Below are 115343 nucleotides of genomic sequence, written 5' to 3' on the forward strand. Positions count from 1 at the left end.
TGACCTCGGCTGCGTCCAGACCCGTCACAGCACCGATCGTCGCGCTGCGAACCAAGGTCGCGCCCGAGGAACCGGTCAGCTTGTAGGTGCGGATGATATTGCCGACCGCGAAGGTGTAGAAGTACTGGTCGTAACCCACGCGCGTCACCTTCGGGAAATTGAGCGGCGAACCGGTCACACCCGCCACCAAAGTCGGGGTGTTCGTCACGAGGTTGCCCGTGGCGGGGTTGCGGTTGAACTCGTAATAGCCCGTGGTGCCACCGGTCGAGTAGTAGACCATGCGCAAGTTCGAAAGATAGACAACCGAACTCACTTCGCTGGCCGCCGCGACAGGGGCGTTCACAAACTTGCCATCGCCGTTCATCCAGAGGAACTCAACGCCACCGGTCGTGACATTGCGCAGCAGGATCGCGCCGTCGCTGCCCCAACCGAGCTGGGTGATGACCGGGCCGATCTGGGTGCGGGCGAAGGTGGCCGAGTCCGCCGTGATCTGGCGGGTCACCTGGCTCAGACGCTGGGCGGCGCCGGAGAACGAAACACGATAGGAACGGATGATGATGTCATCCACCGTGTTGCTGTTCGGGTTGGTGATAATGTTTTCCTGGATGCCGTTGTCGCTGCGCTCGGTGGTCACCAGCATCAGGGACGAGGTCGTGGTGGTCAGGGAAGCCGTTTCCATCACTTCCTTGCCGCCCATGTCGATGGGGGTTTCCGTCAGCGCCCCGGATGCATCCGCGCGGAAGAGACTCACCTCGATCGCGGGCTTGTTCGGGTAGAAATCGTAGTCGACGAAGCGGTTCTTCCAAACGATCAGCTCGCCGTTGCTGACGCACAACGGGGTGGCGAGTTCGGAATTCGGGATCTCGCGGTAGTTACCGCTGGAATCCACCCAGATCAGCACGCCGGATGCGTCGAGAACCGCGCTCGAACCATCGTCACCGAACTTGTTGAAGGTGACATTGCTACCAAACGGAGTGAAGGGTGCCGAAATGGAAACGCTGTTGGTGCGCAATAGCTGCGCGTTATTGTGCTGAGCCGTCGCCATCCCTGTCAGGAGCAGGAATGCGGCAGCTGAGGCACCGAATCGAAGGGCTTTTCGGGAAACCATGAGGAGAGAACTAGCCATCGGGCAGGGAGCCACAAGCAAAAAAGCGTCTTAGATTCGAAGCTGCGTAAATCCCGCGCTAACAAGCTTTGCGCGGCCTTGGGCAGGGATGCAGGCTGCATGATTCCGCCCTTTTCCGTTATCGCCCGCAAACCACTCGCCACCCACGCTGTCACCTTGGTTTTCAAGCAAACGTGGCAGCGCATCCGGAGAATTTTCCACCCATTCTCACCCCGGCATCATGCAAATCGCCAGCTGCTTCGTAAATCCGAAGCATATTGCACTCTAACTTGACTCCGACACGGCCGCAAATCCACCCAACATGCCCTGAAAAACGAAATATCAATCAACCTCAAAGATTCGTGATCGAATCATAACACAAACAAAAAACCCCGGCCAGAACTCCGGCCGGGGTTGAGTTGTCAATGAATAACGAGAACTCTTGTCCCAATTTAGAGCGAAGGGCCGAGAAGCACGTAACGCATGCGATACATCGTGGATGTCGCCGCGCCGGGCTCCACCAATCGGATCGTCGTGAGGGGAGACGCGATGCTAACGGTGGAAACCGTGACCGTGTCGCTGACCCACGCTCCCGTGCCGGTTTTCGAGGCAATCGGCGTCCACAGGACGCCGTCATAAGATCTCTCGAAGACGTACTTGATGTCGTTGGGGGGATTGATCGGCAAGGTAAGCTTCACGGCACCCGCCCCATCCGCGACCAATCCGACCGGGCCAGGAGTGACCACGAAGGGATCCAAGCCAAGGGCATGTTCGACGAGATTGCTGAAGGTGTCGCTGTCCGCGTCCGCGGTGGGCCCGAGCAGCGCCAGTGCAACCGGGTGAGCCGGATTATCCACGATCTGGCGATAATACGGCGTGTCCGCAAGCTGGAGTTCGAACTGGGGAGCCAGCAGGAAGTCGGCATCGTTCTTCCGGGAGTTGATCCCCTGGATGGCGATGACGTTGGTTCCATCCACCAGCAGGCTCTGGTAAGGCAGCAGGTCGACGTCCAGCACGGTGGCGATCTCCGAAGCGGTGCGCTTCTTGGTCGCCACCGAATTCCACACCGGAATGCCGGCTGGCGCGTTGCGGCGAACCACCTCAGTGCCGTTGAGGTAGAGCACGAACGCATCGTCATACTTCATGCGCAGGCGCATTCCAGTCACGTAATCGGTCGCGCGGACGTTGAACGGCACGCGCACGAAAACATTGGTTCCCTTGTTGTAGAGGAGGCTCTTGATGTCCGTGCCACCCAGCAGGTCGGTCTTGTAGAGCGAACGGGTGTTGTATCCGAGTGCAAGCGGGCCGGCATTCCAGCCCGAATCATCGAATCCGGGAGCGACCCAGGTGTTGCCGAGCGCGCCGCTGGTGGGCACCACGAACTTCGCCGCGGTTCCGGCAACCGCGGAGCTGACCTTGCGGACCGCCACATTGATCGGCACCTCGCGGAAGGTCTTCACCTGGCCGTCGGTCGCGGAGATCACCAGCTTGGTGATGCCCGGAGCGAGGAATTCCACCGGGGTGGTCGTGCTGCCAGGATTGAGAATCTTGGCGGCTCCCGATCCAAGCTCCCAGCGGAGGGAGGGCGTGATGGAGGTCGGAACCCCGTCGTCGGTGACACCACCGGAAACATTCGCGCTCAGGCTGTAAACTTCCGACGGGGAAGTCAGGGTCAGAACCGGGCCGAGGTTGGTGAAATTCCGGGGACCGCCCTCGGCTTCCACCGCCACCCGCACGGTATCCATGCTGGCGACACCATTGGTGGTGATCTTGAACTGCAGGGTGTAGATCCCCGTCACGTTGAACGAAGCACGGGTCGTCACCGCGGTCGGTGCCGAGAAGGTGGTCACCCCGCCCGTGGGACCGGCGATCTGGCTCCAGCCGATGGTGGAGGTAGCCGTCTGCCCGGGAGCGGTCGCGGCGAGATAGACACCGTGGCCTTCGCGGATGCTCACCGCGTCCACCGTCGGGCTGGTGATGGAGGCCGCGCCGGCACCGAGGCCCGGCACCACGCCCACGATCGAGTAGGGCCCCAAGGAGCCATATTTGCTGTAGCCGCCGGTATCGTAGGTACCTTCGGCACCGCCTTCCACCGCCAGGCGATAGGTGCCCGCGGCAAGCGATTGACCGATCACCCCGGTGAGGAGGCCGGCCGGGTTGTTGGTGGTCAGCGCGACGCCATTGGCATCATACAGGGTCAGCTGGACGTTCAGGTTCGGGCTGCTGGCCGGATCCTTCACGGTGAACTGGCAGTTGCCGCCAGTTGTGCTGAAAACGTAGTAGTCGATGTCGGTGTTGGTGGTGATCAACCCCGTCACCGAGATCCCGCCGGTCGAGTTCTTGGTGAACGAGCTCGCCGTCGCGGGGGTGTCACCCACGTCGTCGGTGACATAGCCGACGCCGTTCTGGTCACTGGCGATGATGGTGAGGTCGTCTTCGAAATTGGTCGCACCGGGGTAATCGCCGTCGGAGAACTGGACGATCGGATTGCCATAGGGCGCACCCATGATCGGTCCCCACACGCCGTTTCCGGTACCGTAGTACTCCGCGTCGTCGAGACCGTCGTGGTCGAGGCCGAGGGTGTGGCCGCACTCATGGCTGGCTGCCAGGGCAGCGGCATATTCCGTGGTGTTGAAAACCCAGCAGGGATCGTCGGAACCGTCACCGAAGGAGTTGAGGAAGGCCACGCCGCCCGCGAGCACGCCGAGCCACGACTGGTCGGGAGTGAAGATCACTCGCTTGCGGCGGTTCTTCGCGTAGGTGTTGTAGACCGACTCATCGGTGGTGACGTTGATGCTGAACGGGGCGAAATCCTCGGAAACGATCTTCCAGATCGAGGTGATCACATCCGCGGAGAACGGGGTGGCCGGGGACACGATGGTGGTGCGGCCGCTGGTGGTGTTCCAGCGGGTGCCGGTCGTGGTCTGGCCGTCCAGGTCGAGGTAGATGCACCCCTTCGCGCCGCTGCGGCTGTTGAGCTTCGGGATCACCACATCGGCGGCGGCCACCGCATTGGAGGCCCCTGCGGGCGCGGCGGCGGGAGCCAGCGGCATGCCCTGCACGAGCGAACCGTCTTTCTGGTCCTTGTCCTCAACGGACGAGCAGAGCACGGAGGTCTTCGGAAGGCGGGCGAACACCGGAGCCGACACGGTGCCGGACCAGCGGTAGGCGGAAAGGGAATCCTCCGGCATGAGGTCCGCGAACAAAGCCCCGTTCGACTCCACTCGCACATGGAGGGTGGCGGCCGGTTTGCTGAAGGTGACGCCGACCACGCGGGAACCATCGCCCGCGTCGTTCTTGACGATCACCTTGCCCTTGAGCGCCGTGCCATTGCCCATATCGAGGGTCACCTCGTCCCCCAATTTCTTGGAGAGAAGGGCGGCCGGGTTTTGACCAGTCCACGCAACACCATCCCACAGCGCGGGACGGTCCTCAGCCCGGATGTGGGCGAGCACCGCGTCCGGCTGGCTGGCATCATCGCGTGAAGCGCGCGCTTCGTGCCGTGAAAGGACATGGGGTTTTTTCGCGGTGGCTGCTCCATCCCCCTGCCCGGACGCGCTCTGGCGCCCTTGGTGAAGGATCAGTGCCGAAACCGCGAGCCCGGCCAACGCCGCCGGGACTAGGATTTTTAAGAAACGGGGTTTCATTGTTCGAAGTGAGATTAGAAACCGAGTCGTGGGTGGCAAGCCACAAACCACACGGATGAAAAATGCACGGCCCGGCACAGCGGATTCGCCGTGCCGGGCCGTGGGTGATTGGCATGACTCGCCTCAGCGCAAGCCCCGGAGCAGCAATTCCGCGTTGCTCTTGGTGGCCCGAAGGTTCGCCATCAGGGTCTCGATCGCATCGCCCACCGGAAGTTGTGCCAACTGGCGGCGGATATCGAGCACACGGGCAAACTCCTCCGGATGATAAAGGCGGTCATCATTCCGGGTTCCGGACTGGGGAATATGGATCGCGGGGAACACGCGGCGCTCGGCGAGCTCGCGGTCCAGCTTCACCTCCATGTTGCCGGTGCCCTTGAATTCTTCGAAAATCACATCGTCCATGCGGCTCTCCGTCTCCACCAGGGCGGTGGCAAGAATCGTCAGACTCCCCCCTTCCTCCACATTGCGGGCGGTGCCGAAAAACTTGCGGGATTTCTGCAGCGCCACCGGATTGATCCCTCCCGAACCGATCGGACCGCCCTGCATCGAGGAATTGTGGCCGCGGGCCAGACGGGTGAGGCTGTCCAGCAGCAGGATCACGTCCTTGCCACACTCGACCAACCGCTTCGCGCGTTCGATGACCAGATCGGCGACCTGGGCATGGCGCTTGGCCGGCTCGTCGAAGGTGGAGGCAAACACTTCCGCTCCCACCGTCTCCTCGAAATCCGTGACTTCCTCCGGGCGCTCGTCCAGCAGGAGGATCACCAGCACCGCCTCGGGATGGTTCTTGCGAATCGCCTTCGCGATCTGCTTCAGCAAGATCGTCTTGCCCCCACGCGGAGGAGCAACGATCAATCCGCGCTGCCCCTTGCCCAGCGGGGCAATGAGATCAAGCACCCGGACGCTCAAAAACTCCGGCCCCTCCCCTTCCAACAAAATCCGGCGATCCGGGAACAGCGGGGTGAGTTTCTCGAAATCCTTCGGCGCACGGTATTCCGCCGCCGGAATCCCTTCCACCGCGATCGCCTCGTAGCCGGAGAGATACTTGTCCCGCTCGCGCGGCGCGCGGACCTTCACACGGACCTTCTGCCCGACCCGCAGTCCGAGTTCCCGCACCATGTTGCCGTGGAGATGAAGATCGTCCTGGGCGGGACGGAAGCTCCGCACCGGATCACGCAGCATCGCGTAATTGTCCTTGGTCTGCTCCAGCACGCCCTCACCCACCAGTTCCACGCCCTCGCGGCCGTAGAAACAAAGAAGCTCGAACACGAGCTGGCTCTTCGAGAGCCCGGGCTGAATCCGCGCTGGAATCACATCCGCCATCGCCTGCAGGTCCGCCAGCGACTTCTGGCGGAACACATTGATGTCGATCGAAGCCGGCAAGGCCGGCGCGCTGGCCGCCACCGCGGATTCGGCTTCAGAGGCACCCGCGGCTTCCGCGGCGGGCTCGGGATCATTCGGAATCATCATGGATGGAGAGGGAGAAACGGTGCACCTGGGACCGGAGCACCTCCGGCGGACCTTCGTTCCAAAAGACGACGTCCGCGCGGCGCAATTTTTCTTCGAGCGGCAATTGCGCCGCGAGGATGGCTTCCACAAGCGAATCGTCGAAACCGTCGCGTGCTTTCAGCCGGCGGATCTGGGTTGCACGGGTCGTGGCAACCAGCAGCGAACGTTCCTGACCGAAATCAAAGCCCTTCTCGAAGAGCAGCGGAACATCCGCGACAAAAAGCACCCGCCCCTCTTTAACCGCCATCTCCCGCGACGCAAGACATTCCTCGCGCACCCGGGGGTGGAGCACCCCCTCCAATGCGAGGCGGGCACCCTCATCTCCAAACACCCGGGACCGCAGGAACCCACGGTCGACGCCGCCCCCGGGCTGGAGCGCCGCCGCCCCGAACAAGCGGGCGACATCCACCGCCACCCGGGGCGATTCGGCCAGGAGGCGCCTGACGCAAGCGTCGCAATCGAACAAGACCGCGCCGGGGATCAACTCTCCGATCAAGCGGCCGAAGGTGGATTTCCCCGTGGCGATCCCTCCGGTGAGGGCAAAGGTGCGCATGCCCCAGTCTCACCCGCCCGTCTCCGCTGCCAAGCCCGGATCACGGAAGCGCCGGCACAAAAAAAGCGGGCGGGAGATCACTCTCCCGCCCGCATCCGTAAACGATAACCGGCAGTCAGGTCAGTTGGCGCTGGCCGGCAGCGGCAGCACGCCACCAGTTGGCACATCACCACCCGGAGCGGTCGGCAGACCGGCCGAGACCGGCGTCGTGTTCGCCTTGTCAGACTCCGGACCGCGGACCGGGCGGCCCGTGGCGTCGATGATCTGGGCCGTCACGAAGATGATCAGGTTGCTCTTGATCCGGTTCTCCGCCTTCGACTGGAACAGGCGGCCGATGTACGGGATGTCCCCGAGGATCGGCACCTTGTCCTCGACGTTCTGCACGTCCTCACGCATCAGACCGCCGACGGCAACGGTGTAGCCGTCATAGATCGTGAGCGCGGTGTTGACGCGGCGGCTCGAGAAGACCGGCATTTCAATGCGGTTTTCCGTGATGGTCACCGTGCGCGGGTTGCCAAGGGCATCCGAAGACGGGGACTGGATCGGGCTACCGTAGTTGATGAAGCCTTCGAACTCGACGATTTCCGGCACGAAGCGCAGGTCGATGGTGAAATCGTTGTCGCCGATGGTCGGCTCGATTTCGAGGGTCACACCGGTGTTACGCGTTTCGAACGCGGTCGGCGTGGCCGGGGTCACCGGGAAGATCGCGGAGCTGGAAGTGCCGAGGCCTGGTCCAAGCGGGTTGCTGACACTCGAGGTGCCCACGCTGTTCGGAAGTTCCGGGGGCTCATACTCGGTCGGATAGATGAATTCGCGGATGATTTCGATCGTCGCCTTCTGGCCGGAACGGGCCGTCACGCTCGGAGCGGTCATCAGGTCGGTGCCCTTCTTCTGGGAAAGGCCGCGCATGATCATCTGCACCTGGTTGTTGTCGAACAAACCGGTCAGGGCGAGGATGCCCGGGGCCGCGTTCGCCGACTGGGCGGTGCGGTTCGGGTTGTTCAGCACCGAGTCGATGTTGTTGCGGGTGATGGCGCCATCACCCGAGCGCAGGCCGCCGGTGACCAGGTTGGTCACGTTGGTGCCGGACGCCGTCGGGACGCCGCCGATGGCAGTGCCATCCACGGGGCTGATGAAGTCGGTGTTGGTGCGGGACATGCCGTTGCCCACCGTGCCGCCACCGAGGAAGGTCTCGGCGCCGATGCCGAACGGGGAAACGACCCAGTCGAAGCCCAGCTCGTCGTTGTTCTCCTGGGAGATTTCGACGAACTTGGTGGTGATCTTCACCTGCTTCGGGACCTTGCCCTTGAAGGTATCCACGAGCTGCTCGATCTTGTCGAGTTCGGTCGGGGTATTGGTCACCAGCAGGGTGCTGCCGCTGACGGTGGCGGAGCTGCCTTCCGGGAAGGCCACACCGGCACGCTTGAGGAGTTCGGAGATCGGCGGACGGGCCGTGAGCTTGGCTTCCGAGCTGCCGCCACCGGTCGAGGACGCGGCGAAGGGGTCGGCGGAAGCGGCCGCACCGCCACCGGAGTCACCACCGCTATCGAGCTGGGCGGAGAAGTCCGGCGGCACGCTGAAGGTGCGGGTGAAGAGATCCTCGCCGGTCTCGGTCTGCGGCACGAGAGTGACGGCGTATTCGTCAACCTTGTAGCGCAGGCGGGTGGCGTCGCAGATATACTTGAGCGCCACGGCGAGCGGCACATTGCGCAAGCGGAGCTGCTTGATCCGCAGGGCACCCGGCTCAGGGGCACCGAGGACGGCTTCACCACCGGCTGCCGGAGCAGCGGTCGCGGCCGGCGCGTTGTTCGGGCGGCGGACAACGAAGTTCACGCCCTTCTTGGTGGGATCCAGTTCGGACGGATCCAGCTCGACGGAGCGCTGGCGGAGATACTCGATCGCCTCTTCCACGGTGGTGTCCTCGAAATTGATCGAGGGCACGACGATGGTGCGGAGCTTAGTGATGATGTAGCTGGTGCCCGATGCCTGCGTGGTCTGCTCCCCCCCGTTCACATTGGTCGGAGTCTCCGCCGGAACGGCGAGCTCCCAAGCGCGGTCCACCTGCATCAGCAGTTCGGCGCGGGCGTGGTCGTAGGCGGCGCGGTAGTAATCGGACTTGGCGCTGGCGATGCGCTCCATCCAGCGGCGGGCGGCGCTGTTGTACGGGTCGATGCGGAGAACGTTTTCGAACTCGCGCTTCGCTTCGTCGTACTTGCCGAGGTTGAAGTTGCCTTCACCCATGTAGAGGCCCTTGCGGACCTTCTCGACGTTCTGGGTGTGCTCGAACGTGTGGGCCGGGTTGGTGCGGATCGGGTCGTTGAGATAGCCGAGCTCGCGCTTCGCGTCGAGGTTCTCGGGATCGGCCTTCTGGACGTCAGCGAGGAGCTGCTTGGCTTCCTCACGCTTGCCGACCTTCACGTAGTACTGGGAGAGGGCCACGCTGCCATCGATGTAGTGCTTCGTGTAGGAATCCTTGCGGTCAGCCAGCACGGGCGCATCGGGAAGACGGTCGAGGGCTTTCTTGTACTTGTCGACTGCCTGCTGGTAGTCGCCCTTCGCGTAGGCTTCGCGGCCTTCAGCGAGCAGGCGGTCGCCTTCGGCGACGGCTTCCTGGCGACGGATCATCTCGCGCTGGGCGAGGCCGCCGGAGCCGTATCCATCGCCCGCGTGGGCCACCGAAACCACGGCGGGCGTGGCGGCGGCGACAGCCATCAGGGCGACGGCGGTACGGCTGTTTCGATACAATGGCGTTTTTTGCATGGTTGGCTGACGTTTCTTGCCGGTGTTCACGGGGTTTGGAAAGCGATTTTTTCCGAAAGAATCAGGGTGTTCCACGGAACTCATCCTTTCGGAATCGGGACGGTTTTGGTTTCACCGGACGGAGTCGTGTACTCGACCTCGATTCCTTCCGGGGTGACTTTCTTGAGGGTGTATTCCTTTTTCGCGCCACCCGCCGGGAGGGCAAACTTGGTCTTCTCCTCGATCTTGAACTCCTCGCCGTTCTTGCCGATGGCCTCGAGCGTGAGCACGGCCGTGCGATCGTAGTGGTAGAAGTCCTTCTTCCGGCCTTCCGGGATGTTGTTCGGAATGCGGTAGGTGTCGCCCTTCTTGTTGGACTTCTGGTCCTCGAAGGTGAGGTAGGTCTTGTCCTCCATCGAGTGGGTGCTGGGGTTCTCCTCCTTCACCTTCTCGGACTTGAGAAGCTTGAAGCGGTTGGCCATCACGCCATTGCTGAAGAACATGTCGCCATCCTTCACCGGGGTGGTCGCCCCGGCGCGGTTCTGGCCGCCCTTGTTGTCGAAGTAGCGGATGCTGAAGGCTCCGGCATCCATCTCCATGCCCGGATCGAGCAGCCACTGGACTGACTCGTCGCGGACGTATTTCAGCTTCGCGACGAGATCCGGGTGGGACTCGGACTTGTTCGGATCGGTCTTGGCCTCGTATTCCTCGGCGTTGCTGAAGCCGTCCTTGTCGGGATCCCGCTGCGGGGAGTCGGCGAAGCCCGGATCAAGACGGTTCTCGATCCACCACTTGTTCGGGATCGGGGCGTGCACCGGGGCATCCTTGAGCAAGTCGATCAGCTTGTCGGGCGCGTCCTTCTTGATGAACAGCGGCAGACCCACGAAGAGGTCGACCGGGCGCTCATCGACGATGGCCGCCGTCCAGGCGCGCTTCTGGCCGAGCGAGCTGATCGCGGCGGGGATCTTCTCCGCACCCTCCACGGCGGTGCCGGTCTTGCCGGCGCCCTTGGTGGAGGCGTTGAAGTCATCCTTCACGGCGCCCACCTTGGACCATCCGAGGAAGGCGAGACCGGCCGCGACCACGACGCCGGCGCCGATGGAGGCTTTTTCGTAATTTTGGGAAATCCAGGACATGGATCAGGGAAATGGGTTTTTCAGAGTTTCGAGGTGTCCTTGGCAGGGAGGAACCGCAGCACGTCCAGACGGACGAACACGGTCACGTCCTCATCCCCGAGCACCTGCTGGAGGATCTTGCTGGAATCGGCGGCGGCCGGCTTGGCCTTGTCGCCACCGGCGGGGGCGGCGGTTTCGCCGCCGAGCGAGAAGCCCGCGAAGGGATCGGCCGAAGCCCCACCCGCGCCCGCGGCCTTCGCCGTTTCGAACTTCGCGTCACCCGGCACCGGCCCGATGAGCTTGTCGTTCTCCACGCGCACGGTACGAATCACATAGTAGTAATCCGTGGACGAGGCGAGGGCGGCACCGAACTCGCGGAACGCCTTCTCGCCACCGCGGAAGGTCACTTCCAGCGACATCGGGCGGTAGATGGCCTCCTTGTCCGTGAAGACGCCGCCGCTTTCCTCGGCGAGGAGCGGGCGATGCACGTTCTTGAGCTCCTTCGGGCCCGCCTTGGCGAGGGCCAGAAAGACGTTGGTGAACGCGCCGAGCTCGTAGTCCAGGATTCCGGTCGCGCCTTCCTGCGCGAGCGAGCTCTTGTAGTTCTCGAAGCCGACGAAGAAGGATTCCGGCAGGGTCGCGTTGGCGGACGTGAAGGCCGCGCGGATCTTGTCGGAGGAGGCCTTCAGGTTGTTCGTGAACTCCTGCGGGGCGATGTTCTTCACCTCGGCCGGGCGGAACGCGCGGTAGGCGTCCTGCAGCTTGCCGATCTCGGACTTGTAATCTTCGATCGCCTTGCTCTTGGCCTGGGCGTTCGTCTTGGTCGGGTAGACATTCAGCTTCTCGGCCTTGGCGACGACATCGGAGTCGTCCTTGTAGGCGGTGAGGGCTTTTTCATAGTCGCCGGCGAAATGGGTGCCCAGAAACAACAGGGCGCCCGCTCCAACGACGGTGACGCCGCCGAGCACGGCGACGAAAGGGTTTTCCTTGATCCAACTCATGGGAAACGTGTGAAGGGGTTTATTTGATGGACACCTCGCGGGACAGCGGGAGGTAGAGTTCGAAGGGCAGCGCCAGCTCGTCCTTCTCGGGGATCGCGGTCACCTTGAGAATCTGGTCGTCGCGGAGATCCACTTCCTTGCCAGCCGCGTCGACGGCCTTGAACTTGAAGTGGGCGGAGTTGTCGCGCAGGTGTTTGACTAGGGCGGACACGATGTTCTGCTCCTGGTCGTTCTTGCGCCAGAGGCCGCGGATGCGGATGGCATTGGCCTTCGGACCGGCGGGCGCGGCCACCGGAGTGGCGGCGCGGCCGCGAGTGGAACCGGCAGCCGGAGCCTCGACCTTGATGTCCACCAGCGAGGAGGTGCCGTAGGCGGCGCTGGCGAAATCAGCCTTCACCACTTCGGTGCCGAGACCGAGGTTCTTCGGCGCACCTTCCTTGTTCGGAGGCGGAAGCGGGTTGTAGCCTGCAAGCGGCACCAACTGGGTAACCCACACGGCATCGCTCGCGAGGGCACCGCGGAGTTCACCGATCGCGTCGTTCCAGAACGCTCGGTCGGCCTCGGCGTCGGTGTAGCCATCGGCGATCTTGCGCAGGCCGGCTTCCTTCTTGAGAAGGCCTTCGATCTGGCGCTGGACCGGTTCGATCTCGCTCTTGGTGTCGCTCATCGTGCGGGCCTCGTCCTTGGCCTTCGTGGCGGCCATGTACTGGAACCCGGCGTAAGCCCCGGCACCGGCGATCACGATGGCCGCGGCGGCGATCAGGAACGGCTTGCGGCGCTCCGCCGCGCGCGATTGCTCAACGGCGGACGGCACGAGGTCGATGTTGATCTTGGCCTTGCCAACGCCACGGAGACCGAGACCGACCAGCTCGCCCATCAGGTGGGCTTCGCGCTGCAGGCGATCGGTATCGAGGCCCTTGGAAACGGCGACGGTCGCCAGCGGATTGAAGATCTCGACCGGCAGGTGAAGCTTCTCTTCGAAGAACTCGCGGGTGTAAGGCAGGCTGGCACCACCACCGGCGAGATAGACGCGGCGCGGGGCATTGCCGCCGTGCTGGCTGCGGTAGTAGTTGGTGGTGCGGGCGATCTCGGCCGGCAGGCGGGTCAGCGCGTTGCGGATGGCCATGGCCAGCGCGGCCACGGATTCATCGAGTTGCTCGGTGTGACCGCCACCGAGGGCGACGAGACCATTGGAAACCTTCTGATTCTCCGCCTCGGCGAAGGAGACCCCGTATTCCTTGGCGATCGCCGAAGTGATCGCGACGCCGCCGATGGCGATGCTGCGAGTGAAGAAGCGGCCGCCCTCGATGTAGAGGAGGTTGCTGGTCTTGGCGCCGATGTCGATGACCAGCACCGGCTCGCCCAGATCGCCGTAGGAGGCGCGGAACGAGTTGTAGAGCGCCATCGGGGCGACATCGACCTCGGCGGTCGAAAGGCCGCTGTCGGTGACGGTGCGATTGATCTCGTCGAGCGCGTCGCCCTTGATGGCGACGATGACCACTTCCTTCTCACCGGCGCTCTCGAGGAGTTCGTAGTCCCACACGACCTCGTTGATCGGGAAGGGAACGTGCTGCTGGGCCTCGAAGGTGACAAGCTGCTCGATGTTGTCCTCCTGGAGCGGGGGCAGCTTGACGAAGCGGGTGAAGACGGACTGGCCGGAGATGGCGTAGCGCACCTTGCTCTTGCCGAGCTTCAGGCGCTGGACGAGCGAGGCGATCGCGGTGCGGGTCTGGGAGGCACGGATGGCCTCGTTGCCTGGATCCGCGAGGACGGATTCGGAATCGAAATTCTTGAGGATGAGTCCGCCGTTCTTCGAAGGTTCGAAGATCGCGGCGCTGATCCTCTGGGAGCCGATGTTGAGGGCGACGGTGGTCTGGTTGTCAGCCATGATAAAAAACGATGAGTAGGTGGGGCCGGGAGATCCGGCCGGTTGAAGAAGGGTCAGGAAAAAGCGATCAGCGCTTCTCCTCGATCTCCGCGTAACGGTCCCACCAGAGCATCTTGAACGGGGTCTCGTTCTTGTTGAGCAGCGGGAACTTGCTGCTCTGGTCGGAGAGGCTCGGCGCGGTCCACCAGCCCGGATTCATCTTGGAAGTGGCTTCACCCACCTTCACACCGTTGACCAGCACTTCCATGCCCACCACTTCGACGTCCTGCTTGCCGGCACGGTCGTGGCCGGTGAGACGCTTCAGCATCGTCGGGGACAGATACACGGAGGTGTAGATCGCCTCGTCGAGCGGCACGTTGATGTGGGTGATATCCTTGCTCAGCTTGACCATGCCTTTGCCGTCCGGATTCTTCACCGCCACGTACCACTTCACGGTCACCTGGTCGACGAAGCCGACCTTCTTCGCTTCACCGGCACCGGCGAAGGTCATTTCCGCTTCGGCTTCGAGCCAATCCTTCGGCTTGAAGGCCTTTTCCTTGCCCGAGTTCACCTGCGGGGAAGGCAGCGCGTCGAACGTGATCTTGCCGACCGTCGCCTTCACCTGGGCGGAGGCGGAGGAAATCGCCGCGCCAACAAGGGCGAGGCCTACAAAGAGGGTTTTACCGAGCGATGTGCGCATGTGTTTCAGGTTTCTCCAAAAACTAGGGAATGCGTTTTCGGGTTGGCCAGATAAAACCTCATTCAGACGGCAAATAATCGGCCCTCGTATTTACACGGAATGGGCTTCCAGCGCCCTCGACGATTGACGTTGGAGCGCCGCCGGTGCATCGCTCGGCCATGATTTCCAACAGCCTCCGCCTCGAAACCGGGACCCCGCTGACTGTCGGCAGCTTCGGCGACGCCTCCGCGCTGCGGGAAAGCACCCCGGCCTCGGTGCTCGCGGCCTGCGACGTGGCGGAGATCCGGCTCGACCTGCTGGCCGCGGGAGGACTGCAACCCGATCGGCAACTTTGGGAGCACCTGAATGGCGTGCCACTTCTGTTCACCGCGCGCCGCCGCGAGGAGGGGGGGGCCATGGACAGCCCCCCCGCCCTGCGCCGATCCTGGCTGGAAGCCGCCCTATCAGATGCCGCCGCCATCGACATCGAGGTCGCCAGCCTCGCTGAACTCGCTGATTTTCTGGAAATCCTGAAGGACCGGCAGATCCCGCTGGTGGCTTCCTATCACGATTTCGAAGGCACCCCGACCACGCCGGACCTCACCGACCGGCTGGAGACCGCGCGCGCCGCCGGAGCCGCCGTGTTCAAGGCCGCCGCCCGGGTCCAGGGCCCGGCGGACATCACCGCCCTCGCCACCTTCCAACAGGCCGACCACGGCCTGCCGAAGGCACTGATGGGCATGGGCCCGCTGGCCCCGGTGTCCCGCCTGCTCTGCGCCCAGCTCGGCTCGGTGCTGAACTACGGCTACCTCGGCACCACCCCCACCGCCCCCGGCCAATGGAGCGCGGCGCGGCTGAAGGATGGTATCCAATCGCTGGCCTCGATCTAACCCACCACCTCCACCGGAGCGTCCGGCAGGGCGTTGAGGAACATCTTACCGTAGCGCTTGGTCAGGATGCGGTTGTCGAGGATGCAGACCAAGCCGCTGTCCCGCGCGGTGCGGATCAGGCGGCCGACGCCCTGGCGGAGCTTCAGGATCGCCTCGGGCACCGAGTAGTCCATGAACGGATTGCCACCCGCGGCCTCGATCGCCTCCAGCCGCGAGGCCGTGAGCGGGTGATCCGGCACGGCGAAGGGCAGGCGGGTGACCACGACGTTGGAGAGCGATTCCCCCGGCACGTCCACCCCGGTCCAGAAGCTATCGGTGCCAAACAGAACGCTGTGCACGTCGTTCCGGAATTCCTCGATCATCCGGTGGCGCGGCAGCCCCTCGCCCTGGATGAGCAAGCGCCAGCCTTTCCGGCGGAAGAACGTCTCCAGCTTCGCCGCAGCGTCCCGCATCGTGCGGTAGCTGGTGAAGAGCACGAACGCCCGTCCCTCGCTGGCCTCCACCGCGTCGCGGATACCATCGGCGAGCGCCTGATCGTAACGCGGCGTGCCGGGATCCGGGATCGACTTGTAGATCTTCACCCGCATCTGGCGTTGGAAATCGAACGGGCTGCCGATGCTGAGCGCGCGGGCGTTTTCGGCCCCCACCCGGCCGCGGAACCAGCCGAGCTGGGGATCGCCGACCCCGAGGGTGGCGCTGGCCAGGACCGCGGTTTTCCCTTTCTCGAACAACAGCGGGCGCAACTTGTCCGCGACGTTCACCGGCGCGGCATGGAGGGAGTATTGGGTCTCGTCGCGACCGCTGCGCTCCACCCAGTAGACGCTGTCCTCGTTCGCCTGATCGAGGAACACGGACACCGCGCCGTGGGCTTCGCGGAGGCGGCGGGAAGCGTCCTGAAGCTCGGAGCGGGTGGATTCGTTCTCCACGTCCGCGGCGAGGGCGTCGATTTCCTGCCAGAGATTCCGCAGCGGTTCGGCGAGGGAGTTCGGCACCAACTCGGGCTGGCGGACGCGGAACTCCTTCGAGAAATCCCCGAAGCGGGCGGAGTCGCCGAGGTGATGGAAAAAGTGATCGGCCGCCTCAATGGCCGCCTCGACCGCCGTAAGGGCGGAGGCCTTCCGGAACGTGCGCAGCAGCCCCTTCCGCGTCCGCGGGTGGTGGAGCCGCTGGAGATCGAAGCGCAGGCCGGACTGAGACAACCGCAGGCCGAGCTGGACCGCCGCCACCTGCTCGATGGTGTGGGCCTCGTCGAGCACCGCGAAGTCGTTGGGAAACAGGAAGCCAGGCACCTTGTCCTCGATTTCCTCGCCGCTGTTCAGCAGTGCGAAGAACAGGGTGTGGTTCACCACCACCAGCTTCGCATCCGCGGCGGCCTTGCGCGCCTCCTGGAAGAAGCAATCGCCGCGCGGACCGCAGAAACGGGCCGTGCACAGGTGCGCCTCGCTGCACACTTGGAGCCAGACCTTCATGGTCGGTTGGAAATCGAGGCCGCTGAGCGTGCCATCGCGGGTGGACTCCGCCCACTGGTGGATGCGGTCCAGTTCGTCGCTCTCGGTGCTGGTGAAAAGGTCGGCCGCCTGCTCGCGGGCGCGCTTCAGGCGCAGCGGGCAGAGGTAGTTCTGGCGGCCCTTGAGAAGCACGGCGGGCAATTCCTCCCCCAACAGCTTGCGGACGATCGGGATGTCCTTCCGGACCAACTGCTCCTGAAGGTTGATGGTGTGGGTGGAAATGACCGCCTTGCGGCCGGTCTCCAGGGCGAACTTCGCGGCAGGCACCAGGTAGGCGAGGGATTTCCCGACGCCGGTGCCGGCCTCCGCCACCAGCGGCTCCGCCTTGAGCAGTGCCTCCGCCACCGCCACGGCCAGTTCCTGCTGCTGGGGCCGGAACTCGAAGTCACGGGACTTCGCCAGCGTGCCCTTGTTGGAGAACGCATCACGCACCAGTTCGGCGAATCCAGGCATCGGCTGGCCCTCGGTGATGGCGATCATGTGGCGCCCATCGCACCCGCCAAAGCGCCGCCTGCCAAGCCACAAACGCACCGCGCCCACGATCCGTTGTGAAAGTCCTGTGAATGAAGCCGCCTCCGCCCCGTCCAACCGCCGCGCCGGGAAAGCCGACAACACGCTCGACACCCGCCCCGGCCCCGCCCCAATCTCCCGCCCACCGAGCACCATGCCTGTTTCCCGTGACACCCTGCGGCGCCTATTGGTGCCCCTGCTGCTCGCCCTGCTGGGCATCGGCCTTTTCAGTTGGCTGGTGCCGGCGGAAAGGCTCGCCGTGGCCGACCAGCTCGCGGGCTTCCCGGATTCCGACCAGACCGCGCACGCCGCCCGGCCCTACATCCTCAGCGCGCTGTGCTTCCTCCCGGCCGCCTGCGGCCTGCTCTACGCGTTCGCGGGCACGCTGGCCCGCTACATGACCCGCCAGTTCGCGGGCATCTTCGCGATCTGTTTCCTCTCGCTGCTCACCATCTGGCTGCTCCAGGACCTGCAGAACAATCTCAGTGACTTCCGTGGCGGCAAGCACCTCCTCCACACGCTCGGGGTCTTCTACGGCACCCGCCTGCCCTTCATCATCCGCGAGCTGCTGCCCTACGCCCTGCTGCTTTCGCTGCTCTTCTGCCTCGGCAAGCTCTCGAAGAGCCGCGAGATCGTGGCGATGATCCAGACCGGGCGCAGCCTGCCGCGGATCGTCGGCCCGCTGATCCTATCCGGCCTGGTGGCCACAGCGCTGTGCATGGCCCTGAACTACCACTGGGCCCCGATCGCGGAAGGCACCGGCGACGAAATCCTCGAAACCGCCAAGGCCGCGGCGATCAAGGGCGGTGCCGGCGTCGAGATCAAGGCCAGCAACGTGCTCTACCGGAATCCGGGCAAGCACCGGCTGTGGATGGTCGGCACCTTCCCGAAGAACTACGAGAAGGGCGAGCCGCTGCTGAACGTCGAGGTCACCACCACCCGCGACGACAAGACCCTGGAAACCCGCCTCGCCGCCTCGAAGGCGATCTGGAACCCGGCCGACCGCTCCTGGACCTTTGAGAACGCCATCACCGGCGAGTTCACCCCGGGTCTCTATCCGATGTTCAACTCCGAGCCGGAAACGGTGGTGAAGCAGGGATGGAGCGAAACACCCTGGCAGCTCATCAAGCCGGGCCTGTCCCCGCCGTTCCTCGGCATCCCGGACCTCAACAGTTGGCTGAAGGCAAACAGCGGCAACGAGGTGACCCTGAACCCCGCCCCTTACCTGACGCAGTGGCACTATCGCTGGGCCCAACCCGTGATCTGCCTGGTCACGGTGCTGCTGGCCGCCCCGCTGGGCATCCATTTCTCTCGCCGCGGCTCCACCGGCGGGGTAGCGATGGCGGTCGCGCTGTCCGGCGCGCTGCTGTTCTTCACCACCATGAGCCTGAGCTTCGGCGAGGCCTCGATCATTTCCCCGGCCGCGGCCGCCTGGCTGCCGAACGCCGCCTTCGCGCTGCTCGGCATGTATCTGTTCCACCGCCGCATGACGGGCCGTCCGATCTACCAGTCCATCCTGAAGCTGTTCCCCGGCGGCAATTGAGCCGGCGGTTGCATTTCGGAATTCACTCCGCGGCTCCCAGCGTTTTTCCTGTCCCATGGCCCTCGCCGAATCCTGGCATCTCCGTTCCCGCTCCCGCGAATGCGCCGCGAGCGGCCAACCGTTCACCGACGGCGAGCCGATCGTGACCGCCCTGTTCCCCGATCCCGAGTCCAGCGGCTACGTCCGCAAGGACTTCAACGTGGATGCCTGGAAAACCCGCGGCGAGGACGACGAGAAGCCGTTCTCCTTCTGGAAGGCCGTCTACCACGCCCCGGTCTCCGAGGATAAAACCCCGGTGATGCACAAGGAGAACCCGGAGGAACTCCTGCGTCGTCTGGTGGACGAGGACGAGGACCACACCGAGAACGTCCGCTACATTCTGGCAGTGATGCTGGAGCGCCAGAAGCTGCTCCGCGAGACCGACACCCAGCGCCTGCCCACCGGCATCCTGCGGGTGTACGAGCACCGCAAGAACGGCGACGTCTACATCATCAAGGACCCGAACATCCCGCTGTCGCAGGTGGATCAGGTTCAGGAGGAAATCATCCTGCTGCTGGAAAACGGCGGACGCGTTCCCACACCGGAAGCCGAGATGGCTGCCACGGAGGAATCCACCACGGAACCAACCGGAGAAGCACCCGCTCCAGAGGCAGAGGCAGAGGAAACTCCCGCCGAAGCCGCGCCGGAAGATGGCGAAACGGTTTCCGACGACACCCCGGACGACGAGGACACCGGCGACGAAGAGGAGTGAGCCCCGAGTTCTGAGGCTCTGAACCGAAACGTAGCCGCGCTCGGGAGAGCGCGGGCTGGAGGGAAACTCCCATCCCCATGCAAGCCCAGTCCCCGGTTCGCATCCGACCTCTCTGAGCCCGGAGGGCGACGTATCCTAGCCGGTGGCGCAAGCCACCGGTATCAGACGGCCATGAATTCCAAGCCCCGGGCAGGGGCGACGCAAACGACGGCCGGACGACGATCCCGATCGATATCCGCGCCCAACGTTCGAAGAGTTCCAAATCCATCCAAACCGTTGGAATGACTGATCGACCGAGAGAGCGCAAGCTGCGTCGTCCCTGGCGGGACTTGGATGCGCTCCGCGCTCGGTCCGGTGGCTTGCGCCACCGGCTAGGATACGTCGCCCTCCGGGCTCAGAAACGCGGCAAGTGAACTGAAGAACCGGACATCCAACGATGATGGGAAATCCACCCCACCCACGCTCTCCCGGGCGCGGCTACAAATGAACGCGCAGCGCGCTAGCCTAGTAGTTGTTCGTGATGTTGGCGGTGATCACGCCGCGGACATCCCCCGGGTCGTGGAATTGCCAGATGCGGACTCCGGAGAATGACACCGTGCTTTGTTTCCACGTTGCCGCCCCACCCCAGCCGGGCAGCCAGACGCCGAGCGTGAGCTGCGCGGCCATCGACGGGACGTAGAGCAGGTTTTCCGCGACCTTCTTGCCATCCAGGTAGTGGTCGGCGCGGCTGCCCATGTAGACGGCGTAGCTGTTCGGCCCGAGGCGTTTCAGCGGATTGCCGTAGTAGGAATTGAAGCCGATGGCCTTGTCCTGGACCCAGTAAAAGCCACCGGACTCGATCACCTGGGCATCGGTCACTCCCGCGATGGGCACCAGCGTGGTGTGCCAGTCGGTGGTCAGCGTGTGATACTGGCCATCGATCATCGGCGTGACGCTGAACGTCCGCGTTTGATTCTTGGTCTGGAGGAAGGTGTTGTAGAGCCCGTTGTCGAAGTTCCCCGCTTGGCCGAACTCCGGAAAATCGATCTCCGACCAGTATTCGTTGGCCGTGCCGTAGACCTTCATCAGCGGGTTGTAGAGCGGCGTCTCCGGATGGAATGAATCGACGTTCGAACTGACGGCCACGTAGCGGTAGCCGTAGACCCACACCGCGGGGATCGCCCCGGCAGGACGCATCGGATCGGCCGGACCACCGGCGAGGGCCGCGGTGCCGCCGATCTTCATGTCCACCTCGTAGCGGCCCGAGGCATGGAACGCACGGGTCACGACCATGCCGCCGACGCGCGACTTCGCGCCGCCATAGCCGGTCACCGCGCCGTCATAGAGATCGCCGTTGGCCTGGCAGACCAGCACCGGGCGGTTCGCGCCCCACACGCTATCGTCCTCCACGCGGACGTTGGCGGGCGTGACACCATTATTCCCCTGCCCCCACATTTTCCGCGGGATGTACCAGCGCCCGGCATCGACTCCACCGCTGCTCCAATCCTCCATCATCACCGCCTCCGCGGTGGAAGGGAGATCTGGCACCTCGCTGGCCACCGGTGCCCCCGGCGCGGCCACAGCCGAAGCCCGCACCCGGAAGAACCCGCGCCCCGTATCCAACGGCACCTCCGCCTTCATCGCGAGGTAACCGAGCGGCGCGGACGTTTCCAAATCCCGTGAAGGCGTCACATCACCCACCGGCGTCCAATCCCCCTGGAGCGCGCTGCTGCGTTCCAATTGATAGCCCGCCCCGGACTCCAACTGGAGCCAGCGGACCACCATCCCCCCGGCGGAAGCACCAGCGGCGGCGGAGGACATCCCGCCCGCCGCCACCGGAGAGGTTCCGAAAAAATACTCCGCGAGGTTGGTGGCCCCGTCGCCATCCTGATCCACCCAGCCACCCCGGCGGGAGGCGTAGGGGATCTGGAGCGCCCAATCGGCGTAGCTGGTATAGCGCGGCACCTCGGCCTGCCCCGGATTCCATGCCAGCCAGGCCATCTGCTTTGCATCGAGCGCCTCATCGAAGAATGCCACGTCATCGAGCAAGGTGGTGATACCGCGCGAGGTGGAACCGTAGCGCGAGGCCAACGTCACCGCGGAAATGGCCTCCGACGCGGTGTGGGGAATGGGGCTGCCGCTGGCGACGCCATCCACGTAGAGCGTCACGCTGACCCCATCCGCCACGATTCCGAGGTGATGCCACGCGTTGCTGGTGATCGTGCCCAGCGCATAGCCATCGGTGGCGGTGGCCGAGCTGAACTTGTAGAGCGCGATCCCGCCGCCGGGGCCGGTGGCCTCGATCACGAACCGCGCGTAGCCCGACGGATTCCCGATCGACACGAAGTCCGGCCAACTGTCGAGCGTCGAGCTGCCCATGTTGGCGTAGACGTGCATCGATAGCGTGAAGCGGTTCGTCCTCGCCGCGGTGCCCGACAGCGAACCGGTCACCGCCTGCGAGGTGCCGCGCACGAAGCTGCCGGAGCCGCCCCCGAACTTGTGGGTCGCGCTGCGGGTGACCCCGCTGAACGCACTCCAGCCGATGGCGGCCGAGCCGCTGTTCGCGCCGGGATTGGCGGCATCATCGAAGCCATAGCGGGAGATCATCCCGGCCGACGCCGGAGAAACGGCGGCCAGGAGAACGATCCACGACGACAGCAGGCGAAGGGTTTTCATGGTCGCGTGCGTGGTGGCCGGGAGGGAGCGCCGGTTACTTTTTCACCGGCTTGCCGTCGGCGGCGTAGTTGTCGTCGATGTTGGCGGTGATCACGCCGCGGACATCGCCTTCATCGCCGTATTGCCAGATCTTCACCGAGGAGAAGGAAACGGTGGATTGCTTCCACGGCGCGGAACCGCCCCAGCCGGGAAGCCACACGCCGAGGTTCAACTGGGCGGCCATCGAGGGCACGAAGACCTTGTTCTCCGCGACCTTCTTGCCGTCGAGATAATGCTCGGCACAATCCCCGGCGCACACCGCGTAGCGGTCCTTGCCGAGCCGCTTGAGCGGATTGCCGAAATACTGGCTGAAGGGCACGGCCCGGTCCTGGACCCAGTGGAACCCGTCCTTCTCCTTCACCTGCGCGTCGGTCACGCCTTCGATCGGCACCAGCTTCGTCCGCCACTCGGTGGTGAGCGTGTGATACTGGCCGTCGATCATCGGCTTCACATCGAAGGTGCGCGGCTGGTGTTTGTTCTGGAGGAAGGTGTTGTAAAGCGCCTTGTCGAAGTCCCCGGCCTTGCCGAACTCCGGGAAGTCCAGCTCGGACCAGTATTCGTTCGCGCCCTCGCCGTAGGCCTTCATGTTCGGGTTATAGAGCGGTTCGGCGGCATGGAAGGCATCCATCCCTTCCTTCGGCACCGAGACGTAACGGTAGCCATAGGTCCATACCGCGGGCACCGCGCCCTTCGGCCGCATCGGATCCTCGGGACCACCGTCCTGTTTCGCGGTACCGCCGATTTTCATCACCACCTCGTAGCGGCCGGAGGCGAAGAAGCCGCGCGTCACCACGATCCCGCCCACGCGCGTGCCCACGCCCTCGTAGCCCTTCACCGGGCCGTCGTAGAGGTCGCCGTTCGCCTGGCACACGAGGACGGACTTGTCCTTCCCCGCAACCTTGTCCTTGGCGATGCGGACGTTCTCCGGCGAGACGCCGCTGTTGCCCTGGCCCCACTTCTTCCGCGGGATGTACCAGCGGTTGGTTTCGATCCGGCCGCTGCTCCAGTCCTCCTCAAGGACCAGCTTGGCACCGGAAGGCAGGGCGGGCAGACGGGTTTCCTGGGCCGTGGCGACGGCGGCGAACAGGAACGGCAGAACGACAAGGGCGGGTTTTTGAAATGCAGGGGCCATGGGCGGGCGGGCTTTGGGTTGAGGGGCCGGAGAGCTGGAAACGCTCCCGTGGCACCACGTCTGGACCCATACCACCGGCCGGAAAGCCGCCCTTCATGATTTCCTCCGGTCCTCCGGGCAAACCAGTCCCACCCTAACAAAACTTGCCCGCTCAGCGCAGCCGTCCATCCAGACCACCGGCCCAAAGCTCGGCGACGATCGCCTCCTGGGCCGTTTCCATCTGATCGCGGTCGATCGGATCGGCATCCTCGTGGCCGGCGAGATGGAGCAAGCCGTGGACGAGGTAGCGGAGCAACTCGCGGCCCACGGGCTCATCATACTCGGCCGCCTGCCGCAGCGCGACCTCGGTACCGATCACGATTTCGCCGTGATGGAAGGTGATCACATCCGTTGGCCCCTCGATGTCCATGAAATCGCGGTGGACCCGGTCGCTGGTGATGTCATCGACCAAGGCGACCTCGATGGTGGCGAGCAGCGAAAGCGGCGATTCGTCGTGCGCGGCACGGGCGAGCGCGAGGCGAGCGGCATCCCCGGCGGCATCCTCCAGCGCGGTGAGCCAACCTTCCGGAACCGGGACTTCTTCCTGATGGTTGCCGACGATGACTTCGAGACTCATGGGGATGATCGGTGGGCGGTGGTGGTGCGATCAGGCCGCCTCATCGGTCCGGAACGAGCGCCCGCCACGGGTGGCGTCACGGTCGAGCGGCTGGGAAGAAAGGCGCTGGGTATCGGCGCGACGGGAGGAGGCGGTGCCACCCGAAGTGGCCTTGTCTCCCTTGTCGTCCGGGTAGTCGATCCGGCTGTGTAGCATGGACCGGAGGGTATTGGCGAAACTTTCCTTCACCTTTGCCAGCTCCCGGCAGGACATCATGCACTCGTCGAGCTGGCCATCGAGCACGCGGGCCTGGACGATGTCATCGATCATCGCGCGGATCTTGGCGGGGGTCGGCTTCCGCAGCGTGCGGGACGCGCTTTCGACCGAATCCGCCAGCGAGATGATGCCGCTTTCCGCGGTGCGCGGCTTCGGGCCGGGATAGCGGAAGTTCTTTTCATCGACGTGGGGCAGGTCCTCGCGGTTGCCGAGGCCCTTTTCGACCTTTTCGAGCTCCGCCTTCTTCTGCTCCTGGGCCTTCCGATAGAAGTAGTAGACCAGCGAATCGCCGTGGTGTTCCTGGATCACATCGATGATCCGCGGGTTGAGCTTGTGCTTCACCGCGAGGTCCACGCCGTCCTTCACGTGGGCGATGATGACCAGCGCGCTCATGGTGGGCGTGAGCGAGTCGTGCGGGTTCTCCGCGCCGTCGTGCTGGTTCTCGATGAAATACTCGGGCTTCTTCAGCTTGCCCACGTCGTGGAAGTAGGAACAAACGCGGCAGAGCTGGGCATTCGCGCCGATGCTCTCGGCCGCGGCTTCCGCCAGTGAAGCCACCACCAGGCTGTGGTGGAAGGTGCCGGGGGCCTCGAGCTGCATGCGGCGGAGCAGCTTGTGGTTCAGGTCGCTGAGTTCCAGCCAACTGATGCCGGTGGTGAGGCTGAAGATCCCCTCGAACACCGGAAGCAGGCCGCCGACCAGCAAGGCGGTCATGATGCCGGTGGCGAAGGCCGCGGCGACCCCGAGGCCGAACGTCTGGAGCTGGTCCATCATCTGGACGTCCCCCGGCCCGAAAAGGTCCAACTGGCGGAAGATGACGGCGAGCAGGAGCGCCACCAGGCCCACCGCGCAACCGGCGCGGAGCAGTTGCACCCGTTTCAAGACGCGGGTGGTGGCGATAACCGCCGTGATCCCGCAAACCAGACTGGTGAGAAGAAAGAGAATGACATTCCCCGCAGGGACGAACAGCGCGCCAACGAGGCTGACGTAAACCGCTGAAAAGGCCCCCACCGAGCGGCCGAGCAACACCCCGTGCAGCATCGGCGCGAGCGCGAAGGGGATGAGCAGGAACCGGTACATCGGCGGCACCGATTCATTCTCGGTCAGCACGATGGCCAGCCGGACGATGGCGAGATGGCCGAGCATCCCGCCGAGCACCAGCACCACGCGGCTGTTCCGGCGACAGGACGCCTCGCGGCCGACGTGGAACATCGCGACGGCGACCAAGGCGAGCACGAACCCGCAGAGGGTTCCTTTCATCGGGTCCGGGGTGAACACCGAGTTCTGGGACGAGCGCAGGACCAGCACGGCGGTACCGACCGCAAAGGTGGCGTAGAGGGCGAAACGCACCCACACGCTGAGCTCCAGCGATTGCATTGTGGCGCTCTCGGCATGCACGCGCCGCTTTTTCCCGGACGAAAGACCCTGCCGGGCCAACCGCCATCGTTTGATCGCATCCAAAAATCCCACGTTCGTTCGATCGGTTTCGGGACAGCGAAGGGCGCGAGAACCGCGCCCTTCTGCGGAGGAACAGCTACCCCATTCCGCCCCCCTTGGCAACCTGCAAATCCCACCCGGGCCCGCCCATTCCGGAGTGGGGCACTCAGGATTCGGGGGCTCCCAGCGGGAGAAAAAGGACTATCCCTTCTGGGTGCCGCGGTGCTTGTCGTAGGCCGCCACGATGCGGGCGACCACCGGGTGGCGGACGATGTCGGCCTTGGAAAAGCGGATGAAGCCGATGCCCTCGATGTTCTGGAGCGCCCGCTCGGCTTCGACCAAGCCGGACGCCTGGCCCGGCTTGAGGTCCACCTGCGAACCGTCGCCGGTGACCACCATCCGGGAACCCTCGCCGAGGCGGGTGAGGGTCATGAACATCTGCTCGCGGGTGGTGTTCTGGGCTTCGTCCAGGATCACGAAGGCGCGGGCCAGCGTGCGGCCGCGCATGAAGGCGAGCGGCGCGATCTCGATGGTGCCGTCCTCCAGGTAGCGCTGACCCTCCTCCGGCGGCAGCATGTCATGCATGGCGTCGTAAAGCGGCCGCAGGTAGGGGGCGACCTTCTCCTTGAGGTCGCCGGGCAGGAATCCGAGCGCCTCGCCGGCCTCCACCGCCGGGCGGGTGAGCACCACGCGGTTGATCAGGCGCTTTTTCAGCATCGTCAGGGCCATCGCCATGGCGAGGTAGGTCTTGCCCGTGCCCGCCGGGCCGAGGCCGAAAACGATGTCGTTTTTCTCGATCGCCTTCAGATATTCAAGCTGTTGCGGGGTCCGGGGCACCACCGGCTTGCGGCCCCGCAGGCCGAGCAGGCGGACTTCGGCGAGATCGGCAACCTTCACGTCCCCGCCACCGGTGGCGACGTCCACGGAGAGATGGAAATCCCGCTGCGAAATGACCGAACCGTTGCGCCGGGCCTCCTCAAGATCGTGGAAAACCGACTTCGCGCGCTCGACGGCGTCCTTCGTCCCTGAAAGCATCACCCAGCCATCCCGGGTCACCGCCCGCACACCGAGTTTTTCCTCCAGATAAGCCAGGTTCCGCGGATCATCGGCGAACAGCGAGTGCAGGAACTGGGGAGTATCGAACTCCAACCGGATCTCGGTTTGCTTCTCTTGGATCATTCGGGGGCATCTAACGGTAACCCATTCCGGCGGTCAGTGCAAAAAATCTGATGCGGAATTTCGCTTGAAATTCACGCCCGGCGGAAAAAATCCAAACGCGTCCCGTAACCGGTGGCGCTGAACCCACCGCCGGTCCGGCAACCCATTTTTCCTTCCCATGATTGAAGTCGAAAACCTCAGCAAACACTTCGGCAGCAAGACCGCCGTCGACAACCTGTCCTTCTCCGTGAAGAAGGGCGAAGTCCTGGGCTTCCTCGGGCCCAACGGCGCCGGCAAATCGACCACCATGCGCATGATCACCGGTTTCATCCCGCCGAGCGCGGGGGACGCCAAGCTCTGCGGCATCTCGATCGTCGACCAGCCGTCCGAGGCGAAGAAGAAGGTCGGCTACCTGCCGGAGTCCGCCCCGCTCTACAATGACATGACCGTGTCCGGCTTCCTGCGCTTCTGCGCGGACATCCGCGGGCTCGGCGGCGCGGCCAAGAAGGAGGCCGTGGAGCGCGCGATCGACACCTGCTTCCTCGGCTCCGTGGCCCACCAGGGCATCGAGACCCTTTCCAAGGGCTACCGCCACCGCACCTGCTTGGCGCAGTCCCTCCTCCACGATCCCGAGATCCTGATCCTGGACGAACCGACCGACGGCCTCGATCCGAACCAGAAGTACGAAATCCGCCAGCTCATCAAGCGCCTCGGCCAGACCAAGACAATCCTGTTCTCCACCCACATCCTCGAGGAAGTGGAGGCCGCCTGCTCGCGGGCGGTGATCGTGGACCGCGGCCGCATCGTGGCGGACGGCACCCCGGCCGAGCTCGTCAAGCGGGGCGGAGGGTCGCTGCACGACCTGTTCCGCAAGGTCACCAGCCGCGACACGGAGGCGGCGGCCTGATGGCCACTGGTTAAAGGTTAAAGGTTAAGGGTTAGAGGTTATTGGATAAGCCCAACCCACCCCCTTTAACCAATAACCCCTAACTTCTAACTTTTCCCACCCACCCCATGAAAAACATCTGGACCATCTTCAAGCGGGAGATCGTCAGCTACTTCACCCACCCCATCGCCTACGTGGTGATCGTGGTGTTCATCTTCCTCTCGATGCTGCTGGCGTTCACGTTCGGGAACTTCCTGGCGGCACGCGACGCCTCGCTGACCTACTCGTTCTTCCTCTACCTGCCGCTGCTGCTCATGATCCTCGTGCCCGCCGTGGGCATGCGCCTGTGGACGGACGAGCAGCGCAACGGGACCATCGAGCTGCTCGGCACCTTCCCGATCTCCACCTGGAACATCATCGTCGGCAAGTTCCTGGCCGCCTCCGTCGTGTGGCTGGTGGCGCTGGCGTTGACCTTCCCGATCTGGATCACGGTGAACTACCTGGGGAATCCGGACAACCTGATGATCTTCTCCGGCTACCTCGGGGCCTTCATGCTGTGCCTGACCTTTCTGGCGATCACGCTGCTGGTGTCCGCCTTCACGCGGGACCAGGTGATCTGCCTGGTGGTGTCCGCCGGCATCTGCATCGTGCTGGTGCTGACCACCTTTGAATCGGTGGTGCAGATCTACTCGCAGAGCCTGCCGCAGTGGCTGGTCTCCTCGCTGACCTCGGCGGGCGTGTGGGAGCACTTCATGTCGCTGGCCCGCGGCCTGTTCCGGATCCAGGACTTCGTCTGGTTCGGCTCCATCATCGTGACCTGCCTGCTGGGCACCAGCGCGGTCCTTTCCTCGAAGCGTGCCTGATCCCTCCGGAAAGCAGAACCTGAACCACGCACCTTTCCCACCCATGTCTGCCAAAACCACCCATCCGGTGCTCCGGACCGTTCTCGGCATCATCCCGCTGATCCTGATCGTCGTGCTCGGCAACGTGCTCGTCTCCTCGCTGGGGATCGGCCACCGCGGCGCGGACTTCACCGAGAACAAGATCCACACGCTCTCCGACGGCACCAAGGCGATCCTCAAGGAGCTCGATGCCCCCGTCGTGATCCGCTACTACGCGTCCCGGAAGACCGGCTACCTGCCCGAGGATCTGAAGCTCCACATGCGCCACGTGGACGACTTGCTGAAGGAATACTCGACCCTCGCCGGCGGCAAGCTGCGCGTCGAGAACCTCGATCCCCAGCCCGACACCGACGCCGAGGATTCCGCGAACCTCGACGGCATGAGCGGCCAGCGCATCAATGACGAGAACCTGTTCTTCGGCATGGCCATCTCCTGCCTGGAGAAAACCACCACCATCCCCTTCCTCGATCCGAACGACGAGACGATGCTGGAATACCAGCTCTCCCGCGCGATCTCCGAGGTGAGCACGGCGAAGAAGCCGGTGGTGGGCGTGATCTCCGCGCTCGAACTGGACGGAGCCCCCGCCATGATGCCCGGCCAGCAGCCGACCCAGGGCTGGGTGATCTACCAGCAGCTCAAGCAATCCTACGACGTCAAGAACCTGGGCATGACCCCGGGCGTGATCGATCCGAAGGAGATCAAGGTGCTGCTGCTTTTCCATCCAGCGAACATCACCCCCGAGGCCGAGTTCGCCGTGGACCAGTATGTCCTCCAGGGCGGCACGGTGGTGGCCTGCCTCGACGCATTCTCGGTGGCGGCGCAGATGACCGGCGGCGGCAATCCGATGATGGGCGGCGGCGGTGCTCCCACCTCCTCCACCCTTCCGACCTTGCTCAAAGCCTGGGGCGTGAACTTCGAATCCAGCCAGGTGGTGGCCGATGGCACCTACGCCACCCAGATGGCCCAGAACCGCAAGAGCGCGGCGGTCCTCACCCTGCCGCAGGCCGCGATGCAGAAGGACAACGTCGTGACCCGCAACCTGGACAGCGTGACGCTGTTCCTGCCCGGCGGCTTCACCAAGACCGGTGGCAGCGGCGTCAGCATCAACAGCCTGATCCGCACCACCGACAAGGCCGGCCTGGTCGACGCCATGCGCGCAGCCCAGCTCGATCCGAAGCTGGACACCACCATGGAGCGCAAGGGCGTCGCCTACGACATCGCACTGACGCTCGATGGCAAGTTCAAGACCGCCTTCCCGAACGGCAACCCGGCCGACGCCGCCAAGCCTGCCGATGGCGAGAAGAAGGATGAGCCGAAGAAGCCGGACTCGCTCAAGGAAGCCACCGCGGAAGGCCATGTCTTCCTGATCGGCGACGTGGACGCGTTCTACGACCGCTTCGCCTACTCGGTGCAGAACTTCGGCGGCATGCAGATGGTTTCGCCGATCAACGGCAACTCCTCGCTGCTGATGAACATCATCGACCAAGCGGGCGGCTCGTCCCACCTGATCGGCGCCCGCAGCCGCTCGGCGACCCGCCGCCCGTTCGACGTCATCCAGAAGATGGAGGACGACTTCAACAAGACGATCGGCACCGAGATCTCGAAGTTCGAGAAGCAGAAGGAAGAGGCGCAGCAGAAGCTGTCCGCCCTCCAGAGCCAGAAGAGCCGCGGCAGCGATCTCTACCTCTCTCCGGAGCAGGAAGCCGAGATCAAGAAGCTGCGCGAGCAGCAGGTCACCGCGTCCGGCGAGGTCCGCAAGCTGGAGAAAGACCTGAAGCGCCAGAAGGACTCACTGTTCGGAAACATCTTCCGCCTCAACGTGCTCGCCATGCCGGCCCTGGTCGCCCTGTTCACCATCGGCCTCTTCATCACCCACCGCAGCCGCACCCGCGCCCGCTGATCCATCCACCTCTTTTAGATCGAAACTCCCAAGACCATGTCAAAACGCCTGGTTATCCTGCTATGGGTCATCGCCGCCGCGCTCGGCGGACTCGTCTACGTCGTGAAGTCCGGCCAGAACGCGCCGGCCAAGGGCGCGGCCGCGCGCAAGTCCGGCCAGACCCTGTTCGAATCGTTCCCGGCCACCGACGTTTCCGCGATCACCATCAGCGGCACCGACGGCACCGCCCACCTCGTGAAGAAGGACGGCAAGTGGACCATCACCGAGCGTGACGCCTACCCGGCGAACACGCAGGCGGTGAACGAGCTGATCCGCACCATCACTGACGTGAAGGTGGTGGGCGCGATCGAAGGTGCCACCTCCTTCGCCTCCCGCTTCGGCATCGATCCCTCCGCCGCCAAGTCCGAGGACCGCGGCCTTGAGGTGACCTTCGCTAACGCCGGTGGCACCGAGATCGCCAAGGTCTCGCTCGGCAAGAGCATCGGCGGCGGCCAAGCCAACCCGATGAATCCGATGGGCGGCGGCTCGACCGGCCGTTTCATCCTCAACGCCGCCGACAAGTCCGCCGTTTACAAGACCAGCGAGATGTTCGGCGCGGTGTCGTCCGATGCTAAGACCTGGCTGTCCGATGAGTTCCTCAAGGTCGAGAAGCCGAAGAGCGTGGCCGTGACCGCCCCGGGCAAGGCCGACATCCTGTGGAAGGTCAGCCGCGACAACGAGGAGGCGAACTTCAACCTGGAGAACGCCAAGCCGGAGGACAACTTCGACCCGACCACCACCACCGGCCTGAAGACCCTGTTCTCGTTCGCAAAGTTCGACGACGTGGTGCCCGCCGCCGATGTCGAGAAGCGCGCGCAGTCGGACCAGAAGCGCGTGGCCACCGTAGAGACCTTCGAGGGCTCGACCTACACGCTGACGATCACCCCGGCCAAGGCCGCCGAGGCCAAGCCGGACGCACCCGCCGCTTCCGCCGACAGCTACCTCCTGACCGTCGACGTGACCGCCACGCTGCCGACCGAGCGCAAGAAGGAAGCCGACGAGAAGCCGGAGGACGCCAAGGCCAAGGACGAGGCATTCGCCAAGCGCCTCACCGAGCTGAAGGAAAAGCTGGCCAAGGACCAGTCGTTCAAGGGCCGCACCTTCGAGGTGCGCGAGTATGCCCTCGACTCGCTCATCAAGGGCCGCGACAGCTTCAAGAAACAGGCCGCTCCGGCCGGTGGTCCGCAGGGCATGCAGGGAATGCAACTGCCTCCAGGCATGCAGCTCCCGCCGGGCATGTCCATGCCGGGTGGTGCCGCTCCCCGCGGCGCTCCGGTCGAAGCGGTGACCCCGCCGATCGAAGTGCCCGCACAGGGCGGCGACGACAAGTGATCGGCCTCCATTTCTGATTTCCGAACGGCGGACCGCGAGGTCCGCCGTTTTGCGTTTCACGACCGGTCGGTTTTCCGGACCAGCAACTTTCCGACAGGGCCTCCGGACCGCCGCGCGTATCCGCCCGCCGCATGCGCGCCCTCGTTTTCATCACCATTCTCTCCTGCCACCTCGCCGCCGCCACCCCGCCGGTGGATCTCTTCAAGGGCAGCGGCCACGCCCCGGACCACACCTATCGGATTCCCTCGCTGGCGGTGACACGCAAGGGCACGCTGCTGGCCTTCGCCGAACTCCGGAAAAACAGCGCGGGCGACACCGGCGACATCGACACGGTGGTGAAACGCTCGACCGACGGCGGCAAGACGTGGTCCGCGGAAACCGTGGCGCTCGATCTCGACGGCAACACCATCGGCAACGCGTGCCCGGTGGTGGACCCGGCCACCGGCCGCATCACCGTGGTAGCGGTGTGGAACAAGGTGCCCGAGAACCAGATCAAAGCCGGATTCGGAGAGGACTCGCGGCGGGTCTATCTGGCCCAAAGCGACGACGACGGCGTGACGTGGTCGAAGCCCGAGGACATCAGCCCCCAGGTCAAACAACCCGGCTGGGGATGGTTCGCCTCCGGACCGGGCGCGGGCATCGTGCTCGCGCGCGGCAGCCACAAGGGCCGCATGGTGATCGGGGCCAACCACCGCGAGACCGAAGGCGATGCACCCGGCTATTACGCCCACACGATTTATTCGGACGACTCCGGGAAAACCTGGCAATCCTCCCGCACCTTCGCCGCCCGCCACACCAACGAGTGCGAGGTCGTGGAACTGGCGGACGGCAAGCTCCTGCTGAACATGCGGAACCACGGCTCGGGCCAACGCGACCGCGCGGTCGCCCTCTCCAAGGACGGCGGCGAAACGTGGGAGGAAACCCATTGGGACGCCCACCTGCCGGAGCCGCAATGCATGGGATCGATCCTGCGCCAATCGTGGCCCGGCGCTGGAACACCCGGCCTGATCCTGTTCTCCAACCCCGCCTCCCGCTCCGGTCGTCGCGATCTCGTCCTGCGGGGCTCGCGCGATGACGGCCAAACGTGGCCGCTGGCGAAGCTGATCCAACCGGGCGACGCGGCCTACAGCCATCTGGCGGTGTTGCCGGACGGAGCGATCGCCATTGCTTACGAAACCGACCGCTACTCGCGCATCGCCTTCACCACCGTCCGGGCCGGGGAACTCCGCCCGGCGGAGGATGTGGTGAAACCCGACGGCACGCCGCGCGACACCCCGGCTCCGTAAATCCTCTCAAGGCTCTAGCGGAACGGCGGAATCCGTGCCATCAGTCCCCCGCCCCACCGGAAAGCCTCCGCGGGCCGCCCCGTTTCCATGTCCGATTCACCCGCCCCGGAGGAAGCCTCCGCCCCCAAGACCTCCGGCACCTTCTGGCGGAGCGTCGGCCAATCGCTGAAAGGCGAGCACCACGACTACACCTCCGAGCCACTCGGCAAGGCGGTGCTGCTGCTCGCCGTGCCAATGGTGCTGGAGATGGTGATGGAGTCGCTGTTCGCGATCTCGGACGTGTTCTGGGTGTCCCACCTCGGCAAGGACGCGGTGGCGGTGGTGGGCCTCACCGAGTCGATCATGACGCTCATCTACGCGGTGGCGATCGGGATCTCGATCGCAGCCACCGCCATCGTCTCGCGCCGCATCGGCGAGAACGATCCGGACAAGGCCTCGCACTCCGCCGGGCAGATCGTGCTGGCGGGCCTCGGGATTTCCGCGGGCATCGGCATCGTGCTCGGCTGGTTCGCGCCACAGATCCTGCGGGGGATGGGTGCGGACGAGGGCATCGTGGCGATGGGCTCGGATTTCGCACGCGTGATGCTGGGCGGCAACACCACGGTGTTCCTCATCTTCCTGATCAACGCCATCTTCCGCGGCGCGGGTGACGCGGTGATCGCGATGCGCACGCTGTGGCTGGCAAACGGACTGAACATCGTGCTCGGGCCGTGCTTCATCTTCGGCTGGGGACCGTTCCCGGAAATGGGTGTCACCGGCGCGGCGGTGGCGACGAACATCGGCCGCGGCATCGGCGTGATCTACCAGCTCTGGCACCTCACCGGCCATCACAGCCGGATCCGCGTGCTACCGCGTCATTTCTTTCCGGACCGCGAGGTGCTGGCCACCTTGATGAGCAAGGCGGGCAGCGGCATCGCCCAGCTCCTGATCAGCACCACCAGCTGGGTGGGCCTGTTCAAGATCCTCGCCCTGTTCGGCAGCTCGGCGCTGGCGGGCTACACCATCGCGATCCGCATCGTGATATTCGCGCTGATGCCTGCGATGGGACTTTCCAACGCCGGAGCGACGCTCGTCGGCCAGAACCTCGGCGCGGAGAAACCGGACCGGGCGGAAGCGGCCATCCGGATGGCGACGAAATACAATACGCTGTTCCTCGGCATCGTGGGGCTGTTGTTCATCGCGCTCTCCGGCCCCTTGGTCGGGCTCTTCACCCACGAGCCGGACGTCCACGCCTTCGGTACCCGCGCGCTGTGGGTGGTGAGCCTGGCGTTCCCGCTCTACGCGGCGGGAATGTGCCTGGAGGGCGCGTTCAACGGGGCGGGCGACACGTGGACGCCCACGCGGCTGAACTTGTTCTGCCTGTGGCTCGGACAGGTGCCGCTGGCATGGCTGCTGTCGATGCCACTGGGCTTCGGCCCGACGGGGGTATTCATCGCCGTGCCGGTGTCGTTCTCGGCGCTGGCGGTGTGGAGCTGGGTGCTCTTCCGCAGGGGGAAGTGGAAATTGCAGAAAGTGTGAGTGGGCGCCTAGCAGACGCCAGAGGCCTTCTGATTTTGGAGTACGGCGAGCAATCGCCGCTTTGGGCGCGGGAGAGAATCGACGGATCACGAAGCCGCCCCATCGAGAGAATGCCAGAACCAGCGGTGAGGTGGTCTTGGAACGGGAGAGCGTTTGGTGAATGCAGGTTTTCCACCCGGCGATGACTCGCCTCCGCTCATCGCGGCGATCGCTCGCCCCACTCCACATTCAAGACAACCGCGTCACACCTTCAGGAAAATCTTCCCGCGGTACATCCACCACAGGATCATCCAGAAGCAGGCGAAGATGAGAAAACCGCTCACCACCGGCGCGTAGGCGCCGCCGAAGACCTCGGCGTAACCCGGTCCGAAGTGGGTGGCGAAGCTGCCGCGCAGGAAGCCCTCCATCAGATGGGCCATCAGATAGGCGGCCATCGAGTTTGCACCGACCACCACCAGCGGATAGGCCCATTTCCGCCACCCGCGGACATCGATGAGCGCATAGAACACGGCCAGCATCAGGAAGCACGCGCCACCACTCGCCAGCGTCCAGGAGGGGGTCCACACGCGCTTCACGACCGGGCAGATCCCGACGACATGGAGCAGCCATCCCGCGCCGATGCCGATCACCCCCGCGACGGCCAACTTGCGGAGCAACTGCTTCGCCGGACAGCCTGCCCGCAGCCAACGCCCGGCGATCAGCCCCAGCAGCATGGTGCCGAGGGTGGGGATGAAATTGAGAGTGAGGTAGCCGCCGCCATTCGCGGTGAACGGTTCGGGGCGCGGGAAGAGATTGAGGAACCAACGATCGAAGGCCACGCCGGGGTTGGAGAGCTTGTTCCAGTGAACGGCAAATCCGTCGTTCGTCCCCGGCAAGGGATAAAGCGCCCACGCCGCCCAATAGCCCACGAGGATCACCGCCAGCGCGATGCCCTGGACCCGCGCGCTTCTCCGTCCCAGCCAGTAGAGCACGGGATAGCCGAGGCCGATCTGCGACAGGGTATCCTCGAAAGTCCAAACGGTGTGGTCACGGTCGATCGACCGAAGGAAGACTCCCAGCAGCACCAGCACCAAGGCCCTCCAACAGGCATGCAACGTCATTTTCCACTCCGGCTGGCCGTGGGACGCACGGCTGGCGAGGGAGAACGGCAGCGCTACTCCCACCAGGAACGAAAACGATGGCTGGATGAGGTCGTGCAGGCTGCCACCGGCCCAGGCCACGTGGTGCTGGTGCCAGGCGAGGAAGCGCCAGAAACCGCTTTCCGGCAGGGTCTCCGAAACGGCGGCGAAATTCAACACCTCGCCGAGCATCAGCACCATCACCAGGCCGCGGCAGGCATCGATCGAGCCCAGACGGGGCGGTTTGGCAGGCGCTGTCTCCAACATGGCCGCGTGCTACGCGCGCCTCCTTCGGGTCTTTCGGAAAACGGAATGGTTTCGTGAGCCGACCGCCTGCGTAAATTTGCGTGTAACATTTAAACCGCCGCGGGGTATATAAGAGCGTTCCGTATGTTCCGCTTGCATCATGTCCTGGGGACCCTCGTGTCCCTGTCCCCGCTGTCCTGTGCCCTGGCCGCACCGGACGAGGCTCCCGCGCCGCTGCACCTCACCGCTCCGGATCTCGATCTGATCGGCGTGCCCGCGGGAACGTTCCAGATGGGTTCGGACGACAAGGACCCGCAGCGGTTTCCCTCCGAACTGAAGGTGACGACGGTGTCGCTCAGCCAGCCATTCTGGTTGGGGAAAACGGAGGTGACCCGTGGCCAGTGGGAAGCGGTGATGGGCCCGATCACGGAACCAACCTTCATCGGCAGCCCCAAAGATCTCGCAACCTTGGCATCCGATCTGCCGATGGCGGACGTGACCTGGGGCCAGGCCATCGCTTTCTGCGACAAGCTCACCGCGCGCGAACGCATCGCGGGCCGCTTGAAGCCGGGCTACGTCTTCAGCCTGCCATCCGAGGCGCAGTGGGAATACGCGTGCCGCGCGGGAACCACCGGGCTGATGCCCGCCTCCACCGCGGACCGGGACGCGACGATCTGGTACATGAAAACCGCCGGGCCGTGGACCTACTCGATGGGGGCCAAGCTCAATCCGGTGGCGGAGAAGAAGGCGAACGCGTGGGGATTCCACGACATGCTCGGCAACGTGCGCGAGTGGGTGCTCGATCCGGCCGCACCCTATCCGGGCGGCAGCGTGACCGACCCGCTGCCACTCAAAGGGGTTTTCCCCGGCAAGCCGCAGAAGGAGGAGATCGAGCTGCGGATCATGCGCGGAGGCTGCTGGATCGATGGCGAGCGCGGCACCCGCGCGGCGGCCCGCGATTGGGCTGATCCCACGAAGTATGCCGCCGCCCCGGAAAAGAAGCCGGACGGCAAACCGGGCTCCGATTTCCGCGGTGGCACGGTCGGTTTCCGGCTCGCCCTGATTTCCGAGAAGATGCGCGCTGCGGTGGATCCGTTCGTGCGCACCCTTGCCACTCCTCCAGTCGCCGTTGCTCCCGCCAAACCCTGATCCCCCTTTTCCCGCGATGAAAGCCCCTCTCCTGCATGCCCGGCTGCTGATGTTCGCGGCGGGAACGCTCGCCCCCCTGCCCGCGCTCCACGCGGCTCCCGAAGTAGCGGCCTCGACCGCGCCCGCCGACGCGGGACTGGCGGCGGCGATCCAAACCGGCGACTTCAAGGCCTGGCGCAAGACACTGGCGGCGCGGATCACCGCGGCCGCGGCGAAACCCACGCTCACGCCCGCGGAGGCGAAAGCGCAGGAACTCGATCTGGCCCGCCACGAGTTCCTGCTCCAGACGATGGCCTCCACCGGCCTGCCGCCCGCGACCCGTCCGGGACAGCCCGACAAGACCACGGCTGGCGACGCCCTGGCGGCGGTGGCGCAGGACCCCGGCGGCAAGGCATTCCTCACCTGGCTTCTCAACGACCCGGCGGCGCTCGGATACTATCTGGATAGTACTTTTTTCGCCTTCGCGGAGACCGACCGCACGTATGGCCTGCAGGTCTGGCGGAAGATCTGGGAGAAGGATCCGGAGAGCCATTCCGGCCTGTGGTGCCGGGTGGGCGCGGCGTTCGCGGTGGCCTATGGCAAGGAGCGGATCGTCACCGAAACCGCGTGGGACCAGAAGATCGAGCGCACGCTCGATCCGCTGGAGCGCTACGATTTCTACCGGGCGTCGTTCCAACAGGGGAAGCTGATGCCCTACTTCGCGGCCGCCCCCGCGTGGGAGCTGGTCTACACCGTGCACGCCTCCTACCGCTCGATCGAGGAGATGAAGTGGGCGCAGCAGATGCTGCCGCCGGAGCGCTTCAACCCGCGCGGCGCGGGCAACATGGAGTATCAGATCGTCAAATACCGGCTCTACAACTACCGGGATTCGATCATCCACGGCACCGCCTATTTCGACGGCAAGCCGAACACGCTGATGACGATCGCCGACTACGGCTCGGTCTGCGGCGGCCTCTCGAACACCGGCATCAGCGTGGCCAACGTGTTCGGTCTGCCCGCGTTCACCATCGGCCAGCCGGGACACTGCGCGTTCGTGCTGAAGGGATCGCCGAGTTCGTGGGACGGCGGCAATTTCGTCTCGGGCTGGAAGGACAGCTTCGACGCGCACCAGATCAAGTTCTTCGCCTGCGCCTACAGCGTGAACGTGAAGCTGCTGAGCCGAGCGTGGAACCACCCGCAGTTCGCGGAGGCCGAGCGGCTGCGCCGGCTGGGGAACGTGAAGCTTGGCGCGGGCGACAACTCGGCGGCGCTGGCGAACTTCGACAAGGCTTCGAAGCTTTGCCCGTTCCATTTCCTGGCACGGGCGGCGATGATCCGGCTGCTGATGGAGGACGACAAACCGGCGTTCATCGCGCGGCTGCGCCAGGAGTGCGTGGATCTCGCCCGCGAGCTCGCGGAGTTCCCGATGGCCACCGAGACGCTCCGCAAGGAAGCGGAAACCAAGCGGCTCAATCCCTCCTTCACCCCGGACCAGAAGGCGGCCTATCTCGGCCAGATCGCGGCAGGGCTTTCGTCCGCCACACCGACCCGCCAGGCCAACCTCGGCACCAAGGCCTTCGCCGACGCGCTCTCGCGCCAGCTCGCAACCTTCGGACTGAAAGACAAGGAGGTCGACAAGGTCATCGATCTCGCGGTGTTTCCGAAGAAGCTGAAGGCCGGTGAAACCGCGCCGGCGCCACCGGTCCTGAAAGCGCCCGCGAAGACGGAGGAGCTGGTGCGTTACCTCAACGCGCTGGAGTCTGCGGCGAATGCCCGCGAGGCCTTCGCCGCCTCGGTGAACGCGGTGGTGGCCGCCCTTCCTGAGAACGTCCGGCAATCGGTGCACCTGAAGACCGCGCCGAAGCCCGATCCGAAACCGGCGACCTACGATGCGAAGACATTCGTGAAAGTCGGCTCGTGGACGCGCGACAGCATCGGCCACGCGCCGGTGGTGACGGACGGCTGGCATGAGATGGAAATCGCGCTGCCACCGGCGGAGCGCCGTCCAGGCCAGTTGACGGTGGCGTTCGTGCAGACCAATGGCGAGACGCTGAACGTCGAAAACCTGCGCTTGTTCGCGGATGGCACGGAGGTGGACGCGGACGACCGCGCGCTGGTGCTGAAGGGCAAGAAGCCGGGCTTGTTCAGCATGGAACTGGAGCCCGCGATGCTAAAGGCGAAGCTGACCCTGAAGGCGGTCGTGTCCGACGTGCCGGATGGCAAGACCAGCGACGGCGAGGTGCGGATTCTGGAACCCGCTCCGCAGACCGCGCAGAGGTAACGCGGAAAACCGCAAGCGAATCGCGCGATCGCGCAAAGACTGCGCACGATTCCCGGGGCAGGATGCGTAAATGAACGGCGGTCCCTAAGACTTCGCCGTCTATTGTCATTTGCTTCGATTATGAAACGTTCCTGGTTGTTTTTCGCCGCCGTGCTTTTCGGCTCCGCACATGCGGAGGAGCCGAAACCGAACATCGTCCTCATCAACGCCGATGACCTCGGCTACGCCGAACTCGGTTGCTACGGCCAAGAGAAGATCCAGACGCCGAACCTGGACAAACTGGCGGCAGGCGGCCAGCGGTGGACGAACTACTACTGTGGGGCACCGGTGTGCAGCCCTTCCCGGAACGTGCTGCTGACGGGCCGCCACGGCGGCGGCTGCGACGTGCAGGACCTGAAGCGGGTGGACAAAAGCGAAGGCAGTAAGGACGCGGAGCTGAAGGGCGACTGGCCGATTTCCGAAGGGGCCTACACGCTTCACATGGCTCTGAAGAAGGCGGGCTACGACACCGCGACTTTCGGCAAGTGGGGCTTGGGCGAGTTCGGCACCAGCGGCGCGCCGGACAAGCACGGCACCGATGTCTTCTACGGCTACACCGACCAGAGGGCCTGCCACAGCTTCTACCCGGCCTTCCTGTGGGACAACGGCCGCAAGGACCTGCTGAACGATCCGGAAATCCCGGGCCACGCGCGGCAGGCGGAGGGTCCCGTGGACGATGCGAAATACACCGGCACCAGGCACGCCTCGAAGGAGATCCTGGCGCACATGCTGAAATACGTCGAAGGCCGCAAGGCCACCGGCAGGCCGTTCTTCCTCTACTACGCCCCGACCGAGCCGCACGTGGCGCTCCAACCGCCGAAGGAGTGGGTCGACAAGTATCCGAAGGAGTGGGATGCCAAGCCCTACCTCGGCAACAACAGCTACCTCCCCCACTCGCGGCCGCGTGCCGCGTATGCCGCGATGATCTCGTTCCTCGACCACAACGTTGGGCAGCTCATGGACGCGCTCAAGACCCAGGGGCTCGACAAGAACACCATCGTGGTCTTCACCAGCGACAACGGCACGACGCACGATGTGGGCGGCGTGGATCACCGGTTTTTCAACTCGGTCTCGAACCTCCGTGGATTGAAGGGCCAAACCTATGAAGGCGGCATCCGAGTGCCGGGCATCGTGTATTGGCCGGGCAAGGTGCCGGCGGGCAAGGTGGTGGACCAACCGGGATACGACGCCGACATCATGCCGACCTTGTGCGCGCTGGCCGGAGCCGACGCGGGCCAGTCCTACGGCGACGTATTGCTGCCGGTGTGGCTGGGCCAGAAGGACAAGCTGGAATCGCGGAAGCCGATGGTGTGGTGCTCCGGCGGCTACGGCGGGCAGGTGGCGGTGCGCCTCGGCGACATGAAGGCGGTCCGCCGCGATTTGTTCCCGGCCGCCAAGGACGGCCCCTCGGACTGGGAGGTTTATGATCTCGCGAAAGACCGCGGGGAAACGACCGACCTCGCGTCCTCGCGCCGCGACGTGATCGAGCAGGCCCAAGCCGTGCTGAAGAAGGAATACCGGGTCGCCGCCGGGTTCAACGAGCTGCAGATTTTCGCACCGGAGAAGAAGGCGGGGGAATCCACCGGACCCAAGCGGGGCGAGGCGATCTTCAAGGGCCTGGACCAAGATGGCGATGGCAAGCTCACCTTCGACGAATGGAAGTCCAGCCCGCGCGGGAAAGCACTCAAGCCCGAGCACCGCGAGAAGGCCTTCGACGGCCTCGACAAGAACCACGACAAGGCGGTCAGCGAAGAGGAGTTCCTGGCGCAGTTCAAACAATAGACCGGGCCGCCTGATACATCCCGATACAATTTTCCCCGCGCTCCCTCGGCGGCGGCGTGGTATGTCCTGCCGAGCCGCCGCATGAATGCCTCGCCCCACATCGCCGTCGTGGATGACCACCGGGACATCCGCGAGCTGCTGGTCCGCTATCTCGGATCGCACGGCTACCGGGTGAGCGAGGCGGAGAGCGCGGCGGCGTTCCGCCACCTGCTGGAGCGCAGCGCACCGGACCTGGTGGTGCTGGACGTCATGATGCCCGGCGAGGACGGGCTTTCGCTGTGCCGCGACCTGCGGGCGAACACGGACTTGCCGGTGATCTTCCTCACCGCCGTGAGCGAGGACACGGACCGCATCATCGGCTTGGAAATGGGAGCGGACGATTACCTGACGAAGCCCTTCAACCCGCGCGAGCTGCTGGCCCGCATCAAGGCGGTGCTGCGGCGCACCAACAGCCTGCCACCGCAGCGCGATGCACCGCGCTCGGGCAACCTCCGCATCGGCGACAAACTCCTGGACATGGAGCGCCGCGAGATCACGGGCTCCGATGGTGTGGCGGTGCCGCTGAGCACGGCGGAGTTCCGGTTGCTCTCCGTGTTCCTCGATCATCCCGGCATCGTCCTGAACCGCGAACAATTGCTCGATCTCACCACCGGTCGCACCGCGGACGTGTGGGACCGCAGCATCGACAACCAGGTGAGCCGGCTGCGGCGTAAAATCGAAGCCGATCCGAAGACCCCGGTGCTGATCCAGACCCACTGGGGCGGCGGCTACAGTTTCACCGGAAAGGTGGAGGCGGCATGAGGCGGTTCTGGATGCGCAGCCTGACGGGGCAACTGATCGCGCTGATGCTGCTCACGCTCCTGCTTTCGCAGGTGGTGTTTTATTTCATCAACAACAGCGAACGCGACCGCACGATGCGCAGCGTGCGCCAGGACGAGTTCCTGGCCCGTGCGATGGCCGTGGCGCGTCTGGTCGGCTCCACCGATGCCTCGGTGCATTCGGAGGTCATCGGCGCGGCGAACACAGCGCTTTCCCGCTACTGGATCTCGGACAAGCCACCGGGCGATCCGCGGGATTGGCAGCAGCGCGCACGGCGGCATCTGTTGCGCGCGGTGCCAACCGCCCTCGATCTGAAGGCGGGTGAACCCGAAGCGAATCTCCCACCCAATCCGCGCCTCGGCGAAAACGACGTGCCGGTGCAGGAGGGACTGGCGTGGAAGCCGGTCGCTTACGGAACCGGGAGCCCATCGGCGGAACTGCTCGATCTCCGGGCATGGAATGGCTTTGGTCTGGCAACGGAAGTCCAGCCCGGCCAGTGGTTGAACGCGGTGTTCGCCAAGGCGGAACCAGCCACCTTGTCCTCCCGCTACTACGTGATGCTCGGGGTGGCGGCGCTGGTGCTCTCCGGCATCGCCATCCTCGCCGCGCGGCGGGTCGGGCGTCCGCTGCGCCATCTCACCGTGGCGGCGGAACGGCTGGGCCGCGGCGAGGAGGTTCCGCCAGTGCCGGAGGCCGGTGCCGACGACATCCGCCACACCGCCGAGGCCTTCAACCGGATGCAGTCCCGGTTGCGACGATTCGTGGAAGACCGTACCCGGATGATCGCGGCGATCAGCCACGACCTGCGCACGCCGATCACCTCGCTGCGGCTGCGGGCCGAGTTCATCGCCGATGCGGAAACGCGCGAGCCGATGATCGCCACGCTGGACGAAATGCAGGCGATGACGGAAGCGACGCTCGCGTTCTCGAAAGGCGAGGCCACAACGGAAGCCGCGCGGGACATCGATCTCTCCGCCCTGTTGGCAAGCCTCTGCGACGATCTCGCCGCCATGGGCCAGGACGTGGAATTCTCAGAGGAAGCACGGATGCCCTTCCGTTGCCGGCCGGACTCGCTGCGGCGCGCGCTGCGCAATGTGATCGAGAATGCCGTGCGCTATGGCGAACGCGCGCGGGTGACGATGCAACGCACGTCCACCGGTCTCCAGATGCTCGTGGAGGACGATGGGCCCGGCATTCCGGAAGCGGACATGGAGCGGGTGTTCGCTCCGTTCGTGCGCCTGGAAACCTCGCGCAGCCGCGACACCGGCGGCGTGGGACTCGGCCTCGCGATCGCGCGTTCAATCGTGCGCTCCCATGGTGGCGACATCACGCTGGCGAACCGGGAGGATGGCGGCCTGCAAGTGAGGCTGGTGCTGCCTTCGGACCACCGTGGTTAGGAGCTCTCGATGCGGCTTGAAGCGCACGCTCTCGTCCGTTAGCGTGGATCGCTTGGTTCCGTTTTCCAACGGCGGACCGGGCATGGAACACCTGCTCAACCCGCCCATGAAAACGTCCGTCCGCATTCTCGCCACAGCTTGCCTCGGTGCCGTCATCCTCTCCTCCACGCCTCTGCACGCGGAGGAACCGACGCGGGACGAAACCATCGCCGCGAAGCTCGCCAAGACCGAGTCCATCGGCAAGTTGACGCTCGAGATGAAAGGCCCCGAGGTCGAGAAGCTGCTCGGGGCCGCCGATTCGAAGAGCAAGAACGTGCACGAGGAAGGCGGCGGCGGGGAATGGGTGCAGACGTGGAAGTTCGCCAAGCAGGGCATCGAACTGCGGATGGGCTCCGAAAAGGAAAAGGAGGTGAAACGTATTCTGCTCATCACCGCGAAGCCCGCCTGCAAGCTCGCCACCGCCCGAGGCGTCAAGATCGGTGCCACCAAGGAAGAAGTGGAGAAGGCTTACAAGGATGTGAAAGCGACCGATGCGTCCTTCGCGGAGGAAGGCACCTTCGCCGTCGGCTCGATCTCGCCCGGGCTGGTGTTCCAGTTCAAGGACGGCAAGGTGAGCACGATCCTGCTCGGTGAGCTAGGCGATTGAATTCGGCCAAACCGGCCGCCACTCACTTCTTGGAAAAAGGAAAGAAGTGGTGGCCCGAGCCGGATTCGAACCAGCGACACGCGGATTTTCAATCCGCTGCTCTACCAACTGAGCTATCGGGCCATTCCCTTGCGGGCGGGGCCGGGATTAAGGGTGGACCGACAGATTTTGACAATCGGAAAATTGAAAATCTCCGCCGATTTTTTCCGGAGTCCTCCGCGGGAAATCCGGCGTCGTTGGAAACCAGCGATCAATACCTCTTGGCTGCCGCGATCACGGACTCTAGCGTCCCGCCCATGTCACGCAGCCACCGCATCACCGTGCTAGCCGGAGACGGCATCGGTCCCGAAGTCATGATCGAGGCCCTCCGCGTCCTCGACGCCGTGCAGGCCAAGTTCGGATTCCAAGTCACCCGCACCGAACACCTCGTGGGTGGCGCGGCCATCGACGCCACCGGCCACCCGCTTCCGCCGGAAACCGTGGACGCCAGCGAGAAGGCGGACGGCATCCTCTTCGGCTCCGTGGGCGGACCGAAGTGGGAAAACCTGCCGCCGGACATCCAGCCGGAGCGCGGCGCGCTGCTGCCGCTGCGCAAGCACTTCGGCCTGTTCGCGAACCTGCGCCCGGGCGTGTGCCTCCCCTCCCTCACCCACGCCTCGCCGGTGAAGAACGAACTGATCAAGGACGGCTTCGACGTGCTGTGCGTGCGCGAGCTGACCGGCGGCGTCTATTTCGGCAAGCCGAAGGGCCGCCATGAGGAGAACGGCGAGCCGGTGGCGCTGGACACCATGATCTACCGCAAGAGCGAGATCGAGCGCATCGCCCGCGTGGCCTTCACCGCCGCCATGGGCCGCGACAAGCGCCTGGTGTCCGTGGACAAGGCCAACGTGCTCGCGTCCTCCGTGCTGTGGCGCGAGGTCGTCATCGAGATCGCCAAGGAGTTCCCGGAAGTGCAGCTCTCCCACCTCTACGTCGACAACGCCGCGATGCAGCTCATCCGCCGCCCGGGCGAGTTCGACGTGCTGGTGACCGAAAACCTCTTCGGCGACATCCTCTCCGACGAGATGGCCATGATCTCCGGCTCGCTGGGCATGCTGCCGTCCGCCTCGCTCGGCCAGCGCCATGAAAACGGCCTCTACTTCGGCATGTACGAGCCGTCCGGCGGTTCCGCCCCGGACATCGCCGGCCAGGGCATCGCCAACCCGATCGCCCAGATCCTCTCGCTGGCCATGCTGCTGCGCTTCTCGCTCGGTGAAACCGAAGCCGCCGACGCGATCGACGCCGCCGTGGCGAAGGCCATCAACGATGGTTATCGTACCGGTGACATCGCGACGGGCGCCGAAGGCGAGACCCGCGTGGGCACCACCGCCATGGGCGACGCGATCCTCGCCCGCCTCTGAGCCTCCGATTCAAGGAAGCCCGGTCACGTGCCGGGCTTCCACTCCACCGTGGTGGAGAACGAGGCCGGCCCCTGCATGCGGGTGGACACGCCGCCGCTGTTCTGGGTCATGGTGAGGATGGCTTCCATTTCCCGCTTCATCACCACCGGATAGAGCAGGGAGAGCCAGATCTTCCCCGAATCGATGGTGTAATCAAAATTGCTCTTCTTCCCATCGCTGCCGATGACGTTCTTCCGGCTGCAGGTGCCGCGAAACGAGAAGCGCCCGCAGGGATGCCCCCCGATGCCTTCGATCCCCTCGTAAACGAGGTCGATTTTCCCGGCGGGCGACTCGCCGAACAGGAGCCTCAACCCGTCCCCGGTCAGTGGAAATGCCGCGCCTTCCTTGAAGCGCGGCTTGCCGAACCAGAACCCGCACGGCAGGGCTCCGGCCGCCACGGCCATGTCACCGATACCGGGCTCGACATTCTCCACCCACACGATGCGGCGGAAGTCACCACCGCGGCCGTTCTCCGCCTTCCACTTGCCGCCGGTCTGGCGAAAGGTGGCGCTCAGGCCGGTCGCTTCGGACTCCACCGCCACCGGTTGAGGAGCTGGCTCCTTCCCCTGCTGAGGCAGCATCGCGGGCACGAAGGCATCGCGCTCGATGGTGAGGGAAAGACGATCGCCCTCCCGCTTCCAAAGATGGGTCGTTTCCGTTGAGCCGTTGAACGTGCCCGTCTCGTTGCCGAGCTCCGAATGCTTGGTCAGGCGCAAGGACTTCCCATCCATCTTCGTGACCTCGCGCGCGGTGAGTTTCGCGGGAAACGGAAGATCCTTGCGGAAGCGGACGCCTTCCTCGGTCTTGTCGATCTGCGCTTCGAGCGCGGGATCGATCGCGGCAGCGGCCGCCTTCTCCTCCGTCGCTTTTTTGTCCGGCGAGGAGGCGGATGTGGCCTTCGCCTTCGCGTCGGCGACCGCCTGCTTCACCTTGTCACAGGAAACGAGGCAGGAACAGCACAGGAGCGTGAGCCAAGGCAGGCGCATGAAATGATTCGATAGGGCAAACCATCTCCCAATACCAGCTTTCAATCTTCGCTAAATGAACCCGCGGCATTCCAACGACTGATCCATCGCATCCGCCGGATTTTCCTCCCGGGCCACGCCCACGATCACCGCGGGAACTCCGGCGACGGTAGTGTGGGGCGGCACGTCGGCGAGTACCACACTGCCCGCGCCGACCTTCGCTCCGGTGCCGATCTCGACCCGGCCGAGAACCTTGGCACCCGCCCCAAGCAGCACGCCGGAGCGCACGATGGGATGGCGGTCGCCGGTCTCCTTGCCGGTGCCGCCGAGCGTCACCTCGTGGAGGATCGACACATTGTCCTCGATGATGGCCGTTTCACCGACCACGAACGAGGTGGCATGATCGAGCAGGATGCCGCAGCCGATCCGCGCGGCAGGATGGATGTCCACCGCGAAGGCCTCGCTCATCACGCTCTGAAGATAAAGCGCGAGCCACCGGCGGCCATCGAGCCAGAGCTGGTGGGCCACCCGGTAGGTGGCGAGGGCGAGGAAGCCCTTGAAAAACAACAGCGGCTCGAGCGGCGAGAAGCACGCGGGATCCCGCTGATAGATGGCCATCATGTCCCGCGCCGCGTGGCGGACGAGCTCGGGATGCTGCCCGAAGATCTGGTTGAAAAGCGGCTCCAGCTCGGCGCGGGTCATGTCCTCGCGGGCCAGGCGGCGGGCCAGCCTGGCGGACAGGGATTCACCGAGATCGTTCCGCAGGAACACGACGTCCCGCAGCAGGTGGGCGAGCGTGGGCTCCTGTTCCACCACTTTGGCCCCATCGTCCCGGATGAGCGCCCAAACGGCCGCGGTGTCCATTTCGTTGCAGGATTTCGCTTCCGCGTCCTTCGTGCTCGCCGCGGCGGCGTGAATGTGTACCGAATCGGTCATGAAGATCTCCCAGAAGCTCGAATATGCCTGTCGTGCCCTCGCCCAACTGGCGCGGCGCAGCGACGGGCGGACGTTAACACGCCTGGAGGAGCTCGCGCAACGCGAAGCGATTTCAGCCAACTTCCTGGTGCAGATCCTCAATGACTTGCGTCGCGCCGGATTGATCGACAGCCGCCGTGGAAAGGCCGGCGGCTACCTGCTGGCGCGCGCGGCGAAGGAAATCACGCTGCGCCAAATCGTGGTGGCGGTGGATCCCGCGCTGCTCCAGTTCTCCGTCTCCAACGAGGGCGAGTCCGGCCCGGGCGTACGCGGCGCGTGGGAGCGGGTGTCCAAGGCGCTGGGCGAATCGCTCGACGGTGTGACGCTGGAAACACTGTCCCAACAGGCAGTGGACCAGATGTTCTACATCTAACCGAGGAACAACCGGCGGCATGGGTCAGTGGCCCAATTAGTCAAGAAATCCGAATGATTTCACTGGCGAAGGGCATGGGAGCGGGGTAAAAACACGGACGTCCCGCCTACCTTTTCGCCCGCCATGCCCGGCAACGCTGAACACACCCACCACATCCGTCTCCGCACCCAACAACTGGAGATGGACACGGCTCCCGCTGCCTCCGACGACTACGAGGGCAAGCTCCAGGCGGCCCAGGTCCAACTCGAACAGCTCCAGAAGCAGCGCGAGGAACTGGAACGGAAGAAGCAGGAACTCGAGGCCCTCAACGGCCGCAAGAGCCAGTTCCTCACCGCCCAGGTCGAGCTGACCGAGAAACTTTCCGGCGCGGTGACACGGATCGACCGCGAGCTGTATGAGATGCGCCAGGAAATGGAGGATCTCGAGCAGTGCCGCGTGTGCTTCGCCTCCCACCTCGACAAACTCCAGAAATACAATCCCGAGGCTTGGTCCAAGGAGCAGCTCGCCGCGCACCTCGACCGCGCGACGACCTCCGCCGACCTCGCCGCGGACGAGTATGAGCAGGCCGCGGCCCATTTCAGCAACATGCGCAGCGGCGAGATCTTCGGCCGTGGCAAGGCCCGCCGTTCCGGTCCGGCCACCGCGGGCGTTTCCGATTTCAAGGCCCAGTTCCGCAGCGGACTGGCCTTCAACCTGCCGGTCATCGTGCTCGGCGGGATCGCCCTGATCGCTTACCTCCTCAAGTAACAAGGCCATGGCCGCCCGGAAGAAGAAGCCGCAGAACCTGGATCCCGAGCTGCAATTGCTCGTGGACCAGGAAGCGGTGCTCCGCGCCCAGATCGCGGCGACGGCGGCCGAGCCGGAACGCTTGCGCCGCCAATACGAGGAGGACCGAGCGACCCTGCCTCCGACCGAGGATTTCCGCGACCGCGAACGCCGCCGCGCCTTCGAGGAACTGGCCACCCGCGGCAAGGTCCGCAACGAGCACAAGAGCCAGCGCCGCAGCCTCCTGCTGCTGGTCCTGCTGCTCGCCGCCACCACCAGTCTGGTGATGTGGGGGCTGCAATTGATGCGCGGGTGACCCCAATCGCCGCCGGTCATGTCGAAGCGAGTCCTCTTCGTTTGCCTGACCCTGCTGCTGGCCGGACTTCTCTGGGGATGGCTGCTCCTTCCTGCCACCGGTTCCGTGCCTTGGCTTGCCTACCTTGGCCTCCTTCCCGTCCCTGTCTCCATCGGCCTGCTCTTGGGACAATCGTGGGCCCGTCCCGCCGCGGCGGCGATCTTCTGCCTGATCTACCTGCTATTGGCCGCGGGCATGGTGCTGTCCTTTTTCCCCGGCAGCCAAGCGGTGGTGGCGATGGGCTGGCTGCAATTCGCCCTGTCCGCTCCCGCCACCATGTTCATCTTCTCCGCCATGGTGGGATGCGGCACCGGGTTCCTGCACTGGCTGCTGTATTCACCGCCATTCGAGGAGCACCTCGCCTGACGGAGGATCATTCGAGGCCAGCCCCGAAGCGCGTCATATCGACGGCTCCATCCCTGACCTCCACGCCCTCCTCCCGCAGCATGCGGGTCTTCCGGTCCATCTCCGGGCCCTCGGTGTGGCCGCTGAATCCACCCAAGGCACCATCCGCCCGCACCACGCGGTGACATGGCACCTCGGGGGCGAAAGGATTCCTCGCCAAGGCCGAGCCGACCGAGCGGGCGCTCCCCCGCCCTGCCGCGCGGGCGACCGCACCGTAGGTGGAGACCTTCCCCTTCGGAATGCGCCGGACGACGTCGTACACCGCCATCTCGAAACCGGTCGGCTCGCGATCCTCCTTCATGTCCTCACTCCTCCGCGCCCGCGAGGCGTTGGCGCAGCTCGGGCCATTGGTCACGGCTCACAATGTAGCCCACGCAGTTCTCCGAGCCGCAGAGGCAGGGATGATCGACGTAACATTCCACATCGAAACCGTAGTCGAAGGTCAGCTCCTCGCCCTCCTGGATGTCCCGCAGCGAGTGGATGAAAATCTTGCGGCCTTCGATCCACGCCTCGCAGTTCGGATTGCAGGAATGGTTGATGAGGCGCGCGGTGTTCCACGGCACGTTGCCGTCGATGTCCCAGCGCTTCGAAAGCGTGAAAATATAGACCGCGGCATCGCCGGTCTCGATCGACTTCGCGTGCTGGGCATGCGCCCGCTTGTCACTCTCCTCCTTGTCCACCAGCTCACCAACGTACTCGATGATCTTGGTTTCGTTCGGAATGAACTGGGTGGCATACACGCCGCGGCCGTGGATCACGGAACCGCGCACCTCGCAATACTCGCTCTGCCCGCGGTTCCACAGCTCGGTGAGCTTCTTCCGCAGCCACGCTTCCTCCGCCCTCTTGTCCTTCACAGCCTTTGCCATGGTTCTGAAATACCGGATTCCGTGACGGGATCAACGCTTCGGTTCGTCCTTCACCGGGGTGTAAGTGGTCTCCGGCAGTTTGAGGTCGGCCGGCAGGGTGCCGAACAGACTCCGGAAGTCGGTGAACTTCGCCGTGGAGCCATCGATGAAGGTCCAGTCGTTCTTGCCCTTGTCGGTGATCGCTGCCTGGAACGAGATCTTGTCGACCAGATGGGTCTGACCGCTTTCAAACACCTTCAGGCGGGTGACGGTGGGCACGAGCACGAGCCACTTCGTGTAGCCGGGCGAAACCACATCACGCCCGCCGATTTTCTCAACCCGCTTGCCGGGCTCCACCTCGAACACCTGGGCCTCTCCGACCGCCTTCGAGGACAGGAGGCTGACACCACTGCGCTGGAACTCCTTCATGGCTCTCAGGAGCCCGGCGTCCACCTCGGCCATACTGCCCTCACGCTTGGCCATGCGTTCCTTCCACCGGGGATAGATGCGGTCGATCGCGAACTGGTAACGCCCGGCGACGACCTCGATGCCGAGTTGATCGACAGCGGCGCGGGCGGACTGGATCAGAGTGGCGGGTGGCACCTCGGATTTGATCACGTTTTCGCCAGGACCACCTTGGCCAGGGTTCGCGGGCGCGGCCGGCGCGGGTTTGGGGGGCGGCAGCGGGGCCAGCGGCGGAGGATTTTGCGCAGCCAGCGGACCGGCGGCGGCGAGGAGAATCCAAGGACTGGCAAGCAGGAAACGGGGCACCATCACGGTTCAATCGATGGCCCCTGCCGCCCGTTCCGTCAAGCGCGCCGGAATCCGCTTGGAATTCGCGGCCGGTCAGGGTAATCCTCACCGCCCCATGGCGAAGCAGGCACTCGGAAAGGGACTAGGAGCCCTCATCAAGAAACAACCCGGAACCGTTCCGACGGCGCAGGGAGTTTCCGCCGATGAATCGAAGCGCGTGCGCGATGTTCCTCTCGATCAGGTCGTCCCTTCGCCTCTCCAGCCGCGCACCACCTTCATCGAGTCGCCCTTGGACGACCTGATGGAATCGATCCGCCAGCACGGCATCATCCAGCCGCTGATCGTCCGCCCGGTGGACGGCAAGCTGGAGCTCATCGCCGGTGAGCGCCGCTGGCGCGCCTCGCAGAAACTCGGGCTGGCCACCGTGCCGGTGATCGAGCGCGAGGCCTCCGACCGCGACGTGTTGGAAATGGCCCTCATCGAGAACCTCCAGCGCGAGGATCTCAATCCGATGGAAGAGGCCGCCGGCTACGTCCGCCTCGCCCGCGAGTTCACGATGAAGCAGGAGGAGATCGCCGCCCGAGTCGGCAAGTCCCGCGCCAGCGTCGCCAATGCGATGCGCCTGCTCGATCTCCATGGCGACGTCCAATTGCTCGTCGCCCAGGCCCGCCTCTCCGTCGGCCACGCCAAGGCCATCCTCTCGATCAAGGACCGCGACGCCCAGTTGCTCGCGTCCGATCAGGTGATCCGCCGCCAGCTCACGGTGCGGGCCACCGAGAAGCTGGCCCAGACCTTCCAGAACGATCTCGCCACGCCCGCCACCGAAGGCGGCTCGGCCAAGGCCGCCGCCTCCACCCCGGCCCGCGAGACCGACGCCCACATCCGCGCGATCGAAAACCGCCTGCGCGATCTTTTCGCCACCCACGTGGCGATCACCCACAGCACGAAGAAGGGCAAGATCGAGCTGGAATACTACGGCAACGACGACCTCCAGCGCATCTTGGAGCTCCTCGGCGCCGACGAGGTTTAACCAAGGAGCAGGGACATTCTTGTCCCGTTCTGAACGTATACGCTGATAGGAGAAGAACGGGACAGGCATGTCCCTGCTCCTTGTGCTGACGCTGCCATCCGCCTACTCTCCGCGGAATGGAAATGGCCCGACCGCGTGCACAGTCATCCAGCAACCTGATCCGTTTCACACTGACGGCGTCGATCCTGATCGGCTCTTTCCTGATGATGGGCATGACCACGTGTGGATGCCATTTCCGGGCTGCCGCCCTGGCACCCACCTTCTTGCCCCTCGCGTGGAGCCTTTACCTCCTTCATTCCGCGACTGACCGAAACTCGAAAGCCTTTGCCTGGCTGGTGTTCCTTCTCGCGGTGTCGTGGGTCTACGTCGGGTTTTATTCGAACCTCGTGTTCCTGTTCCGATGAACCCGCCCATCTCCCGGATCGCGCTCTATGTCCACGACATGGAGAAAGTCGCCACGTTCTACGAGCAGCACTTTGGCTTCACCCGCACCAACACAGGTCTGGCGGACAAGTTCATTCTCGCCCCACCCTCCGGCGGTTGCGCGCTGGTGATCCTTCAGGCGAGCAAGGGTCACAAGTCCGGACAATCGTGCGTGAAAATCGTGTTCGACGTCGCGGACGTGGCGGCGTTCAAAGCCGAACGGGCGAAGGAAGGCTTGGCATTCGGTGCCATCCACCAAGGCCCCGGCTACGAGTTCGCAAACGCCCGTGATCCCGCGAAAAATCTCATCCAGATTTCCAGCGGCCACTTGAGGGATTGATTCCCCCGACACCCGGAACCACCTACACTACTTCCCGCCCTTGGGCTTTTCCGGCGGCTTTGCGGGAGGATTCTCCGGGCCACAGGGCTCCCCGAGCACCACCTTGCCTTTGACCACCGGGGAACCCGGAACGACGGGAGAATCCTGCTTCGCGGGTTGCTGCGGTTCCTTTTCGCCGCCGTCCCGGACCGGAGGGTTTTTCGGAGGCAGGGGTTTGCCCGTGGTGCGCTCGACTCCCGCGGCCAGCGCCGCCGGAAGAAGCAACGCGAGCACGGCAGCCATCCGCGGGACGCGCCGGACCAGCCACAACAGCCCTCGCTCGAAGCGGTTCGGCGTGTGGATACGACCATCCTCCGCAGGCACATAGGCGATGCACTCGCGACCCTGGGTTTCCTCCGCGAACTTCCGCGCCTCGGGCCCGGTCATGGCGGAGAGATTGAAGACATGCTTGCCACAGCCGGCACAGAAGCGCTTGCGCTCGTCACCGGTCATGTTCCGCCAATCCATCGAACAGGGCTTGGCGATCTCAAGGGGCGGGATGGTCTTTTTCATGAGAGCATGTGGTTCGGATATCCGGGACCGGAAACGGTCCTCTTCCAGCATGACACCGGAAGACCACTGTTCTTGGAAATTTTCCAATCCCCCGGCTGGAACCCTGCTCCTTATACACATCTTGAACTCTGTATCCCGAATGGGATGACAACCCAAGTAGCCGGAGGTTGAGGAGCCTTGGCGACGACACCTCCGGTTGGCGCGGAAAGGTCATTCGATCCCGAAGGGCATCGCAGCCGGGTTCACAGGCCTGCGAAATTCCATGTTCCATTCCAGCCACGGAGCCGGGGTGCGAGGCTGGCACCCACTTCGGGGTGCGGTTCACTCATCCGAGCTGTCCGGTGGTGTCGTCGCCAAGGCTCCTCAACCACCGGCTACTGACGCTGCGATCCCTTCGGGATCCAGAATCTCTCCGGATAGCTCCAGTGCCACAAAGTCGGAAGGTGAGGGAGAGATTGCCCAAGCGGACGCGCGCGAGATGTGTATAAAGATCAGGGCTGGAACCCGCGCTCCCCGCCCCTACGATCCGGTCAATCCCATGACGCTCGCCGCCTCTGGATACGAACTCCGGCCCACCGGAATCCCTTCCGCCACACGCGCGCTTCTCCGTGAAACGCTGTTTCAGGAAGAACGTGCCGGAACCCGCTGCCTGCTCGACCATCCCCTCGTGCGGGAAACCGCGGTTGCCTTGCGGAAGGAACTCGCCGCCAGCGGCCACCTGCCGGAAAATGCCATCGCCATCCAGGCGATCGCCTTCGACAAGACCGCGGAGACGAATTGGAAAGTCACCTGGCACCAGGATCTGATGTTTCCCTTCGCCCAACCGGTGACCTCGGACGGCTACCTCCTGCCGCGGCACAAGGACGGCGTCGACTACGCCCGACCACCGGAGGAAATCCTCGGGCGGTTGCTGGCGGTGCGGCTGCACCTCGACGACTGCGATGAATCGAACGGGCCTCTCCGTGTCCTGCCCGGCAGCCACCTCCACGGCATCATTCCCTCCGAGGAGATCGCCGGCCATCTGGAGCGGCATGAAGCGGCGATCTGTCTCGCGACCGAAGGAGAAGCCCTACTGATGAGGCCCTTGCTTCTGCACGCCTCCTCTCAAGCGACGGCCCCGAAACACCGCCGGGTGCTGCACTTCGTCTATGACACGGGCGGCCCCCTTTCGCAAAAGTGGCATCGGGAGGTCTGACTCCTTCTGGGAAAATGCCATCCGCCCCCGGTCGATCAGCCGTCGCTGCGGTTGACCTTGCCGACCGCACGCCGGGCCGCCATGTTCCGCGTCCATGAAGCAGCGTCTGGTGCTTGTGTTGATCGCCGCGGTCGTGCTCGCGGTGGCCGGTGTGGTCGGGTGGCGCCTCCGCAACGATCCATCCGGAAACAGCCTGGGGCAGAACGCCTACCAGCACACCGCCGCAATCCTCGCCATCGGCCCACGCCCGGCCGGCTCGCAGGGCTTGGCCAAAGTGCGCGGCTACGTGAAGCAGGAGCTGGAGAAGTCCGGCTGGTCCGTGAAGGAGCAGGCGTTCAAGCGCAATACCCTCAAGGGCGAGGTGGAGTTCGTGAACGTCCGCGCGCGCTTCGCGCCGAAGGGCACCGACGCCTGGGCCGCCGTGCCGGAGGGCATCCTGTGCGCCCATATCGACTCGAAGGACATCCCGGGCATGGAATTCCTCGGCGCGGACGACGCCGCCTCGGCCTGCGCGGCCATCGTCGAGATCGGTCGCCACCTCGCGTCCCAGAAGCCGGAACAAGCCGGGAAGCTGGAACTGGTCTTCTTCGATGGCGAGGAAGGCTTCAGCGATTCCATCACCACCATCGATGGCCTTTTCGGCAGCCGGGAGTACGCCGGCGTGTGGCGGAGCCAGCCGAAGAAACCGCGCTTCGGCATCCTGCTCGACATGATCGGCCACACCAACCTGCGGATCTCGCTGCCTGTCGATTCGCCGGAGTTCCTGAAGAACCACGTGCTGGCCGCGGCCACGCAGGAGGATGTGAAAAAGCACTTCTCGGTGTCCGACTTCACGATCACCGACGACCACGTGCCGCTCAATCAGGTCGGCATCCCGACCATCGATGTGATCGGTGATTTCTCGAACTTCAACTGGTGGCACAACCAGAAGGGCGGCAAGGACGACCTGTCCGTGATCTCCGCCGAGTCGCTGGACAAATCGATGCGCGTGACCATCCGAACGCTCGACCGGTTGTTCGACAAGGACCAGTGACCAGAAGGCCGCGGACCCGCCTCAGGGTGCGAGGACGTGTTTCACCGCTTCCCGCTTGAGCCGCAGCTCGCGCCATTCATTGACCAGACGGCTCACCTCGATCACTCCGCAACCGGCGGGCAGCTTCACGCGGTTCCCATCCCACCAGACCCCACGGATTGCGACAATCGCATCAAATCGACCGCAATCCCAAACGCCAAAGGGCGCTCCAAATTCATAGGGGCAGCCGAGCCGGCGCCTCCAGCCGATGAGCTGTGAGAGAGTCCCCGGCGTGCGCGGATGCGGTCCGAGCGCGGGCGTGGGATGCAGACGGCGAATCAAATCGGAAGGCTTCTGCGGTTCGTCCAGCTCCACCTCGATCGGGGAAAGGAAATGCACCAGCGAGCCGAGATCGAGGATGGTGCGTTCGCCGCGGTGCACCGTGCCGATGTCGCCGAGTTTCGCGACCAGAGACTGGGCCACGTATTCGTGCTCGCGGATTTCCTTCTCATCCACCGCGAACACCACCCGCTCCTCGCGCTTCGCGGTGCCCGCCAACGCCATGGTGGTGAGCTTCCGGCCACTCAGTGAAAACAACACCTCCGGAGTCGCGCCGGAGAACCCGCGATCCCCCTCTGACCACGCGTAGGACAGGCGGGGCGCGGCCTGGCGCGTCATCGCGGCCGCCACATCGAAAGGCGATCCGGACACCAGCCGCCCCTCCTCCACCACCACCGGCACCGTTTTCTCGAACGTGCCGCGGCGGATCTCGTCCATCACCTCTTGGAACACCCCGGCGAAGGGACCGGCATCGATCTCCGCCCATTCGCAAACGGGCAGCGGACGATCACTGAAACGGGCTTCCAGCGCCGCGGAGTCGAGATGCTCCACCGCCGCGGGAATCCGCCACGGCTCCGGCTCATCCAAGCCGTATCGCTGGACGTAAAACGCCACGCCATCCGCGGGCGGAACCGCGGCCGCGGTGAACGGGCCGTGCCCGAGCACCACCGAGCCATCGGGGCGGGCCAGCCAAGCGAGCGGTGCGGATTCGTTCATGCGTCGCCGCGGACGATGGAGGGTGAATCCGCGCCCGACAAGCCCGTCGGGTCTCCCTGCCGCACCATCGCCCCGAGTTTCTCCTCCAGCACGGCGGTGAGTTCCGGTGCCCCGCCCTTCGCGGGCAGTTCCCCGGCTCCCAGCATTCGGGTGACATCAATGGGCTCCCCGAACACGATCGTTGCCTTCCGCGCCACCGGGTAGGTCGCTTTGCCCAGCAGATCCTCTTCCAGCTTCATCAGCGTCTCCGCGATCCGGTGGTCGTCCGGATCCTCCGCCAGATAAACACCGGGATAGCTATAGACCTGATAGGCCACATGGATCCGCTTGATGTCATCGAGCAACCGGTGGCGGGTCGCGGGATCGGGCCGATTCTCCGGATCGAGCAGGGCCTTGCGGATACGGAACCGCTGGGCGCGGACCCGTTCCGGCACGGTGGTCGAGCGCACGTCCTTGCCATGGCGGCCCTCGACATCCGCAAGCAGCCGTTCGCGCAGGCGCTCCAGGCGCTCCGCCAGATCCCCGGTGCCGGTCTCGCCGAAATACTCCATCTCCTTCACCGCCAGCAGAGCCGGGCCGAAACGATACAAACGCTCCACCACCGGCAAATCCTCCTTCGGCGTCCAGCCGATGGTCTTCTCCAGCGCCGCCACCCGCTCCGGGAAGGTCTCGCGCACCGAGCCATCATATTCGAAGCGGAAGGCGATCGGGAAAATCCACGCACGCCGGTTGTCCGGCAGCTTCCGTGCGACCTTCAGCAGGATCGAGGCAAGGCCATCGTGGAGCGGGTCCAGCCACTCATGGTGATGGTAGATCTCCCCTTCCGGATAAATCACCAGCGGATAATCGCCCGCCTCCAAGATCGAGAGCGCCATCTTGATCGCCGCGATGTCCGCCCCATCCCGGTCCACCGAGAACACTCCGCCGCTCTGGAGGGCGAAGGCATTGATCGCACCGGCCTCGAAAATCTCCCGCGCACCCATGAACCGCGGCCGGATGCCCACCCGCGCGGTCACCTCACTGAGGACATGCACGTCCGCGTGGTCGGCGTGGTTTGGAGCGAGCACCACCGCGTCCTTCGACCGCATGGCCTCCTCCAACCGCTCGATGCCGTGGCATTCGACCGAGGAGACATGATAGAAGCGCTTCAAGAACACACTCCGGTTCACCCACCGTAGCAGCGGGTTCAGCCACGGCCGGTCGACCGGTGGCCGGAAACGGTAGGGGCGGTCCTGGGGCAGTTCTCTCATCCGCCCGCCAGCCTAACAATCCCCTGGCGCGGAGGTCAACGGGAGGCCGCCTGTTTCACCCATCCGTTGAGGCGCTGCTGGAGAGGCACGAGTCCCGCCTGATACCGCTCCGCCAGTGTCGGATCGGCCAGCCAGAGGTTCACTTGATCCAGCGCCGCGCGGTCTCCGGCAACGATGCCTTCCTTTGTATACGGGGCCGGATTGTCCCCATACAGCCGGTAGCCGGTAGTGGCGCTGCGGAGCGGAAACACTTTCAGAAACATTTCCGCCTCCCCGGCGGTGAGGGCGGGATCACGGAGATAGCGGTCCGCCGCGGACAATTGCCCGGGATCGGCGGGATCGATGCGGGCCATCAGGCTCGCGCGCTCGGCCGGAGCCAGCGCCGCGGCCTCCGGAGACGTCACCAGTTCGGTCACCGCCGCGGGATGATCGGCCGCGAATTCATCGAGCGCCATCGCGCGCAGGGTCCGGCTGCCCTGCCACGCCGCGACCGTCCTCGCCGCGGCAGGTGTGCCAATGACCCGGGCGAGATCGAAGGCCGCGGCGAACCCCGGCTCATTCCCCCAACCGACATGCCCCAACATCGAACCCAAGCGCGAAACCAGTTCGTCGCTCCCCGCCCGCGCCGGACCATCCCGCGTGAGCGATCGCATCGCCATCGCGAATTCATTGGCAGAGGCGGTGGAATCGAGCACCTGACGGGCGACTGGCACCGCGGCCTCCATGTCCGAACCGGCCAGCACATCGAGCAGGAACACCCGCAAGGTCGGCCAGCCCTTCAGGAAACCGTGCGGACCGACCTCGAACTTGAGCCCGGTCGGGAGGTCTCCCCCGGATTCCAAGAGCTCCGCGATCACCGCCGCCAGCACCGTCGGGTCCATGGCGATCCACTCGGTGCGGAGCTCATTCAGACGCGCGGCGATCTCCTCCGGAGTGGGCCGGGGATTACCATTCAGCCAGCGGATCAAAGCGGCCCATTGACCGCGAATCACCCGCCGCTGGTTCGCATCACGGGTCGAAAAATCCGCATCCCCCTCGTCCTCTGAAGCCGCCTTCTTCCCCTCGGATGCCGGAGCCAACGCCACCGTCGGCGGGCTGGCACGATGGCCCCGGAGGGCCACCACCGCGAGGATCGCCACGGCGATTCCTGCGACGATCCACCACCGGCGCGGCATGCTCACGGAGTCGGAGTGGTGGTACCGGACGCTTTGTCCACGCCGATCTCCAGCGCGATCTTGTTCACCGTGGCGATGTCACCCTTCAGGCGGTCCTGCACGCGCACGGTCCATGGGCCGTTCGCGTAGATGCCGGAGAAAGCCTCGCTGAAATCCTTGTCATCGATCACGAGGTCGTCCTCGTCCCCGCCTTCTTCCTTGTGGACGATGGTGGCCACTCCACCCGGCCCCTGGAGGACGACCAAAAGATCGCCCTGGTGGGGAGTCGAGATGTCGAGGTTGAGGTGCACCTTGGTGACCGCCGCCCCTTCCTCGAAGCGGGAAACGTTGAAACGGAAATCGGTGTAGCGGGCGACACCGTCGGGAATCTTCTTCGCCTTGGTCATCGGGAAGAAGAACGAGGTCGCGCCCACTCCCCCCACCGACACCGGGGTGGCCGGGGTCGGTTTCACGATCGGGGCGACCGATTTCGTCAAGGCGTTCACATCGGGCGAAAAGGCATACACGATGGTCTCGGACGGCAAGCCACCGACCAACACCCCGGACGCGACCCACGAGGCCCCTTTCTGGACCCACAGCGGACCACCGCTGTTGCCGCTGCCGGTGGTCACGAGCGAAGTCCGCATCGCCCGGCCGAAGTCCACGGCATAAGGCGTGATGCCCGGTCCGGTCTGGTGCAGGAAATAGCCCGGAATGTCCTCGCCGGTGTAGAAATTCACGGCCGGATAGCCCGTGATCATCGTGGTCACATTGCCGCGGATGTCCTTGTAGCCATTGGTGTTCAGCACCGCCGGGGTGCCGGGAATCAGGTCCTCGAAGGCGAAGCCCAGCACCACGTCACGGCTGAACGCGCTGCCATTGACGGCCTTCTGCGCCTCCGCGAGGGCTTCATACGATTTGAAGCGGTAATAGCCGCGGGATGGGATCGTCGCCTCGGTATCCGCGGTATCCGAATTGTTCATCGGAACCCAATCCGGCGGCAGCCCCCAATCCAAAGTCGCCTCTGTATCGTCGCCCCCCAACGAGGAAACCACATGAGCGGCTGTGAAAAAGGCCCGCTGGTTCCACGCCACGAACCCGCTGCCGCGGACCTCGTCCGTGAGCACCACCCCGTTGAAACGGTAGGGTTCCGTATCGATCAACAGGGGGTCGATCTTCACGGGATTGAGAGTCTTGTCCGCATGCGCCATTCCGGCGAGCGAGACCAACCCGAGGGCGGAGAGGGCGATGGTTTTCACGGAACAGCAGGGATGAAAATTCCTTGGATTCCTTAAAGATCAACGCGCCGGGTGTCAAGCCAGCCCGAGCCCGCCAAACCCTCCCCTGCCGCAACGTGGGGCGTATTCCCGATTGCTTATGCGGGATTCTGTTGGGAAACATTGGGAATCATCCCCATGCCGAAGCAAGTTTTCATCGCCGTTGACCTCGGGGCCGGAAGCGGCCGCGTGATCGCCGCCAAGACCGACCTCACCAAACTCTATCTGGAAGAGGTCCACCGCTTCGACAATCCCGGCACCGACCTTCCCGACGGCTCCTACTGGAACCTGATCGGCCTCTATCGTGAAATTCTCACCGGTCTGCGCACCGCCGTGGAGCGCTACGGTGACAAGATCGTCTCGATCGGCATCGACACCTGGGGCTGCGACCACGCCCTGCTCGACGGCCACGGCCAGCTTCTCGGAATGCCGCACCAGTACCGCGATCCGCGCCACGAGGGCATGGCGGAAGCGATGCACGCGATCCTGCCGGAGGTGGAGATTTTCGCCCAAACCGGCGTGGCCACCAATTTCTACAACACCTCGCTGCACCTGCTGGCGGAGGTGAAAAAGCAGAGCCCCGGCCTGCTGCATGCCAGCCGCCTGCTGTTCACCCCGGACGTGCTGGCCTACTGGCTCACCGGCGTGCAGGCGGTGGAGCGCACCGTGGCCTCCACCTCGCAGCTCCTCGACCCGCGCAGCGGCGATTGGGCTTGGGGAGTGATCGAGTCGCTGGGGCTGCCGTCCGGCATCTTCGGCGAGATCGTGGCTCCCGGCACCGTGCTCGGCCCGATCCGCGCGGAAGTCGCTCGCCAGATCGGCCGCGCGGACATCCCGGTGGTCGCATCCGCCTGCCATGACACCGCCGCGGCGGTGGCCGGCATCCCGATGACCGAGGGCGACAACCTGTGGCTGTCCTCCGGCACCTGGTCGATCATGGGCATCGAGACCCGCGAGCCGATCACCGGACCGGACGCGTTCAAGGCGGGCTTTTGCAACGAGCTGGGGGTCGATGGCACCGTCCGCTTCCTGAAGAATATCGCGGGCCTGTGGCTGATCCAGGAGTGCAAGCGCCAGTGGGCGCTCGATGGCGAGGACATCACCTACGCCGGACTGGCCGAGCTGGCGAAGGAAGCGGAGCCGTTCAGCGCCTTCATCGATCCGGACGATCCGGTGTTCGCCAGCCCGGGCGACATGCCTGCGAAGATCGCCGCGTGGTGCGAGCGCACCGGCCAGACGGTTCCGAGGAAAAAGGGCTGTATCCTGCGCATCGCCACCGAATCGCTGGCGCTGAAATACCGCATGACGCTCGACAAACTGCGCCAGCTCACCGGTCGCGATTTCGCCCGCCTCCACGCGGGTGGTGGCGGCATCCAGAATGCCCTGCTCAGCCAGGCCACCGCCAATGCCATGGGCATCGAGGTGGTCGCCGGACCAATCGAGGCCACCTCCTGCGGCAACCTGATCACCCAGATGGTCGCCACCGGCCACCTGCCGGACTTCGCCGCGGGCCGCCAGTTGATCCGGGATTCCTTCGAGTTCGTGACCTACACGCCGCAGGACACGGAGGCATGGAACGAGGCCTACGCCCGCTTCCAGGCCCTCTGCCGCTGATGCCAACAAGCTCTCCTTGTGGCCGCCATGAGGAACTCTCAGACCGTCAACCAGTCCCCTGTAGCCATCTGGCCCGGGATCTGATTAAAGTCGCTCTCTCATCGCTATCAACATGATCGACCCGGAACGTATTTTCGAATCCGACTTCCTCCGCGCCACCGAGGCCGCGGCACTCTTCGCCCATCGCTGGATGGGCCGGGGTGACAAGGAAGCCGCCGATGAAGCCGCCTGCGACGCCATTCGCGGCATGTTCGACCTGATGGACATGCGCGGCGAGGTGGTGATCGGCGAAGGCATCAAGGACGACGCCCCCGGCCTCTTCAAGGGCGAGAAGGTCGGCACCTGGCTGGAAGGCGCCCCGCAGTTCCACATCGCGCTCGATCCGGTGGACGGCACCACCAACGTCTCCAAGGGCATGGCGAACTCGGTGGCCTGCATCGCCGCCGCGATCCCTCGCAACGGCGAGGAGAACGCGCTGGAGGACATCCCGGCCTTCTACATGGAGAAGCTCTCCTACCCGCAGAAGGTCCGGAAGGCCTTCATCGAAGACCCCTCTTTGCCGATCAGCGTGGAAGCCCCCACCGAGGAGGTCATCAAGATCACCGCGAAGATCCTGGAAAAGGACATCCGTGACATCGTGGTCATGGTCCTCGACCGCCCCCGCAACGAGCCCTACATCGACGCCGTGCGCCGCACCGGCGCGAAGCTGCGCATGCTGGCGGACGGCGACATCGCCGCCGCCATCGCCCCGGGCTTCCCGGACAGCGGCATCGACCTCTACGTCGGCATCGGTGGCTCGCCGGAAGGCGTGCTCTCCGCCGCCGGCCTGCGCTGCCTCGGTGGCGGCCTGCAGGCCAAGGTCTGGCCGCGCGATCCCATGGAGCGCCGCCTGCTCATCGCCGAGGGCCACGAGAAGATCCTGGACCGCGTCTACCTCTCCAAGGACCTGGCCAAGGGCGACAGCATCATCTTCAGCGCCACCGGCATCTCCGACACCCCGCTGCTGCGCGGCGTGGAGGTCCGGGGCAATGTGGCCCGCACCCACTCGGTGCTGATGCGCGTGAAGAGCCGCACCATGCGCTCGATCAAGGCCCACCACGACCTCGCCACCAAGACCTTCCACCTCCGCTCGAAGAAGGCCGAGGTGCTGCTCTTGGATTGAGGCTTGGGAACAAAGCCATTGGATTCATTGGCTTTGCAGCTCCCCCCGGGCCCGGAAAGGAAACCTCATGTTGCTATTGTGACGCTCAGGGCGTCTGGTGTGGCATGAGGTTGTTCCAGTGAGTTCCCCGGGCAGTGCCTTGCCGCCCGCACGCATCGCGTTTGTGGGCGGTTTCGAACCGCGACGGTGCGGGATCGCGACATTCACCCACGACATCTGCGAAGCGGTCGCCGCGGCCGCCCCGGCATCCGAATGCTATGCTGGAGCGATGAACGACCGGGTGGAAGGTTACAAGTATCCGCCCCGGGTCCGTTTCGAACTGCTGGAAAAGGATCTCGATTCCTACCGGCGGGCAGCCGATTTCCTGAACTTCAACAATGCATCCGTGCTATGCGTCCAGCACGAGTTCGGCATCTACGGCGGCCCCGCTGGCAGCCACTTGCTGGCCCTGCTGAAGGAAGTCCGGATGCCGGTCGTGACGACCCTTCACACCGTCCTCCAAACGCCCAACCCCGCCCAACGGAAGGTGATGGAGGAATTGATTCTCCGCAGTGACCGGCTGGTGGTGATGGCCCGGAAGGGCGCGGAGATCCTGCAGGACACCTACGGGGTACCCGGCTCGAAGATTGACGTGATCGTCCACGGCATCCCGGACATTCCCTTTTCCAACCCGGAGTTCTACAAGGCGCAGTTCGGCGTGGAGGGCCGCGTGGTCCTGCTTACCTTCGGTCTGTTAGGTCCGGGCAAAGGCATCGAGCACGCGATCGAAGCCCTGCCGGAGATCGTGAAGCGGCATCCCAACGTGGTGTATCTCATCCTCGGTGCCACCCACCCCCATCTCGTCGCCCGCGAAGGCGAAAGCTACCGCCTGGGACTGGAACGGCTGGCGGAAGACCGCGGGGTCAAGGAGCACGTGATCTTCTACAACCGCTTCGTCTCCCTCGAAGACCTCACCGAATTCATCGGCGCGACGGACATCTACCTGACGCCCTATCTCAACGAGGCCCAGATCACCTCGGGCACGCTCGCCTACGTCTTCGGCGCAGGCAAGGCCGTGGTCTCAACCCCCTATTGGCACGCCCGGGAACTGCTGGCGGACGACCGGGGCATTCTCGTTCCGTTCCGCGATCCCCAGGGCATCGTCGAGGGCGTTTGCGCCTTCCTCGACGACCCGGAGCGGATGGAGCGGACCCGGCATGAAGCCTACAAGCAGGGCCGCGGGATGATCTGGCCATCCGTGGCGAAGCAGTACCTGGAATCCTTCCAGCATGCCTGCGCCGATCGCCAGGCAGCCCCCCGCAAGGCGTTCGCGGGGTGGACGCTCGCAAGCCGCCCCTACGATCTGCCTCCCACCCGGCTGGACCACATCGTGCGGATGAGCGACGGCACCGGCATCTTCCAGCACGCCATCTTCAGTGTTCCGAATTTCCATGAAGGCTACTGCACCGATGACAACGCGCGCGCCTTCATCCTCTACAATCTGCTCGATGAGCTGGGCGGCGAACCGAATCCCGACCATCTCGTCACCGGATACCTGGCCTTCCTTGCCGCAGCCCTCGACTATAACACCGGCCGCTTCCGCAATTTCATGAGCCATGGCCGCCAATGGCTGGAAGACGCCGGCAGCGAGGATAGCCACGCCCGGGCCCTGTGGGCGCTCGGGGTCGGCGCGGGCCGCTCGCGCAACGAAGGCCGCCGACGGTTGTGCATCCAGCTTTTCGAACGCGGCCTGCCAGTGGTCGAAAACTTCACCTCACCCCGTGCATGGGCCTTCACCTTGATCGGCATCCATGAGTATCTGCGGGAATTTCCCGACAAGGAAAAGATCCTCACCGCACGGAATGTCCTGACCGCGAAGCTGGTGGCGCTCTGGAAAAACTGCGCCACGGAGAACTGGCCGTGGTTCGAAACCAGCGCCACCTATGACAACGCCCGCCTCAGCCAGGCCCTGATCCTCAGCGGCTGCGGCATACCGGATGGCGAGGCGCTGGAAATCGGGCTCGAATCGCTGCGCTGGCTCGCCTCGATCCAGAAAACCCAGGCCGGCCATTTCCGGCCGATCGGCAGCAACGGGTTTTACATCAAGGACGGAGCGCGCGCCGACTTCGACCAACAGCCGGTGGAAGCACAAGCCATGGTTTCGGCATCGCTCGAAGCCTTCCGCATCACGGGCGACCCGGCTTGGCGGGGAGAAGCCAAACGAGCCTTCGAATGGTTCCTCGGCCGCAACGACCTCGGCTTGCCTCTCTACGATTCCAGTTCCGGCGGCTGCAGCGACGGGTTGCACGAGGCCAGGATCAGCGAGAACCAAGGGGCCGAGTCCACCCTGGCCTTCCACCTGGCTCTCGCGGAAATGAACCAGGCGGAACATCCGATTGCTCACCCCCACGGCTCCATCCCATGACCCGCATTCCAGTCTTCCGACATCCGATCACGCTCTTGCCGGAAAGCGGTCGCGTCATCATCCGCCCCTTCATCCCCGCCAATCCGCAGCGGCTCACCTCGATCATCGGCCGCGCCCTGGCGCTGACCGAGGACGAGGCGGAGCGTGAGCTGGAAACCCTGCGTTTGGAATTCACCTCGCGGCATTTCGATATCGAGGGCTTGCTGTTGGAACACTTCGCCAAAATACGCTCCCACCTCTTTACCCAGCGCCCGCTCTCGCGGACGCGGGAGATCCTCATCGGAGCCCTTTTTTCCGGAGAGTATGCGTTGGAATCCGCCGCGCTCTTCAACCCCTCCATCGTGCCTCATCCCTCGCAGCAGGGCGTGCCGGAAGGCGGGCTCCGCTTCGTGATGAGCCTGCGGGCCACGGGTGAAGGGCACATTTCCTCCATCGAATTCCGGGTCGGCCTGATCCATCCGGACGGCCACATCAGCCTCGACGACGTCTCCCGCTTCGTGACGGTGCCGGAAATCGAACCCAATCCAAACTACCGGAAGCGCAGCTTCATCCTGAAGTTCCACGAAATGGGCTTCGACAACGACTATGCCAACGCCGTGATGGCTCCGCTGGCGAACGAATTCACCCGCAGCGATCTGAACAAGAGCGTGGGCACCGTACGCCACGAGAACCAACCCGGATCCCACGAACTCAAGCGAACGCTGGAGTGCATCCAGTGGCTCGCGGATTCCAATTACGAGCTGCGGTTCCCGGCCAAGCTCGGCATGAGTGAACGGATCATCTTCCCGGTTTCAACCAATGAGAGCAACGGCATCGAGGACGCCCGCTTCGTGCGCTTCACCGATGACGACGGCTCGATCACCTACTACGCGACCTATACCGCTTACAATGGCCGGGCGATCCTACCCCAGCTCATCGAGACCCACGATTTCCTGCACTTCCGGGTGCTCACCCTCAACGGCAGCGCGGTCCAGAACAAAGGCATGTCCCTTTTTCCCCGCCGCATCAACGGCCGCTATGCCATGTTGTCCCGCCAGGATGACGAGAACCTCTTCATCATGTTCTCGGACAATCCCCACTACTGGAACGATCCCGAGATCCTGATGCGCCCCGCGGAAGTCTGGGAGTCGGTGAAGATCGGCAACTGCGGTTCCCCCATCGAAACGCCCGAGGGGTGGCTGGTGATCACCCACGGGGTCGGACCGATGCGGAAATATTGCATCGGAGCCGCCCTTCTCGATCTGGAGGATCCCACCAAAGTCATCGGAAGACTGAAAGAACCCCTGCTGTCCCCGGAAGGACTCGAACGCGAAGGCTATGTTCCCAATGTCGTCTACAGTTGCGGGTCCCTGCTCCACGGCGACACGCTTATCCTGCCCTACGCGATGAGCGACAAGGCCACCGCCATCGCCAGCGTGGCGCTCGCCGACCTCCTCTCTGCGCTCAGAAATTAATCCACGTGACCCGCCCCTCCGGCATCGGCGTCACGCCCACAGCCTCCGGCGCTTTCCCAGGAGCCGGGGCAGGAACCTTGATCTCCACGATCTCCATCGGCACCGGGGTGAAACCCCAGCAGTGCCCAAGGTGATCGCTTTCATTCCGGAAGCTCAGCCTCGGGTGCGGAATCCTCAACCGGTTCCCGGCATGCAAAAAGCCCCGCCATCCTTGCGGGTGACGGGGCTTTCGATTGAACGGATCGTAAGAAGCTTACTTCTTCTTCGCTTCCTCGCGGGCCTTGGCCTTGGCGATGACGTCGTCGGAGACGTTCTTCGGGCAAGCCGCGTAGTGGCTGAACTCCATCGAGAACTGGCCACGACCGGAGGTCATGGTGCGCAGGTCACCGATGTAGCCGAACATGGCGCTCAGCGGAGCCTCGGCCTTGATGCGGACACCACCCGGGGTCGGCTCCTGGCCTTGGATCATGCCGCGGCGGCGGTTGAGGTCGCCGATGACGTCGCCGACCTTTTCTTCGGGAGCGAAGACGTCGAGCTTCATCATCGGCTCGAGGATCTGCGGACCCGCCTTCGGCATGGTCTGGCGATACGCGGCTTTCGCGGCGATTTCGAACGCGATGTTGCTGGAGTCCACCGCGTGGAAACCACCTTCGGTGAGCTTGACCTTGAAGTCCAAGCAAGGATAGCCGGCAAGCGGTCCCTTATCGATGGAGGTCTTGAAGCCTTTTTCGACGGCGGGGATGAATTCCTTCGGAATGCTGCCACCGACGACGGCCGATTCGAAGACGAAGCCGGTGCCCGGTTCGCCCGGCTCGATGGTGTAATCGATCTTGGCATACTGACCGGAACCACCGGACTGCTTCTTGTGGGTGTAGCTGTCGGTGACCGGCTTGGTGATGGTTTCGCGGTAGGCGACCTGCGGTGCGCCGACCGTGACCTCCACCTTGTGGGTGCGCTTGAGGATGTCGATCTTGATGTCGAGGTGAAGCTCGCCCATGCCCTTGAGAATCATCTCATTGGTTTCCTCGTCGGTTTCGACGCGGAACGACGGGTCTTCCTGGATCATCTTGCCGATGGCGGTGGCCAGCTTTTCAGCGTTGGCCTTGTCCTTCGGCGCGACAGCGATGGAAATAACGGGATCCGGGAACACCATCGGCTCGAGGGTCGCCGGGTTCTTCTCGTCGCAAAGCGTATGACCGGTTTGCACGTTCTTCATGCCCACGATGGCGACGATGTCACCTGCCTGGGCGGAGTCGATTTCCTTGCGGTCGTCGGCGTGCATTTCAACCATGCGGCTGATACGCTCGGTCTTGCCGGTGAAGGAGTTGAGCACGACGTCGCCCTTCTTGATGGTGCCCGAGTAGATGCGGGTGAAGGTCAGCGCGCCGAACTTGTCGTCCATGATCTTGAACGCCAGGCCGCGGAAGGGGGCGGTCGGGTCGATGATGGCGAACTTGCCGGTCTCGTTGCCTTCTTCGTCCACTTCGGGAAGCGGCTTCACGTCGGTCGGGCTCGGGAGGTAATCCACCACGGCGTCGAGCACGAGTTGCAGGCCCTTGTTCTTGAAGGAGGAACCGCAGTAGGTCGGGAAGAACGCGAGATCGATCGTGCCCTTGCGGATGCACTTCTTGATCTGCTCGATCGAGGGCTCCTCGCCTTCGAGATACTTCTCCATGAGCTCGTCGTCCTGCTCGACGGCGGTCTCAATGAGGGCGGCGCGGTATTCCTTCGCCTTGTCCACCAGGTCGGCGGGGATCTCCTCGATCTTGAAGTTTTCCGGCTGGCCGGATTCGTCCCAGATGTGGGCCTTCATGCTGAGAAGGTCGACCACGCCGACGAAGTCGGACTCGGTGCCGATCGGCAGCACCATCACCAGCGGGTGGGCACCCAGGATCTTTTTGACCTGGCCGACGACGCGGTAGAAGTCAGCGCCGATACGGTCGAGCTTGTTGACGTAGATGACGCGGGCGACTTCGGAGTCGTTGGCGTAGCGCCAGTTGGTTTCGGACTGGGGCTCCACGCCGCCGGAACCGCAGAACACGCCGACGCCGCCGTCGAGCACCTTCAGCGAGCGGTACACTTCGATGGTGAAGTCGACGTGGCCGGGGGTGTCGATCACGTTGAACTGGTGGTCCTTCCAGAAACAGGTGGTGGCCGCCGATTGAATGGTGATACCGCGCTCGGCTTCCTGCTCCATGAAGTCCATGGTGGAAGCGCCGTCATGAACCTCACCGATTTTGTGAATCTTGCCGGTGAGCTTCAGAATACGCTCGGTGGTCGTCGTCTTGCCGGCGTCCACGTGGGCGAAAATGCCGATGTTGCGGTATTTGGAGAGGTCTTTCATGCCGTTGAGTGTAAGTGGGGTTCGGGGGCCGGCTGGCCACGCCGCGCGAATTGCTAGTCGGCTCACGGCATTTGGCAATGCCGGAGTCGGATTTTCCGCATGGGAGGGCGAAGATGTACCCGGTTTGCGGCTACGCAACCGGGAAATCCACGCCGGCCCCGCGCCGTCAGGCGGTAGCCGGAGCCGCCCGGCGGGAAACGATCTGCCAATCGGCGTCGGTCAGGCAGCAGGGATCGGCGGCGACCCAGTGGCCGGGCTCGATCTCGGTGAGCGGGAGCTCCTTGCCGACGGTTTCCTCGTAGCGCGGGTGCCCGATGCGGTGGCCGAAGGCGCTGCCGGCGGGCGGATTGATCGGGGACGGGACATCGCCCTCGAGCAAGATCCGCTTCTTGACCGCCAGCGGGTCCGGCTCCGGGATCGCGGAAAGCAGGGCCTTGGTGTAGGCGTGGCGGGGATCGCGATAGATTTTCTCGGCGTCCGCCAGCTCGACGATCTTGCCGAGGTACATGACCGCCACCCGGTCGGAAATGTGTTTCACCACCGCCAGATCGTGGGCGATGAAGAGGTAGGAGAGCTTCATTTCCCGCTGCAGCTCGAGCAGCAGGTTCAGCACCTGGGACTGCACGGAGACATCCAGGGCGCTCACCGGCTCGTCACAGACGATCAATTTCGGTTCCAGGGCGATGGCCCGGGCAATGCCGATGCGCTGGCGCTGGCCGCCGGAGAATTCGAAGGGGTACTTCTCCGCGGCGGATTTCGGCAATCCCACCCGGTTCAGCAGCTCCGCCACCCGCTGGCGACGCCAGGTGGCGCTCCCCGCGCCGTGGATGATGAGCGGCTCCTCCAGGATTTCCTGGACGCTGTGGCGGGCATTCAACGACTCCACCGGGTCTTGGAACACCATCTGGAGGTCGCGGCGCAGCGGCCGCATCGCGCCGGTGCTGGCGCGGGTGATGTCCCTGCCCTCGAACGCGATCGAGCCCTGCGTGGCGTCCGCCAGACGGACGATGGCCTTGCCGAGCGTCGATTTTCCGCAGCCGGACTCCCCCACCAGCCCGAGGGTCTCGCCGGGAGCGATATCGAACGACACGCCGTCCACCGCCCGCACGGCACCGGTCTGTTTCAGGAACAGGCCGCCATGAACGGGGAAATGGACCTTCAGGTCGCGGACGGAAAGGATCGGCTGCATCATTTTGGCTCTTCGAAACAATTCGGGCACATTTCCGCCCAATGGCCGGGGGAAACCTCCTCAAAGGGCGGGCGCTCCCGCAGGACGATGCCCTCGCGGCCCATCCGCTGGCAAAAGCGGCATCCAGGCACCAGGTCGAACAACCCGGCGACCATGCCGGGAATGGTCGGCAGGATCGACTTCCGCGGCGTCGCCAGCGTGGGAATCGAGGCCAGCAGGCCGCGGGTGTAGGCGTGGAGCGGACGCTCGAACAACTCGCGCACAGGGGCCTTCTCCACCACCCGGCCGCCATACATGACCACCACCTCGTCGCAAGTCTCGGCGATCACCCCCAGATCGTGGGTGATGAGGATCACGGACATGCCCATTTCCGCCTGGAGCTGTTTCATCAGGTCCAGGATCTGGGCCTGAACGGTCACGTCCAAAGCGGTGGTCGGCTCATCCGCGATCACCAGATCGGGACGGCAGGCGAGCGCCATGGCGATGACGATGCGCTGGCGCATGCCGCCGGAAAGCTGGTGCGGGTAATCGCCGATGCGCTGCTCCGGCGCGGGAATACGCACCAGCTTGAGCATTTCGATGGACGCGTCCCAAGCATCCTTCTTGCTCATCTTCTTGTGGAGGATGAAACACTCGGAAAGCTGTTTGCCGATGCGGTGGACCGGATTGAGGGCGGTCATCGGTTCCTGGAAGATCACGCCGATCTCGCCGCCGCGGATCTTCCGCATCTCGGCATCGGTGGCCTTGAGCAAATCGCGGCCTTTGAAATTCACCTGACCGTGCAGGATCTTCCCCATCGGCTGGGGCAGCAGGCGGATGATCGACATCGCCGTGACGCTCTTGCCACAGCCGGACTCGCCGACGATGCCGATGGTCTTGCCGCGCGGCACCTCGAAGGACACGTGGTCGACGGCGCGCACCAGCCCGCCATCGGTATCGAAGGCGGTGATGAGGTCGTGGACCTGGAGCAAAGGATCGGACATGGTCATTTATCGGCGGTCTTCTTCCGGTACTGGTCGAAGATCAAATTCTGCTCGGGGAAGGTGCGGCCGTGCTTCATGGCATCCTCGGTCTCCTTCTTGATATCCTCGTCGATCCAGTGAACGTGGCTGGTGTCCGCCTCGTTGGTGAGCCGGACGTTGAAATTGTCCGGCCAGCGCACCCAGCGCCAGTAGCCGACCCGGAAGAACGGACGCTCGAAGGACGGCACCCAGACGGCGCGCTCGTGGAAGATCTCCTCCAGCTTCCAGCTGGTCTCCTTCACGCTCTCGATGCTACTGGCGTTCCGGTTTTCGATGAGGATGGGGTCGACGGTCTTGTCCGCGAACACCGAGATGTTGTTGGTCATCGGGCGTGGTTTGTCCGAACCGGGCTCGTAGGCCTCCTCCGAGTAGAACTGCTGGTAGTAGTCCGGGAATGGCAGGTTGAGCTGCCAGCCGGTGAGGGCGATCTCGTGTTCCTTCCGTGAAACCTTTTGGAAGGACGCCGTGTTGTCCATGGCCTCCAATTTGTATTCCACCCCACAGCGCAATGCCTCCTCCTTGATGCGGAGCAGGATGGGATCCCAAATGGGATGCTTCCCATAGTTGATCGTGAAGGACAGCCGCTGGCCCTGGGCGTTTTCCAACACTCCATCCGCACCGATTTTCGTGAACCCGGCGCGGGCAAAAGCCTCTCGGGCGAGGCTCACCGAGAACGGGCGGGTCCGGACATTCGGGTTCGAAAACTCGCCGTATCCCGCGCACAGCAGGTTCAGGCGCTCCGCGTCGCCCCGCAGATCGAGTTCAATCACCTTCTCGAAATTGCTGGCGTGCTGGAGCCCGATGCGGATGTCCTGGTTCGAGAGCAGCGGGCGGCTCAGGTTGAAGTAGAGACCGCGGGAAATCGCCGGGTATTCGTTGTAGAAGGTCGCCTTTTCAATGTAGCCGTTGAAGATCTGCGGCACCTCGGTCTTCTCATACCATTTTTTGGCATCGTTGAGGAGATTGCAGTCGACCTCACCGCGCAGGAAGAGCTGGAACACCTTCTCTTCGTCCCGCACCAGCATGTACTCGATGCGGTCCGGGTTGAAGCGGTTGCGATAGAATTTCTTGTCCTTCGCCCACCAGTCTTTCACCCGGGTGAGTGCAATCGAGCGGCCCTTGTCGATGTCCTCCGGGCGGATGATGTAGGCTCCGGTGGTGGGACGGGGACGCCAGTTGTAGCGCTTCTCGAAGTCCGGCCCGAATTCCTTGTAGAAGTCCTCCTGGAAAGGGATCACCCCGGCGAAGCCCGCGGCGATGGGCTTCGGAAAGGCCAGGCGAACGCAGACGTAATCGTCGCCATAGGTCGCCATTCCCCAGTATTGATCCCCGTAGTAGGCCCGATAGTAGGACTCCGTGAGGTAGGGGGAAAGGTAAACGTAGAACGACATCAGGAAGTCCGAGGACTTCACCTTCTTCCCGTCCGACCAACGGGCGTCCTTGTCGATGTGGAAATACACCGTCTGGCCGTCGGCATCGACCGCCCACCGGTCGGCAAGCCCCGGCATCACCTTGCCCGTGTCCGGATGGAACGAGGTCAGGGAGAGTTCGATGTCATCCCAATGGCAATTGCGGAACGAATTGTTCGCCTCCGCGCCAACGCAGCGGATGGTGGGCGGATAGGCATTGCCCTGGATAATGCTGTGGTAGGTACCGCCTTTCTTCGCCTTGGGCGAGCCGATGTCCGGCTCCTCTTGGCCATCCTCCCACTTCATCTCCTTCGGCAGGTCCGCCTCGGTGAGCATCTCGAAATACCGTGGTCGTTCCAGGCGATGGTTCAGAGCCAGCGATTCCTTCTGCTTCTCCGTCCGCTGGGCATCCGTGAGATCCCCGGCCAGAGACTTGTCCAGCTCGGCGCGGCGGTCCTGGAGCTTTTTCAACACCTCGCCGTTGTAGCGCTCGTAGAACGCGGTCCGCTCGGCGGTGTTGTCATAGGTGGCTTCACCGGAGCCGGATTGGCGTCGGCACGATGGCAGGACGGCCAGACACACGGCCGCGGCGAAAACGAAAAGCGGACGCATCATCGGTAGGTGGTGAATTTCTTCGGATCGAAGGCCTCGCGGATCGCCTCGCCGACGAACGTGACCAGGATGAGCAAGCCAACCATGACCACGAACACCGAGCTCACGATCCACGGCGAGGTGAGATTCGAGGTGCCATCGTCGAGCACCCGGCCCCAGCTCGGGTAACGGTCCGGCAGGCCGAAACCCAAGAAGTCCATCGCGGTGAGGGAGGTGGTGAGACCCGCCACGCTGAAGGGCAGCAGCGTCACAATCGGGGAAAGCGCGTTCGGCAGGATGTGGCGGAAAATCACCCGGACGGTGCCCGCCCCCTGCACCCGTGCGGCCGCGACGTAGTCACGTGCCTTTTCCTTGAAAGTGGAGGTGCGGAGGTAGGTGGCGACATACATCCATGAGAAGATGCAGTAGATGAGCAGGATATTGGTCAGCTCGATGTTATCCCGGCCGAGGTTCGCCGTGATGATCATCACCACGAGGAGGAACGGCACATTGGACAGGATCTCGATCAAGCGCTGGAGCACGAGGTCGAACCAACCGCCGAAGTAGCCGGAGAGACCGCCGAGGACGATCCCGATGCCATAAGTCAGCACGAGGTAGAAGGCGGAGGCCTTCAAAATGACCTGGAGGCCGCCGAACATCTGGGCGGCGATGTCCCACCCCTTCGAATCGGTGCCAAGATAATGGCGGTCCTTCATCGTCGGCGGGGCCGGCGGGAAGATTTCCTCGATCCACTGGCCGGTGGGAGGCTCCACGGTTCCTTCCGGAGCGGTGGTGCTTACCCGCACCCCTTCCTTCCAGATCTCGCGGCCGAGAAACTCCTGGCCATCGCCGTAGAGAGATGCGTTTCCGTCCTTCACTCCCTTGCGGAAACGGGACGCCACGACTTTCGCCGTGGGGGCATCCGCCCGGAACTTCACCGCCTGCCCATTGTAAGGCTCGGCCTCGCCCTCGCGGTGCAGCTTGCCATCGATCTCCATCAACGGCCGCTGGACCACGTCGTCCGAATCGATGGTCGGATCCCACGGGATAGGCGCGAGGAACACACGGTTGCCCTTGCCCTCCTTCGCGAACCGTTCGTGAAGCTCCCGATAATTAGTCTCCTGGTCGTCGTTGCCCCCGAACTCCCGCTCGCCGTAGATTTTCTGCACGAAGGCCGGGAAGAACCACTTGCCTTCGTATTTCACCGCCAGCGCCCGCTTGCCCACCAGCACCTGGTCCAGCAGCGCGAGGACCAGCAGCAGGATGAGGATGCGGAAAGAGAGCCATCCCCGCCCGATCGACCGGAAGCGGCTGAATTTCCGGAGCGTGAGGGGGTTCCACTGGAAGCCACCTCCCAGCACGATCATCAATACCCCCGTGAGGGCGAGCCCCAGGCACATGGCATGTCCTGCCCAGTTCTTGATCGGCCGGGCTTCCCCGAACCAGGTGACGGGCTCGACGGAGAAAGAGAAAAACCAACGCAGCGAGGGCAGGGCTAGGCCAGCTTCAAAGGCGGTGGCAGCCCCAATCGCCGTGAGAAGCAAAAGAAGCCCGAGTTTGCGGGGAAAGGTCATTTGAAAGTCACTCGGGGATCAACAAGGGCCACGCACAGGTCGGACAGGATGTTTCCGACGAGGAGCAAAACGGCGGAGATGAACAGCACACCCATCATGAGTGGGATATCCCGTTCCAAAATCGCACTGAACTGGAGAAGTCCGAATCCATTGATGTCGAAAACACGCTCGATCAGCATCGATCCAGCCACCAGAAGCGACACGTTGTTGCCGAAAGTGGTCGCGATCGGGATCAGGGAGTTGCGGAACGCGTGCCGGAATACCGCGGTCGGAAACGAAACCCCTTTGGCCGTCGCGGTGCGGACGTAATCGGCGGCCAAATTGTCCATCAACGAATTTTTCATCAGCATCGTGGTGAAGGCGAAACTGCCGATCAAATAACAGACAACCGGCATGGCCGTGTGCTGGCAGAGATCCTTGATTTTACCTGCAAGGCTGAGGCTTTCGAAATTGTCGCCGGTAAACCCGCGGATGGGGAACCATCCCAGCTTCGCGCCGAGGAAAACCACCATCAATGAGCCGAGCGCGTAGCCGGGGACGGCATAGCCGGCAAACACCGCCGCGGACGTCGCGTTGTCCAGGAACGTGCGATGCTTGATCGCCTTGACGATACCCAGCGGAACACAAATTCCATAGGTGGCGATCAAACTGATGATTCCGAAGTAGATGGATACCGGCATGCGGTCCACGATCATCTCCCAGACGGGATCTTGGTATTTGGACGACCTTCCCAGGCTACCCTGGAGCAAACCATCGTAACCATCCCGGTAGAGAACCGCTCGATAGCCGACCGCGTTGCGAAGGGGAACCCCCTTCAGCCACTTCGCCCAGCGTTCGGCCTGTTCCTGCGGAGTTCGGATCCGCACCTTCCAGCCGGTTAGATCGGCACCTTCCACAGGCGCCAAGTCGGCTCCGCCATCGTCCCGGAGCGTGACCTTGGCCTCATACACGGTTCCAGGGACACCTATGACCACCTCCTTCGCTCCAATGGGAATTTCGGACCCGATCTTTTCAAGATCCCTGGGCAACAGGCCCAGCCACTCGAAATAAGCAATCAGAGGGGCTTTATCCTGCTCCCGCTTCTCTTCCGCTTCCAATACCTGAGCGGGCTTGAGCGAAAATCCAGCCTCAGCCCGAGTCCTCTTCCCCTCCCCGCCAAGCAACCGGGCCATGTCCTGCTCCATGGGGCCGCCGGGAGCCAAGCGCATCGTGAAGAAAACCAACATGGTGATCCCCACCAAGGTCGGCGGGATCAGCAGGAGGCGGCGTAGGAAGTAAGAGGTCAAAGGAAGAGTGGAAAAGGCTTTGGCGGTTCTACCCGCCCGACCGGACCATGCAAGTACTGAACCAATCCAAGCAACTGGATCGGAAAACTCACAAAAAGCGGCACGCGATCCGCTCCATTTTCAGGAGATTTCGCGAAAAATCCTATTCCATCCCGCGCTCACCCCGGCAGACTCCCGCCCGACATGTTCCGACCCATCGCCGTTCTCACCCTCTCCAGCCTGCTGCTCGCATCCTGCCAGCGGGAAACCCAGGTCGAGCGCGCGAATCGCGAAAAAATTCTCCTGGTTGGCAACGGCGACGACCCCAAGGCCCTCGACCCGCACCTGGTGACCGGGGTGATCGAGCACAACGTGATCCGCGCGGTGCTGGAAGGCCTCGTCGCGGACGATCCGGAGAAGGACACCGGCTATCCGCCGGGAGCCGCCACCTCATGGGAACACAACGCGGACTTCACCGAGTGGACCTTCCATCTGCGGCCGGGTGCGACGTGGTCCGATGGAGCCCCGCTCACGGCACACGATTTCGAATTTTCCTACCACCGGAACCTCCACCCGGACCTCGCCGCGCCCTACGCGGAGATGCTGTATTTCATCAAGAACGCCGAGGCCTTCAACAAGGGCGAGATCAAGGACTTCAAGGAAGTCGGCGTGGCGGTCCCGGACGACTATACGCTCAAGCTGACGTTGCGCGAGCCGGTGTCCTATCTGCCGGGCGTGACCCGCCATTACAGTTGGTTCCCGGTGCCGAAGCACGTGGTGCTCCAGTTCGGCAAGATGACGGACCGTTTCACGAAGTGGACCGAGCCGGGCAACATGGTGTCGAACGGTCCCTTCGTGCTGAAGGAGTGGAAGCTCAACAACCGCCTCGAGGTGACCCGCAACCCACGCTACTGGGACGCGGCGAACGTGAAGCTCAACGGCATCCGTTTCATCCCGATCGAGAACTTCTATTCCGAAACCCGCGCCTATCTCGCGGGCCAGATCCACACCGGCTACCAAGTACCGCCGGATCTGGTGGACAAGTTGAAGGCCGAGCGCCCGGCGGAGTTGCACCAGGAGCCCTACGTCGGCAGCCAGTTCGTCCGCCTGAACACCACCAAGCCCGGCCTGGACAACCCGAAGGTGCGCATGGCCCTTTCCCTAGCCCTGGACCGGAAGGCGCTCTGCGACGCGATCCTCAAGGGCTACCAGCCCGCCGACTCGCTCACCCCGCAGATGGGCGACTACAAGCCCGATCCCGTGGTGGGCTTCGACCCCGAACGCGCCCGCAAGCTGCTGGCGGAGGCCGGCTTCCCGGAAGGCCGCGGCTTCCCGCGCTACTCGCTGCTGATCCGCAGTTCCGGCGCGCGCACCACCGCTGAAGCGCTGCAGGCGATGTGGAAACAGCACCTCGGCGTCCTCATCGACATCCAAGCGAAGGATTTCGGCTCCTACATCAGCGCCCAGCAATCGCTCAACTTCGACATGGCCGCCGCCGGATGGGTGGGTGATTACCTCGACCCGAGCACCTTCCTGTTGATGTGGACGGAGGGCAACGGCAACAACAACACCGGCTGGTCCAGCAAGACCTTCGAGGGCCTGCTCAACGACGCCGCCCACCAGGCCGATCCGGCCCAGCGCCTCGACAAATTCAAGCAGGCCGAACTGCTGCTCATGAATGAGCAGCCGATCATCCCCTTCGCCTGGCAGGCGCGGAACTATCTCCAGCGCCCCGAGGTGGGCGGCTGGCACCCGCTGCTGCTGGACAACCACCCGTGGAAGGCCGTTTCCATCGACACCCCCTGATTTCGACGCCGATGTTCAAGAATCTTCTCAACCGGTTCCTGCAGGCCGTCCTGGTCCTATTCGTCCTGTTCACGGCCACGTTCTTCCTCGTGAAGGCGCTGCCGGGCGGACCGTTCCAATCGGAGAAAGCCATCCCCCAGCACATCCGCGCGCGCATGGAGGAGCAATATGGCCTGAAAAAAAGCCTGCCGGAGCAGTACGTGATCATGTTGAAGAACTTCATCACGGGCAACCCTGGCGTCTCGACCCGTCTGGAAGGCCGTGAGGTCACCGAGGTGGTGGCGCAAGCATTCCCCGTTTCACTTCAACTCGGCCTCGTCGCCATGTTCGTCGCCGTGACCATTGGCATCCCCGCCGGGTGTCTCGCCGCGGCGAAGAAGAACAGCCTGATCGACACCGGCTCGATGACCGTGGCCATGATCGGCATCTGCCTGCCCTCCTTCGTGACCGGCCCGCTCCTCGCGGAGTATTTTGGCCGCAACCTCCATTGGTTCCCCGCCATGGGATGGAGCACCGTCAACCCGTCCACCTGGATCCTACCCGCCATCACGCTGGGACTGGCCTATGCCGCGTATATCTCGCGTCTCACCCGTGCCGGGATGCTGGACACACTCTCGCAGGACTTCGTCCGCACGGCGCGGGCCAAGGGCGTGCCGGGACTCCAGATTGTCTTTCGTCACTGCCTGAGGGGCGGACTGATCCCGGCCGTGGCCTACCTCGGTCCGGCCTTCGCGGGCATCATTTCCGGATCCGTGGTGATCGAAACCGTGTTCCAGATCCCCGGCCTCGGCCGCCATTTCATCAAGGCCATCGAATCGCGCGACGCCGGGATGATCATGGCTCCGGTGCTGCTGTTCGGCTCACTCGTGATCGCGGCGAACTTCGTCACCGATCTCCTCACCCTGTGGCTGAATCCACGCCTGCGGAAGTCGTCCTGATCTTCCCACACCCGAAGCACACCTTTCCCTCTCCATGTCCACCGCCGCTTCCACCGCCTCCAAAGGCACCTCGCTCTGGCGCGATGCCTGGCTGCGCCTCAGCCACAACCGCGCCGCGGTCGCCGGGCTGTTCGTGCTGGTCATCATCGGCCTGACCTGCCTGATCCTGCCCTTCATCCCAGGCTTTCTCCAGGATCCCAACGCGCAAAACCTCGCGAACAAGAATCTCCCACCGATGGGCGGCCATTGGTTCGGCACCGATCAACTCGGCCGCGATATCTTCGCACGCGCCATTTTCGGAGGACGCATCTCCATCTTGGTCGGCCTCATCACCACCTTCGTTTCCGTCTCCATCGGCATCGTGTGGGGTGCCACCGCGGGCTACACGGGTGGCAAGGTCGACGCCGTCCTCATGCGCATCGTGGACGTCCTGTTCGCGCTGCCGTTCCTGGTGATCGTGATCCTGCTTTCCGTGGTGCTGACCCCAATGACCGGCAAGCTCTCCGAAAGCATCGTCAGCCTCATCGCCGGTAGCCACGCCACGATGACGGAGATCGATCACGTCCGCACCTGGGTGGAGCCGATCGCTTCGCTGGTGCCGCTGTTCATCGCCATCGGCGCGCTGTCCTGGCTGACCGTCTCCCGCATCGTCCGGGCGCAGGTCCAGAGCGTGGCGAAGCTGGACTTCGTGGAAGCCTGCCGCTCTCTGGGCCTCGGCCACCTGCGGATCCTCTTCCGCCACATCCTGCCGAACACGCTCGGCCCGATCATCGTCTACACCACGCTGACCATCCCGGGCATCATGCTGTTCGAGGCCACGCTCTCGTTCCTCGGACTCGGCGTGAAGGCGCCGAACAGCTCGTGGGGCGTGTTGATTCAGGAAGGTGCGAACGTGATGTTCTCCAATCCCTGGCCACTGTTCTTCCCGTCCGTGCTATTCTCGCTGACGCTGTTCTCGCTGAACTTCCTCGGCGACGGCCTGCGCGACGCCCTCGACCCGAAGTCGGCGAAGTAACTCCCGTGGCGGCGTCACCCAAGCGCCGCCACCTTCACAACAAGCGCCGCACCACCGCTTCCTCCGGGAGGCTGCAATGGTCGGCCTTGCCGAACCAGCGGTAGCGGTTGCGGGCGATCCAGCGGTAGAGGGCATCGAGCCACGGCCGCGGCACGACCTTCAGCACCAGCGCCAGGTTGAAGGGAAACCCGAGCACGCGCATCAGCTCCAGCCAACCGGAGCTGTGGTAGAACGCCTGCCCGTCGCTCTCGCGGAACACCACCATGGTATCGTCCGCCGGGTCTTCGTGCATCGCCAGCCCCTTCGACTTCGCCAGCTCGCCCTGGAGCGGTGACAGGCGGACGCGGTCATGCCAATCCAGCCGCGCGAGCAAGCGGGTGCTGCTGGAGCAGAAGGCGCAGTCGCCATCGAAGAACACGATCCATCTCACGCCGCTAACTTTTCCGCTTTCCGGCGGCGGTGCAACTTCCGATGTTTGGATGAACATGGAAACCGCCCGCATCCAGGATCTGCCGACGGCCGAACGCCCGCGCGAAAAGCTCGCCCATTTCGGCCCGACGGCGCTCGACAATGCCGAGCTGCTGGCGCTTTTCATCCGCACCGGCACCAAGGGCCGCAGCGCGATCCAGATCGGGCGGGAGCTGCTTCAAAAATACGGTTCGATCGGAGCCCTCGGACGGATGCCGGTCACCGCGCTGGCGAAGGAAAAGGGGCTCGGCCTGGCCAAAGCCTCGCAGCTCGCTGCCGCCTTCGAGCTGGGCGCGCGGGTGGCCCGCGAGCAGGTCCACCAGACCGCGCTGGATTCCCCCGACCGGATCTACGATTTCCTCGGCCCACAGCTCGGGCACCAGACTCAGGAACACCTCGTGGTGTTGCTGGTGGACACGCGGCTGCACCACGCCGGCACGGTTTCCATCTCGATGGGCACGGTGAATGAAACCATCGCGCACCCGCGGGACATCCTGCGACCGGTGCTCACGCACGGGGCCTATGGCTTCATCCTAGCTCACAACCACCCCTCGGGTGATCCGCGGCCCAGCAGGGCGGATGAAACGATGACACGGCGGATCCAGGAAGCCGCGGAGCTGATGCAGCTCCGCTTCCTCGATCATGTGATCATTGGCCGTCCTTCCCCCGTGCGGCAGGCGTGGTTTTCGTTCCGCGAGGCGGGGGTGATCCGGTAGTTCGCGAAGGCACCGGAAATCCGCCGCCCCCGCTCACAAGCAGGAATGCTTGTGCTACTTATCAGATCGGCTTCACCAGATCCGGATTGGCGGCCGGGATCGGGAGATGCTCGGGGCCAAGTTCGAGGCCCTGGGCGGCACGGACATCGCTGTCCACGGCGTCCATGACGTCGAGTTCCGGACGGAAGTCGGCGGCGTGGTAGGAACTGCGGACCAGCGGACCGCTGGCGACGTGCTTGAAGCCCTTTTCCAGCGCGATGACCTTGAGTTCATCGAACACGGCGGGCTCGATGTATTCGACCACCGGCAGGTGCTTCGGCGTCGGGCGGAGGTACTGGCCGAGCGTGAGCACGGTGACGTCATGGGCGAGCAGGTCGTCCATGGCCTGGAGGATCTCGTCGCGGCGCTCGCCGAGGCCGAGCATGATGCCGCTCTTGGTGGCCACGCGGCCGTTCACCATCGACTTGGCCTTCTTCAGGACAGCCAGCGAGCGGTGGTATTTCGCGCGGGAACGCACCAGCGGGGTGAGCCGCTCGACGGTTTCCAGGTTGTGGTTGAAGATGTGCGGGCGGGCATCCATCACCATCTGGAGGGCCCAGTCGCGGTCGTTGAAATCGGGCACCAGCACCTCGATGACGATGCCGGGATTGACCTCGCGGACGGTCTCGATGGTGCGCTGGAAATGTTCCGCGCCGCCGTCCTTGAGATCGTCACGCGCCACCGCGGTGATGACGACGTGCTTCAGGCTCATGCGGCGGGTGGCCTCGGCCACGCGGGCCGGTTCATCCGATTCGAGGGCGTCCGGGCGGGCGGTCTTCACCGCGCAGAACCCGCAGGCACGGGTGCACTTGTCGCCCGCGATCATGAAGGTCGCGGTACCCTGGCCCCAGCATTCCCAGCGGTTCGGGCACTGGGCCTCCTCGCAGACGGTCACCAGCTTCAGGTCCTGCACCATGGATTTGGTGGACCAGAAAACCGGGTTGTTCGGCAGCCGCACTTTGATCCAGGAGGGCTTCTTCTCCCGGTGCAACGCCGGATCCATCTTCATTTTGGGACCGCAGGCACTCATATCGACGCGCGGAACCTAGTCCCCCCTCCCCCCCGGGGAAAGCGCAAATATCCAACAAAAAATGGCCGGGTTCAGGCGCCGGAAACCAGTCGAATGGGCAAAATCCGGACCCTCGCCCGCGGACTTCCCCCCTGACCAGAGCCAAGCCTCAAACCCGTGGGATTCCAAAAAAGGAACCCACTCAGGGGACAAATTCATGCCCAAGACGATCTTCACGCCACGGCCAGAGGAACTTCAACTTCCTCCACGCGCCATGCGGCATAGCGGAGCGCCTCCTTGATATCCTCGGACTCCAAGTAGGGATACAACCGCAGGATTTCCTCCCACGGGAGCCCCGAGGCCACCAGTTCCACCACGGTCCCCACCGTCACCCGCATTCCGCGGATGCAGGGCTTTCCCCCCATCACAAGGGGGTCGTGCGTGATTCGAGAGCCTTCGCCCATGACGCCATCCTAGCTGAAGGCCCGGGCAGGAGCAACCCGCGCCCTATCAGGGGAGCCGAAGCAAAAAAGCGGACACCGCTTCCGGCGTCCGCCTTTCGGGAAATCAGGAATTGGAGCCGATCAGGCGGCCTTTTTGCCGGTCTTCGGAGCTTCCGGCTTGGCGGCGGGCTTCTTCTCTTCCTTGGCGGGCTTTTCCTCGGCTTTGAAGTCACCGGCGGCCCACTTGACGATGCCGTCGAAGGTCTTCTCACCGATGCCCTTGACCAGGATCAGGTCGTCCACGGACTTGAGCGGGCGGGCGGCCTTGATGGCACCGGCCTTGACCGCGCCGACGCCCGGGATGGCTTCGAGCGCCTTGTCGTCGCCGGAGTTGGCGATATCGAGCAGCTTGGCCTTCTGCGGCTCCGTGAGGGTCGCGGAAGACTTGGCGGCGTGGGCGAGGAGCGCCTTGTCCGCGGCGGATTCGCCGGGTTTCTCCTCGGCCTTCTTGTCCTTGGCCTTGTCAGCCGCGGGTTCGGCCTTCTTCTCCTTCTTGGAGGTCTCGGCGGCCTTGTCCTTGGCATCCGCTGCCTTGGGGGCCGGATCGGCCGCCAGGAGGGAGAACATGGAGAGACCCAGGACCGACATGGTGGCAATCACGCGTTTCATGGTGATATGGTGGTTAGTTGACTGTGGACCAAAAAACAGGCTTCCACGGTTGTTAGAATGAAAGCCCGGCGTGCGGAAAATTCAAGGTGTTTCCACACGCCATCTGGGACGCGGGAGGATGGATTTCTATTCAACGGCCTTTGAAATCCATCGGCACGAATGGAGCGGACGCGGTGTCCACCGGGCCCGGCGGCCTCATGCAGATGAGGAAAGCCATCCCGAACCGTCGGAAACGGACATGCCGCCCGGACAAGATAACCAATTTGTAATCCCGGCAAAATGGATCTCCCGGATTCCCGCTCAGGCGAAGCGGTCCGGCGAAAGCAGCGCCAGGTCATGCTCCGGCCGCTCCCGGTCCACCAGCACGGCGGCCAAGCGGCCGGACTCCGGACCGAGGCTCAGGCCCATCATCGAGTGGCCGGTGGCGACGGTCAGGTTGGACGCCGCCTGGGTCCGGCCGAGATAGGGCATGCCGTCCGGCGAGCACGGGCGGAACCCCTGCCACGGCTGGATGCCGTCGAAATCGGACGGCTTGAACTTCGGGAAGTAGGCCGGCAGGGCCTTGAGAATCCCAGCCACACGGCGCGGCTCGATCTTCTCCTGCTTGCCGCTGATCTCCATGGTGCCGCCGACACGCAGCGAATCCCCCATCGGGGTGACGGCCACGCGGGCCTCGGTGAGCACCGAGCAGACCGTGGGAAGCTCGACCGGAGCCGGGTGGGTCAGGCTGTAACCCTTGCCCGCCTGCATCGGAATCTTCAGCCCGAGATCGCGGACGAGGTCGTCCGACCACGCACCGCCGCAGAGCACGAATTCATCGGCCTCCAGGTCACCGGCGGGCGTCTGGATGGCGACGAGTTTGCCACCCTCCTTCTTCCAGCCGGTCACCTCGGTGCTCCAGCGGAAGGTGCCGCCTGCCGCGAGAATGCGGCGCTCGAGGACGGCGATGAATTTCTCCGGGGACATGTGGCAATCCTTCGGAAACCACACCGAGCCGGCCACATCCATGGTGATCGTCGGATCGACCTTGGCGGTGCCCGCGGCATCGAGCACCTCGGCAGGCACGCCGAGCGCATTCGCCTTGGCGGCGACGGCGGCTTCCTCGTCGAGGCCGTGCTGGGTCTTGCACAGCATCAGTAGGCCCTTGGTCACGAGCCCGAAGTCCTCGCCCTCGGCGGCGTATTGGAGATACAACTCGCGGCTCGCGAGATTGAGATCGCGCAGCACCGGCGAGGCCGCCTCCACATGGGCGCGGGTCGCGGCCTGCATGAACTTGATGCCCCACGACACCAGATCGAGGTCGAGGCGCGGCTTGATGTAGAACGGCGACTCGGGATTCCACATCCACTTGAACCCAAGCGCGACCATGCCCGGCGCGGCGAGCGGAATGAAATGGCTCGGCACGACCATGCCCGCGTTGCCGAACGAGCAGCCGCTGCGCTGCTGTGGCTGGCGGTCGACCACGGTGACGCGGTGGCCGCGCTTGAGACAGGCTTCCGCCGCGGAGAGGCCGATGACGCCTCCGCCGATGATGATGACGTGCTTGGACATGTAACGATGAAAGGGGTCAGACGATGCCCGAGCGGAACGGGTCCGCGGGATCGAAACAAAGGCGCGCATCCGCGGTGATGTAAGCGGTGCCGCGGATGGTCGGGATGATCTCGCCGCTGGCGCGGTCCAGCCATTGGTATGATCCGGTGAACGAACTTCCGACCACGCTCTCCTGGATCCACTCCTCGCCCTCGGCGAGTTTTCCATCCGCCGCAAGGCAGGCGAGCTTCGCACTGGTGCCGGTGCCACACGGCGAGCGGTCGTAAGCCTTGCCCGGGCAGAGGACGAAATTGCGGGAGTGCCCGCCGTTTTGCCCGGGGCCGAACAATTCGATGTGATCGATCTCCGGGTGGCCTTGCGCGTTCGAGGCCACCCGGATTTGCCATGTCAGCGCCGTGAGTTCTTCGGCGCGGGAAACCGTGAGTTCCTCCTGGAGCGAGGTGACGAGATAGAACCAATTGCCGCTCCACGCGAGATCACCGCGGACCTCGCCGATGCCCGGCACTTGGAAGGCGAGATCCTTGATGGTGCGGCGACTGGGCACATTGGTGATCGCGACCGTGCCATCCTCGGCCAGCGTGGCGGTGACCACGCCCACCGGCGTGTCGATGCGGTGCGAACCCGGGCCGATCTTTCCGAGATAAGCCAGCGTCGCGACAAGGCCGATGGTGCCGTGGCCGCACATGCCGAGGTAACCGACATTGTTGAAAAAGATCACTCCCGCGGCGCAATCCGGCTCGTGGGGTTCGACAAGCATCGCCCCCACCAGCACGTCCGATCCGCGCGGTTCCAAGGCGGTGGCGCGGCGGAATTCATCGTACTGCTCGCGGAAGCGCACGACGCGGTCGGCCAGCGGGCCGGTGCCCAGATCGGGACCGCCTTCGATGACGGTGCGGGTCGGCTCACCGCCGGTGTGGGAGTCGATGACTCGGACGAATTTCATGAACAGGGAAATCTCATTTCTTGGGCTGCTCCTTCGGCTCCGCTGCTTTCGCGGGCCAATGGAACTCCCGGACGTGTCCTTCCGGCACGCCTTTCAAATGGGCGCGGTCCTCGGGAGCGCGCTTGGACGGTCGCAGGTAACGCCATGGCTTGTCGCCATAGACCTCGGCGCAGAGCGCGGCCACCTTCGGATCGAATTCCTTCAGCTCGACGCGCGTGTTGACGTGGTTGTGCTCGTTGTCGTTCTCGCGGTTGTCGTCGAACCAGCTCTGGGTCGCCTCGGCCCAATACTCGTGGTAATTGCTACCGGCGTATTTGCCCTTCCACAGCCCGGCGGCGACGGCGGAGTCGTAGGCCGCCTTGAGCCGTTTGTCGAAGGTCGGATCCACCGACTTCAGGCCGGTGTCGTGGATCGCATGGGCGAACTCATGGATCATGATGTTCTCGGTCGAATACGGATCGCCCTTGAACTCGAGCAGATTCTCCTCCGCGCAGCTCACGCAGGGATTTTCAATGGAAGCCCCCAGACCGCGGGCGCGGCGATCCCAGTATTCCTTCGGCTTGAGGTCCGCGTGCTCCGGCACATCGGTGGTGAACTCGGTGGCGGCCATCACCGTGAGATGGACCTTTGCCTTCGTCATCGCCTGGAGGATGTCCTTCCTGCCATCGAGCACGTGGCGGATGATCCAGGCGGCCTCGCGCAGCGCGTCGTCCGCCACCTTCGGCGAACTCACGATGGGGAAGCCATCCACCAGGATCTGGCGCTGGTAAAACGGCGCGAGTCCCAGACGCTCCCGCATGGCCGGATCGACCGCGGTCACATCCTCCGGAACGGCGAAAGCAAACGTGGCGGTGGCCAGCAGGAACGTCGGGATTCTCATCGCAATAAAAAGGGTTACTTTCGCTTCGGGACCTTCGGCGCGTTGGCGATGCCGTCGTGGATCACCTTCAGCACGGCCTTGCGCTCGGCCCCCTTGAGGATGGTGCGTGGGGCGCGGACCCACTCGGTGCCGAGACCGCACTCCTGGACGCACAGCTTGATGTACTGCACGAACTTCACGTGCACATCGAGGTGCAGCAGCGGGGTGAACCAGCGGTAGATCTCGACCGCCTTCTGCCACTCGCCCGCCTGCATGAGTTCCCAGAGATACTGGTTCTGTTCCGGGAAGGCGATGCCGGTGCCGGCCACCCAGCCATCGATGCCGAGCACGGCGCTTTCCAGCGCGAGGTCGTCGACGCCGGTGAAGATCGCGTAGCGGCCACCGATGGTGTTGTGGAGGTCGGTGATGCGGCGGGTGTTGCCCGAGCTCTCCTTGAGGGCGACGAAGTTCTTCACGTCCGCCAGCTTCGCGAACATCTCCGGCGTGATGTCGTTCCCGTAGCTGATCGGGTTGTTGTAGATCATGATCGGCAGACCGGTGGACTTCGCGACGGTACGGAAGTGCAGCAGGGTCTCGTCCGGATCCGGCGTCTTGTAGTTCATCGCCGGCATCAGCATGAAGCCATCGGTGCCAGCCTTCTCGCAATCCTTGGCGAAACGGACGGCTTCGGCGGTGGAGGTTTCGGCGACACCGGCGACCACCGGGATGCGGCCGTTCACCGCCTTCACCATCTCCGCCATCACGAGGCGCTTTTCATCCGCGGTCATGGCCTGGTTCTCACCGAGGGACCCGAGGAACACGAGGCCGCTGATGCCGGACTTGATCAGGACTTCAGCGTGGCGGGCGGTTCCCTCGATATCGAGCGAACCATCCTTGTGCATCTGGGTGGTGATGGCCGGGAAGACCCCTGTCCAGGGGCCGGGAGCTTTACGGGAACGGGCGGATGTTGCCATGCCAGCCACCCTAGCGCAGGACCTTCAACCGGTATTGTCTGAAATCCCATGCGCGGGCTGGAAAATGAGACAAGCCATCCCGCCGTGCAGCGTTTAGGAATATCGCATGTCATTTCACGGACACTCGCTCATCGCCGGCCGCCGCAGCGCGCAGGGCACGCCCCTTTTCCAAGCGGTCTCGCCGCTCGACAGCACCACGCTGGAAGGAAACTTCGCCACCGCCACCGAGGCCGAAGTCGACGAAGCGCTCGCCGCCGCGAAGGCCGCCTTCCCGGCCTTCCGCGATACCGATGGCGAAACCCGCGCCCTGTTTCTCGAAGCAATCGCCGATGGGATCATGGAACTCGGTGCCACGCTGATCGACCGCGCCGGTCTCGAAAGCGGCCTGCCGGTCCCGCGCCTCGAAGGCGAGCGCGGCCGCACCGTGAACCAGCTCCGGATGTTCGCGAAGATCGCCCGCGAGAACTCGTGGTATGACGCCCGCATCGAAACCGCCCTGCCGGACCGCCAGCCGATTCCGAAGCCGGACCTGCGCCGCGCGATGCAGCCGATCGGCCCGGTGGTGGTCTTCGGCGCGAGCAATTTCCCCCTCGCCTTCTCCGTGGCCGGTGGCGACACCGCCTCCGCGCTCGTCACCGGCAATCCAGTCGTCGTGAAAGCGCATGAAGCCCATCCCGGCACGTCCGAATTGGTCGGCGGCGTGATTGCCGCGGCCGCGGAAAAGACCGGCCTGCCCGCGGGCGTGTTCTCACTGGTCCATGGCAATGGCCGCACCGTCGGCCCATGGCTGGCGAAACACCCGGCCACCAAGGCGATCGGCTTCACCGGTTCGCTCGCCGCGGGCCGCGCGCTCTTCGATGCCGCGGCCTCCCGCCCGGATCCGATCCCGGTGTTCGCGGAAATGGGCAGCCTCAATCCGATCGTGCTGCTGCCAAGCACCGTGAAGAACCGCCCCGCGGAAACCGCCGCGCTGCTGGCCACCTCCGCCACCGCGGGTGCCGGACAGTTCTGCACCAAGCCGGGCATCATCGTCGCCACCGAGGGCGACGGGCTCGACGCCTTCCGCACCGCGCTCTCCTCCGCCTTCGCCGCCGTGCCGCCGACCACCATGCTCCACGCGGGCATCGCGGACACCTACGGCAAATCCAGTAGCAAACTCGCGGATCACCCGGCGCTGGCGATCATCGGCCAGGGCTCCGCCGAAGCCGATGCCACCGCGACCCAGGGACGCGCGCTGATGGTCGAGACCACGGCGGAGAAATTCCTCGCCCACCCGGAACTCGCGCACGAGGTCTTCGGTCCGTTCTCGACGCTGGTGGTGGCGAAGTCCGCGGACGAAGTGGGCAGCGTCCTCGACACCCTCGGCGGCCAGCTCACTGCCTCCGTGTTCGGTGATGACGCCGAACTCTCCGCCTCGGCGGCACTCGTTTCGAAGCTCTCGGAACTCGCCGGCCGCGTGATCATCAACGGTGTGCCGACCGGCGTGGAGGTGAACACCTCGATGCAGCATGGCGGCCCGTGGCCGGCCTCGAGCGACGCGCGTTTCACCTCGGTGGGCACTGCGGCGCTCGAACGGTTCGTGCGCCCCGTTTCCTACCAAGGAGCGCCGCAGAGCCTGCTGCCTGCCGCGCTGCGCGACAGCAACCCGCTGCAGATCGACCGCCTCGTCAACGGCATCCACACCCGCGATTCCATCCAATGAAAGCCCCCGCCGCCCTCTTCCTGTTCTCCGCGTTGATCACCGGCCTGCACGCGCAGGGCACCAAGGCCGACTACGACCGCGCCAGGGAATTGGGCGGCAAGGCCCGATCGCTGGTCAACAACGGCACCCCGCAGGTCACCTGGACCGAAACCGGCACCGCGTTCGCCCGCACCCGTGACAAGGTGCTGGCGGTCGACCTCGCGACCGGCAAGACCCGCGAGGCCACCAAGCAGGAGATCGACCAGGCGAAGTCCGTTTCCAAGGACGCGCAGGTGATACCCTTCGGTCGTGCGCGCTCGCGTGACGGCGGCGAACCGCAGTCGCTTGAGATCCGCAACGAAACCCAGGACACGATCGGCATCAACTGGATCGACTCCCGCGGCGACAGCAAGCCCTACGGCACCATCGATCCCGGCAAGAGCGCGACCCAATCGACCTACGCCGGACACGTCTGGAGCATCACCGACCGCGATGGCAAACCCTTCGCCATGGTCCGCACGCCGGAATACACCAGCGTGGCGCACATCACCGGCAAGCCGACCGAAGCCGCGCCATCGCGCAGACCGGAACGCCGCTCGACCAGCGGCCGGGTGTCCCCGGACGGCAAGACCGAGACCTACGTCCAGCGCGGCACCGCGCTGGTGATCCGCCCGCTGCCGGATGGCACCGCCAGCACGGTCACCGAGTTGCCCGGAGGCGAGCGTTTCGACAACGACCCTCAGTGGTCGCCGGATTCCAGCCACTTCGTCATCTCCAGCGCGAAGGAGGTCACGGTGCGTCAGGTCACCCTGGTGCAATCCTCGCCGAAGGACCAGCTCCAGCCGAGGGTCGAGAAGGTCGACTATGTGAAGCCGGGCGATCCGATCCGCCAGCCGTTTCCGCGGCTGTATGACGCGGCCACCAAGCGAGAGATCCGGGTCGATCACGCGCTGTTTCCGAATCCGTGGGCGATCAGCGACCTCACTTGGTCCGCCGACTCCAGCGAGTTCCTGTTCGTCTACAACCAGCGCGGCCACCAGCTCATGCGCATCCTCGGCGTGCGCGCCAGCGATGGCCAGGTGCGCGTGATCCACGAGGACAAGACCGACACCTTCATCGACTACTCGCAGAAGTTCTTCATCCGGCACCTGCCGGAAACGAAGGAGATCCTGTGGATGTCCGAGCGCGACGGCTGGAACCACCTCTACCTGATCGATGCCGCCACCGGCTCCATCAAGACCCAGATCACGAAGGGCAATTGGAACGTCCGCGACGTGGTGGATGTCGACGTTTCCAAGCGCACGATCCTCTTCAAGGCCCTCGGCACCGTGCCGGGACAGGATCCCTACTACACCCACTTCGCGCGGGTGAACTTCGACGGCACCGGTCTGGTCCGCCTCACCGAATCGAACGGCGACCACCGCATCACGTTCTCGCCGGACCAGAAATACATCGTCGACACCTGGTCGCGCGTGGACCAGCCGGCGGTGACCGAACTCCGGAACGCGGAGACCGGCAAGCTGGTGTGCGAGCTCGCCCGCGCCGACGACTCCGCCCTGTTGAAGACCGGCTGGAGCCGTCCCGAGCCGCTCGTGTCGAAGGGGCGCGATGGCAAGACCGAGATTTACGGTGTGCTCATCAAGCCGTCCAATTTCGACCCGGCGAAGAAGTATCCGGTGCTCGAGAACATCTACAGCGGCCCGCATGATTTCTTCGTTCCGAAGTCCTACTACGCCTGGACCCGCATGAACGACCTGGCCGAGCTCGGCTTCATCGTGGTGCAGATCGATGGCATGGGCACCAACTGGCGGAGCAAGGCGTTCCACGACGTCGCGTGGAAGAACCTCGCCGACGCCGGGCTGCCGGACCACATCGCGTGGATCAAGGCGGCGGCCACCACCCGCCCGTGGATGGACCTCTCCCGCGTCGGCATCTACGGCGGCAGCGCCGGGGGCCAGAACTCGCTCTCGGCGATGCTCCACCACGGCGATTTCTACAAGGCCTGCGTCTCCGACTGCGGCTGCCACGACAACCGGATGGACAAGATCTGGTGGAACGAAGCGTGGATGGGCTGGCCGGTGGACGAGAGCTACACCCGCAACTCCAACGTCACCGACGCCGCGAAACTCCAGGGCAAGCTGATGCTGGTCGTCGGCGAGCTGGACCACAACGTCGACCCCTCCTCCACCCTCCAGGTCGCCAACGCCCTGCAAAAGGCGGACAAGGACTTCGAGCTGCTGATCGTGACCGGGGCCGACCACGGGGCCGCGGAGACCTCGTATGGCAGCCGCCGCCGGGCCGATTTCTTCGTCCGCAACCTGCTGGGAGTCGAACCCCGGCGGCTGTGACGGGCGTTTTTTGAATTTTTCCGCTACAGAATCGGGGTCAGCGGGTTTTTATTCGTGAATGCGCGCTCCTCGCTGGCTCCTCCTCACCCTCGTCTTTGCACTTTGCACGGCGGGAGGCTACCTGATCGTACGGACGGCCAAGCCGGATTCCACCCGGACCAAGTCGAACGCCAACGAGCCGAAGCAGGAGATCGTCTACCACGACACGGCGGGGCCGACTTTCCGCAGCGGTGACCGCAAGGAAGGAAAGCCGAAGGGCGGCGATGCGGAAGCGCTTTCGAAGGGCGCGCTGGCCGGACAGCGCTCGATCACTTTCACCGACAAGGCTGCGATGCAGAAGTTCCTGGAAAAAATCCAGGGCAAGGGCATCGCGGTGCTCGGCCGCCTCGACGCGATCAACACCCTGCGCGTCGGTTTCCTCAGCGCCGATGAACTGGCCTCCGCGCTCGATGGCAGCGAGAAAACCGGCTTCATCTTCCCGGTGTCGGTGCCGACCCTTCCGGAAGGCAGCGTCCAGCCCGGAGCCGTGGCGCTCGGCAACCATCTCGCCGATTGGCTCGGGATTTCGGACTACGATCGCACGAGCTGGGGCAAGGGCCTGAACGTCGCCGTGCTCGACACCGGCATTTCCACGCTGGCCTCGTTCTTCAACAAGGTGAACCAGTCCGCGCTGGTCGATTTCGGCAGCGATGCCACCGCCCTCAACGGCCACGGCACCGCGGTCGCCTCGCTGATCAACAGCATCGCCCCGGACGCGAACATCCTTTCCTACCGCATCGCCGACGATAACGGCCTGTCCAACAGCGGCTTGATCGCCGAGGGCATCCTCAAGGCGGTGGCCGACGGGGCCTCGGTGATCAACATCTCGCTCGGCGGTTTCGGCGACAGCCTGGTGCTGCGCCAGGCGGTGGAATACGCCCAGCAGAACGGCGTGACCATCGTGGCCGCCACCGGCAACAACGGCATCGACCAGATCGCCCAGCCCGCCTCCATCGACGGTGTGATCGCCGTGGGCGCGGTGGATGCGAATGGCGACCGCCTGCTGTTCTCGAACACTGGCAAGCAGATCTCCTCCATGGCTCCAGGCTACGGCGTGGCCGCGGAAGGCATCGATGGCTCCACGATCTATTTCAGTGGCACCTCCGCCAGCGCGCCGATCGAAACCGGCGTGCTGCTCGCCACCATGTCGAACAGCGTGCTCTCCGGCACCCTTTCCTCGACGGATGCCGCCGCGCTGGTGGCCTCCCTTCTCGATGAATCCGGCGCTCCGGGCTTCGACACCGAATACGGCGGCGGCGCGGTGGACTTGGGCCGCGTGATGCTGAGCCGCACCGCGAATGTCACCGACTCCGCGGTGGCCTCCCAGTGGGTGACCACCAATGCCAACGGCCAGCAGGTCCTGCAGGTCACCGTGCAGAACCGCGGCACCAACACGCTCTACAACATCCCGGTGCAGGTCACGACGCCGAACGGCAACGCCAGTTTCAACGTCGGCTCTTTGACCTCCACGGCGATCCAGACCTTCGAGGTGCCAATCATCGTCACGGATTCCTCGATGACCTTCCAGTCCTCGATCGGAGTTCCCGGTGGCCAAAGCGACGCGAATGCGGCAAACAATCGCCGCAAGGATGTCTACACCCCTGCTTCGGCCCAGTAGCCTGCTGCTCTGCCTCGCGCTCGTTTCCTGCTCGGTGCCGGAAACGCCATCCGCGGCGAACCACGCTCCGCCGTTCAACCAACTGGCGGTTTCCGGCAATGCCTGCGGCCCGGCGGCGCTGCTGAATGCTTTCCGTTACGGTGATGCCCGCTGGCGGGAATTGGGTGCTGGATTGCCGGGTGAAACCGATCGCGAGCAGCTCAGCCATGTGATCCGGATGTACGGGCTGAAACCGTCCGGCCAATTGAGGGGCCGCACGCGCTGGTCCCGCGCCGGGATCAACGTGAACGACCTCACCGACCTCGGGAACGACCTCACCGCCACCAAGTTCCTGCCGACGCTGGAAAACGAGGTGCTGCTGCCCCGCTCCGGGGAAACGTCGGCCGCCTTGCTGGCCCGCGTGCGGGGCATGCTAGCCACGTCACTCGGACGCGGCTTGCCGCCGGTGGTCAGCGTGCGGCGGCAGGTGCTGCGAAACGGCGGGTGGTTCACCGTGGAAAGCCATTTCATCACCTTGCTGCGGGTCGGTTCGACCAATGGCACCGGCTTGGAAATCGATTATCTCGATCCGTGGGGCGGTCGCCGGAGCAGCGGCAGCTTCCGTGTTTCGTCGGAATCCGCGCTCGGCCTGGAGGCGGTGCTGCCCGTCACGCCGGTCGGGAAACGGTTGGTCCGTCCCGGGGAAAAGACGCTCGTCACTGTCTCCGCCGCGATCGGCCGCTGGTGATCGTCACCACCACGCCTTCCATAGCAGCGCATAGACGCGCTTGCGCGGCACCTTCACCCGGTGTTCGAGGTCGGACCACTTCGCACCTTCGAGTTTCGCCAGGGTCTCCTCCGCCAGCAGCGCTGGCAGCACCGTGGCCGCCCGCAGGCGGCGGATCGGCAGGGTCGCCGCATAGGCCCGCCCTTCGGCCACCCAGCCTTGGGCGCGCTTCACCCACTCGGCATGGCAGGCCAGCAACCTCTTGCGGTCCCATGGTTCATCGACCGGCAGATAGCAGCGCCCCGAGGCCAGATCCCGCGGCAGGTCGCGGAGGATGTTCACCAATTGGAGCCCCTTTCCATAGGCGATGCCGCGTTCCAGCAGCTCCTCCTGGGACGCGGTGGAGTACCCTTCCCCGAGCGTCGCGAACCCCAGTTTCGTCCAGAACCCGCCAACGCACCCGGCCACCCGCCACGCGTAATCCTCCACCGCGGCATCGTCCGGCAGGGACACCGGCTCCGCGGGCGTCGCTCCGGTGAACCGCTCCAGATCGAGCCGCTGCCCCGAAACGATCACCTCCAGCACCTCGCGGATGAGAGCCCGCTCCACCTCGGAAGTTTCCCCCAAGGCGGCCAGCACTTCATCCGATCGCTGGAGGAGCACGACTTCTTTCGGCTCCGCGGTGGCGAGCAGATTTTCCGGCCACGCCGGAGCGCCGCCTTTCCCGGCCACCGCCGCACCGTAGGCATCGAGCAGGGCCAGGCGATCGGCCACTGGCACCGCCGCGGTGTCCGCGAGGGTGTCGCTGGTACGGGCGAGCAGGTAACCGAGGCTGGCCCCGTGGCGCATCGGTCCGGGAAGCAGCCGCAGCGTCAGATAAAACGAGCGCGACACCCCCTTCAGCACATCCGTGGCCAGATCCCCCTTCACGGGCGCCACCCAACCAGCCCGGCACGGCCATTTCAACCACCCACCGCGATTTTCAACCGCCGCACCGAATTTGGTTTCGCATTCCGCGCCCGGGAGGTCGAATTTCCCCCGCACTTGCTCGCCTACCTCCATATCCCGTTCTGCCACCGCGTCTGCCCGTATTGCTCGTTCTACAAGCATACCCCCGGCTCCACGCCGATCGGAGCGTTCGTCGACGCCCTCGGCAAGGAGGCCGCGCACCGGCTGCCGGGGCTCACGGAAAAGCCCCGCACGCTCTACCTCGGCGGCGGCACGCCCTCGATGCTGTCCCCGACCCATCTGGAGCGGCTGTTCGGCGCGCTGCGGGCCCAGCTCGATTTCACGGCGCTCGACGAGGTCACGATGGAGGCCAACCCCGCGACGTTCGATCTGACGAAAGCCCGGCTCTTCCGCGAACTCGGCGTAACCCGCGTGTCGCTCGGCATCCAGTCGTTCACACCGCACGTCCTCAAGACACTCGGCCGTGAACACGACCCGGACCAAGCCGCGGAAGCCGTGACCATCCTGCGCGAGGCCGGCATGCCCTCGGTGAACATCGACCTGATGTTCTCGATCCCCGGCCAGTCCATCGACGATTGGCGCGCCACGCTCGAACGCACCATCTCGCTGCTACCGGACCACGTTTCCGCCTACAACCTCACCTACGAGGAGGACACCGCCTTCTTCGAATCGCTGAAGCGCGGCGACATGGACGCGGACGAGGACCGTGACGCGTCGTTCTTCCACCTCGCCCACCGCCTGCTCACGGAGGCGGGTTACGACCACTACGAGACCTCGAACTACGCCCGGCCCGGCCACCATTCGTCGCACAACCGCGGCTACTGGCAGGGCGAGGACTACATCGGCCTCGGGCCCTCCGCCGTTTCCACCATCGAGCGGGTCCGCTCCCAGAACATCGCCGACACCGCGCGCTACGTGGAGATGGTGACCGCCATCGGCAACGCCATCACCGGCAGTGAGGCGATCGATCCGGAAGCCTGGCGGATCGAACGCATCGCCCTCGGCTTGCGGACCCGCGAAGGCATCCCGCTCGACCGCGTCGACAGCCGCGCGGAAACGCTCCAGTCGCTGGTGGATTCCGGCTATGCCACCATCCAGGACGGCAGGCTCATCCTCACCGAAGAGGGCTCGGCGTTGGTCGATCCGATCGCCGGGGAATTGGTTTGAGAGCCCGTTCGGAAAATAGCGTCGGAAGAATCTGGAGCAGACTCAGACAGAATTGACAAAATTCTCAGAATTTACGGAACGCCTTCAAAGGCCCCTTCAAGCCGAAGACACGGAGTCTCCTCTTCATTTTTGTGAATTCTGAAAATTCTGTTAATTCTGTCCAAAGGGTTCCCGCCCTACGAACTAGAGTTGTTTCCCAAACAAGCTCCAAGCGGTCATCCTCTTCGATATCTGAAGCCCTCTGTTCAAAGAGGGGAAATCTGCTATAGGAATGACCGCCGCATGCGAGTCCTCCTCACCGCCGCCCTCTGCGCCATCGCCGCGCTGCTGACGTCCTGTTTCGATGCGAAGGAGGAACTGTGGCTGACCAAGGAAGGCGCGGCCACCTTCGAGGCGACCTACGATGTTCCCACCACCACCGTCCGCCTCGGCGGGGGTGAAACAAAGATCCGCGGCAGCGTGGACGACTGGCTGAAGGAATCCCCCGAGGTGCGTTGCGAGACCCTTGAGATCACCCAGCACGACGACCGCACCACCATCCACATCCGGGTGTCCTGCGCTTCGGTCCTGAAAATCGTCGATCTCTCCAAGCCGGAGAAATCCAAGGGCATGCCCGCCCCGTTCCAACACCTCGCCGGAGTCGTCGAGGTGAAACGGGATGGCCTGGATGTGGAACTGACCCGCACCATCAGCCCGAACCGCGCCCTCATCGGCGGTCTCTTCTTGCCGAGGAAGGAAATCGACGGCCGCCGTCTGGTTTACGTGATGCACCTTCCCGAGGTCCCGCTGGAATCCAACGCCACCCGCACCGAAGACGGCGGCAAGACCCTGGTGTGGGATTACACGCTCGCCGAGGGCCTCAAGCGCCCGCTGGTCACGCGCCTCAAGGGCCGCGTGCCGTTGCCGTGGTGGGTGTGGGGCGGCGGCTCGGTGGTGGGCCTCGGACTGGTCTGGGCCGGCTACAAGCTCACCCGCCGCCTGCGGCGGAAGTAGAACAAGTTTTCAACTTGTTCATGGGAGCGGCGGATTGCAGGAAGATCATCGATCCGACGGAGCAAATCCGCTCGCCCGGCCGCAAGTTGGAAACTTGCGCGACTACTTCACCGCATCCCCCGCCTTCGGCGGATTCGCGGCGGTGCGTTCGATGAACTCGATGATCATGCCGGACACGTCCTTGCCCGAGCATTGCTCGATGCCTTCCAGCCCCGGCGAGGAGTTCACCTCCATCACCACCGGACCGTGGTTCGAGCGCAGCAGGTCGACACCCGCGACATTCAGCCCCATCGCCTTCGCGGCGCGGCAGGCCACGGCGCGTTCCTCCGGGGAAATCTTCACCTTCTCGGCCACGCCGCCGCGGTGCAGGTTCGAGCGGAACTCGCCCTCCGCGGCCTGGCGCTTCATCGCCGCCACGACCTTCCCGCCGACGACGATGCAGCGGATGTCCGCGCCCTTCGCCTCCTGGATGAACTCCTGCACGAGGATGTTCATGTTACCGGCCTTGAACGCCTCGATCACCGATTGGGCGGTGTTCTTGGTCTCCGCGAGCACCACGCCCGCACCCTGGGTGCCTTCCAGCAGCTTGATCACCAGCGGCGCGCCGCCGCACATCTTGATCAGCTCGTTGGTGGCGTCCGTGTGGTGGGCGAAGGCGGTGACCGGCAGGCCCACGCCCTTGCGCGCCAGGAGCTGCATCGAGCGCAGCTTGTCGCGGGAACGCGCGATCGCCACCGAATCGTTCACGGTGAACACGCCCATCATCTCGAACTGCCGCACCACGGCATTGCCGTAGAAGGTGTGCGAGGCCGCGATGCGCGGGATCACCGCGTCCGCCTGGAGTTCCTCCCCGTCGACATAGATCTTCGGCTTCCGGGAGGTGATGTTCATGTAACAGCGGAGATAGTCCACCACCCGGACTTCGTGCCCGCGGGCCTCGGCGGCGCGCACGAGCGCGTCGGTGCTGTATAACTGGGCGTTGCGGGAAAGGATGAGAATTTTCATGAGGGACGGGTGCCCGGAACAAAGTGTTCGAGATCGCGCACGCCTCCCAACAAATGGGAGGACTGCGGGTCAATGAGAAAAAATCCGGAGAGGGCGCGGCGGCCGATCAGCATCGGGCACCTCATCACCGAACGGTTGGCGAGGCTGAGACGGATCGCACAGGTGAAACCGCCTGCAAGCACGGCTTTTGTCTCGATGAAAACGCGTTTCTTCGCCGTGCCGGAGGAGCTGCGGACCTTCTTCGTCGCCACCACCGGAGCCTCGCAGGAAATACGATCCCCATAGTGGTTGACTGTGACGAATGTGACACGCGCGCCATCCTCGGACAGCACCATGTCCTCCGCGTGCAGGGACGAGGACCGCGCGCCGCTGTCGGTCTTCGCATTGAGCGGCGAGATGCCGAGATCCGGCAAACCGACCCACTCGCGGCGGCCGATCAGCAGGCGCGGCATGCCGGTCTGCTTCCACGGCAATCCCAGCTCACGCGCCAGCTCGCCCGACGGAACCTCCATCTGCTCCGGCACCGCCTTGAACGTGCGCGGCGAGCGTTTCATGCGTTCTCCAGCAGGCTGGCGGCCATCGCGCGGGCCTGCTCGCCGCCACCGCCGAGCATGCGCACGAGTTCGCGGATGCGTGCCTCGCCGGACACCGGATAGAGGCGCGAGCGGGTGCGGCCGTTCGCCACTTCCTTCTCGACCACGAAATGGTGCGCCGCCGTGGCCGCGACCTGCGGGAAATGGGTGATCGACACCACCTGGTGGCGGGTACCCAGTGCGGCCATCTTCAGCCCCACGGCACGCGCCACCTCGCCGCCGACGTTGGCGTCGATCTCGTCGAACACCATCAGCGGCGTGGCGTCCTGCTCGGCGAGCGCGCTCTTCACCGCCAGCATCACGCGGCTGATTTCACCGCTGGACGCGATCTGGCGCAGCGGCAGCAGCGGTTCGCCGGGGTTGGGTCCGAACTGGAACTCCACGCCCTCGTAGCCCTGCGGACCGGGCTCGGCCAGCGGCACTACCTGGACATCGAAGGACGATTGCTTGAAACCGAGATCCTTGAGTTGGACCGCGATTTCCTTGGCCAGCTTCGGCGCGATTTTCTTGCGCGCGGCAGTCAACGACTTGCCCGCGGCATCGAGCTTGGCGCGGCACGCGGCGACCTCGGCGGTGAGCTTCTCCAGCTTCTCGCCGCGGTTCTCGATGGTGTCGAGGCGGGTGGCGGCGGCATCGCGGCGCTCGACCACATCGGCCACCGTGGGGCCGTATTTCCGCTTCAGCGATTCGATGAGATTCACGCGCTCCTCGAGCGCCGCGGCTTCCTCGGGATCGATGTCCAGCTCCTCGCCGTATTCCGCCAGCGAGCGTTCCAGCTCCTGGAGCTCCAGCACCGCGGTTTCCAGCCCGCCGGTACGCTCGGCCACAGAGGGATCGAGCTTCTCCAGTTCGCGCACGAGCCGCTGGACCTCGCCGAGACGTTCCAGAATGCCATCGTCGTTCGAAAGCGAGCCGATCGCGGCCCCGGAGGCTTCCACCAACCGGGAGGCATTCACGGCACGGCGCCAGCGGTCCTCGAGGTCGTTTTCCTCGCCCGGCTTCAGGTTCGCGGCGTCGATTTCGGAAACCTGGTAGCGCAGCAGCTCCAGCTCCTGCTCGCTGGCGTTTTCCGCGCGGCGCAGTTCATCGAGCTCCGTGACCTTCGAACGCCAATCGCGCCAGGCCTCGCGCCAGATGGAGAGGCTGCTTTCCGCGCCAGCGTAGGCATCCACCATCGAAAGCTGGCGCTCGGTGGACAGCAGCGACTGGTGGTCGTGCGGGCCATGGAGATCCACGAGGTGCTCGCCGAGCTTCTTCAACATCGCCAGCGTCACCGGCGAATCGTTCACGAACTGGCGGTTCGCCGTCTGGCCCACTGTGCGGCGCACGATCAGGTCGCCATCGCTGGCGGACAAGCCCCCCTCTTCCAGGATCGCATCGATCGCCGTGGAATCGTTCAGGCTGAAGATCGCCTCCACCGTGCAGGCATCCTCGCCGGTGCGGATCAGGCCCTTGTCGGCGCGTTCCCCGAGCACGAGTTTGAGCGCGCCGACGATCACCGACTTGCCCGCGCCGGTCTCGCCGGTCACGCCGACAAGGCCGGAGCCGAGCTCCCAGGTGAGTTCATCGACGAGGGCGAGATTGCGGATTTTCAGCAGGGTGAGCATGCGGTTCCCGGAGGCGGCGGCATCATGCCAAGCCCGGGCCGGGAATCAATCTCCGGCGACTGACGATTTCGCGGGCCGGGAACTTGACCTGCCGCCCGCGGCGGCCACGCTCCGGGACACCTCCACAAGTCCATGAAACCGCTCCTGTTGGGTGCCCTGCTGCTCCTTTCCCCGCCCCTACCGGCGGAGGTGACCGGCCATGATTGGATGAAGGCGGTGCCGGACGATACCCGCCTCTCCGCCCTCTCGATCCCCGGCACCCATGACTCCGGAGCCACCGTGGAGCCTGTGCCCGGCACCGCGAAATGCCAGGACCTCTCGATCGCGGACCAATTGAACGCCGGGGTCCGTTTCCTCGACATCCGCTGCCGCCACCTGCGCGATGCCTTTGTCATCCACCACGGCGCGATCTATCAGAACCTGAATTTCGAGGGCGTGCTGGAGTCCGTACAGGGCTTCCTCAAGGACCATCCCTCGGAATGCGTGATCCTCTCGATCAAGGAGGAGTTCACCCCGTCCGGAAACAGCCGAACCTTCGAACAGACCTTCGACGCCTACGTTGCGAAAAACCCGGCCCCGTGGTTCCTGCAGGCCACCCTGCCGACCGTAGGCCAGACGAGGGGCAAGATGATCCTGCTCCGCCGGTTCTCCGCGACCACCCAGCCCAAGGGCATCGCCGCCACCGGCTGGACCGACAACGCCACCTTCAACACCGGCCTCCTGCGCATCCAGGACCGCTACCAATGCCCGGACGCGGACGCCAAGTGGCCCCATGTCGAAAGCCTGCTCCGCGAATCCACCTCCGGAAACCCGGACACGCTCTACCTGAATTTCTCCAGCGCCACCGGCAGCCGGCTCGGACTGCCGAACATCCCCGCCGTTTCAGACGGGGTGAACCGCAAGCTCACGGACTATTTCAAAGCCCATCCCCGCGGCCACCGCGGCGTCATCGTCATGGACTTCGCCACCGCGGAACGCTGCGCCCTCATCTACCGGGCAGGTCCTTGAGCCCCCAGGGCCTCCACCTCCTCGCAGGTCCGCCGCAACCACGCCTCCGGCTCGAAACGCCGGGCAACCTCCAGCGCCCGCGTCTTGAATCCCGGATCGGTCAACAAACGGTCCAGCACCGCGGCGATCCGCTGGTCGGTGAACTTCGCTGGCACCAGGCCGAGCCCCACGCCGAGATCCCTGACACGGCTCAGCGTATCCAATTGATCGTGCGCCATCGGCTGCACCAAGTGCGGGATGCCCGCCCGCAGCGCCTGCGCGCAGGTGCCGATGCCGCCGTGATAAACCAGCGCCGCCGCCCGCGGCAGGACCTCGCTGAAGGGCACGTAGGAGAAATGGCGGACATGGTCCGGCAGATCCGCGGGAATGGTCTCGATGAACGGCGAGAGCAGGATGCCCCTGCGTCCGGTGCGTTTGAGCGCCTTCACGGCCTCGCGGAAAAACACATCCCCGTGCGCCATCGCGCTGCCCGGCGTAAAAATCACCGGTGGCTCGCCCGCGTCCAGAAACTCCCGCACCGCCTCCGGCACCTCGCGGATGCCCCGTTCATCGAACAACGGAAACCCGGTCACCCGCGTCTGCCGCGGCCAATCCGGCTGCGGTGACGCGAACCATTCCGGAAACAACGCGATCACCCGGTCCGGCGAATGCCACCAGTCCCGCAGCAGGTTCCGCGCGGGAGGCAATCCGTGCTCCCGCCGGAAACGGTTCAAACCGGGCAGCACATGGTGATCCACCACCCTGCCGCCGAACCACCATTGGATCGCCTTGAGAACACGCGGAGCCTTCTGGCCGAAGATCATCCCATGCAGCTCCGGCTGGCGGTGGACACTGGGAAACAACGACGGAGCCAGATGCACCGTGGCCATCGGGATGCCCAACAGCTCACGGGCATTCCGCGCTCCGAACGCCAGCGAGCTGGCGAGTATCACCGTGTTGCCGGGATCGTGCAGCTTCCTTGTGATCTCCAGGATCGGCGCGTAGCTCGGATCGGCCGCCCCCTGGATGATGACCTTGAAGGCCTTCCGCGGGTGCCAGAGATCCGGGTTGCCCCGCAGGCGGTCGAAGTCCTCGGTCGTGCCCAGGGGGTGGAACTCCAGCCCACTGTCCCGCACCGCGCGCTCGAACACCGCACCGGTGATCACATGCACCTCGTGCCCGCGCGCCTTCAGCGCCGCTCCCACGCCGATGAACGGATGGACATCGCCCGCGCTGCCAATCGTGTGAATCAGAACCCGCATCGTCCGAACCATGCTGGTGACCGCCACGGCCTCCGGAAATGACAAAGTGGCGGCCTCCCCGGGCTTTTCCACCCTGGCTGTCCCGCACCGTTGCGGACCCATCTTCCTTGTGCCAGCCTGCCAGTGGATTTCATGACGGACGACTTCACCCTCACCTTTCTGGGCACCGGAACCTCCACGGGGATTCCCGTCATCGGCTGTGGATGTGAGACTTGCCAATCCACCGACCCCCGTAACGTTCGGACCCGTTCCTCGATCCTGGTCCAGACCCCGGAAGTGACCCTGCTGGTGGATTCCGGGCCGGACCTGCGCCAGCAGGCACTGCGCGAAAAGCTCCGCACCGTCGATGCCGTGCTCTACACCCACGGCCACCTCGACCACGTGACCGGCTTCGACGACCTTCGCGCCTTCTGCTGGCATCGCGAGGGTGCCCTGCCAATGCACGCCACCGCCGAGTGCATGGCCACGCTGCGCACCATGTTCGCCTGGGCCTTCTCCACCGCCAATACCTACCGCGGCTACGTGAAACCGGATCCCAAGCTGATCGAGGGTCCGTTTTTCTACGGCAAGCTCAAGGTCACCCCGCTGCCGGTCCAACACGCCTCCGTGGAAACGGTGGGCTTCCTGTTCGAATATCCCGGCTTCAAGTCGGCGGCCTACTTCCCGGACGTGAAGGCCTTCCCGCCTGTCACCCAAACCGCGATCCTAGGCATCGACGTGCTCATTCTCGATGCCCTCCAGCCCCAGCCGCACGCCACCCATTTCTCGAACGAGGAAGCCCTCGCCGCCATCGGCGAGGTGAAGGCCCGCGAGGCATGGTTGACCCATCTCGGACATAACAACGAGCACGCCACCCTGGAGTCCACCCTGCCGCGCCACGTAAAAGTGGCCTATGATGGGCTGAAGTTGAGCTTGGCCCGCTCCGCCTGAACCTGCCATCGTTCCCGTGATGAGGTTCATCCTATTCCTCCTGCTGGCCGGTTCCGCCTTCGCGGCCACGCCCGATCCGGCCTCCGTCGCGATCCTTTTCAACAAGTCGGTCCCGGAATCCGTGAAGCTCGCGGAGACCTACCGGGCCGCACGGGAGATCCCGGAGTCCAATCTCGTCGGCCTCGATCTCCCGAAAGCCGATGACATCACCCGGGATGAATACAACACCAAGCTCGTCAAACCGCTCCGAGAGACCTTCGATTCCCGCGGATGGTGGAAGCTGGGCAAGAACCAGGAAAACCTGACGCTGCCGGTCCAGAACAAGATCCGCTACATCGCCGTGATGCGCGGTGTGCCGCTGCGGATCAAGACCACCACCGTCAACCCGCCGCCCATCGACCTGCAAAAGCCCTTCGTGGGCCGCAACGAGGCCGCGGTGGACTCGGAGCTCGCCGCCTTCGGCATCCAGGGACTGCCCACGGAAGGCGTCATCAACAACGCCTACTTCAAGAGCGAAAAGCCCTTCGCCGAGGCAAACATGCCCTTCCTCGTCCTCGTCGCCCGCATCGATGCCGCCACCTGGGAAACCTGCGAGCGCATGATCAAGGACGCCGTGGCCACGGAGAAAACCGGCCTGTGGGGCCGTGCCTACGTGGACATCGCGAACAAGATCCCGGAGGGCGACACATGGCTGGAGAACGTCGCGAAGGCGAACCTGGCCACCGGCATTCCCACGGTGGTCGACCGCTTCAACGACACCTTCCCGACGAACTATCCGATGACGGATGCCTCCCTCTACTACGGGTGGTACGAGTGGAATGTGAACGGGCCGTTCCTCAATACCCGGTTCCATTTCCGGCCCGGCGCGGTGGCCATGCACCTCCACTCCTTCAGCGCGGAACAGATCCGCGACGCGAACCGGAACTGGAGCGCCGCCCTGTTGGAACGCGGAGCCTGCTGCACCATCGGCAACACCTACGAACCCTACCTCGGCATCACCCACTACTTCGATATCCTCCACAAGCGCTTGCTCGATGGCTCCACCTTCGCGGAGGCCGCCTACGCCGCCATGCCCGCGCTTTCCTGGCAGGGCGTGGTGTTCGGCGATCCGCTCTACCGCCCCTTCCTCCATCTCGATGGCAGCGGCGACAAGCAGCCCGCCGACAACGACTACCGTGCTCTGCGCATGGCATCCCTGCAATGGGACAGCCAACCGGCGGAACTCCAGGACCAGTTGGCCAAGGCGGCCGACCGCACCCACAGCGGCATTCTGGCCGAAGCCCTCGGCCTGCGGCTGCGCGCGATCAGCCTGAACGACCAGGCGAAGAACTGGTTCACGACCGCCAAGGGAAATTACACGGGCGCATCCGACAAGCTGAGGCAGGAATTCAACATCATCTCGATCGACCGCACGCTCGGCCGGAAAAACGAAGCCGTGCAGGCTCTCCGGGATGCCCGCGCGATTTACGCTGCCCTTCCAGACGCGGACGCCCTCACCGGCTGGCTCAATATCCTCGATCCGCCGCCGCCACCACCCGCGGATCCGACTAAAGTCCCACAGGCGAAATGAGCTACACCCGCCTCATCGAGCACGCGTTCGCTCCCGCTATCCTGGCCGAGCCGCTCGCCCGGCCGCTGCCTCCCGAGCTGGAGCTGCAGGCGCTGTGGTTCGCCGGAGCATTCGGACGGAACTTCACCACCACCGCGGGGAACACGGTCCGGATCGTTCAATTCGGCGAATGGAACCGCTCGGCGGGCCCGGATTTCATCCACGCCGCCGTCGAGATCAACGGCACGCTGAAGACCGGCGCGATCGAATTGGACCCGGAAGCGGAGGATTGGGAACGCCATGGCCATTCCGGCAATCCGTCCTACCGGGACGTCGCCCTCCACGTTGTGTTCCGAGGTTCACCCCAGGATCAATTCACCCGCGACTGCGATCACCGCGAGGTGCCGAGGATCGAGGTCCCGCACTTGCTGTTGGAAGACGCTCTCAACCTACCCCGCCGCGAGATCGCCATCGCCCGGCCTGGTCGCTGTGTCCGTCCACTCGCGGGCATGGACAGCGTCGCCGTGAGCCGCCTGCTGGAGGAGGCCTCCACCCATCGCGCCGCACGCAAGGCCGCACGCTTTCTACGCACCGCCGATGCCCATGGCCGGGATGCCGCGCTGTTCCAAGCCACGGCGGAAACCCTCGGCTACCGGGGCAATTCGCTCGCCATGCGCCTGCTCGCCCAGCGCGCGCCGCTCTCGGCGATGAAGGAGGAAACCGATCACGAGGCGCTGCTTTTCGGCACCGCGGGTTTCCTTTCTCCCGTGCTCCATGAGAAAGCCCCGTCCGACACCCGCGATTACCTGCGCGGCCTGTGGGACTCCTGGTGGAAGCAGCGCGGCCGCTTTGAAACCGGCGACGCCCGGGTGATCCCGTGGAAGCTCCACGGCCATCGCCCGGCCAATCATCCCCACCGCCGCGCCGGCGCCCTTTCCGCCTTGGTGTCCGTCTGGCCGAAATACCGCCGTGTCGCACTGGCCCGCCCGTTCCACCCGGAACCGGTGCTCGCATTCCTGGAAGAGCTCAACCACGCTTTCTGGGAACGCCGCCACACGCTCACCTCCGCCCCCACCTCACGCCCCGTCGCCTTGTTCGGCCGCTCGCAGGGCTTGGAACTGCTGGCCAACCATTTGGTGCCGGTGGCCTTGCTCGAAGACGAACGCTTCGATTTCAACTCCTACTGGAAACTCCGCGCCAGCGCGCCGAACGAGCACGTGAAACGCTGCGGCCTGCGCCTCTTCGGCTCGCTGGAGCACGCGAAGCCGTGGTTCCAGAAGGTCGCCCACCACCAGGCCCTGATTCAGATCTACCACGACTTCTGTCTCGAGGATGTCAGCGAGTGCGAGCGCTGCCCCTTCCCCGAGCAACTCTCGCAGTGGCGGGCGTGATTTTCCATTTCCGCTCCGCCCGATCCGGCGCTATCGACGGCCCATGCAGATCACCCTCAACGGACAAGCCCACGAACTCGCCGCACCGGTCTCGATCGAGCGCCTGTTGCAGGAGGTCGGTCTGGGCGGCAAGCCGGTGGTGGTGGAACTGAACCTGGAAGCGATCTTCCCCCGCGATTTCCCCGCCACCCAGGTGAACACTGGCGACCGGGTCGAGATCGTGACCCTCGCGGCGGGTGGCTGATCTCGCTCAGTTCCAAATCAGCCCTCTTTGACGGGTAGCCGCGGTCGGGAGAGCGAGGGCTGGGTGGATTTTCCCATTCCCACGCAGGGTTCGCGCCCAGCCATCGAGCCTTTCCATCGTCGCTCTGCGACTCCGGATGTTCCCACGCAGAGTCCGTGGGTTGGAAACCCACGGCTACGATCCGACGCCACTCCGTGGCTGAAAAAGTTAGAGCTACAGCCCAAAACAAAACGCCCGGCCACCTTTCGGCGGCCGGGCGTTTGTGAATGCTATCGGATCAAGCGGTGCGGGCGTCCTCGTCCACGGCCGGCTCCGGCTCGTGGAAAATCGGCTCCGGCTCTTCGACCGTGAACTCGACCTCGACGTCGCGGTGGCAATCGAAGCCGGAACCCGCCGGAATCAGGTGGCCCATGATCACGTTCTCCTTGAAGCCCGTGAGGTAGTCCACCTTGCCGAGGGTCGCCGCTTCGGTCAGCACGCGGGTGGTGTCCTGGAAGGACGCCGCCGAGATGAACGAGTCGGTTTCGAGCGAGGCCTTGGTGATGCCGAGCAGCACCGGTTCGGCTTCCGCCGGCTTGCCACCGCTGGCGACGATCTCCGCATTGATCTTCTTGAAGGTCGTGCGGTCGATCTGGTCGCCCCAGAGGAGCTGGTCGGCGTCGCCCGGGTCGGTGATCTTCACCTTGCGCAGCATCTGGCGGATGATGATCTCGATGTGCTTGTCGTTGATTTCCACGCCCTGGACGCGGTAGACGGACTGCACTTCGTTGACCAGGTGCTCCTGGAGCTCCTGCGCGCCGCAAGCCTCGAGGAGGTCTTCCGGGGACACGGGGCCTTCGGTGATCTGGTCACCGCGGTGCACGCGGTCGCCTTCGGTCACGATGATGTGCTTGCCCATCGGCACAAGGTGCTCGACCTGCTCGCCGGTGGTGGAATCGGTCACGATGACCTTCTTCTTGCCGCGGACGTTGCCCCCGAAGGAGACCTCGCCCTCGATCTTCGCGATGACGCAGGCGTCCTTCGGCTTGCGGGCTTCGAACAGCTCGGCCACACGCGGCAGACCACCGGTGATGTCCTTGGTGCGGGCCACCTTGCGCGGGGTCTTGGCGAGCAGCGTGCCGCCCGTGACCTCCTCGCCTTCCTTGACGGAAAGGTGGGCGCCGACCGGGATCGAGTAGGAGGCTTTCACTTCCTTGGTCTTCACGTCCACGATGACGACCTGCGGATGGAGGTCTTCCTTGTGGTCCGTGACCATCATCCCCTTCTTGCCCGTTTCCTTGTCGGTCTCGGACTGGACGGTGATGCCCGCGATCATGTCGCGGAACTCAACCTTGCCGGACTTCTCGGTGAGAATCGGCACGTTGTACGGGTCCCAGGTGGCGATCACGTCGGTCTTCTTCACGTCGTCGCCGTCCTTGATCGAGATCACGGAACCGATGACGATGTTGTGGGACTCGAGCTCCAGACCGTCCTTGTCGCGAACGGACAGCGTGCCGTTCTTGTTGAGGACGACCCAGTTGCCTTCGGCGGACTGGACGGTGCGGAGGTCCTTGTAAACCACCACACCGGTGTTCTTCGCCTTGATGATCGGCTGCTTGAAGGTCGCCGCCGCCACACCACCGACGTGGAACGTACGCATGGTGAGCTGGGTGCCGGGCTCGCCGATCGACTGGGCGGCGATGATGCCGACCGCTTCGCCGATCTTCACCGTCTTGCCGGTGGCGAGGTTCAGGCCGTAGCAGCGGGCGCAGCAACCGCGGTCCGATTCGCACGTGAGCACGGAGCGGATCTTGAGCTGCTCGTAACCGATGCGCTCGATGGCCTGGGCCTGCTTCTCGGTGATCTCATCGTCGACATCGACAATGATCTGGCCAGTGACCGGATCCTTGACCTGCTCGCACGACACGCGGCCGTAGACGCGCAGCGCCAGCGAGGCGGCCTCTTCATCGCCGTCATAGATGGCGCGGACAAGGATGCCGTTGGCGGTGCCGCAATCCGGCTTGGTGACGATGACGTCCTGCGCCACGTCCACCAGCTTGCGGGTCATGTAACCCGAGTCGGCGGTCTTCAGAGCGGTGTCGGACAGACCCTTGCGGGCACCGTGGGTCGAGATGAAGTACTCGAGCACGGACAGGCCCTCGCGGAAGTTCGAGATAATCGGACGCTCGATAATTTCACCGGACGGCTTGGCCATGAGGCCGCGCATACCGCCGAGCTGCTTGATCTGCGACTTGTTACCACGGGCACCGGAGTCCACCATCATGAACAGCGGGCTGAGGCCCTTGCCGTCGTTGTGCTCCAACTTGCTGTAAAGCTTGTTGGCGATGGCGTCGGTGGCCTGCGTCCAGATGTCGACGACCTTCTGGTAGCGCTCGCCATCGGTGATGACACCGTTGCGGTACTGCTTGGTGACCTTGTTGACCTCCTCGTAGGCCTTGCTGATGATCTCCGGCTTCTCTTCCGGGATCACCATGTCGACGATACCGATGGAGGCACCCGAGCGGGACGCTTCGCGGAAGCCGAGGCTCTTGAGGGAGTCCAGGGTCTCGACGGTCTTCTTCTTGCCGCCGACCTGGTAGCAACGCCAGATGATGTCCGCCATGACCTTCTTGGTCACGTTCTTGTTGATGAAGCCCAGCCCTTCGGGCCAGATCTCATTGAAGCGGACACGACCCGGGGTGGTCTCGATGATCTTCGATTCCTTGTCGCCGTAGACCGAGTCCTTGCCGAAGTCGGGGTTACGGATGCGGATCCAGGAGTGATACTTCACCTTGCGCGCGGCGATCGCGAACTCGACTTCCGAGGAGTTCTCGAACAACGGCAGGTGCTCCTGCTTCTCGCGGTCCTTCTGAGTGCGGACCGGGGCCCAGCTCAGGTAGTAGGAACCCAGAATGATGTCCTGCGACGGGGTCGTAATCGGGCGGCCGGACGCGGGCGAGAAGATGTTGTTCGGCGCGAGCATGAGCTGGCGCGCTTCCATCTGGGCCTCGACCGAGAGCGGGACGTGCACGGCCATCTGGTCACCGTCGAAGTCGGCGTTGTACGCCGTGCAGACGAGCGGGTGGACGCGGATGGCCTCGCCTTCGATGAGCTTCGGCTCGAACGCCTGGATTGACAGGCGGTGGAGCGTCGGAGCGCGGTTCAGCATCACCGGGTGACCCTTGGTCACTTCGGCGAGGATGTCCCACACCTCCGGGGTCTTGCGGTCGATCATCTTCTTGGCCGAGCGAACCGTGTGGCAGTAGCCCAGTTCCTTCAGGCGGCGGATGATGAACGGTTCGAACAAGGTCAGCGCCATCTTCTTGGGAAGACCGCACTGGTTGAGCTTGAGGTCCGGACCGATGACGATGACGGAACGGCCGGAGTAGTCGACACGCTTGCCGAGCAGGTTCTGGCGGAAACGGCCGCCCTTGCCCTTCAGCATGTCGCTGAGGGACTTGAGCGGACGGTTGCCGGCGCCGGTCACGGCGCGGCCGTGGCGGCCGTTGTCGAACAACGCGTCAACGGCTTCCTGAAGCATCCGCTTTTCGTTGCGGATGATGACCTCCGGCGTCTTGAGCTGGAGGAGGTTCTTCAGGCGGTTGTTGCGGTTGATGACGCGGCGATACAGGTCGTTCAGGTCGGAGGTGGCGAAACGGCCGCCTTCCAGCGGAACCAGCGGACGAAGGTCCGGCGGGATCACGGGAAGCACGGTCTGGATCATCCACTCCGGGCGGGACTTGGAACCGGCGAAGCCCTGGGCGATCTTGAGGCGCTTGGAGAGCTTCTTCTTGTTCTGCTTCGAACGGGTGGTGCCGAGCTCCTGCTCCAGCTTGATCGCGAGGTCGGCCAGGTCGATCTGCTTGAGCAGGTCCTGGATCGCCTCGGCGCCCATGCCGGCGCGGAAGGTGTCTTCACCGTAGGCGTCCTCCGCCTCGCGGAGTTCGGTCTCGGTGAGGAGCTGGCCGCGCTCGAGCGGGGTGTTGCCCGGCTCGGTGACGATGTAGTCCTCGTAGTAGATGACGCGCTCGAGGTGGCGGGCGCTCATGTCCAGCACCAGACCGATGCGGGACGGCATGCACTTGTAGAACCAGATGTGGCTCACCGGCACGGCGAGCTCGATGTGGCCCATGCGCTCGCGGCGGACACGGGACAGCGTGACTTCCACGCCGCAACGGTCGCACACGACGCCCTTGTGCTTGATGCGCTTATACTTGCCGCAGGCGCACTCCCAGTCACGGGTCGGTCCGAAGATGCGCTCGCAGAAGAGACCGCCCTTCTCGGGCTTGAAGGTACGATAGTTGATGGTTTCCGGGTTCTTCACCTCGCCCTTGGACCAGGAGCGGATGGTGTCCGGGGAGGCCACGGTGATGGAAACCTGGTCGAAGGCTTCCGGGCGCTCGTCCACGCCGAAGAGTTCGCGAAGATTGGTGTCAACACTCATGTGGTAGGATGGTTCGGGCTGTTTGTGTTTCGCGGCTCAAAATTACAGGGTGAGGTCGTCCAGCGAGAAGTCGTCCACGCCGCCGGTGACACCGGAGCCGTGGCTCGATCCGCGCCTGCCGGGACGGACGTCCAGGCCGAGCGACTGCATTTCCTTGATAAGGACGTTGAACGACTCGGGCGTGCCCGCCTCGAGGTTGTTGTCGCCCTTGACGATGGCTTCGTAGATGCGGGTGCGGCCCTGCACGTCGTCGGACTTGACGGTGAGGAGCTCCTGCAGGGTGTAGGCGGCACCGTAAGCTTCGAGCGCCCACACTTCCATTTCCCCGAAACGCTGGCCACCGTATTGCGCCTTACCACCGAGCGGCTGCTGGGTGACGAGCGAGTACGGCCCGACGGCACGGGCGTGGATCTTGTCGGCAACCAAGTGGCCGAGCTTCAGCATGTAGATCATGCCGACCACGACCGGGTTGTGGTACGGCTCGCCGGTGCGGCCGTCATAGAGGGTCGACTTACCGCCGGTGGAGCCGTCCTTGCCATCGCCGATCCAGGTGAAGCCGCGGCCTTCCGGGTCACCCGGCTTGCGCTCGCGAAGTTCGCCCTTGTCGCCGATGAACTTGACGCCGTCCACCTGCTTGGCCTTGGACATGAAGTCCCAGATCACCTCTTCCTTGATGCCGTCGAAAATCGGCGTGGCGACCTTGAAACCGAGGGCCTTGGCGGCGACGCCAAGGTGGGTTTCAAGAACCTGGCCGACGTTCATTCGCGACGGCACGCCGAGCGGGTTGAGGCAGATGTCGACCGGGGTGCCGTCCGAAAGGAACGGCATGTCTTCCTCGGGAACGATGATGGCGACAACGCCCTTGTTACCGTGGCGACCGGCCATCTTGTCACCCACCGAGAGCTTGCGCTTGGCGGCGATGAAGACCTTCACCTCCTTGATCACGCCCGGATCGACCTCGTCACCGGACTCGAGCTGGTCGAGCTTGCGCTCGCGCTCGTTGTCGAGTTCGGCGAAGCGGCCTTCGAAGGAACCGATGATCTCGAGGATCTTGTTCCGGATCGGGGACGGATCGATTTCGATGTGGTCGTGCACCGAGGCCAGCTTGCGCAGCAGGGTCTTGGTGATCTTGCGGTTGGCCGGGATGATGATCTCGCCGGTCTGCGCGTTGACGACGTCGAGCGGGATCTTCTCGCCGAGCAGGATGTCGGAGAGCTTCTCCGTCAGCTGGTCGGTGAGCTGGTCCGCCTTCTTCTTGTGCTCGTCGTTGATCTTCTTGAGCTGCTTCTTCAGCTCGACCGGATCGACCTTCTCCGCACGCTTCTTGGCGAGGCCGTGCGAGGAAACGCGGACGTCCTGAACGATGCCGATGACGCCGGAGGGCACGCGCAGCGAGGTGTCCTTCACGTCCGCCGCCTTCTCACCGAAGATGGCGCGCAGCAGGCGCTCTTCCGGGGCGAGTTCGGTTTCGGACTTCGGCGTGATCTTGCCGATCAGGATGTCACCCGGCTTCACTTCCGCACCGATGCGGATGATGCCGTCGTGGTCGAGGTTGCGCAGCGCTTCCTCACCCACGTTCGGGATGTCACGGGTGATTTCTTCCGGGCCCAGCTTGGTGTCGCGGGCGGCCACGTCGAATTCGGCGATGTGGATGGAGGTGTAGATGTCCTCCTTCACGACCTTCTCCGAGATCACGATGGCGTCCTCGAAGTTGTAGCCGTTCCAAGGCATGAACGCGACGAGCACGTTGCGGCCGAGCGCCAGTTCACCGTCCTCGGTGTTCGGGCCGTCGGCGAGCACGTCGCCCTTCTTGATCTTCTGGCCACGCTTGACGATCGGCTTCTGGTTGATGCAGGTGCCGGCGTTCGAGCGCATGAACTTGCGCAGCGGGTAGGCCATGATGCCCTTCTCCACGTTGGTCTTCACCGACTCGGGCTCCGAGAGGAACTTCTCCTCGGACACCGGCAGCTTGCCATCCGGAGTGGTCACGATCATTTCCGCGGTGGCGGCGGCGACGATGCCGTCCGCTTCGGAAACGACGACCGCGCGGGAATCGCGCGCCGCCTTGCCTTCCAGGCCGGTGCCGACGAGCGGCGCTTCGGAAACGAGGAGCGGCACGCCCTGGCGCTGCATGTTCGAACCCATGAGCGCGCGGTTGGCGTCGTCGTGCTCGAGGAACGGGATCATGCCCGCGGCCACCGAAACGAGCTGCTTCGGCGAAACGTCCATGTAGTTCACGTCCGCCGGATCGACTTCGATGAACTCGCCACCCGCCTCACGCGCGGTGACCTTGTCGTTGAGGAACTTGCCGGACTTGTCGATCGGGTTGTTCGCCTGGGCGATGAGGAACTTCTCCTCCTGGTCGGCGGTGAGATACTCGATCTCGTTGCTGACCTTGCCGGCGGTGACCTTGCGATACGGGGTCTCGATGAAACCGAACTCGTTGATGCGCGCGTAGGTGCACATCGAGTTGATCAGACCGATGTTCGGACCTTCCGGGGTCTCGATCGGACAGATGCGGCCGTAGTGGGACGGATGAACGTCACGCACCTCGAAGCCGGCGCGGTCGCGGTTCAGACCGCCAGGTCCGAGCGCGGACAGACGGCGCTTGTGGGTCAGCTCGGCCAGAGGGTTGGTCTGGTCCATGAACTGCGAAAGCTGGCTGCGGCCGAAGAAGTCGCGCACGACGGCGGAAAGCGCCTTCGGGTTGATCAGCTTCTGCGGGGTCATGCCCTCGATGTTCACGTCGAACAGGGTCATGCGCTCCTTCACCAGGCGCTCGGTGCGGGCAAGGCCCACGCGGCACTGGTTGGCGAGGAGTTCACCCACCGCACGCACACGGCGGGAACCGAGGTGGTCGATGTCGTCGATGACGCCTTCGCCCTTCTTCAGCTTGAGCAGGTACTTCACGGCGCCGAGGAAGTCCTCCGGCACCATGATGCGCTGGTCGGAATCGACGCCGAGGCCCAGCTTCTGGTTGATCTTGTAACGGCCGACGCGGGTCAGGTCGTACTTCTTCGCATCGAAGAACAGGCGCTTGAGCAGCGCGCGGGCGTTCGCGGCCGTCGGCGGGTCGCCGGGACGCAGCTTGCGGTAGATGTCCTTCAGCGCGGACTCCTCGTCACGAGCCGGGTCCTTGCGGAGCGACTTGAGCAGGATTTCATCCTCACGGGAATCGATCACCTCCACCGCCTTGTGGCCGAGGGCGATGAGCTGGCGGACGATGCCGATCGTGAGCGGCTCGTAGGCCTTCGCGACCACGAGTTCGCCGTCCAGGATGTCCTCGAAGGGCACCTTGTGGCCGAGCTCGGTCTCGTCCATCTGCTCGGTGAGCTTGAGGGACTCGGTCTTGTAGAAATTGTTGACGATGTCGCGGTCGGTCGGGAAACCGAGCACGCGCAGGAACGTCGAGGCCAGGAACTTGCGGCGGCGGCGGCGGCGGTCCAGGTAGACGTAGAGCAGGTCGTTGGTGTCGAACTGCACTTCGAGCCAGGAACCGCGGTCCGGGATGATGCGGAAGGAGTGCAGCATCTTGCCGTTGAGGTGCTGCGAGGTCTCGAAGCAGATACCCGGCGAACGGTGGAGCTGGGACACGATCACGCGCTCCGCACCGTTGATGATGAAGGTGCCGCGGCGGGTCATCATCGGCAGTTCGCCCATGTACACGCGCTCCTTCTTGTTGCCGGTCTCGTCCTTCAGCTTGAAGGTGACGTACAGCGCGGCGCTGAAGCTTTCGCCGGTGCGCAGCGAGTCGAGCGACGTGATCTTCGGGTCCTCGATGTCGTACGCGACGAAATCGAGCTCGATGGCTTCATCGTAGCTCTTGATGGGGAAAACCTCCTGGAACACGGCTTGGAGGCCGGTATCGGTGCGCTCGCCCGGGGCGACGTCTTTTTGAAGGAACTCTTCATATGAGCGGCTCTGGACCTCGATGAGGTTCGGCGGCTCAATCACTTCCTCAAATTTCCCGAAATAGAGTCGTTCGGCCATAACGTGTCTGGGGTGCTGCTTGCAGGTTTAGCCCGAGCCGCGTGCGGTCTCGGGCGAGAAATAATCAGGCGATGAAAGGTGCGGTCGGTATCGGCGCGAAATGCCTCATGTGGTGGATGTGGAATCTCGCGCCGGTGCCGGAGACGGAGAAACTCCAGGGCGGCACAAGGCCGCCCTGGAGAAAATCCGGA

Annotated in this window: 91 protein-coding genes and 1 tRNA gene (1 of these 92 cut by a window edge); 44 read left to right on the forward strand and 48 right to left on the reverse strand. The window is 64.5% G+C overall.

The genetic code is table 11. The annotated features are described in order from the left end of the window. The 9 genes from llg_RS01370 to llg_RS01410 all read right to left on the reverse strand — a co-directional run. Positions 1 to 1045: the beginning of a hypothetical protein gene (locus tag llg_RS01370; protein ID WP_338287719.1), read on the reverse strand. 2216 nt of this gene lie to the left of the window's left edge; the window shows 1045 of its 3261 coding nt (coding positions 1-1045); the start codon lies at positions 1043 to 1045; the stop codon falls past the left edge of the window. Between the two features lie 512 nt (positions 1046 to 1557). Next, positions 1558 to 4752 (reverse strand): hypothetical protein, encoded by a 3195-nt coding sequence (locus llg_RS01375; protein ID WP_338287721.1) that lies wholly within the window; start codon positions 4750 to 4752, stop codon positions 1558 to 1560. Between the two features lie 123 nt (positions 4753 to 4875). Further along, positions 4876 to 6222, reverse strand: a complete 1347-nt coding sequence (rho, locus tag llg_RS01380; protein WP_338287722.1) for a transcription termination factor Rho — start codon at positions 6220 to 6222, stop codon at positions 4876 to 4878. After that, a complete protein-coding gene (coaE, locus tag llg_RS01385; RefSeq protein ID WP_338287723.1) occupies positions 6206 to 6814 on the reverse strand; it encodes a dephospho-CoA kinase in 609 nt (202 codons plus the stop codon). The genes rho and coaE overlap by 17 nt, the downstream gene beginning before the upstream one ends. Positions 6815 to 6934: 120 nt before the next feature. Continuing rightward, positions 6935 to 9574, reverse strand: a complete 2640-nt coding sequence (locus tag llg_RS01390) for an Amuc_1098 family type IV pilus outer membrane protein (RefSeq protein ID WP_338287724.1) — start codon at positions 9572 to 9574, stop codon at positions 6935 to 6937. A gap of 80 nt (positions 9575 to 9654) precedes the next feature. After that, entirely contained in the window at positions 9655 to 10689 is a 1035-nt protein-coding gene (locus tag llg_RS01395; protein ID WP_338287725.1) for an Amuc_1099 family pilus-like system protein, read from the reverse strand. Between the two features lie 20 nt (positions 10690 to 10709). After that, complete coding sequence (locus llg_RS01400) at positions 10710 to 11669, reverse strand: Amuc_1100 family pilus-like protein (RefSeq protein WP_338287726.1); 960 nt, start codon at positions 11667 to 11669, stop codon at positions 10710 to 10712. A gap of 19 nt (positions 11670 to 11688) precedes the next feature. Further along, positions 11689 to 13557, reverse strand: coding sequence for an Amuc_1101 family PilM-like pilus complex protein (locus llg_RS01405; protein WP_338287727.1), 1869 nt, complete (start codon positions 13555 to 13557; stop codon positions 11689 to 11691). Positions 13558 to 13624: 67 nt separating this feature from the next. Then, positions 13625 to 14236, reverse strand: coding sequence for an Amuc_1102 family pilus-like protein (locus llg_RS01410; protein ID WP_338287729.1), 612 nt, complete (start codon positions 14234 to 14236; stop codon positions 13625 to 13627). 158 nt (positions 14237 to 14394) lie between these two features. Between llg_RS01410 and llg_RS01415 the strand changes: the two genes are divergently transcribed. Then, positions 14395 to 15105 (forward strand): type I 3-dehydroquinate dehydratase, encoded by a 711-nt coding sequence (locus llg_RS01415; protein ID WP_338287730.1) that lies wholly within the window; start codon positions 14395 to 14397, stop codon positions 15103 to 15105. Here llg_RS01415 and llg_RS01420 read toward each other — a convergent pair. Further along, positions 15102 to 17093, reverse strand: a complete 1992-nt coding sequence (locus llg_RS01420) for an ATP-dependent DNA helicase (protein WP_338287731.1) — start codon at positions 17091 to 17093, stop codon at positions 15102 to 15104. The genes llg_RS01415 and llg_RS01420 overlap by 4 nt on opposite strands. A 184-nt stretch (positions 17094 to 17277) precedes the next feature. On the opposite strand from llg_RS01420, the gene llg_RS01425 reads away from it, so the two are divergent. Beyond that, on the forward strand, positions 17278 to 18666 hold the full coding sequence (locus llg_RS01425; protein WP_338287732.1) for an LptF/LptG family permease: 1389 nt from the start codon (positions 17278 to 17280) through the stop codon (positions 18664 to 18666). Between the two features lie 55 nt (positions 18667 to 18721). Continuing rightward, entirely contained in the window at positions 18722 to 19417 is a 696-nt protein-coding gene (locus llg_RS01430; protein WP_338287733.1) for a hypothetical protein, read from the forward strand. 504 nt (positions 19418 to 19921) lie between these two features. On the opposite strand, the gene llg_RS01435 is transcribed toward llg_RS01430, so the two are convergent. From llg_RS01435 to llg_RS01455, 5 genes are all read right to left on the reverse strand, one after another. Further along, entirely contained in the window at positions 19922 to 22072 is a 2151-nt protein-coding gene (locus llg_RS01435) for a LamG-like jellyroll fold domain-containing protein (protein WP_338287734.1), read from the reverse strand. Between the two features lie 34 nt (positions 22073 to 22106). Continuing rightward, positions 22107 to 23243, reverse strand: a complete 1137-nt coding sequence (locus llg_RS01440; RefSeq protein WP_338287735.1) for a glycoside hydrolase family 16 protein — start codon at positions 23241 to 23243, stop codon at positions 22107 to 22109. Positions 23244 to 23394: 151 nt separating this feature from the next. Next, positions 23395 to 23859 carry an rRNA maturation RNase YbeY gene (ybeY, locus tag llg_RS01445; RefSeq protein ID WP_338287736.1) on the reverse strand — a complete coding sequence of 155 codons (465 nt, stop codon included), beginning with the start codon at positions 23857 to 23859 and terminating at the stop codon, positions 23395 to 23397. A gap of 30 nt (positions 23860 to 23889) precedes the next feature. Beyond that, complete coding sequence (locus llg_RS01450; protein WP_338287737.1) at positions 23890 to 25491, reverse strand: HDIG domain-containing metalloprotein; 1602 nt, start codon at positions 25489 to 25491, stop codon at positions 23890 to 23892. A 261-nt stretch (positions 25492 to 25752) separates the two neighbouring features. Continuing rightward, entirely contained in the window at positions 25753 to 26730 is a 978-nt protein-coding gene (locus llg_RS01455; protein WP_338287738.1) for a PhoH family protein, read from the reverse strand. Between the two features lie 157 nt (positions 26731 to 26887). Between llg_RS01455 and llg_RS01460 the strand changes: the two genes are divergently transcribed. The 6 genes from llg_RS01460 (at position 26888) to llg_RS01485 (ending at position 34572) form a co-directional block, all read left to right on the forward strand. Next, positions 26888 to 27616 carry an ATP-binding cassette domain-containing protein gene (locus tag llg_RS01460; protein WP_338287739.1) on the forward strand — a complete coding sequence of 243 codons (729 nt, stop codon included), beginning with the start codon at positions 26888 to 26890 and terminating at the stop codon, positions 27614 to 27616. Positions 27617 to 27723: 107 nt separating this feature from the next. After that, positions 27724 to 28458, forward strand: a complete 735-nt coding sequence (locus tag llg_RS01465; RefSeq protein WP_338287741.1) for an ABC transporter permease — start codon at positions 27724 to 27726, stop codon at positions 28456 to 28458. Positions 28459 to 28501: 43 nt separating this feature from the next. Beyond that, on the forward strand, positions 28502 to 30397 hold the full coding sequence (locus llg_RS01470; RefSeq protein WP_338287743.1) for a Gldg family protein: 1896 nt from the start codon (positions 28502 to 28504) through the stop codon (positions 30395 to 30397). A 36-nt stretch (positions 30398 to 30433) separates the two neighbouring features. Further along, positions 30434 to 31768: a DUF4340 domain-containing protein gene (locus llg_RS01475; RefSeq protein WP_338287744.1), complete on the forward strand. Its 1335-nt coding sequence runs from the start codon at positions 30434 to 30436 to the stop codon at positions 31766 to 31768. A gap of 131 nt (positions 31769 to 31899) precedes the next feature. Further along, positions 31900 to 33054: a sialidase family protein gene (locus llg_RS01480; protein WP_338287745.1), complete on the forward strand. Its 1155-nt coding sequence runs from the start codon at positions 31900 to 31902 to the stop codon at positions 33052 to 33054. Positions 33055 to 33141: 87 nt separating this feature from the next. Further along, complete coding sequence (locus tag llg_RS01485) at positions 33142 to 34572, forward strand: MATE family efflux transporter (protein ID WP_338287746.1); 1431 nt, start codon at positions 33142 to 33144, stop codon at positions 34570 to 34572. A gap of 242 nt (positions 34573 to 34814) precedes the next feature. Here the strand turns inward: llg_RS01485 and llg_RS01490 are convergent, their stop codons facing one another. Continuing rightward, positions 34815 to 35957, reverse strand: coding sequence for a DUF5009 domain-containing protein (locus llg_RS01490; RefSeq protein ID WP_338287748.1), 1143 nt, complete (start codon positions 35955 to 35957; stop codon positions 34815 to 34817). Positions 35958 to 36113: 156 nt separating this feature from the next. Here llg_RS01490 and llg_RS01495 point away from each other — a divergent pair, with 156 nt between their 5' ends. The 6 genes from llg_RS01495 (at position 36114) to llg_RS01520 (ending at position 44028) form a co-directional block, all read left to right on the forward strand. Further along, positions 36114 to 37085, forward strand: coding sequence for a formylglycine-generating enzyme family protein (locus tag llg_RS01495; protein ID WP_338287750.1), 972 nt, complete (start codon positions 36114 to 36116; stop codon positions 37083 to 37085). Positions 37086 to 37101: 16 nt separating this feature from the next. Continuing rightward, positions 37102 to 39345 carry a hypothetical protein gene (locus llg_RS01500; RefSeq protein WP_338287751.1) on the forward strand — a complete coding sequence of 748 codons (2244 nt, stop codon included), beginning with the start codon at positions 37102 to 37104 and terminating at the stop codon, positions 39343 to 39345. Positions 39346 to 39465: 120 nt separating this feature from the next. Further along, positions 39466 to 41166: a sulfatase-like hydrolase/transferase gene (locus tag llg_RS01505; protein WP_338287752.1), complete on the forward strand. Its 1701-nt coding sequence runs from the start codon at positions 39466 to 39468 to the stop codon at positions 41164 to 41166. A gap of 81 nt (positions 41167 to 41247) precedes the next feature. Continuing rightward, a complete protein-coding gene (locus llg_RS01510) occupies positions 41248 to 41967 on the forward strand; it encodes a response regulator (protein WP_338287753.1) in 720 nt (239 codons plus the stop codon). Further along, positions 41964 to 43382, forward strand: a complete 1419-nt coding sequence (locus llg_RS01515) for an ATP-binding protein (RefSeq protein WP_338287754.1) — start codon at positions 41964 to 41966, stop codon at positions 43380 to 43382. The genes llg_RS01510 and llg_RS01515 overlap by 4 nt, the downstream gene beginning before the upstream one ends. A gap of 106 nt (positions 43383 to 43488) precedes the next feature. Beyond that, a complete protein-coding gene (locus llg_RS01520) occupies positions 43489 to 44028 on the forward strand; it encodes a hypothetical protein (RefSeq protein WP_338287755.1) in 540 nt (179 codons plus the stop codon). A 47-nt stretch (positions 44029 to 44075) separates the two neighbouring features. Here llg_RS01520 and llg_RS01525 read toward each other — a convergent pair. Further along, a tRNA-Phe gene (locus tag llg_RS01525) sits at positions 44076 to 44151 on the reverse strand. A 173-nt stretch (positions 44152 to 44324) separates the two neighbouring features. On the opposite strand from llg_RS01525, the gene leuB reads away from it, so the two are divergent. Further along, positions 44325 to 45428, forward strand: a complete 1104-nt coding sequence (gene leuB / locus llg_RS01530) for a 3-isopropylmalate dehydrogenase (RefSeq protein ID WP_338287756.1) — start codon at positions 44325 to 44327, stop codon at positions 45426 to 45428. A gap of 23 nt (positions 45429 to 45451) precedes the next feature. Here the strand turns inward: leuB and llg_RS01535 are convergent, their stop codons facing one another. Together llg_RS01535 and cysE are read right to left on the reverse strand one after the other, a co-directional pair. Beyond that, positions 45452 to 46453, reverse strand: a complete 1002-nt coding sequence (locus llg_RS01535; RefSeq protein WP_338287757.1) for a hypothetical protein — start codon at positions 46451 to 46453, stop codon at positions 45452 to 45454. 51 nt (positions 46454 to 46504) lie between these two features. Continuing rightward, positions 46505 to 47368, reverse strand: a complete 864-nt coding sequence (cysE, locus tag llg_RS01540; protein ID WP_338287758.1) for a serine O-acetyltransferase — start codon at positions 47366 to 47368, stop codon at positions 46505 to 46507. Here cysE and llg_RS01545 point away from each other — a divergent pair. The 4 genes from llg_RS01545 (at position 47367) to llg_RS01560 (ending at position 49266) form a co-directional block, all read left to right on the forward strand. After that, a complete protein-coding gene (locus llg_RS01545) occupies positions 47367 to 47780 on the forward strand; it encodes an Rrf2 family transcriptional regulator (protein WP_338287759.1) in 414 nt (137 codons plus the stop codon). The two genes, cysE and llg_RS01545, sit on opposite strands and share 2 nt — an antisense overlap. A 123-nt stretch (positions 47781 to 47903) precedes the next feature. After that, a complete protein-coding gene (locus llg_RS01550) occupies positions 47904 to 48527 on the forward strand; it encodes a hypothetical protein (protein ID WP_338287761.1) in 624 nt (207 codons plus the stop codon). 7 nt (positions 48528 to 48534) lie between these two features. Then, on the forward strand, positions 48535 to 48861 hold the full coding sequence (locus llg_RS01555) for a hypothetical protein (RefSeq protein ID WP_338287762.1): 327 nt from the start codon (positions 48535 to 48537) through the stop codon (positions 48859 to 48861). 18 nt (positions 48862 to 48879) lie between these two features. Continuing rightward, positions 48880 to 49266 (forward strand): hypothetical protein, encoded by a 387-nt coding sequence (locus llg_RS01560; RefSeq protein ID WP_338287763.1) that lies wholly within the window; start codon positions 48880 to 48882, stop codon positions 49264 to 49266. A gap of 7 nt (positions 49267 to 49273) precedes the next feature. On the opposite strand, the gene llg_RS01565 is transcribed toward llg_RS01560, so the two are convergent. Genes llg_RS01565 through llg_RS01575 form a run of 3 tightly spaced genes read right to left on the reverse strand, consistent with a single transcriptional unit; the run spans position 49274 to position 50768 of the window. Then, positions 49274 to 49606: an MGMT family protein gene (locus llg_RS01565; protein WP_338287764.1), complete on the reverse strand. Its 333-nt coding sequence runs from the start codon at positions 49604 to 49606 to the stop codon at positions 49274 to 49276. A 4-nt stretch (positions 49607 to 49610) separates the two neighbouring features. Further along, the gene (locus tag llg_RS01570; protein ID WP_338287765.1) at positions 49611 to 50171 is read right to left on the reverse strand and encodes an SET domain-containing protein-lysine N-methyltransferase; all 561 of its coding nucleotides are present in this window, start codon (positions 50169 to 50171) and stop codon (positions 49611 to 49613) included. Positions 50172 to 50201: 30 nt separating this feature from the next. Next, positions 50202 to 50768, reverse strand: coding sequence for a hypothetical protein (locus tag llg_RS01575; protein WP_338287766.1), 567 nt, complete (start codon positions 50766 to 50768; stop codon positions 50202 to 50204). Positions 50769 to 51018: 250 nt separating this feature from the next. Between llg_RS01575 and llg_RS01580 the strand changes: the two genes are divergently transcribed. The 3 genes from llg_RS01580 to llg_RS01590 all read left to right on the forward strand — a co-directional run bounded on the left by llg_RS01580 (position 51019) and on the right by llg_RS01590 (position 52696). Then, positions 51019 to 51933 carry a ParB/RepB/Spo0J family partition protein gene (locus llg_RS01580; RefSeq protein WP_338287767.1) on the forward strand — a complete coding sequence of 305 codons (915 nt, stop codon included), beginning with the start codon at positions 51019 to 51021 and terminating at the stop codon, positions 51931 to 51933. A gap of 122 nt (positions 51934 to 52055) precedes the next feature. Then, positions 52056 to 52337 (forward strand): hypothetical protein, encoded by a 282-nt coding sequence (locus tag llg_RS01585; protein ID WP_338287768.1) that lies wholly within the window; start codon positions 52056 to 52058, stop codon positions 52335 to 52337. Then, the gene (locus llg_RS01590; RefSeq protein WP_338287769.1) at positions 52334 to 52696 is read left to right on the forward strand and encodes a VOC family protein; all 363 of its coding nucleotides are present in this window, start codon (positions 52334 to 52336) and stop codon (positions 52694 to 52696) included. Before llg_RS01585 ends, llg_RS01590 begins: the two co-directional genes overlap by 4 nt. 27 nt (positions 52697 to 52723) lie before the next feature. Here llg_RS01590 and llg_RS01595 read toward each other — a convergent pair whose 3' ends face one another. Beyond that, entirely contained in the window at positions 52724 to 53248 is a 525-nt protein-coding gene (locus llg_RS01595; RefSeq protein ID WP_338287770.1) for a hypothetical protein, read from the reverse strand. Between the two features lie 538 nt (positions 53249 to 53786). Here llg_RS01595 and llg_RS01600 point away from each other — a divergent pair. After that, complete coding sequence (locus llg_RS01600) at positions 53787 to 54443, forward strand: phytanoyl-CoA dioxygenase family protein (protein ID WP_338287771.1); 657 nt, start codon at positions 53787 to 53789, stop codon at positions 54441 to 54443. A 94-nt stretch (positions 54444 to 54537) separates the two neighbouring features. Next, positions 54538 to 55476 (forward strand): M28 family peptidase, encoded by a 939-nt coding sequence (locus tag llg_RS01605; protein WP_338287772.1) that lies wholly within the window; start codon positions 54538 to 54540, stop codon positions 55474 to 55476. Between the two features lie 21 nt (positions 55477 to 55497). On the opposite strand, the gene llg_RS01610 is transcribed toward llg_RS01605, so the two are convergent. Genes llg_RS01610 through llg_RS01625 form a run of 4 tightly spaced genes read right to left on the reverse strand, consistent with a single transcriptional unit; the run spans position 55498 to position 60174 of the window. After that, positions 55498 to 56511 (reverse strand): chorismate-binding protein, encoded by a 1014-nt coding sequence (locus tag llg_RS01610; RefSeq protein ID WP_338287773.1) that lies wholly within the window; start codon positions 56509 to 56511, stop codon positions 55498 to 55500. Further along, the gene (locus llg_RS01615) at positions 56508 to 57761 is read right to left on the reverse strand and encodes a lysophospholipid acyltransferase family protein (protein ID WP_338287774.1); all 1254 of its coding nucleotides are present in this window, start codon (positions 57759 to 57761) and stop codon (positions 56508 to 56510) included. The genes llg_RS01610 and llg_RS01615 overlap by 4 nt, the downstream gene beginning before the upstream one ends. Before the next feature lie 35 nt (positions 57762 to 57796). Further along, positions 57797 to 58942, reverse strand: coding sequence for a hypothetical protein (locus tag llg_RS01620; RefSeq protein WP_338287775.1), 1146 nt, complete (start codon positions 58940 to 58942; stop codon positions 57797 to 57799). Next, a complete protein-coding gene (locus llg_RS01625) occupies positions 58939 to 60174 on the reverse strand; it encodes a proprotein convertase P-domain-containing protein (RefSeq protein WP_338287777.1) in 1236 nt (411 codons plus the stop codon). Before llg_RS01625 ends, llg_RS01620 begins: the two co-directional genes overlap by 4 nt. 156 nt (positions 60175 to 60330) lie before the next feature. Here llg_RS01625 and llg_RS01630 point away from each other — a divergent pair, with 156 nt between their 5' ends. From llg_RS01630 to llg_RS01645, 4 genes are all read left to right on the forward strand, one after another. Continuing rightward, the gene (locus tag llg_RS01630; RefSeq protein WP_338287778.1) at positions 60331 to 61806 is read left to right on the forward strand and encodes a rhamnulokinase family protein; all 1476 of its coding nucleotides are present in this window, start codon (positions 60331 to 60333) and stop codon (positions 61804 to 61806) included. A gap of 112 nt (positions 61807 to 61918) precedes the next feature. Next, the gene (glpX, locus tag llg_RS01635; protein WP_338287779.1) at positions 61919 to 62968 is read left to right on the forward strand and encodes a class II fructose-bisphosphatase; all 1050 of its coding nucleotides are present in this window, start codon (positions 61919 to 61921) and stop codon (positions 62966 to 62968) included. Between the two features lie 118 nt (positions 62969 to 63086). Then, a complete protein-coding gene (locus llg_RS01640; RefSeq protein WP_345789186.1) occupies positions 63087 to 65372 on the forward strand; it encodes a glycosyltransferase family 4 protein in 2286 nt (761 codons plus the stop codon). After that, on the forward strand, positions 65369 to 66826 hold the full coding sequence (locus llg_RS01645) for a glycoside hydrolase family 130 protein (RefSeq protein WP_338287780.1): 1458 nt from the start codon (positions 65369 to 65371) through the stop codon (positions 66824 to 66826). The genes llg_RS01640 and llg_RS01645 overlap by 4 nt, the downstream gene beginning before the upstream one ends. Positions 66827 to 67079: 253 nt before the next feature. Here the strand turns inward: llg_RS01645 and fusA are convergent, their stop codons facing one another. The 6 genes from fusA to llg_RS01675 all read right to left on the reverse strand — a co-directional run bounded on the left by fusA (position 67080) and on the right by llg_RS01675 (position 76193). Then, positions 67080 to 69170 (reverse strand): elongation factor G, encoded by a 2091-nt coding sequence (gene fusA / locus llg_RS01650; RefSeq protein WP_338287781.1) that lies wholly within the window; start codon positions 69168 to 69170, stop codon positions 67080 to 67082. A gap of 166 nt (positions 69171 to 69336) precedes the next feature. Further along, positions 69337 to 70359 carry an oligopeptide/dipeptide ABC transporter ATP-binding protein gene (locus llg_RS01655; RefSeq protein ID WP_345789213.1) on the reverse strand — a complete coding sequence of 341 codons (1023 nt, stop codon included), beginning with the start codon at positions 70357 to 70359 and terminating at the stop codon, positions 69337 to 69339. Beyond that, complete coding sequence (locus llg_RS01660) at positions 70359 to 71342, reverse strand: ABC transporter ATP-binding protein (RefSeq protein ID WP_338287783.1); 984 nt, start codon at positions 71340 to 71342, stop codon at positions 70359 to 70361. The genes llg_RS01655 and llg_RS01660 overlap by 1 nt, the downstream gene beginning before the upstream one ends. 2 nt (positions 71343 to 71344) lie before the next feature. Then, positions 71345 to 73405, reverse strand: a complete 2061-nt coding sequence (locus llg_RS01665) for an ABC transporter substrate-binding protein (RefSeq protein ID WP_338287785.1) — start codon at positions 73403 to 73405, stop codon at positions 71345 to 71347. After that, positions 73402 to 74955 carry an ABC transporter permease subunit gene (locus tag llg_RS01670; protein WP_338287786.1) on the reverse strand — a complete coding sequence of 518 codons (1554 nt, stop codon included), beginning with the start codon at positions 74953 to 74955 and terminating at the stop codon, positions 73402 to 73404. The genes llg_RS01665 and llg_RS01670 overlap by 4 nt, the downstream gene beginning before the upstream one ends. Further along, positions 74952 to 76193 (reverse strand): ABC transporter permease subunit, encoded by a 1242-nt coding sequence (locus tag llg_RS01675; RefSeq protein ID WP_338290194.1) that lies wholly within the window; start codon positions 76191 to 76193, stop codon positions 74952 to 74954. The genes llg_RS01670 and llg_RS01675 overlap by 4 nt, the downstream gene beginning before the upstream one ends. A 231-nt stretch (positions 76194 to 76424) precedes the next feature. Here llg_RS01675 and llg_RS01680 point away from each other — a divergent pair, with 231 nt between their 5' ends. From llg_RS01680 to llg_RS01690, 3 genes are read left to right on the forward strand one after another with little or no spacing between them, the layout of a single operon-like run. Beyond that, positions 76425 to 78026, forward strand: a complete 1602-nt coding sequence (locus llg_RS01680; RefSeq protein WP_338287787.1) for a peptide ABC transporter substrate-binding protein — start codon at positions 76425 to 76427, stop codon at positions 78024 to 78026. Positions 78027 to 78037: 11 nt separating this feature from the next. Continuing rightward, positions 78038 to 78964, forward strand: a complete 927-nt coding sequence (locus llg_RS01685) for an ABC transporter permease (RefSeq protein WP_338287788.1) — start codon at positions 78038 to 78040, stop codon at positions 78962 to 78964. Positions 78965 to 78998: 34 nt separating this feature from the next. Continuing rightward, entirely contained in the window at positions 78999 to 79979 is a 981-nt protein-coding gene (locus llg_RS01690) for an ABC transporter permease (RefSeq protein ID WP_338287789.1), read from the forward strand. Positions 79980 to 80013: 34 nt separating this feature from the next. Here the strand turns inward: llg_RS01690 and llg_RS01695 are convergent, their stop codons facing one another. Continuing rightward, positions 80014 to 80409, reverse strand: coding sequence for a DCC1-like thiol-disulfide oxidoreductase family protein (locus tag llg_RS01695; RefSeq protein ID WP_338287790.1), 396 nt, complete (start codon positions 80407 to 80409; stop codon positions 80014 to 80016). A gap of 55 nt (positions 80410 to 80464) precedes the next feature. On the opposite strand from llg_RS01695, the gene radC reads away from it, so the two are divergent. After that, entirely contained in the window at positions 80465 to 81163 is a 699-nt protein-coding gene (gene radC, locus llg_RS01700; RefSeq protein WP_338287791.1) for a DNA repair protein RadC, read from the forward strand. A gap of 61 nt (positions 81164 to 81224) precedes the next feature. Here radC and lipA read toward each other — a convergent pair whose 3' ends face one another. From lipA to llg_RS01735, 7 genes are all read right to left on the reverse strand, one after another. Then, the gene (lipA, locus tag llg_RS01705; protein ID WP_345789187.1) at positions 81225 to 82211 is read right to left on the reverse strand and encodes a lipoyl synthase; all 987 of its coding nucleotides are present in this window, start codon (positions 82209 to 82211) and stop codon (positions 81225 to 81227) included. A 233-nt stretch (positions 82212 to 82444) separates the two neighbouring features. Continuing rightward, positions 82445 to 82675, reverse strand: coding sequence for a DUF433 domain-containing protein (locus llg_RS01710; protein WP_345789188.1), 231 nt, complete (start codon positions 82673 to 82675; stop codon positions 82445 to 82447). A gap of 120 nt (positions 82676 to 82795) precedes the next feature. After that, entirely contained in the window at positions 82796 to 83323 is a 528-nt protein-coding gene (locus tag llg_RS01715) for a helix-hairpin-helix domain-containing protein (RefSeq protein ID WP_338287793.1), read from the reverse strand. A 300-nt stretch (positions 83324 to 83623) separates the two neighbouring features. Beyond that, entirely contained in the window at positions 83624 to 84874 is a 1251-nt protein-coding gene (locus llg_RS01720) for an FAD-dependent oxidoreductase (RefSeq protein ID WP_338287794.1), read from the reverse strand. Between the two features lie 16 nt (positions 84875 to 84890). Beyond that, positions 84891 to 85817: a proline racemase family protein gene (locus tag llg_RS01725; RefSeq protein ID WP_338287795.1), complete on the reverse strand. Its 927-nt coding sequence runs from the start codon at positions 85815 to 85817 to the stop codon at positions 84891 to 84893. A gap of 13 nt (positions 85818 to 85830) precedes the next feature. Continuing rightward, complete coding sequence (locus tag llg_RS01730) at positions 85831 to 86697, reverse strand: hypothetical protein (RefSeq protein ID WP_338287796.1); 867 nt, start codon at positions 86695 to 86697, stop codon at positions 85831 to 85833. Positions 86698 to 86711: 14 nt separating this feature from the next. Further along, positions 86712 to 87650, reverse strand: coding sequence for a dihydrodipicolinate synthase family protein (locus tag llg_RS01735; RefSeq protein WP_338287797.1), 939 nt, complete (start codon positions 87648 to 87650; stop codon positions 86712 to 86714). Positions 87651 to 87756: 106 nt separating this feature from the next. Between llg_RS01735 and llg_RS01740 the strand changes: the two genes are divergently transcribed. Genes llg_RS01740 through llg_RS01755 form a run of 4 tightly spaced genes read left to right on the forward strand, consistent with a single transcriptional unit; the run spans position 87757 to position 94063 of the window. After that, positions 87757 to 89352: an aldehyde dehydrogenase (NADP(+)) gene (locus llg_RS01740; protein ID WP_338287798.1), complete on the forward strand. Its 1596-nt coding sequence runs from the start codon at positions 87757 to 87759 to the stop codon at positions 89350 to 89352. Continuing rightward, on the forward strand, positions 89349 to 91679 hold the full coding sequence (locus tag llg_RS01745) for a DPP IV N-terminal domain-containing protein (RefSeq protein WP_338287799.1): 2331 nt from the start codon (positions 89349 to 89351) through the stop codon (positions 91677 to 91679). The genes llg_RS01740 and llg_RS01745 overlap by 4 nt, the downstream gene beginning before the upstream one ends. Before the next feature lie 58 nt (positions 91680 to 91737). Beyond that, positions 91738 to 93336 (forward strand): S8 family serine peptidase, encoded by a 1599-nt coding sequence (locus llg_RS01750; protein WP_338287800.1) that lies wholly within the window; start codon positions 91738 to 91740, stop codon positions 93334 to 93336. Continuing rightward, positions 93308 to 94063 carry a hypothetical protein gene (locus llg_RS01755; RefSeq protein WP_338287801.1) on the forward strand — a complete coding sequence of 252 codons (756 nt, stop codon included), beginning with the start codon at positions 93308 to 93310 and terminating at the stop codon, positions 94061 to 94063. The genes llg_RS01750 and llg_RS01755 overlap by 29 nt, the downstream gene beginning before the upstream one ends. A gap of 3 nt (positions 94064 to 94066) precedes the next feature. Here the strand turns inward: llg_RS01755 and llg_RS01760 are convergent, their stop codons facing one another. Beyond that, entirely contained in the window at positions 94067 to 94972 is a 906-nt protein-coding gene (locus llg_RS01760) for a phytoene/squalene synthase family protein (protein ID WP_338287802.1), read from the reverse strand. Between the two features lie 114 nt (positions 94973 to 95086). On the opposite strand from llg_RS01760, the gene hemW reads away from it, so the two are divergent. Together hemW and llg_RS01770 are read left to right on the forward strand one after the other, a co-directional pair. After that, a complete protein-coding gene (gene hemW / locus llg_RS01765; RefSeq protein WP_338287803.1) occupies positions 95087 to 96178 on the forward strand; it encodes a radical SAM family heme chaperone HemW in 1092 nt (363 codons plus the stop codon). Between the two features lie 282 nt (positions 96179 to 96460). Beyond that, on the forward strand, positions 96461 to 97171 hold the full coding sequence (locus llg_RS01770; RefSeq protein WP_338287804.1) for a hypothetical protein: 711 nt from the start codon (positions 96461 to 96463) through the stop codon (positions 97169 to 97171). Between the two features lie 102 nt (positions 97172 to 97273). Here llg_RS01770 and rimK read toward each other — a convergent pair whose 3' ends face one another. From rimK to recN, 3 genes are read right to left on the reverse strand one after another with little or no spacing between them, the layout of a single operon-like run. Beyond that, positions 97274 to 98176, reverse strand: a complete 903-nt coding sequence (gene rimK / locus llg_RS01775; protein WP_338287805.1) for a 30S ribosomal protein S6--L-glutamate ligase — start codon at positions 98174 to 98176, stop codon at positions 97274 to 97276. Next, the gene (locus llg_RS01780) at positions 98173 to 98730 is read right to left on the reverse strand and encodes a RimK/LysX family protein (protein ID WP_338287806.1); all 558 of its coding nucleotides are present in this window, start codon (positions 98728 to 98730) and stop codon (positions 98173 to 98175) included. Before llg_RS01780 ends, rimK begins: the two co-directional genes overlap by 4 nt. Continuing rightward, the gene (recN, locus tag llg_RS01785; protein WP_338287807.1) at positions 98727 to 100376 is read right to left on the reverse strand and encodes a DNA repair protein RecN; all 1650 of its coding nucleotides are present in this window, start codon (positions 100374 to 100376) and stop codon (positions 98727 to 98729) included. Before recN ends, llg_RS01780 begins: the two co-directional genes overlap by 4 nt. A 132-nt stretch (positions 100377 to 100508) precedes the next feature. Here recN and llg_RS01790 point away from each other — a divergent pair, with 132 nt between their 5' ends. Beyond that, a complete protein-coding gene (locus llg_RS01790) occupies positions 100509 to 101384 on the forward strand; it encodes a phosphatidylinositol-specific phospholipase C (protein WP_338287808.1) in 876 nt (291 codons plus the stop codon). Here llg_RS01790 and llg_RS01795 read toward each other — a convergent pair. Next, the gene (locus llg_RS01795) at positions 101366 to 102625 is read right to left on the reverse strand and encodes a nucleotide disphospho-sugar-binding domain-containing protein (protein WP_338287809.1); all 1260 of its coding nucleotides are present in this window, start codon (positions 102623 to 102625) and stop codon (positions 101366 to 101368) included. The two genes, llg_RS01790 and llg_RS01795, sit on opposite strands and share 19 nt — an antisense overlap. 90 nt (positions 102626 to 102715) lie before the next feature. On the opposite strand from llg_RS01795, the gene llg_RS01800 reads away from it, so the two are divergent. Genes llg_RS01800 through thiS form a run of 4 tightly spaced genes read left to right on the forward strand, consistent with a single transcriptional unit; the run spans position 102716 to position 106739 of the window. Next, entirely contained in the window at positions 102716 to 103555 is an 840-nt protein-coding gene (locus llg_RS01800; RefSeq protein ID WP_338287810.1) for an MBL fold metallo-hydrolase, read from the forward strand. Between the two features lie 19 nt (positions 103556 to 103574). Next, positions 103575 to 105125, forward strand: coding sequence for a TIGR03790 family protein (locus tag llg_RS01805; RefSeq protein ID WP_338287811.1), 1551 nt, complete (start codon positions 103575 to 103577; stop codon positions 105123 to 105125). After that, positions 105122 to 106495 (forward strand): DUF2851 family protein, encoded by a 1374-nt coding sequence (locus llg_RS01810; RefSeq protein ID WP_338287812.1) that lies wholly within the window; start codon positions 105122 to 105124, stop codon positions 106493 to 106495. The genes llg_RS01805 and llg_RS01810 overlap by 4 nt, the downstream gene beginning before the upstream one ends. A 43-nt stretch (positions 106496 to 106538) precedes the next feature. Continuing rightward, on the forward strand, positions 106539 to 106739 hold the full coding sequence (gene thiS, locus llg_RS01815) for a sulfur carrier protein ThiS (protein WP_338287813.1): 201 nt from the start codon (positions 106539 to 106541) through the stop codon (positions 106737 to 106739). A 277-nt stretch (positions 106740 to 107016) separates the two neighbouring features. Here the strand turns inward: thiS and rpoC are convergent, their stop codons facing one another. Continuing rightward, a complete protein-coding gene (gene rpoC / locus llg_RS01820) occupies positions 107017 to 111162 on the reverse strand; it encodes a DNA-directed RNA polymerase subunit beta' (protein WP_338287814.1) in 4146 nt (1381 codons plus the stop codon). Positions 111163 to 111204: 42 nt separating this feature from the next. Next, complete coding sequence (gene rpoB / locus llg_RS01825; protein ID WP_338287815.1) at positions 111205 to 115152, reverse strand: DNA-directed RNA polymerase subunit beta; 3948 nt, start codon at positions 115150 to 115152, stop codon at positions 111205 to 111207. Positions 115153 to 115343: the final 191 nt, after the last annotated feature.

Source organism: Luteolibacter sp. LG18, assembly GCF_036322585.1.
Lineage (GTDB): Bacteria > Verrucomicrobiota > Verrucomicrobiia > Verrucomicrobiales > Akkermansiaceae > Luteolibacter.

Excerpts from the sequence above, each read along its gene's own strand:
- llg_RS01375 (WP_338287721.1), bottom strand. The coding sequence starts at position 4,752 with ATGAAACCCCGTTTCTTAAAAATCCTAGTCCCGGCGGCGTTGGCCGGG.
- rho (WP_338287722.1), bottom strand. The coding sequence starts at position 6,222 with ATGATGATTCCGAATGATCCCGAGCCCGCCGCGGAAGCCGCGGGTGCC.
- coaE (WP_338287723.1), bottom strand. The coding sequence starts at position 6,814 with ATGCGCACCTTTGCCCTCACCGGAGGGATCGCCACGGGGAAATCCACC.
- llg_RS01390 (WP_338287724.1), bottom strand. The coding sequence starts at position 9,574 with ATGCAAAAAACGCCATTGTATCGAAACAGCCGTACCGCCGTCGCCCTG.
- llg_RS01395 (WP_338287725.1), bottom strand. The coding sequence starts at position 10,689 with ATGTCCTGGATTTCCCAAAATTACGAAAAAGCCTCCATCGGCGCCGGC.
- llg_RS01400 (WP_338287726.1), bottom strand. The coding sequence starts at position 11,669 with ATGAGTTGGATCAAGGAAAACCCTTTCGTCGCCGTGCTCGGCGGCGTC.
- llg_RS01405 (WP_338287727.1), bottom strand. The coding sequence starts at position 13,557 with ATGGCTGACAACCAGACCACCGTCGCCCTCAACATCGGCTCCCAGAGG.
- llg_RS01410 (WP_338287729.1), bottom strand. The coding sequence starts at position 14,236 with ATGCGCACATCGCTCGGTAAAACCCTCTTTGTAGGCCTCGCCCTTGTT.
- llg_RS01415 (WP_338287730.1), top strand. The coding sequence starts at position 14,395 with ATGATTTCCAACAGCCTCCGCCTCGAAACCGGGACCCCGCTGACTGTC.
- llg_RS01420 (WP_338287731.1), bottom strand. The coding sequence starts at position 17,093 with ATGATCGCCATCACCGAGGGCCAGCCGATGCCTGGATTCGCCGAACTG.
- llg_RS01425 (WP_338287732.1), top strand. The coding sequence starts at position 17,278 with ATGCCTGTTTCCCGTGACACCCTGCGGCGCCTATTGGTGCCCCTGCTG.
- llg_RS01430 (WP_338287733.1), top strand. The coding sequence starts at position 18,722 with ATGGCCCTCGCCGAATCCTGGCATCTCCGTTCCCGCTCCCGCGAATGC.
- llg_RS01435 (WP_338287734.1), bottom strand. The coding sequence starts at position 22,072 with ATGAAAACCCTTCGCCTGCTGTCGTCGTGGATCGTTCTCCTGGCCGCC.
- llg_RS01440 (WP_338287735.1), bottom strand. The coding sequence starts at position 23,243 with ATGGCCCCTGCATTTCAAAAACCCGCCCTTGTCGTTCTGCCGTTCCTG.
- ybeY (WP_338287736.1), bottom strand. The coding sequence starts at position 23,859 with ATGAGTCTCGAAGTCATCGTCGGCAACCATCAGGAAGAAGTCCCGGTT.
- llg_RS01450 (WP_338287737.1), bottom strand. The coding sequence starts at position 25,491 with ATGCAATCGCTGGAGCTCAGCGTGTGGGTGCGTTTCGCCCTCTACGCC.
- llg_RS01455 (WP_338287738.1), bottom strand. The coding sequence starts at position 26,730 with ATGATCCAAGAGAAGCAAACCGAGATCCGGTTGGAGTTCGATACTCCC.
- llg_RS01460 (WP_338287739.1), top strand. The coding sequence starts at position 26,888 with ATGATTGAAGTCGAAAACCTCAGCAAACACTTCGGCAGCAAGACCGCC.
- llg_RS01465 (WP_338287741.1), top strand. The coding sequence starts at position 27,724 with ATGAAAAACATCTGGACCATCTTCAAGCGGGAGATCGTCAGCTACTTC.
- llg_RS01470 (WP_338287743.1), top strand. The coding sequence starts at position 28,502 with ATGTCTGCCAAAACCACCCATCCGGTGCTCCGGACCGTTCTCGGCATC.
- llg_RS01475 (WP_338287744.1), top strand. The coding sequence starts at position 30,434 with ATGTCAAAACGCCTGGTTATCCTGCTATGGGTCATCGCCGCCGCGCTC.
- llg_RS01480 (WP_338287745.1), top strand. The coding sequence starts at position 31,900 with ATGCGCGCCCTCGTTTTCATCACCATTCTCTCCTGCCACCTCGCCGCC.
- llg_RS01485 (WP_338287746.1), top strand. The coding sequence starts at position 33,142 with ATGTCCGATTCACCCGCCCCGGAGGAAGCCTCCGCCCCCAAGACCTCC.
- llg_RS01490 (WP_338287748.1), bottom strand. The coding sequence starts at position 35,957 with ATGTTGGAGACAGCGCCTGCCAAACCGCCCCGTCTGGGCTCGATCGAT.
- llg_RS01500 (WP_338287751.1), top strand. The coding sequence starts at position 37,102 with ATGAAAGCCCCTCTCCTGCATGCCCGGCTGCTGATGTTCGCGGCGGGA.
- llg_RS01505 (WP_338287752.1), top strand. The coding sequence starts at position 39,466 with ATGAAACGTTCCTGGTTGTTTTTCGCCGCCGTGCTTTTCGGCTCCGCA.
- llg_RS01510 (WP_338287753.1), top strand. The coding sequence starts at position 41,248 with ATGAATGCCTCGCCCCACATCGCCGTCGTGGATGACCACCGGGACATC.
- llg_RS01515 (WP_338287754.1), top strand. The coding sequence starts at position 41,964 with ATGAGGCGGTTCTGGATGCGCAGCCTGACGGGGCAACTGATCGCGCTG.
- llg_RS01520 (WP_338287755.1), top strand. The coding sequence starts at position 43,489 with ATGAAAACGTCCGTCCGCATTCTCGCCACAGCTTGCCTCGGTGCCGTC.
- leuB (WP_338287756.1), top strand. The coding sequence starts at position 44,325 with ATGTCACGCAGCCACCGCATCACCGTGCTAGCCGGAGACGGCATCGGT.
- llg_RS01535 (WP_338287757.1), bottom strand. The coding sequence starts at position 46,453 with ATGCGCCTGCCTTGGCTCACGCTCCTGTGCTGTTCCTGCCTCGTTTCC.
- llg_RS01545 (WP_338287759.1), top strand. The coding sequence starts at position 47,367 with ATGAAGATCTCCCAGAAGCTCGAATATGCCTGTCGTGCCCTCGCCCAA.
- cysE (WP_338287758.1), bottom strand. The coding sequence starts at position 47,368 with ATGACCGATTCGGTACACATTCACGCCGCCGCGGCGAGCACGAAGGAC.
- llg_RS01550 (WP_338287761.1), top strand. The coding sequence starts at position 47,904 with ATGCCCGGCAACGCTGAACACACCCACCACATCCGTCTCCGCACCCAA.
- llg_RS01555 (WP_338287762.1), top strand. The coding sequence starts at position 48,535 with ATGGCCGCCCGGAAGAAGAAGCCGCAGAACCTGGATCCCGAGCTGCAA.
- llg_RS01560 (WP_338287763.1), top strand. The coding sequence starts at position 48,880 with ATGTCGAAGCGAGTCCTCTTCGTTTGCCTGACCCTGCTGCTGGCCGGA.
- llg_RS01565 (WP_338287764.1), bottom strand. The coding sequence starts at position 49,606 with ATGAAGGAGGATCGCGAGCCGACCGGTTTCGAGATGGCGGTGTACGAC.
- llg_RS01570 (WP_338287765.1), bottom strand. The coding sequence starts at position 50,171 with ATGGCAAAGGCTGTGAAGGACAAGAGGGCGGAGGAAGCGTGGCTGCGG.
- llg_RS01580 (WP_338287767.1), top strand. The coding sequence starts at position 51,019 with ATGGCGAAGCAGGCACTCGGAAAGGGACTAGGAGCCCTCATCAAGAAA.
- llg_RS01585 (WP_338287768.1), top strand. The coding sequence starts at position 52,056 with ATGGCCCGACCGCGTGCACAGTCATCCAGCAACCTGATCCGTTTCACA.
- llg_RS01590 (WP_338287769.1), top strand. The coding sequence starts at position 52,334 with ATGAACCCGCCCATCTCCCGGATCGCGCTCTATGTCCACGACATGGAG.
- llg_RS01595 (WP_338287770.1), bottom strand. The coding sequence starts at position 53,248 with ATGAAAAAGACCATCCCGCCCCTTGAGATCGCCAAGCCCTGTTCGATG.
- llg_RS01600 (WP_338287771.1), top strand. The coding sequence starts at position 53,787 with ATGACGCTCGCCGCCTCTGGATACGAACTCCGGCCCACCGGAATCCCT.
- llg_RS01605 (WP_338287772.1), top strand. The coding sequence starts at position 54,538 with ATGAAGCAGCGTCTGGTGCTTGTGTTGATCGCCGCGGTCGTGCTCGCG.
- llg_RS01610 (WP_338287773.1), bottom strand. The coding sequence starts at position 56,511 with ATGAACGAATCCGCACCGCTCGCTTGGCTGGCCCGCCCCGATGGCTCG.
- llg_RS01615 (WP_338287774.1), bottom strand. The coding sequence starts at position 57,761 with ATGAGAGAACTGCCCCAGGACCGCCCCTACCGTTTCCGGCCACCGGTC.
- llg_RS01630 (WP_338287778.1), top strand. The coding sequence starts at position 60,331 with ATGCCGAAGCAAGTTTTCATCGCCGTTGACCTCGGGGCCGGAAGCGGC.
- glpX (WP_338287779.1), top strand. The coding sequence starts at position 61,919 with ATGATCGACCCGGAACGTATTTTCGAATCCGACTTCCTCCGCGCCACC.
- llg_RS01645 (WP_338287780.1), top strand. The coding sequence starts at position 65,369 with ATGACCCGCATTCCAGTCTTCCGACATCCGATCACGCTCTTGCCGGAA.
- fusA (WP_338287781.1), bottom strand. The coding sequence starts at position 69,170 with ATGAAAGACCTCTCCAAATACCGCAACATCGGCATTTTCGCCCACGTG.
- llg_RS01655 (WP_345789213.1), bottom strand. The coding sequence starts at position 70,359 with ATGCAGCCGATCCTTTCCGTCCGCGACCTGAAGGTCCATTTCCCCGTT.
- llg_RS01660 (WP_338287783.1), bottom strand. The coding sequence starts at position 71,342 with ATGTCCGATCCTTTGCTCCAGGTCCACGACCTCATCACCGCCTTCGAT.
- llg_RS01665 (WP_338287785.1), bottom strand. The coding sequence starts at position 73,405 with ATGATGCGTCCGCTTTTCGTTTTCGCCGCGGCCGTGTGTCTGGCCGTC.
- llg_RS01670 (WP_338287786.1), bottom strand. The coding sequence starts at position 74,955 with ATGACCTTTCCCCGCAAACTCGGGCTTCTTTTGCTTCTCACGGCGATT.
- llg_RS01680 (WP_338287787.1), top strand. The coding sequence starts at position 76,425 with ATGTTCCGACCCATCGCCGTTCTCACCCTCTCCAGCCTGCTGCTCGCA.
- llg_RS01685 (WP_338287788.1), top strand. The coding sequence starts at position 78,038 with ATGTTCAAGAATCTTCTCAACCGGTTCCTGCAGGCCGTCCTGGTCCTA.
- llg_RS01690 (WP_338287789.1), top strand. The coding sequence starts at position 78,999 with ATGTCCACCGCCGCTTCCACCGCCTCCAAAGGCACCTCGCTCTGGCGC.
- radC (WP_338287791.1), top strand. The coding sequence starts at position 80,465 with ATGGAAACCGCCCGCATCCAGGATCTGCCGACGGCCGAACGCCCGCGC.
- lipA (WP_345789187.1), bottom strand. The coding sequence starts at position 82,211 with ATGAAGATGGATCCGGCGTTGCACCGGGAGAAGAAGCCCTCCTGGATC.
- llg_RS01710 (WP_345789188.1), bottom strand. The coding sequence starts at position 82,675 with ATGGGCGAAGGCTCTCGAATCACGCACGACCCCCTTGTGATGGGGGGA.
- llg_RS01715 (WP_338287793.1), bottom strand. The coding sequence starts at position 83,323 with ATGAAACGCGTGATTGCCACCATGTCGGTCCTGGGTCTCTCCATGTTC.
- llg_RS01720 (WP_338287794.1), bottom strand. The coding sequence starts at position 84,874 with ATGTCCAAGCACGTCATCATCATCGGCGGAGGCGTCATCGGCCTCTCC.
- llg_RS01725 (WP_338287795.1), bottom strand. The coding sequence starts at position 85,817 with ATGAAATTCGTCCGAGTCATCGACTCCCACACCGGCGGTGAGCCGACC.
- llg_RS01730 (WP_338287796.1), bottom strand. The coding sequence starts at position 86,697 with ATGAGAATCCCGACGTTCCTGCTGGCCACCGCCACGTTTGCTTTCGCC.
- llg_RS01735 (WP_338287797.1), bottom strand. The coding sequence starts at position 87,650 with ATGGCAACATCCGCCCGTTCCCGTAAAGCTCCCGGCCCCTGGACAGGG.
- llg_RS01740 (WP_338287798.1), top strand. The coding sequence starts at position 87,757 with ATGTCATTTCACGGACACTCGCTCATCGCCGGCCGCCGCAGCGCGCAG.
- llg_RS01745 (WP_338287799.1), top strand. The coding sequence starts at position 89,349 with ATGAAAGCCCCCGCCGCCCTCTTCCTGTTCTCCGCGTTGATCACCGGC.
- llg_RS01750 (WP_338287800.1), top strand. The coding sequence starts at position 91,738 with ATGCGCGCTCCTCGCTGGCTCCTCCTCACCCTCGTCTTTGCACTTTGC.
- llg_RS01755 (WP_338287801.1), top strand. The coding sequence starts at position 93,308 with ATGTCTACACCCCTGCTTCGGCCCAGTAGCCTGCTGCTCTGCCTCGCG.
- llg_RS01770 (WP_338287804.1), top strand. The coding sequence starts at position 96,461 with ATGCGAGTCCTCCTCACCGCCGCCCTCTGCGCCATCGCCGCGCTGCTG.
- rimK (WP_338287805.1), bottom strand. The coding sequence starts at position 98,176 with ATGAAAATTCTCATCCTTTCCCGCAACGCCCAGTTATACAGCACCGAC.
- llg_RS01780 (WP_338287806.1), bottom strand. The coding sequence starts at position 98,730 with ATGAAACGCTCGCCGCGCACGTTCAAGGCGGTGCCGGAGCAGATGGAG.
- recN (WP_338287807.1), bottom strand. The coding sequence starts at position 100,376 with ATGCTCACCCTGCTGAAAATCCGCAATCTCGCCCTCGTCGATGAACTC.
- llg_RS01790 (WP_338287808.1), top strand. The coding sequence starts at position 100,509 with ATGAAACCGCTCCTGTTGGGTGCCCTGCTGCTCCTTTCCCCGCCCCTA.
- llg_RS01795 (WP_338287809.1), bottom strand. The coding sequence starts at position 102,625 with ATGCGGGTTCTGATTCACACGATTGGCAGCGCGGGCGATGTCCATCCG.
- llg_RS01805 (WP_338287811.1), top strand. The coding sequence starts at position 103,575 with ATGAGGTTCATCCTATTCCTCCTGCTGGCCGGTTCCGCCTTCGCGGCC.
- llg_RS01810 (WP_338287812.1), top strand. The coding sequence starts at position 105,122 with ATGAGCTACACCCGCCTCATCGAGCACGCGTTCGCTCCCGCTATCCTG.
- thiS (WP_338287813.1), top strand. The coding sequence starts at position 106,539 with ATGCAGATCACCCTCAACGGACAAGCCCACGAACTCGCCGCACCGGTC.
- rpoC (WP_338287814.1), bottom strand. The coding sequence starts at position 111,162 with ATGAGTGTTGACACCAATCTTCGCGAACTCTTCGGCGTGGACGAGCGC.
- rpoB (WP_338287815.1), bottom strand. The coding sequence starts at position 115,152 with ATGGCCGAACGACTCTATTTCGGGAAATTTGAGGAAGTGATTGAGCCG.